Genomic DNA, 113379 nt, shown 5'->3' with positions numbered 1-113379 from the left:
CAGGGCCGAGAAGCCGGGCGTGCCTGCCGGTGCGAACTGGAACTGCGCCGACGCCGGGGGCGGCGACAGCAATCCCGACGCCGCAACGAGCGCGAAAGCCAAGGAACCGCACCGGGCGAACAGCCGATGCGGGCCGGCCGGAGAGGACCTTTCCATGGCCGCTATTAGGTCGGAAAACGCGGCGGTTTCAAGCCCGCCGCGGTTGGCCGGCGATGCCGGCGGCGCGGATGGGGTTCCGCCCAGCTGGCGGCCGGGCTACAGCTTTCTCCGCAAACGCGGAACGCGGCTTTGCGAAAGAGACTGCGGCAACTCAAAGGCTTGGAGCGGCCGCTTGATTCAGTCCGATCGGCGGATGGGCTCGGTGCGGGCTTCCGCTCGCGAGGTTTGCGATGACCGACCTTCTGCGCCACCTGGAAACCCGCCGCTCGATTCGCGCCACCGCGTTCACCGCGCCAGGGCCGAGCCCGGCCGACCTCGACAGGATGCTGACGCTGGCGGTCCGCACCCCGGACCATGGCAAGCTGGCGCCGTGGCGCTTCATCGTGTTCGAGGGCGAGGCGCGGCAGCGGGCCGGCGCGGTGGTGGCGGCCATCCGCCACGCCGAGACACCCGACATGACCGATGAGCAGCTTGAGATCGAGCGCGGGCGCTTCACCCGCGCCCCGGTGGTGGTGGCGGTGGTGTCGACCGCCGCGCCCCACCCCAAGGTTCCGCAATTCGAGCAGCTGATGTCGGCAGCGGCGGTGACGATGAACCTGATCCACGCTGCCTTCGCGCTCGGATTCAAGGCGACCTGGCTGACCGAATGGCTGGCCTACGACCGCCGTTGCCTCGACGCCTTCGGCGTCAAGGCGGACGAGACCGTGGTCGGCTTCGTGCTGATCGGGTCCGCGCCCGCCGCCGAGGAACGGCAGCGGCCGGCGATCGCCGGCCTCGTCACCCGCTTCGGCGGAGAATAAGGCGTTTGGCCGATTCGTAACGGAAACCGTAACGGCGACCGGGTCGATGCGGCTCAGATATCCAGCACGTCCTCGGTGGCGAAGCGGGCGCGCTCGGAGATGAAGGCAAAGCGCGCCTCGGCCTTGTTTCCCATCAGCTCCTCGACGGTAGCGGCGGTTTCGGCGCGCCGGGCGTCCTCCACCGTCACCCGGAGCAGGGTGCGCCGGCGCGGGTCCATGGTGGTTTCCTTGAGCTGCGCCGGCATCATCTCGCCGAGGCCCTTGAAGCGGCTGATCTCGACCTTGGCGTTGGACTTGAACTCCGACTTGAGCAGGCGGTCCTTGTGGCCGTCGTCGCGGGCATAGACGATCTTGCCGGCGTGCGAGAGCCGGTAGAGCGGCGGCACCGCCAGGAACAGGTGGCCGTTTTCGATCAGTTGCGGCATCTGGCGGTAGAAGAACGTGATCAGCAGCGTGGCGATGTGGGCGCCGTCGACGTCGGCGTCGGTCATTATGACCACCCGCTCATAGCGCAGATCCTGATCGCGATAGGCCGCGCCGGTGCCGCAGCCCAGCGCCTGGATCAGGTCGCCGATCTGCTGGTTCTGCGAGAGCTTGTCGCGGCCGGCGGAGGCGACGTTCAGAATCTTGCCCCGGAGCGGCAGGACGGCCTGGGTCTGGCGGTCGCGCGCCTGCTTGGCGGAGCCGCCGGCCGAGTCGCCCTCGACGATGAAGAGTTCGGAGCCGGCGGCCTGGGCGTTGGAGCAGTCGGCCAGCTTGCCGGGCAGGCGCAGCTTACGCACCGCGCTCTTGCGGGCGACGTCCTTTTCCTGGCGGCGGCGCAGCCGCTCCTCGGCGCGGTCGATCACCCAGTCGAGCAGCTTGGAAGCCTGGTTGGGGTTGCCGGCCAGCCAGTGGTCGAACGCGTCGCGCACCGCGCTATCGACCAGCCGCGTCGCCTCCGAACTCGCCAGCTTGTCCTTGGTCTGGCCCTGGAACTCCGGCTCGCGGATGAACACGCTGAGCATGGCGGCGCAGCCGGCGGTGACGTCCTCGGCGGTGATGGCGCTGGCGCGTTTGGACTGGTTGACGCGCTCGGCATGGTCCTTGAGCCCGCGGGTCAGCGCCGAGCGCAGGCCGGATTCGTGGGTGCCGCCGTCCGGGGTCGGGATGGTGTTGCAGTAGGAGGAGATCGAGCCGTCGTCGTCGGCGATCCACGCCACCGCCCACTCGACCATGCCGCTGGTGCCGCCGTTCTTGATCTTGCCGGCGAAGATCTCGGGATGGACCAAATTGTGGCCGTCGATGGCGGCGGCGAGGAAGTCCTTCAGCCCGCCGGGGAAGCGGAAGGAGTCCTTCTCCGGCACGCCCTCGACGCCGGCCAGCAGCGCCGGGTCGCAGGACCACCGGATCTCGACGCCGCCGAACAGGTAGGCCTTCGAGCGCGCCATCTTGAACACGCGCTGCGGCTTGAACGCCACGCCCTTGCCGAAAATCTGCGGGTCCGGCTTGAAGCGCACGCGGGTGCCGCGGCGGTTGAGCACCCGGCCGATTTCCGCCAGCGGCTCCTGCGGAACGCCGCGGCTGTAGTTCTGGCGGTACAGTATCTGGCCGCGCGCCACCTCGATTTCGAGATGCTCGGACAGCGCGTTGACCACCGAGACGCCGACGCCGTGCAGGCCGCCCGAGGTTTCATAGACCTTGGAGTCGAACTTGCCGCCGGCGTGCAGCGTGCACAAAATCACTTCCAGCGCCGACTTGCCGGGGAATTTGGGGTGGTCCTCGACCGGGATGCCGCGGCCGTTGTCGGTAACGGTCAGGTAGCCGTCGGCGGCGAGTTCGACCTCGATCCAGGAGGCGTGGCCGGCCACCGCCTCGTCCATGGCGTTGTCGATCACCTCGGCAAACAGATGATGCAGCGCCTTCTCGTCGGTGCCGCCGATATACATGCCCGGCCGGCGCCGCACCGGCTCCAGCCCCTCCAGCACCTCGATGTCCTGGGCGCCGTAGCCGGCCTCGGCAGACGCCGCAGCGCGGGCGGCCGAACGGGCGCTGGCGGCCTTGTCCGCAGCCTTGCCGGCAGTCTTATCGGCGGGCGAGGCCTGCGCGGCGGCGCCGAACAGATCCTGTGCCGGCCCGCTCTTTGATTTGGTCATCAGCCCTGGTCCGATCCATCGCGATTCGTTTCGGGCTGGATGATGCCAGATTGGGGCGGGAGCGGGGACGGCGGCTCGCCGGCGGGCGCAGATGGTATCTGGAAACGGTGGGGCTCAGCGGTCGAGCACGTAGTCGATGCGGGTCACCGGGCTGCCGTCCGGCGCGGCGGCGGTTGAGACGATGCGCCGGACCCGCCGCTTGGGCGCGAACGCACGGCCGAGCATCATCAGGAAGGCGGCGCCAACCGCGATGGCGCCGATGGCGAGCGCCGGAGTGGCGATTTCCATGCCGGCGCCGAGCCCGACCGCGCCGAGCGAGGTGACGATTGCGCCCGGTACCGCCAGGGCGGCGTGGCCGCTGGCGGCTTCGCCGATCGCGCGGGTCGGGTTGGCGCGGTACCAGGCGCCGCAGCCGGCCAGCGCCCAGGCGGCGATTGCCGGCATCGCGACCTGGGTTTCGGCGGTATTGGCGCCGAAATGGCGGCTGGCCGCGAGCAGCGCCGCCGCTGCGGCACACAAGCCGGCGGCCCTGAAGAAGCTGAGATGGATGCGCGGCTGGCTCATGGAACAACGCTCAATTGGTCGAGGCCCAGCCGCGCCTGAGGTGACGCCGCCGTAACGGTTCGGATCGAAACGTCGCGGCCGCTATAGAACACGCGCCTTTCCGCAAAGTTTCCGAGCCCCGCGGCGGACGACGACGTCGGGCCGGCGCGGCGCCGCGAACGGATAGGCCGAATCGGACCGATTCCAAACAGCCGAGGTGTCGCACGTTTCGGCGCCGCCCCAAGTTCCCATCAGTACGAAGGGGCATGGCGATGCGGGACGGACGGGCCGTAAACGGTGCCGGCGAGGGCGGGGGCACCACCGGCCGACGCGGGCCGCCGGCGGACGAGCCGCCCAAGCGCTTGAGCCGGCACCTTTTCTGACGCAACGTTGGTCCCACCCGATGCCACAATGCGCTAGAACCATCGCCATGACCGACCGCCGTCCCACCGACAACGCCGCATTCGGCCCGCTCAAGGGCGGCTCGCAGGAGCCGACCTATGGCGGCGTTTTGTCCTTCATGCGCCGGCGCTATTGCCGCGACCTTGCCGGAGTCGACCTCGTGGTGTGGGGCGTGCCGTTCGACGCCGCCACCTCCAACCGGCCGGGGGCGCGGTTCGGGCCGCAGGCGATCCGCCGCGCCTCGGCGATCCTTGACGGCGACCCGCAATATCCGTTCGGCATCGACCTGTTCGAGCGGCTGACGGTGGTGGATTGGGGCGACTGCTCGCTCGACTACGGCCGGCCGGCCGAGGCCACCGCCGAGATCGCCGCCCAGGCGGGCGCCATTGTCGCCTCCGGCGCCCAACTCCTGACGCTGGGCGGCGACCATTCGGTCACGCTCGGACTTTTGTGCGCACATGCTGCGCAGCATGGCCCGCTCGCCTTGGTCCAGTTCGACGCCCACCAGGACACCTGGCACGCCGAGGATGGCGGCCGGATCGACCACGGCAGCGTCACCGCGCGCGCCATTGCGGAAGGGTACGTCGATCCGGCGCGCTCGATCCAGATCGGCGTCCGCACCGTGGCGCCGGACGGCTGCGGCCTCGACGTCGTCGACGCCTATACCGTCGCCGATCTCGGCGTGCGCGGGGTGGTCGAGCGCATCCGCCGCCGGGTCGGCGAGGGGCCGGCCTATCTGTCGTTCGACATCGACGCGCTCGACCCGGCGTTCGCGCCCGGCACCGGCACCCCGGTGGCCGGCGGGCTGTCATCGCGCGAGGCGTTGACGATCCTGCGCGGGCTCGAGCCGATCGATTGGCGCGGCATGGACGTGGTCGAGGTGGCGCCGCCCTACGACCACGCCGACATCACCGCCATCGCCGCCTCGGCCATCGCCATGCATTATGTCGGGCTCATCGCCCGCAAGCGCGGATCATGAGCCTCACCGCGCCGCTGTCCGCTCACGCCCGCGCAAGGCCCGACGCCACCGCGCTGGTGTTCGACGGCGACCGCATCTCCTGGGCTGCGCTCGACCGCGCGGTAAGCCGGCTTGCCGCCTTGGTTGCCGAAAAGGTGCCGAAGGGGCGGGGGCTCGCGCTCAGCCTGCCCAATTCGCCGGCGCTGGTGCTGCTGGTGCTCGCCGCCTGCCGCGCCGGCCGCGAGGCCGAGGTGCTCGACCCGTCGTGGCCGCAGGCGACCTTTGCCGGTGTCGTCGAGCGGCTGAACCCCGGCTGGGTCGTCGCCGGGCTGCCCGATCTTGCCTTCGCCGCGGTGGCGGATGCGCTTGACGCTCCGGCCACGCCGCCGCCGCTGGCGGAGCCGTCGCCGCAACTGCCGTTCTATGTCGGCTTCACCTCCGGCTCGACCGGCCTGCCCAAGGGATTCCGCCGCAGCCAGGCATCGTGGATCGCCAGCATCGAGGGGGAAAGCGCGGTGTTCGGCCTCACCGACGCCGATACCGTGCTGGCGCCCGGCGCGCTGGTCCATTCGCTGTTCCTGTACGCGGTGGTGCGCGGCGTGTTCGCGGGCGCGACGGTGGTGTTCGGGCCACGCTTTTCCGCCCGCGCCGCGCTGGCCGCCATCGCGAGCGAGGGCGTGCGGCTGGTCTATGCCGTGCCCACCCAATTGCTGATGATGCTGGAGGCGGCCGAGCGCGCCGGCCAGCGGCCGCTCGGCGGCGTCCGCCAGGTGCTGTCGTCCGGTGCCAAGTGGCCGGCGACGGAGACGGCGCGGCTGAAGCGACTGTTTCCCGACGCCGCGTTCGCCGAGTTCTACGGCGCGTCCGAGCTGAGCTACGTCGCGGTTGCCGGCGAGGATGCGCCGGCGGCCTCGGTCGGCCGGCCGTTCCCCGGCGTCGAGGTGACCATTCGCGATGCGGCCGGCCGCCGCCTGCCGGCTGGGCGCAGCGGCCGGGTGTTCGTGAACAGCGCGCTGTGCTTCATCGACTATGCCACCGGCGCCCAGCCGGCGCTGACCCGGCTGGGCGCGGCTGTCTCGGTCGGCGACATGGGCTTTCTCGACGCCGCCGGCTTTCTTTACCTGGTCGGCCGCGCCGACCGCATGATCATCTCGTCCGGCCGCAACATCCATCCCGAGGAGATCGAGGCGGCGCTGCGCCGCCACCCCGCTGTGGCGGAAGCGGCGGTGCTCGGCGTCGACGATGCCCTGCGCGGCACCCGCCTTGCGGCGGTGGTCAGGCCGGACGGGCCGTTCGCGCCGTCGGCGGCCGAGTTGATCGCGTTTGCGCGCGCGCATCTGCCGGTGGCAAAAATCCCCCGCCATTACGCGGTGCTGGCCGACTGGCCGTTCACCGCCTCCGGCAAGACCGATTTCGCCGGGGTCAGGCGAGCATGGCAGGCCGGCGCCTGCGCGGCGCTGTCATGAGCGCGTGGATCCTCGCCGCCCGCCGCAGCGCGGTGGCGCCGCGCGGCGGGGCGTTGGCGGGTGTCGAGCCGCATCAGTTGGCCGGCCGGGTGATCGCGCAACTGCTGGCGGACGCCGGCGTCGCACCCGCTGCCGTCGACGACGTCGTGCTCGGCAACGCGCTCTATGGCGGCGGCAACCCGGCCCGGCGCGCCGCGCTCGCCGCCGGAATTCCCGAAGCAGTGCCGGCGATGACGATCGACAGCCAGTGCTGCGCCGGGCTCGACGCCATCCTGCTCGCGGCCGAGCGCATCGAGGCCGGCGCAGCGGAAATCATCGTCGCCGGCGGGGTTGAGAGCTTCAGCCGCGCGCCGATCCGGCTGCGCCGGCCGCGCCAGCCCGGCGAGGCGCCGCTCGCCTATGACCGGCCGCCGTTCACGCCGTGGCCGGAGCGCGATCCCGACATGATCCCGGCCGCGGCGCAATTGGCGGCCGAACTCGGCATAAGCCGCGCGGCGCAGGATGCGTTCGCGGTCGACAGCCACCGCAAGGCTCGGTCCGGCCCGGCGGCGGGCGAGATCGTGGCGGTGGCGGGTCTTGAGCGCGACGCCTTCGCCCGCGCACTGACCCCGGCGCTGGCGGCGCGGTTGAAGCCGCTAGCGGGCGCGGGCAGCCACGCCGTCACCGCCGCCACCGTCGCAGTCGAGGCCGATGCTGCCGCGGCCGTGCTGGTGGTGAGCGGCCGCCGGCTGTCGGGCCTCAGGGCGTTTGGCCGGCCGCTGCGCATCCTGGCCGGGGCGCGGCGCGGCGGCGATCCGGTCCGGCCGGGTCTGGCGCCGATCGATGCCGCCGCCGCCGCGCTGGCCGGCGCCGGCCTCGCCGCGGGCGAGCTTGCCGCGGCCGAGATCATGGAGGCGTTCGCGGTTCAGGCGATGGCGTGCATCGACGGCATCACGCTCGATCCGGCGATCGTCAACCGCGGCGGCGGCGCGCTGTCGCGCGGCCACCCCATCGGCGCGTCCGGCGCCATCCTGGCGGTGCGGCTGTGGCACGAATTGCAGCGCGAGCCGCCCGGCGCCGCCGGGCTTTGCGCCATCGCGGCGGCCGGCGGGCTCGGCAGCGCGCTGGTGGTTCAGTCCAGCCCCATGCAATTGGCGTAATAGGTCACCGTCGCCGGCCAGTCGGAGAACACGCCGATCACGCCGACGTCCTTCGCCAGCACGTCGAGCAGCACGTAGGTGTCGCCACTGCCGCGGATGGCGTCCTTGACGCTCTGGTAATAGTAGCCGCCGCCATCGGTCAGCGTGCCGGAGCGCTCCAGCGTCCAGGTGATCAGCTTGAGACCGGCCGCCTTCGCCGCCTTGGCATAGGCCGACGGCACGATGGCGTTGTCAGCGTCGAGCGTCACCAGCATGTGGGTGGGCGGCGCCAGGGTCGTCACGCCGCGCGCCGCCAGCTCCGCCATGGTGGGCTGCCAGGTTGCGGGGTCGTTGGCGTTGAAGCCCTTCACCGTCTCGTCGCGGTCGTCGAGGTAGACCGCCTGGGTGCCGAACGCCGGCTCCTTGGCGATCCAATACAGGATGTCGCGCAGCTGGAACGACTGCGCCAACACCTCCCTGGGGTCGACGCCGGCCGCTTTGTAGTCGTCGATCATCTGCTGGGCGTAGGCGTCCTGGGTGTAATCGCCGTCGAACGGCATCGCGACGGTGGGTGCCTTGAGCTCGGGGGTGAACTTGACGCCGAGCTGCTTGAACAGCGCGATGCTTTCGGCGTGGGTCATCAGCGTGCCGGTCGAGGCGTAGAGGTCGGTGCGCCAGCCCGGCGTGCCGGCCATATAGGCCGCGACCGTGGTGGCGCTGGGGTTGGCGCCGTCCATCTTGCCGCGCAGTTGCTTGAACTCGGCCAGGGTGATGTCGCTGGTGCAGCACAGCGCTTCGGCCTTGCGCCCGCTCGCCGGGTTGGCCGGCGTGAACGGTTTCGAGCACTTCGCCGCCAGCGCCGGCCGCGCCAGGATGTCGGTCGAGGTGTGCAGGTCGCATTGCGAGTGGCGGCACACCAGCTGGCGGTCCTTGGTGAAGGTGACGTCGCATTCAAGCACGCCGGCGCCCATGCGCGCCCCGGCGAGATAGGATTCGCGGGTGTGCTCGGGAAACTGCAAGGTGGCGCCGCGGTGGCCGATCGAGAACGCCGTGCGGCGGAACGGGCCGGCCTCGCACGATTTCAGCTTGGCCTTGAGCGGCCCCCCGGCCATGGCCTCGACCAGGTAGAACGGCCGCGGCCCGAGTTGCGGCGACGGTGCGGTGTCGGCGAAGGCCGAGCCGCTGATCGGGGCGAACAGGCTGGCCAGCAGCAGCAGACCGGTCGCGCGGGCATGAGCAATGGGCGTCATCTCGTCGTCTCCGAACGCGGGCGGCGCATCGCCCCCGCCAGTCGAGCACGGCCGCAAGACGCCCGGATGTCAGTTGCGCAGCAGCGCCGCCACGTCGGCGGGCAAGAATGCGTCGCCCCGCCCGTGCGGCCGCGAGTAGTCGATGGCGGGCCCCACCGGCACGATGCGGCTCGGGTTGATGGTGGGATGGCTCATGTAATAGTGGCGCTTGATGTGGGCGAGGTTGACCGTCGCCGCCACGCCCGGCCACTGGTAGAGGTCGCGGGTGTAGGCGAACAGGTTCGGATAGTCGGCCAGCCGGCGGACGTTGCACTTGAAATGCCCGACATAAACCGGGTCGAACCGCACCAGGGTGGTGAACAGCCGCCAGTCGGCTTCGGTGGGGGCGTCGCCGGTGAGAAAGCGCCGGTCGGCAAGCCGGTCCTCCAGCCAGTCGAGCGTCGCGAACAGCGGGTCGACCGCCGCCTCGTAGGCGTCCTGGGCAGTGGCGAAACCGGCCTTGTACACCCCGTTGTTGACGGTGTCGTAGATGCGGGCGTTGAGGGCGTCGATTTCGCCGCGCAGCGGGGCTGGGTAGAAGTCGCCCGGCGCGGCGCCGAGGCCGTCGAACGCGCTGTTCAGCATGCGGATGATGTCGGCGGACTCGTTGCTGACGATGGTATGGCGCGCCTTGTCCCACAGCACCGGCACGGTGACGCGGCCGCTATAGGTCGGGTTCGCCCGCGTGTAGATTTGGTGCAGGTAGCTCGCGCCGTTGACGGCGTCCGCGATGACGCCCTCGCCGGGGGCGAAGGTCCAGCCGTGCTCGCCCATCAGCCAATGGGTGACGGAGAGGCCGATCATGCCGTCGAGCCGTTTCAGCGCGCGGTAGATCAGGGTGCGGCTGGCCCACGGGCAGGCCAGCGAGACGTAGAGGTGGTAGCGGCCGGGCTCGGCGGCAAAGCCGCCCTCGCCGGTGGGGCCGGCGGTGCCGTCCGCCGTCACCCAGTTGCGGAATTGGCTCTGCTGGCGCTCGAACCGGCCACCGGTCTTGCCGGTGTCGTACCATTGGTCGTGCCAGACGCCGTCGATCAAGAGTCCCATCGGCCGCTCCGTCAGCTCGCACCGCACGGCCTGCGCCGTCCGCGTGGTTTGTCATCCCCGTGAAATGTCCTGGAGCGCAACGCCTTGACAGCGCATCGGGTTCGGCCGATATGCCGCGCATGATCGAGCTTGCTGCCCAGCTCCGACGCCGAGACCGCGTTTGTTCCGCGGCGGGCGCGCGCGCCTGACGGCGATCATCGCCGGTCGACCGCCCGCGGTCGATTGAAGCCGCGCCGCCCGCGCGGCTTTTTTGTTGCCGCATCCCGTCCGCAAGCAGTTGAACCATCGTCCCCGAGGAGAGCTCCATGGTGAAGAAGGCCCGGATCGGAATTCTCGGTGCGTCCGGCTACACCGGCGCCGAACTGGTGCGGCTCGGCCTGCGCCACCCGCAGTTCGAGCTGGCGGTGCTCACCGCCGACCGCAAGGCCGGCCAGGCGATGGCCGACGTGTTCCCGCAGTTCGCGCCGTTCAGCCTGCCCAAGCTGGTGTCGGTCGACGGGCTGGACTGGCGCGCCCAGGCGCTCGACCTGGTGTTCTGCGCGTTGCCGCACGCCACCACGCAGCTGGTGGTGAGCGATCTGCTCGACGCCGCGCCGGCGACGCGGGTGGTGGATCTGTCAGCCGATTTCCGGCTGTCGGACCCGGCGGCGTACGAGCAATGGTACGGCCACCCCCATCAGGCGCTGGCGTTGCAGAGCGAGGCGGTCTACGGCCTCACCGAGATCTATCGCAAGGAGGTCAAGGCGGCGCGGCTGGTGGCCAATCCCGGCTGCTACACCTCCGCTGCCGAGCTGCCGCTGATCCCGCTGCTCAAGCGCAAGGCGATCGAGCCGGACGCCATCATCATCGACGCCAAGTCGGGCATGACCGGCGCCGGCCGCTCGGCCAAGGAGGCGACGCTGTTCTCGGAGGTGTCGGAGGGCTTCAACGCCTATGGCGTCGCCCACCACCGCCATATGGCCGAGCTCGACCAGGAGTTCTCCAAGGCGGCCGGCCAGGACGTGATCGCCACCTTCACGCCGCACCTGCTGCCGATCAACCGCGGCATCCTCGCCACCATTTATGTCAAGCTGCGCAAGGACAAGACGGCGCGGGATCTCCGCACCATCCTGGCCGAGCAGTATGACGGCGAGCCGTTCGTCCACATGCTGCGCTATGGCGACATGCCGCACACCCGGCACGTCCGCGGCTCGAACATGGTGATGATCGGCGTTGTCGCCGATCGCCGCGACGGCCAGGCGATCATCGTCTCGGTGCTGGACAATCTGGTGAAGGGCGCCTCCGGCCAGGCGATCCAGAACGCCAACCTGATGCTTGGCTTCCCGGAGACCGCCGGCTTGGAGCAGATCGCGCTGTTTCCGTGACGCATCGGCCGGCCGCATCGTCAACGGCCGTTGGCGCGTGAGGGCCGAGCGAGCTGAGCGCTACGCCGGCAGCGGGCAGGCTGGCGCGTCGGGTTCGCCGGGCCCGGCCAGCACGTGGTCGATCATGCCGCGGGCAATCTCGCGCTCGCCCATCACCACCATGTCGGCGCCGAGGCTGATCAGGTGATCGACCTCGGCGTCGCGGTGGGCGCGGGCGATGATCTGCACCTTGGGATTGGCGCTGCGTGCTTGCTGGATCACCTGGCCGGCCTCGAACGCCTCGGGAATGGCGATGATGACGTGGCGCGCCGCGGTGAGATTGGCGGCGGCCAGCACGTCAGCCTGGGCGGCGTTGCCGGCGATCGCCTCGATCTTGGCCTTCTTGAGGTCGGCCAGCAGGTCGTCGGAGGCCTCGATCACCAGGAACGGCCGGCCGACCTCGGCCAGCGCGGCGCCGATGCGGCGGCCGACCCGGCCATAGCCGATCAGGATGGCGTGGTCGGTCAGGGTGGAGACCTTCACCGGCTCGGCATCTTCGGCACTGGCGTCGGCGCCGGCGGCGGGGCTGACGCGGGCCTCGGCCCGCTGGTTGAGGCGGTCGACCGCGGCGAAGATCAGCGGGTTGAGCACGATCGACAGGATGGCGCCGGCCAGGATCAGCCCGAGGCCCTCTTGCGGCAACAGGTCCAGCTTCACCCCCAGCTCGGCCAGGATGAACGAGAATTCGCCGATCTGGGCCAGGCTGGCGGAGATGGTCAGCGCCGTGGTGGTTGGGTGGCCGAACGCCCGCACGATGACGAACGCCGCCACCGACTTGCCGACGATGATGATGAACAGCGTCGCCAGCATCGGCCACGGCTCGTTCACGATGCTGGCCGGGTCGAACAGCATGCCGACCGAAACGAAGAACAGCACGGCAAACGCATCGCGCAGCGGCAGCGTCTCCTGGGCGGCGCGCTGGCTGAGTTCGGATTCGCTGAGCACCATGCCGGCGAAGAAGGCGCCGAGCGCCAGCGACACCCCGAACAGCTTGGTGGCGCCGAACGCCACGCACAGCGCGGTCGCCAGCACGGCGAGACGGAACAGCTCGCGCGAGCCGGAATGGGCGATGACGTGCAACAGCCACGGGATAACCCGCCGCCCGACCACCAGCATGATGCCGACGAACAGCGCCACCTTGACGATGGTGAGCGCCAGCACGCCGGCCAGGCCGAGGTCGAAATGGGCGGCAATCGGATCGGACGACATTGCCTCGGTGTTGCCGCCGAGCAGCGGCGCCAGTGCCGGCAGCAGTACCAGCGCCATCACCATCGCCAGATCCTCGACGATCAGCCAGCCGATCGCGATGCGGCCGCGCTCGGTCTCCATCAGGTGGCGTTCCTGCACCGCCCGCAGCAGCACCACGGTCGAGGCCACCGACAGCGCGAGCCCGAACACTAGCCCGGCGCCGACCGTCCAGCCCATGCCGAGCGCAAGGCCGAGCCCGAACACGGTGGCGACGGCGATCTGCACCACCGCACCCGGCACCGCGATGGCGCGCACCGACAACAGGTCCTTGAGCGAGAAGTGCAGCCCGACGCCGAACATCAGCAAGATGACGCCGATCTCGGCCAGCTCGGTCGCCAGCTTCTGGTCGGCGACGTAGCCGGGCGTGAACGGCCCCACCGCAACCCCGGCGAGCAGATAGCCGACCAGCGGCGGCACCCGCAGCCTTTGCGCCACCGCGCCGAACACAAACGCAAGGCCGAGACCGGCGACGATGGTGGCGATCAGCGGGGTGTCGTGAAGCATGCGGCAGCGTTCCTCCGGTCGGCGCCGCGGGTGGGATTGGCGCGACGCCCTTTGCATATCGCTTGCAGCGTCAAGTGAGGGCAAGACCGAAATGACGGGTGGTGGAGGGATGGGGGCAAAGAGTGCCTATTCGTCGCGCGCTGTCGCCTCACCCTCGTGAGGCCCGCTTTCTCGGGCTCATCAGGATGAGGCGAGGTGGCGTCGGTGGTAGGTCAGGCTCAAAGGCCGCGGGTATCATCGTTTTCAAGGACGAAAATCTGCGAACTTCAACGGCCCCATGCGTTAGCATCCGGGGCCGTTGGTCTCACGCGGCATGATGACGGCCCGAATTTCCGCGGCGCGCCGTCCCGAACGCCAATGACGCTCACGCCTTCATCTTGACGTAGCTGCCGGGGGCGTCCTCGATCGGCGGGTGGGTGCGGCTGCCGACTGCGCGGGCCGCCACGGTGGCGCTGCCCTTCTTCGTGATCCACGCCAGCCAGTACGGCCACCACGAGCCGGGGTGCTCCTTGGCCTTTGTGAGCCAGGTGTCGTAGCTGCCCGCCGGCTTCGGCCCGGTCCAGAACTGATATTTCTGCTTGGCCGGCGGGTTGACCACGCCGGCGATGTGGCCGGAGCCGGCCAGCACGAAATCCACTTTTCCGCCGAAGAACGTCGAGCCGAGGAAGGCCGAGCGTGCCGGGGCGATGTGGTCCTCGCGGGTTGCGAGGTTGAAGATCGGGATGGTGACGTCCTTCAGGTTCAGCTTGTGGCCGAACAGCTCCATCTTGCCCTTGGTGAGGTTGTTGTTGAGATAGCAGTTCCGCAAGTAGAACGAGTGATTCGCCGCCGGCATGCGCGTCGAATCGGAGTTCCAATACAGAAGATCGAACGGGAACGGCACCTTTCCCTTAAGATAATTGTTGACGACGTAGGGCCAGATCAGATCGTTCGAGCGCAACAGATTGAACGCCATCGCCATCTCGGAACCGGAGAGGTAGCCGTGCTCGGCCATCTTGCGCTCGATGCCGGCGACCTGCTCCTCGTCGACGAAGATCTTGAGCTCGCCGGCGTGGGTGAAATCGACCTGGGTGGTGAACAGCGTCGCGCTCTTGATGCGCTGGTGGCCGAGGCGGGCCATGTGCGCCAGCGTCACCGAGAGCAGGGTGCCACCGACGCAATAGCCGATCGAATGCACCTCGTCCTCGCCGGTCACCTCCTTGATGACGTCGAGCGCCGTCAGCGGTCCCTGGGCGACGTAGTCGTCGAACCCCTTCTGGGCGAGGTGGCCGTCCGGATTGACCCAGGAGATCACGAACACCGTGAGGCCGTTCTCGACGCACCAGCGGATGAACGATTTCTCCGGGTTGAGATCGAGGATGTAATACTTGTTGATCCACGGCGGCACGATGAGAAGCGGCGTCTTCAGCACCCGCGAGGTCGCCGGCGTGTACTGGATCAGCTGCATCAGCTCGTTCTGGTAGATCACCTTGCCGGGCGTGACGGCGAGGTTCTTGCCGACCTCGAACCGGGTGGGGTCGGACTGGCGGATTTTCAGCGAGCCGTGGCCGGCCTGGATATCCTCCGCCAGCATCTTCATGCCGCGCACCAGATTCTCGCCGTTGGAGGTCAGCGTCTCGCGCAGCACCTCCGGGTTGGTCAGCACGAAATTGGAGGGAGACAGCGCCGCGGTGAGCTGGCGCATGTAGAAATCGGCCTTCTTGAGGGTGCCCTCGTCGATGCCGCGGGCGTCCTTGACCAGACCGTCGGCCCAGCCGGCGGCGATCAGATAGCCCTGCTTGAGGAAGTCGAAGAACTGGTTCGAGGACCATTCCGGGTCTTTGAAGCGCTGGTCCTTGGGGTCCGGCTTGGCCGCGGGCTCGGCCGGCTCGCCGGCCAGCCGCTTCAGCGAGGAGGTCCACAACTCCATGTAGCCGGACACCAGCCGGCTCTGGGCCTCCACCGTGCGCTGGGGGTCGGCCAGCCAATATTCGGCGAGATGGCTCAGCGTCTTCACCATGTCGGCCATCTCGTCCGACATCTGGGTGGCGATCTGCCCGTCCTCGCGTGGCTTGAGGTAGGATGCGACCACGTGACCGCTTTCCTCGAACAGCCGACCGAGATTGCGGGCGAACTCCTCGGCGTCGAAGCCGGGGGCGGCCTCGCCGGTGGGGTCATGGGCCGGGTCGGGCGTCTTGTCGGGCCCGGCGGCGACCGCACTGAGCTTGGCCGCGGCGGCGGCGACTTCCGCGGCGGCGGGAACGGCTTCGGCCGCAGCGGGGTCGAACGGCGAAGCCTGTGGCGGGCGGGAACGCTTCGCCCGCTTTGGCCGCGCCGGGCCGGCCTTCGCCGGGTCGAGCTTGGTCACCTGGTCCATGGTCGTTCCCCTGTATCGGCCATATTTTAACTGTCGGCCGTGGTCTTGTTCCTGCCATGATAACCGGCGACGGCCGCAACGCCGAGAGGGCATCGTCGCCGACTGACTGGGGATTGCAGCGTGCGGATTCGGGTAGACCGTCTAATTTCAATGGTGGCAGCCGCGCTGGCCGGGCTGGCGCTGGCCGGCTGCGCCGCCTCCGACTTTTTTCACAATGTTCCGGCGGAGACGGCCCCGCAGCCGGAATATCCTAATATCGGCGAGATTCCGCCGAATCGGCCGACCCCGCCGCTGAGCGCGGAGGAGCAGGCCCGCGCCCAGGCCGAACTCAAGGCCCTGGCCGCCTCACGCCAAAAGGACGTTGCGCGGAAACTTGAGACAGATCGATGACAGCCATTTAGGCTTTTCGCCTGAATTCGGTCGCGATCAATGCTAAAACCCCAGTCCGTTCCCAACAGGTCGATTCACAGCCGTCGAGCAGTCCCGTGACCATGGACGAATTTTACCGCATCCGCCGCCTTCCCCCATACGTTTTCGAGCAGGTGAACCGTGTGAAGGCGGCGGCTCGGAACTCGGGTGTCGACATCATCGATCTCGGCATGGGCAATCCGGACCTGCCGGCGCCGGCTCACGTGGTCGACAAGCTGAAGGAAACGGTCGGCAAGCCGCGCACCGACCGCTATTCCGCCTCCAAGGGCATTGCCGGGTTGCGCCGAGCGCAGGCCGGCTATTATGGCCGCCGCTTCGGCGTCAAGCTCGACCCCGACCGCCAGGTGGTGGCGACGCTGGGCTCCAAGGAAGGCTTCGCCAACATGGCGCAGGCCATCACCGCGCCGGGCGACGTCGTGCTGGTGCCGAACCCGAGCTACCCGATCCACGCCTTCGGCTTTCTGATGGCCGGCGGCGTCATCCGCTCGGTACCGTGCGATCCGACCCCGGAGTTTTTCCACGCGCTGGAGCGGGCGGTGATCCATTCGATCCCGAAGCCGATCGCGGTGGTGGTGTGCTACCCCTCCAACCCGACCGCGCACGTCGCTTCGCTCGATTTCTACAAGGACCTCGTCGCCTTCGCCAAGAAGCACGACATCTTCGTGCTGTCGGACGTCGCCTATGCCGAGGTCTATTTCGACGACAACCCGCCGCCGTCGGTGCTGCAGGTGCCCGGTGCCATGGACGTCACCGTCGAGTTCACCTCGATGTCGAAGACGTTCTCGATGGCCGGCTGGCGCATCGGCTTCGCCGTCGGCAACGAGCGGCTGATCGCCGCGCTGGCGCGGGTGAAGTCCTATCTCGACTACGGCGCCTTTACCCCGGTGCAGGTGGCGGCCACCGCCGCGCTCAACGGGCCGGAGGAGTGCATCCGCGAGATGCGCGACACCTACAAGAAGCGCCGCGAGGCGCTGGTCGACAGCTTCGCGCGGGCAGGGTGGGACATTCCGCCGCCGGCGGCCTCGATGTTCGCCTGGGTGCCGATTCCGGAGCGATTCCGCGAGCTTGGCTCGATCGAGTTCTCGAAGCTCCTGATCGAGAAGGCCGAGGTTGCGGTGGCGCCGGGCCTCGGCTTCGGCGAGCACGGCGACGGTTATGTCCGCATCGCCATGGTGGAAAACGAGCAGCGTATCCGCCAGGCTGCCCGTAATATCCGACGTTTCCTTGAAACTGCCGACAAGACGTTGCACAACGTCGTGCCGATTGCCGCCCGCGCTTGATCGAACGCTATTTTTTCGGACGTTTACATGGTCGATAAACTCAAGGTTGGCCTCGCCGGGCTCGGAACGGTGGGGTCAGCCGTCGTTCGCATTCTGCAGGACAAGGCGTCCCAGCTGGCTGCGACCGTCGGCCGCCCGGTCGAACTGGTGGCGTTCTGCGCCAAGGACATTCGCGACGGCAGCCTTGACCTGTCGGCGGTGCGGCGGGTGGCCGATCCGGTGGCGCTGGCCGCCGACCCCGGCATCGACGTCCTGGTCGAGCTGATGGGCGGGGAGGGCGACCCGGCCAAGTCCACGGTCGAGACCGCGCTCAAGTCTGGAAAGGCGGTGGTCACCGCCAACAAGGCGCTGATCGCCGCGCATGGCGCCGCGCTGGCCCGGCTCGCCGAGGATAACGGCGTCGCCTTCAATTTCGAGGCGGCGGTCGCCGGCGGCATTCCGGTGATCAAGACCATGCGCGAGGGGCTGCTCGCCAACCGCATCGACCGGGTGTGGGGCATCCTCAACGGCACCTGCAACTACATCCTCACCCGGATGTTCGACGAGAAGCTGGCGTTCGCGGACTGCCTGAAGGAGGCCCAGCGGCTCGGCTATGCCGAGGCCGACCCCACCTTCGACATCGACGGCTTCGACACCGCCCACAAGCTGGCGATCCTGGCCTCGCTCGCGTTTGGCACCGAGGTCGACAAGGACGCCATCTATGTCGAGGGCATCCGCCAGATCTCGCTCGCCGACCTCGAAATGGCCGACGAACTCGGCTACCGGGTCAAGCTGCTTGGCGTCGCGGTGCGTACCGAGGCCGGCATCGAGCAGCGCGTTCATCCCACCATGGTGCCGAAGGACGCGCCGCTCGCCCAGGTCGGCAGCGTCACCAACGCCGTCAAGATCGACGGTGACAAGGTGTCGCTGACCCTGATCGGCCCCGGCGCCGGCGGCCCGGCCACGGCCTCGGCGGTGGTGGCCGACCTCTGCGACATCGCCCGCGGCAACCGGGTCGCGCCGTTTGGCCGGCCGATCGCGCTGATGGCCAAGCCGCAGCGCGCGCCGATGCAGCAGCATGCCGGCGGCTACTACATAAGGCTCGCCGCCGTCGACAAGCCCGGCACCGCCGCGACCATCGCACGGCGGATGGCCGACGAGCAGATCTCGCTCGAATCGATCGTGCAGCGCCGGCGCGGCCACCGCGCCGAGCCGCAGGAACCCTGCTCAGTGCCGGCTCCTGTGGTATTGATTACGTATGCAACCAGCGAGGACGCGGTCCGGCGCGCGCTTGCTGCCATCGAGAGCGACGGCGTCATCGTCGGCGCGCCGCAAGTCATCCGGATCGAGCAAAATTGACGCCAAGCGAGGGGTTCATCGCTATGACTGCGACGGCGACGGCGACGGCAACTGCGACACCATCGGCGAGCGCGCCTGCAGGCGCGCCAGCACTTTTGCAGCCCGTGAAGACGAGCCAAGTCCTTGAGCGCATCCTGACCCTTGAGCTGGTGCGTGTCACCGAGCGCGCCGCGGTGTCGGCCGCGCGCTGGCGCGGTCGCGGCAACGAGAAGGCCGCCGACCAGGCCGCGGTGGACGCCATGCGCCGCGAGCTCAACCGCCTCACCATCCGCGGCACCGTGCGCATCGGCGAGGGCGAGCGCGACGAGGCGCCGATGCTGTTCATCGGCGAGACCGTCGGCACCGGCCACGGCCCGCGCGTCGACATCGCGGTGGATCCGCTGGAAGGCACCACGCTGTGCGCCAAGAACATGCCGGGCGCGATCGCGGTGGTGGCGATGGCTGAAGGCGGCACGCTGCTCAACGCCCCCGACGTCTACATGGAAAAGGTCGCCATCGGCCCCGGCTTCCCGCTCGGCACCGTCGATCTCGACATGACGCCGGAAGAGAACGTCTACAGCCTCGCCAGGGCCAAGGGCGTGGCGACCAGCGAGATCACCACGCTGATCCTCGACCGCCCGCGCCACGCCGACCTGATCAACGCGGTGCGCCGCACCGGCGCCTCGGTCCATCTCATCACCGACGGCGACGTCGCCGGCGTGGTGGCGACCGCCAAGCCCGATTCCGGCGTCGATCTCTATATCGGCACCGGCGGCGCGCCGGAGGGCGTGATCGCCGCGGCAGCGCTGCGCTGCATCGGCGGCCAGATGCAGGGCCGTCTCATCCTCGACACCGAGGCCAAGCGCGAGCGTGCCGAGCGCATGGGCGTCACCGACCCGCGCAAGAAGTACGACTCCTCGGACCTCGTGCGCGGCGACTGCCTGGTGGCGGCCACCGGCGTCACCGATGGCCCGGTGCTGCGCGGCGTCAAGTTCCGCGGCAACCTGATCGAGACCGAGACGGTGGTGTATCGCTCGGCCACCGGCACCACCCGCTTCATCTATGCCGAGCACCGCCAGCTCGATAAGTTCCACCTCGACTGATCGCGGGCGCGGCGACTCTCTGCCTGTCATTGTCCCGGCCAAGCGGCACCAGCCGCGCGCCGGGACTGGCAGTTTGCCGTCGTCCCGGACAAGCGCCGAAGGCGCGCGATCCGGGATCGTTTGCAGAAGATGCGTCTTTTCCGGCTGACGGTCCCGGGTCTCGGCCGGATGCTGCGCATCCCGCCTCGCCCGGGACGACAAAACGTGCCGGAGCCACAACCTGTCGTCCCCGGCGAGCGCGGCTTAAGCCGCGCGAGGAAAAGGGGACCCATGGGGTTCCCGGTTCGGACACCCATGTCTGTGCAACGCGCCCCTGCCGGCATTCAGGCCGGATGTGGCGTTGTCGGCTCGTGGTTTCTGGGTTCCCCCTCGCCGCTGACACGGCTCGGCCGGGAACGACCCGTTTCCGGACGCCCGAACGGCTTTCCCGGAAACTGCATGGAACACCGGGCACACCCATGCTTGACCTGTCACGCCGCGCCTTTCTGAACGTCACGCGGTCGGCCGCCGGCCGGCCGTGGCAGGCGCGGCTCGACGGTGCCGGCGAGACCGCCGCCATGGCCATCGCCCAGCGCCACGGCGTGCCCGAACTGCTGGCGCGGGTGCTGGCCGGGCGCGGCGTCGGCCTCGACGAGGTGCCGGCCCACCTCGACCCGTCGATCAGCCGGCTGATGCCTGACCCCGACACCGTCACCGACATGGCGACCGCGGCGGCGCGCATCGCCGCGGCCTGCCGGCGCGGCGAACAGGTGGCGGTGTTCGGCGACTACGACGTCGACGGCGCCGCCAGCGCGGCGGTGATGACGCTGTTCCTCGCCGCTGCCGGGCTCGACCCCATCGTCTATATCCCGGACCGGCTGTTCGACGGCTACGGGCCGAATGTCGGCGCCATTCGCCAGCTCGCCGAGCGCGGCGCCAAACTGCTGGTCACCGTCGACTGCGGCACCACCAGCTTCGAGCCGCTGGAGGAGGCCAGCCGGCTCGGGCTCGACGTGGTGGTGATCGACCACCATCAGGCCACGGGCGCGCTGCCGCCGGCGGTCGCGGTCGTCAACCCCAACCGCGACGACGATCTGTCGGGGCTCGGCTACCTCGCGGCGGTCGGGCTGGTGTTCATGGCGACGATTGCGACGTCGCGGGTGCTGCGCCAGCACGGCTTCTGGACTGCGGCGCGGCCCGAGCCCGACCTGATCGACCTCGTCGACCTCGTCGCGCTCGGCACGGTGGCCGACGTGGTGCCGCTGAAAGGGCTCAACCGCGCCTATGTCGCCAAGGGCCTCCTCGCCATGCGGCGGCGCACCCGGCCGGGGCTGGTGGCGCTGATGGACGTGGCGCGGCTGGAGGGGCCGCCGAAGCCCTGGCACCTCGGCTTCCTGCTCGGGCCGCGCATCAATGCCGGCGGCCGCATCGGCGATGCCGCGCTCGGCGCCCGGCTGCTCGCCACCGCCGATGACGTCGAGGCGCGGCGCATCGCCGCCGAACTCGATCGGCTCAACGGCGAGCGCCAGGCCATCGAGCTGGCCACCGTCGCCGAGGCGGAAGCCGAAGCGCTGGCGGCGAGCGGGCTCGGCGAGGGGCCGCCGGTGGCGGTAGTGGCCGGCGAACGCTGGCACCCCGGCGTGATGGGGCTGGTGGCCTCGCGCCTCAAGGAGAAGCTCGGCCGCCCGGCCATCGCCATCGCCTGGGGGGCGGGCGGGCAGGGCACCGGCTCGGGCCGTTCGATCGCCGGCGTCGACCTCGGCCGCGCGGTTCGACAGGCGGTCGAGGCCGGCATCGCCGTCAAGGGCGGCGGCCACGCCATGGCGGCGGGCCTGACGATTGCGCGCGACAAGCTCGGCGCGCTGCGCGCCTTTTTGGAGGAGAAGCTGGCGAACGAGGTAGCGGCGGCGCGCACCCGCGACGCCCTCTACATCGACGGCGCGCTCACCGCCGGCGGTGCCGACGCCAGCCTGATCGCGGCGATCGAGCGCGGCGGCCCGTTCGGCGCCGGCAATCCCGAGCCGGTGTTCGCGCTGCCTTCGCACACCGTCGCCCATGCCGAGCCGTTCGGCGCCCAGCACATCCGGGTGCGGCTCCGCGCCCAGGACGGCCGGATGATCGATGCGGTGGCGTTCCGGGTGGCGGGCGAGCCGGTCGGCCAGACCATTCTCAAGGCGCGCGGGACCAGCCTCCACGTCGCCGGCACCTTGTCGGTCGACCGCTGGCAGGCCCGCGAGCGGGTGCAGCTCCGCATCCAGGACGTCGCCGAGCCGGCGCGGTGAGGATTTGCCGCGCCGCCGTCGTTCCGGACAAGCGGCTTTAGCCGCGCGATCCGGAACCCATGATCCGCGACATTTCAGGATTTGCACAGGTTTCGGCGTTGCGGCGATCTGTCAGTGTCGCGGATCATGGATCCTCGGGTCTCGGCAGGATGCTCGCATCCCGCCTCGCCCGAGGATGACGGCGTCACAGATATTCCCCCGGCATCGCCGTTTTCCATTCTCGCCGCGGGCCGGCTATATAGGCGCAACCTTAGTCACCGAAGAACCCGACCATGACCCAATCCCGCGCATCCGACCCCAAATCCTTCATCAAAGGCGCTACCGGCGACTGGGAGGTGGTGGTGGGCATGGAGATCCACGCCCAGGTCAATTCCGAGGCCAAGCTGTTCTCCGGCGCCTCGACCGCGTTCGGGGCCAAGCCCAACAGCCACGTCTCGCTGGTCGACGCCGCCATGCCCGGCATGCTGCCGGTGATCAATGCCGAATGCGTGCGGCAGGCGGTGCGCACCGGCCTCGGCCTCAATGCGAAGATCAACCAGTGCAGCGTGTTCGACCGCAAGAACTATTTCTACCCCGACCTGCCGCAGGGCTACCAGATCAGCCAGTACAAAAGCCCGATCGTCGGCGAGGGCGAGGTGGTGGTCGACCTCGACGGCGGCCGCCAGATCACGGTCGGCATCGAGCGGCTGCATTTGGAGCAGGACGCCGGCAAGTCGTTGCACGACCAGCACCCCACCATGAGCCACGTCGACCTCAACCGCGCCGGCGTCGCCCTGATGGAGATCGTCTCCAAGCCGGATATCCGTTCTGCCGACGAAGCAAAGGCTTACGTCTCGAAGCTGAGAACGATCCTGAGATATCTCGGCACCTGCGACGGCGACATGGAGAAGGGCAATCTCCGCGCCGACGTCAACGTCTCGGTGCGCCGGCCCGGTGAGGAACTGGGCACCCGCTGCGAGATCAAGAACGTCAATTCGATCCGCTTCATCGGGCAGGCGGTCGACACCGAGGCGCGTCGCCAGATCGCCATCCTGGAGGATGGCGGCTCGATCGACCAGCAGACCCGGCTGTTCGACCCCGGCCGCGGCGAGACGCGGGCGATGCGCTCCAAGGAAGAAGCGCACGACTACCGCTATTTTCCCGATCCCGACCTGTTGCCGCTGGAGCTGAAGGCGGCGGACATCGAAGCGCTGAAGCGCGAGCTGCCCGAGCTGCCCGACGCCAAGAAAGCGCGCTTCGTCGCCGACTACGGCCTCACCGTCTATGACGCCGACGTGCTGGTGGCCGAGAAGGAGAGCGCCGACTTCTTCGAGGCGGTGGCGAACGGCCGCGACGCCAAGGCGGCGGCCAATTGGGTGATCAACGAGCTGTACGGCCGCCTCAACAAGGAAGGCCGCGACATCGCCGCCTCGCCGGTGTCGGCGGCCCAGCTCGGCGGCATCCTCGATCTGATCGCGGCCGGCACCATTTCCGGCAAGATCGCCAAGGACGTGTTCGAAATAGCTTGGACAGAGGGCGGCGATCCCGCCGCCATCGTGGAGGCGAAGGGCCTGAAGCAGGTCACCGACACCTCCGCCATCGCCGCCGCGGTGGATGAGGTGATCAAAGCCAACCCCGACAAGGTCGAGCAGGCCAAGGCCAAGCCGACCATGATCGGCTGGTTCGTCGGCCAGGTGATGAAGAAGACCGGCGGCAAGGCCAACCCGCAAGCGGTCAACGACCTCTTGAAGGACAAGCTGGGACTCTAGAGCATCCGACCTGACTTCATCAGGTCGGATGCTCTAGGTCTTTGTTATTTCGCATTTTCTTTCGCACAACCGGATCCCACTTGTGCGGAAAATGCGCTAGTGGAGCGAATTTGACATTTGAGTCCCGGCTGCGCCACGTGCGTTCTCAAATGTCAAATTCAAAAGCTCCACTCGATTCAGCAACTTGCTAGTGGTCCTTTGATTCCGACATTTGCATCCCGCTTGGGGCAACTCGCGAGCAAATGTCGGAATCGGACCACTAGCCGGGGCCGCGACGCCCTGCGGCTGCGGCGCCCGCGACGGAGCGTTCGACCATGCGCCGGGATGTGAGCTGCGACGTGCTGGTGGCCGGCGGCGGCATCGCCGGTTTGACGGCGGCCATCGCCGCCCGCCGGGCCGGCGCCGCGGTGCTGGTGGTGGACGCAGCGCCGCCGGCGCTGCGCGGCGGCAACGCTCGCCACGGCCGCAACCTCCGCCTGATGCACGCCGGCCCGACCGAGCTGATGCCGGGGGCCTATGACGAGGCGGCGTTTCTGGCCGACCTCGACCGCGTCACCGAAGGCGCGCACGATGCCGGCGTCGCCAGCCGGCTGATCCGGGCCAGCGCCGACATCCCAGCATGGCTGGCCGGCTGCGGCGTCGCGTTCCAGCGGCCGGGCGGCTCGCTGCCGCCCTCGCGCAAGACCGCCTACTTCCTCGGCGGCGGCAAGGCGGTGGTCAACGCGCTCTACGCCGAGGCGGCGCGCTGCGGCGTTGCGGTGTGGCACGAGGCCGAGGTGACGGGCCTTGCGGCCGAGCACGGTCTCGCCATCGAGGTTCGGCGAGACGGCCAGACCCACGCGGTTCGGCCCGCCGCGGCGGTGGCGGCGGCCGGCGGCCATCAATCCGATCTCGCCTGGCTCGCGCGCGACTTCGGCCCGGCGGCGGCGCGCTTTGCCATCCGCGGTACGCCGTTCGACACCGGCCGCGTGCTGCGTGTTCTGCTGGATTTGGGCGCGCGACCGGCCGGGGCGGCGGGACGCGGCCACCTCGTCGCGGTCGACGCCCGCGGCCCGAAGTTCGACGGCGGCATCGTCACGCGGGTCGAGGCCATCCCGTTCGGGCTGGTGGTCGACCGCGCCGGCCGCCGGCTCGATGACGAATCGGCCGATCCCGCCCGCACCCATTTCGCCAAATGGGGGCGGCTGCTGGCCGAGCGCGGCGATGCGGTGCTGATTCTCGACGCCGACGGCGAGCGGCAGGCGCCGGTGGCGGCGCTGGCGCCAATCCGCGCCGCGACGCTGGCGGAGCTCGCCGGTTGCGTCGGCATCGAGCCGTCGGCGCTTGTCGCGGCGGCGGCGGCGTTCAATGCCCGCGCTGACCGGCCGGCTGGGCTGATCGTGCCGCCCTTCGCAGCCATCCCGATGTGTCCGGGGCTGACCTTTACCCATTTCGGGGTGGCGGTGGACCAAACCATGCAAGTGACGATGACCAGCGGCGCGGCGCTGCCCGGTGTCTTCGCGGCCGGCGCCATCATGGCGGCGGCGATGCTCGGCCGCGGCTATCTCGCCGGGCTCGGCCTCACCATCGCGGTCGCGTCCGGGCGGATTGCCGGCGAGGCGGCGGCGCGATTGGCGTCAAACGGGGCGCGGAGCCAGCATGTCGGACCCTGACGACGAGGCCCGCCGCATCCTGCGCATCTGCCAGGCCTGCATGTATTGCGAAGGCTTCTGCGCCACCTTCCCGGCGCTCGGCCGGCTGCGCGAGCTGCCGGACGGCGACCTCGACTATCTGGCAAACCTCTGCCACGGCTGCCGCGACTGCTACTTCGCCTGCCAGTACGCGCCGCCGCACGTCTTCGACGTCAACGTGCCGCGCACCCTGGCGCGGGTGCGCCAGCAAAGCTATGCCCGCCACGCTTGGCCGCGCCGGCTCGGCGCCGCGTTTGCCGCCAATGGCAGGCGGGTGGCGCTGGCGGTCGCCGCGGTCGTGGCGCTGGCGCTGGCGGCCACAGTGCTGTCGGTGCCGGGCGAGGCGCTGTTCGCGGCGCACCGCGGGGAGGGGGCGTTCTACCGCGTGATCCCGTGGGCGGTGATGGCCGGTGCCGCCGCCGCGGCGCTGGCGTGGGCGGTGGTGGCGCTTTGTCTCGCCACGCTGGCGTTCTGGCGGGCGATTCGCATCCCGGCGTCAGTGCCGGCGACGGTGGCGGCGCTGCCGCGGGCGCTGTCCGACATCGTCACGCTGCGCAATCTCGGCGGTGCCGGCTGCGCCGTGGCCGAGGGCGCCGCCCCGCAGCGCCGGCGGCTGTTGCACCAGATCATGGTGCTCGGGCTCGGGCTGTGCGTGGTCGCCACCTTGGCTGCTGGGTTCTACGGCCACGTGCTCGGCCGGGAGGCGCCATACCCGCTGCTCAGCCTGCCGGTGCTGGCCGGGCTTTGCGGCGGCGTGCTGCTCACCGTCGGCGCCGGCGGCCTGTTGGCGGTGAAGCGGCAGGCCGATTCGGCACCGCTGGCGCCGGAAACCTCTGGCGGCGAGGTCGTTGCGCTGGCGCTGCTCGCGGCGGTCGGCGTGAGCGGGCTTGTCGTTCTCGCGCTGCGTGACACCGCTGCAATGGCGCTGGTGCTGGCGTTCCACCTCGGACTCGTGGTCGGCCTGTTCGCGGCGCTGCCGTTTTCGAAACTTATCCACGCACCATTTCGCGCCGCGGCGCTGCTGCGGGCGGCGATCGAACAGCGCGCGGCGGATGCTGCCGCCCGGCCGCAACGCGAACGCTGATCGCGGTTCTCGCGCCGGCGCGAGCCAACGTCCACCGTCGACGATCCTCGATCCATGGCCCAAAGTCGCAAGACTTATTGCGAACTGACGGCTGCTTGCACCCTGACTAGTTTCGCTTGCAATCGGCAGCATGGCGGCGTCACGTTGGGGCGGACACCGGCAGGGTTGTCGTTGGCGGGCAAGAAACGTCGACGCCAGATCGACGCGCCTTTCCGCGGGAACCACGAGAGGAAACCACCCATGGACACGGACATCGTCGGCCGAATTTCGGCCAATCCACATTTCAAGGAGCTGGTCGCCCGCCGAACCAGCTTCGCCTGGCTCCTGACCGGGGCAATGCTGGTGATCTATTTCGGCTTCATCTTGCTGGTTGCGTTTGCGAAGGGGTTCCTCGCCATCCGCATTGGCACCAGCGTTACCACCATCGGCATTCCGATCGGCCTCGGCGTCATCGTTGCCGCTTTCGTCCTCACCGGGATTTATGTCCGGCGCGCCAATTCGCAGTTCGACGCTCTGACCCGCAAGATCGTCGAGGAGACCAAGTGATGAGCCGGCTTACGACACTTCTACTGGTCTCGGCCGCGATCCTCGCACCCGAGCTGGCGAGCGCCGCCGGCGTGCAGGGCGACGTCACCAAGCAGGCCACCAACTGGTCGGCCATCGGCATGTTTCTCGGCTTCGTCACGCTGACGCTGGCGATCACCTGGTGGGCGGCCAAGCGCACCAAGTCGGCGGCCGCGTTCTATTCCGCTGGCGGCGGCATCACCGCCGGGCAGAACGGCCTTGCCATCGCCGGCGACTACATGTCGGCTGCCTCGTTCCTCGGCATCTCCGGCCTTGTTTACACCTCCGGCTATGACGGGCTGGTCTATTCGGTCGGCTGGCTGGTCGGCTGGCCGATCGTGACCTTCCTGATCGCCGAACAGCTGCGCAACCTCGGAAAATACACCTTCGCCGACGTCGCCTCGTTCCGGCTCGGCCAGACCCAGATCCGCGTGCTGGCGGCGTGCGGCTCGCTGGTCACGGTGGCATTCTACCTGATCGCCCAGATGGTCGGTGCCGGCAAGCTGATCCAGATCCTGTTCGGAATGGACTATCTCTACGCCGTGCTGATGGTCGGTGCCCTCATGGTCACCTACGTCACCTTCGGCGGCATGGTGGCCACCACCTGGGTGCAGATCATCAAGGCCTGCCTGCTGCTCGGCGGCGCGACCTTCATGGCGCTGGCGGTGCTGTTCACCTTCGGCTTCAACCCCGAGGCGCTGTTCGCCAGGGCGGTGGAGGTTCACCCACTCGGCCAGAAGATCATGTCGCCGGGTTCGCTGATCAGCGATCCGATCTCGGCGATTTCGCTCGGCGTGGCGCTGATGTTCGGCACCGCCGGCCTGCCCCACATCCTGATGCGCTTCTTCACCGTCGCCGACGCCAAGGCCGCCCGCAAATCGGTGTTCTACGCCACCGGCTTCATCGGCTATTTCTACATCCTCACCTTCATCATCGGCTTCGGCGCCATCACCCTGGTTTCGACCAACCCGCAGTTCCTCGATCCCACGATCCTTGCCACCAAGGGCCCGATCGCGGCGATCCTGGGCGGCTCCAACATGGCGGCGGTGCATCTGGCCAACGCGGTCGGCGGCAACATCTTCCTCGGCTTCATCGCCGCGGTTGCCTTCGCCACCATCCTGGCGGTGGTGTCGGGACTCGCTCTGGCCGGCGCCTCGGCGATCTCGCACGACATCTATGCGTCGGTGATCAAGAAGGGCCGCGCCAACGAGCAGGATGAGATCCGCGTCTCGAAGATCGCCACCGTGTTCCTTGGCATCCTGGCCGTGCTGCTCGGCATCGTGTTCGAACAGCAGAACGTCGCCTACATGGTGGGGCTTGCCTTCGCCATCGCCTGCTCGTGCAACTTCCCGGTGCTGGTGATGTCGATCTTCTGGAAGAACCTCACCACCATGGGCGCGCTGGTTGGCGGGTTCGCCGGCCTGATCTCCTCGGTGACGCTGGTGGTGGTCGGCCCGACGGTGTGGGTCGGCGTGCTCGGCAATCCCAAGGGGTCGGCGCCATTCCCGTACGAAAACCCGGCGCTGTTCTCGATGTCGCTGGCCTTCTTCACCATCTGGCTGGTGTCGACCCTCGACCGCTCCAAGCGCGCGGCCGAGGACCGGGCTGGGTTCCCCGCCCAGTACGTCCGCTGCCAGACCGGCATCGGCGCGTCGAAATCCGCCGCGCACTGAGCCATCTCCGTCGGCCGGGGCGGTCCGCCGCCCCGGCCTTTTCCTTCCCGCTCGGGAGGGGCCGATGCCCAAGGTGTTCGACCGCCACGCGCCGCCGTTCGACCGGCTCACAGGTCCTGAGATCGAGGACGTGAGGGCGGCGCTCGATATCGGCTATTTTCGTCCCGGCGACGTGCTGTTGCACCGCGGCGCGCCGGCCGAGGCGCTCTACGTCGTGGTCAAGGGTGCGGTCGAGGAGCGCGACTCCAGCGAGGTCATCGACCTGCTCGGCCCCAAGCGCATGTTCGACAGCCGTGCCATCGTGCAGGGCGCCTGCGCCCACGATTTCATCGCCGCCGAGGAAACGCTGGCCTACGTGCTGCCGCGCGACAAGGCGCTCGATCTGATGCGCCGTAATCCGGCATTTGCCGCCCATTTCTATCGCGAAACCTCCGACAAGCTGGAGGCGTTTGCCAGCCGCTCCGAGCTGCGCGAGGTCGGCGCCTTGATGCGCGCGCACGTCGCCGAGCTGACGCTGTCGCCGGCGGTGGAGATCGACGGCGACCGCAGCCTCGCCGAGGCCGGCCACCTGATGAACGACTGCCACGTCGACGCGCTGATCGTCCACGAGGGCGGCCGCACCGGCATCGCCACCGGCATGACGCTGGCGAAGGCCGTGGTGCTGGAGGGCAGGCCGCTCACCGCCCGCATCGGCGACGTCGCCCGCTACGGCCTCGTCACCGTCAGCCCGCAGGATTTCGTCGCCACCGCGCTGGTGGCGATGACCCGGCACAACAAGCGGCGCCTGGTGGTGCGCGAGGGCGACACGTTTCTCGGCTTCCTGGAGGACATCCACTTGCTGGGATTCATCGCCGGATCGAGCCCTGTGGTGACGGGGCGCATCGAACGCGCGTCCACGGTGGCCGATCTGGCGCCGGCCGCGCGCGAAATTGCCGGCCAGGTCGAGCGGCTGCACCGCCAGGGCCTGAAAGTGCAGGCCATCGCCGAGATCACCTCCGACCTCAACCGCCGCCTGCTGCGCCGGCTGTTCGAGATCACCGCGCCCGAGGAGATCAGGCGCAAGGGCTGCCTGATCGTGATGGGGTCGGAAGGCCGCGGCGAGCAGACCATGCGCACCGACCAGGACAACGGCCTGCTGCTGGCCGAGCCGGTCGATGCGGCCGAACTCGACGCCTTCCGCCGCCGCTTCTCCGATGCGCTGATCGGCTTCGGCTTTCCGCCCTGCCCGGGCAATGTGATGGTGTCGAATCCGAAATGGTCGCGCACCGTCGAGGAGTTCGAATCCGAATTTCGCCGCTGGGCGGTGGTGCCGGAGGAGCACGCCTTCCTCGACACCGCGATCTTCTTCGATGCCCAGGCGGTGGCGGGCGAGGCCCGCCTGCTCGACCACGCCAAGCTTGCCCTGATCGAGACTCTGAAGGGTGAGAAGGTGTGGCTCGGCCACTTCGCCCGCGCTATCGAGCAGTTCACCGTGCCGGTCGGCTTCTTCCGCTCCTTCATCACCGCCGAGGGCCGGAAGGGCGATGCGCTCGACGTCAAGAAGGGCGGCATCTTTCCCATCGTCCACGGCATCCGGGCGATGGCGCTCGAACTCGGCCTCACCGAGACCTCGACCAGCCGCCGCATCGAGCTGGTGTCGGCGTGGGGGGTGTTCGGGGCGGATTTCGCCCACGAGCTCAACCAGGCCTTTTTGTTCCTGTCGGAGCTGAAGCTCGACGCCCAGCTCAAAGCCCTGCGCGGCATCGGCGACGGCCTGGTGCGGCCGACCGAGATGTCGGCGATCGAGCGCGACCTGCTGCGCGACGCGCTCTTCGCGGTAAAGCAGTTCCGCGATATCGTGCGCCGCCACTTCAATCTCTCGGTGTTTTGAGCCGTGCCGTTCCGCCCGCTGGTCCGCCTGATCGATCGTCTGGCGATGACCGACCGCCGCTACGCCTTCCTGTTCGAGAAGGACGTCAGCGGCGAGGCGGTGTCGATCGATTGCGAAACCACCGGGCTCGACCCCTGGCAGGACGAGATCGTCGCGGTGGCGGCGATCCCGATCCGGGATGGCCGCATCCTCACCAGCGGGCGCTACGAGGCATTGGTGCGCCCGACCGGGCCGGTGGGAGCGACCTCGATCAAGATCCACCAGCTGCGCGAGATCGACCTCGCGAAGGCGCGGCCGATGGCGGAAATTTTGCCCGAGCTGATGGCGTTCATCGGGCCGCGGCCGCTGGTCGGCTACTATCTCGAATTCGACGTGGCGATGCTGAACCGCTACCTGCTCAGCGCCGCCAACATCCATGTCCCCAACCGGCTGGTCGAGATCTCGCGGCTCTACTACGAGCGCAAATACGGCGACGCCCCGCCCGGCACCGAGATCGACCTCCGTTTTTCCGCGATCGCCCAGGACCTCGGCGTGCCGGAGCGGCCGGTGCACGACGCGTTCAACGACGCGCTGATGGCGGCGATGATGTACGTCAAGCTGATCGACTATATCGCCCGCGGCATCCGCATCCCGCGCACGCGGAACTGGGATCCCTGACGCCTGTTTCGCAGCAGCGAGCCCCCGGCTTGCAAACGAAAATGCTGCGGGTCGAACAGCTGGTCGGGCGATTTCGGCTCAATCCGCCCATTCCGGATCGGTGGTAAAAACGATCGTCAGCCAGCGGTCGGGGCTCTCGCCGCCGACCAGCTCGCCGATCTCGTCGCGGATGCGGTCCCACTCCTCCAGCCTTTTGGCCGGCCAGCCGATGGGGACGATGAAATAAAGCTCGATCTGCCGGCCGCGGCCGACCGTTGCGACATAGGCGCGATAGGACACGAAGCCGTATCGCTGCACGACGTCCTGCGCCAGGGTGTCGACGTGCTGCTTGAGGTCCGCGGGCGTCACCAGCAGGACCTCGGCCAACGCCTGCCGGATCGTGGCGATCGGCATCGGGATCACCACCAGACAGACCAGCGCCAGCACGGCCGGGTCGATATAGGGCGACACCCACTCGAGGCCGGTGCCGCGGATCAGATAGCCGAACACGAATGCGACGAGCAGCGCCGCGGTCAACGCCGCCGACATCAGCCACGCCCGCGCGTCCAGCGCCAGGAAATTCGAGCGGATCGCGCGGTTGGCCCGGATGTCGAAGATCGCCATGCCGGTGGCGATGACGACGGTCAGCGCCGCATAGACGATGGCCTGATCGAACGCGAGCTGGCGCCCGCCGGCCATCAGGCTTTCGATGGCGGTGATCAGCGCATAGATCGCGGCGCCGGTCAGCAAGGTGCCGTTCAGGCCGAGAACCATGGGCTCGAGGTGCCAGAACCCCATGGTGAAGCGTTCGACCAGCTTGCTCTTGGCCGGGGCGGTGGCGGTCGAGGCGCTGATGAGGTTCGACACCAGCAGCGCCACCACGGTCATGGTGGCGTCGGTCAGCGAATAGACGCCGTCGAACACGATCGAGGATGAGCCTGACAGGATGCCGAACAGGATGCCGAGGCCGGCCAGGATCACCGTCACCACGATCGAAATGCGAAGGACGCCCTGTTCGGTCTTCAATTCGGCCCCCTTGAATCGTTTGGGATGGCTTCATGCGAAATCCGGCCGATCGGCCGGCATTTCGTGGTCCAGATCAGCGAAATTGCGTCCGCCGATCACGACGACATCATCCGGAAACCGTATCACGGCGCAACTGAGCAGCGGCGCTGGACATTGGCGAGCGCGGGCGGTGTGCGCGGCGCCGTCGCGGGACAGCCAGATCGCGGTGGCATCTGAGCCAAGCCATCGATGTTGGGCAGCGCGGCGTTCAGCGGGCAGGGCGGGTGAGCCGCAGTGCCGGTGTCGAAGGTCGCCAGCTCCGGCCGGGCCGGCGGCCGGGCTTTCTGACCTGAAATTTTATGCTAGACATATCAGAAGATTAGCCGGATTTCATCCCATTCTATTGAAGATGAATCCTTGCCCGTGCCACCCATAGCTGACGTACGGCGTCAGCTCGGCCATGGGGGACGCGGGATCGTTGTTGATTTGGTCGATCCAGTCGGACAGCGCCCGACGTTCGCCGCGGTCGTTGCTGGCATTGAACGCATTGAAGTCGTCGAACAGCAGGATCGTGCCGCTTTCCAGCCGTGGGCCGATGAAGTTCAGGACCTGAAGCGCCGAACTGTAAAGGTCGCAGTCGATGTGGACGATGGCGGCGCGAATGGCGGGATCGATCTCGATTGTATCGAGCGCCGAGAACCATGTCTTATAGAAGTGGATCGGAGCCAGGGCGTGAACATCATGCTGGCGCAGGAACTCTTTGACCTGATCGACGCCAAACGAGAATTGGCCTTGCTGAAACTGCCTTGAGTCTGCGTCGAGGCCTTCGAGCGGTGGCAAGCCCTCGAAGCTGTCGAACAGGTGGAATTCTATGTTCAGATTGTGCTTTGCCGCGGCTCTGAGCGCCGATACCGCGGAACGGCCGGCTCCGACGCCAAACTCGAAATAATGGCCCGGAACCTTGCTTTCCCGCGCCCAAAAAGCCGCGAGAGAATGAACGTCCACCCGCCCGGTCGCAGACCGCAGCGACGGCCATTCGTCACCATAAAGCAGCGGATCGAGCTGATCGGTTCTGGGCATGCCGATGCCGGGGTTCGCGTGCGCGTCGCGACGGCGATCATAGCCGATTTCGCCGGCTTTGCCCGCATGGCGCGCCTGTTTCCGTCCTGACAGCTACCGGACGGTTCGGCCGTGCACCCTGATCACCGAGCCTCGCCGAGAGAGCCTTGATCGGAACGGGATTTTTCGGCGACCGGACGACGAAACGTCGCCCTGATCGGCCCGCCACCGCCCGATGCGGCGGAACCGGTTATCGCCGCCAGTCGCCAGCGCGAAGACCGCCGGCGACAGCGGAAATATCGCCAGCCGGTGCTGGAGAACAGCGCCGAGCGCACCGCAATCCTTGACGCTTCCGCGGAAATTTGAAATCTACGTCTGGCGATGCATCGTGAGACGGCCGCATGGCCGCTCCCGGCGCGGGTGTAGCTCAATGGTAGAGCAACAGCCTTCCAAGCTGATGACGAGGGTTCGATTCCCTTCACCCGCTCCAATGTTTTCAATGGGTTGCCTCATGTGGGGCGCCTCATTCTGACAAGTGATCTGCTGCTCATTCTGACAAATCGTCCGTTTTCGTTCTCGTCGCCCTCCTCTTTTTCGCCCCAGCCGCCACCTGCTTCATTGTTCGTTTGGCGTAGCGCGGGAGAACCCGCGCGGACTTCTGGCGGCTTACTGCCCTGATTTCGGAGTCGGTCATGTCGGCGTCGGCTGACTCCGTGAAACCGCCGTGCCGGAACGAGGTGAAGGTCAGGCTGTCACGCAGCCTAGCGGCCCGGATGATCCGCTTCACGATCCGGGACATATGCGTAAGGTCGATGGATTCCCCGGTCGGCCACGGCCTGCGGTCGCCCCAATCCCGGCGGATCATCAGCCCCCCGATCCGCTCGCGCTTGAGGGCGTCAAGCTCGGCCATCAGCTCGGGATAGAGCGGCACGCCGGCATCGTCGAACAGCGGAATCCATGCTTCCTCGCCGTTCTTGGGATGCAGCACGCGGACGGTGTTGGGTCGTTCCTTTGGGCGATAGTGCGCCACGTCGAACGCGCCGAAGACGTGCTTCTCACGCTGCAGCCACTCCCAGGCGATCAGCGCGGCCGTCGCGAGCGACGGGTGCCCCAACTCGACCGCCTTGCCGCGGAATGCCTGGAGGTCATCGAAGGCCGCGGTAGGCGTCTCGCGGGTCGAAGACTTGAGCCCCATCTGGGCGAAGGGATTCGCTTGCGGGACGGTGCCCGGATTCCGCCGGCCGGCGACGTTCCACGCCCGCCGGCAGGTTTTCATTGCGTGATTGACCGTGGTGCGCCGCTCGCGCTCGACGACGGCGCCATCCGGCCGAGTCTCGGTGACGATTAACAGCTTCTCATAAAGCGTGTCGACGACGGCGCTGGTGATGGCCAGGGCGATCGGGTGAAGAAAGGGGTGACAAAGGCCTGAAGTGCTGAATCTGTCGGTTCCTCCGATTCGGATGCGGAGGATGGGCGATGGAGCCAGCGGAACCGGACTTTGCCGCGCTTGGGGAAGCTCTTGTTTTCCTGGACTATTTCAAGGACATGCCCGACCCGCGCCAGCGCGGCAAGGTGATGTACTCGCTGGAGGAGGTGCTGCTGCTGTGCCTGCTGGCGGTGCTGGCCGGCGCCGAGACCTTCGTCGACATCGCAAGGTTCGGCGAGACGAAGCTCGACCTGCTGCGCCGGTTCCGCACGTTTCTCCATGGCACCCCCTCGCACGACCACCTCGGCGACATCCTCGCCACCCTCGATGCTGCGCAGTTCCAGCGTTGCTTCGTCGCCTGGGTGGCGGCGGTGACCGGGGCGCCCGCAGACGTGATCGCCATCGACGGCAAGACGCTGCGCCGCTCGGCTAAGAGGGACGCCAAGGCGGCGGTCCACATGGTGTCCGCCTTCGCGGCGCGCCAGCGCCTGGTGCTCGGCCAGGTCAAGGTGGCCGACAAGTCGAACGAGATCGTCGCCATCCCCCAACTGCTCTCCCTGCTGTCGATCGAGGGCGCCATCGTCACCATCGACGCCATGGGCTGCCAGCGCGCCATCGCCGCGCAAATCCTCGCCCAGAAGGCCGACTATGTGCTGGCCCTGAAAGGCAACCAGGGCAGCTTGCGAGAGGACGTCGAGCTGTTCGCCGCCGAGCAGAAAGCCAATGGTTTCAAGGACACAGCGATCAGCCGCCATCACAGCGTCGATGGCGATCACGGCCGCATCGAGACCCGCACCACCACGGTGATGCACGACGTGGCTTGGCTCCGAGACCGTCACGATTGGCCCGGCCTGACCAGTGTCGTCATGGTCGAAAGCATGCGCGAGATCGGCGCCAAGTGCGAGCAGGAGACCCGCTTCTACATCGCCTCGCTGGCGTCCCCGGCCGACCAGCTCGGACCCGTCATCCGCAGCCATTGGGCGGTGGAGAACAGCCTGCATTGGATCATGGACATGGTGTTCCGCGATGACGACTGCCGCGTCCGCACCGATCACGCCCCCGCCAATTTCACCACCCTCAAGCACATGGCCCTCAATCTCATCCGCAAGGCCCCGGGCAAGGATTCTCTCCGCCTCAAGCGAAAAGTCGCCGCCTGGGACGACGACTTCCTCGCAAGTCTCCTGGCAGCGTGATTTTTCACCCGATTGCCCTGTGGTGATGGCCGACAGCCGCACTTGGCCGAGCCGGCGCCCGTCTTTCATCACGTATCCGCCGACGAGGCGCATTCCGCTCTCGTGGTTTCGCTTCGTCCGCATGTCGAGCTTCGTGTAGCGGCGATCGGCGCGGAACTCGGCGAACACCCAATCGAGCGTCCCGTGAGCGGCAACGTCGACCGCAACGGCATCGCTCGCGCCACCGGTCCGCCAGGAGTCGAACGCTGGCAGAAGGACCGTCTCGGCCCGGCGGACCGCGGCCTCGTAGTCGGGGCCGAGGGATTCGTTCTTGACCGGGCAACCGGCTCGACGAGCCCAAGTCGGCACGTTGAAGAAGTGCCCCCAGCCACCGCCCCTAAGCGGCTTGCGCAAGGTGTAGCGCGGCAATGGCAGCGCTGTCCGCGGCGGTTTCAAATCAGCGCCCTGACGTTATCCGAGGTGTCGTCGGTCACGATCTCTGCCGCCGATGGCGTCTTCCCGATGTCGATTTCGATGTCTCCGCCCTTTCGGACTGTCACCCGGAAAGAGGCGACACCAGCGTCGACCGTGGCCTTGATGGCGCGGGTCAGGGCTTGCTTGGCGAAGGGGATGGGGCTGCGGGCCATCAGGCGTCTCCGCGTCGCAACGCCTTCGCGAAGCGCTGCAACAGCTCAAAATTGATCTTCATCGAACGCTCCACCAATCCCGTAAAGTCATTGTCTTGCTCGTTGAAATTCAACCAAAACGCAATCTTGGAGCCATCTTTCCTATATATCGGCGTGTATTCCCAGCTAAGCATCTGTTCATACGTGCACGCCAACAAAACGAACTCAGCGAAGTTTCGATCCGGATCGTAAGCGATAGTCGAGCATGCTACCTCACCATATACTTCCGGATATTCTGCCAGGACATCGATGACGATTTCGATTACGTCAACGAGATTAAATTCTCGCGCTTTTTTTGTATCGCGCGCAGCAATCACGATCTTGTGGAACGGAGCGCGCTTATTGATGGGGTCGAGCGGTCTATGCTTAGACCACTCGCTATCATTGAAATAGCGCGTGAAATCATCGCCGATATTTACGGGGTCATCAAAAAAGAGCTTCTGAAGAGCGTTTCCGCTGATCCGGCACCGCTCAACGCGCTTTAGCGCATCCGGCGCTGTACGGCTGGAGGCGCCTGTCATCAGGGCGGCTACGAGGTTGGCGAGGTGGCGCGCGGTCGCCTTTGGCCGATTACGGATCGACCTCGTCTGGCGCACATATTGGTCGTTCTCGCGAAGACGACGGATGACCTCCGCAGCGTGCGAATCGGGGATCCCGAACGCCTGTCCGGCGATCATGGCAACGTCAGCGGTCCTGTCCGTTTCAGAGCACATGACGCTTTATGGGCAATTGCCTGGAAATATGCAACGACTATCCGGGCAACTGCCCAACAAACTTGACGGTCGCCCGGCCGAAGCCGGGGCCTGGAATCAGTGCGGCCGGGGCCACTGGTAGGCGTAGACGCCCCGCGGCTCGGGCAGCGTGGCCCGGCCGAGCGCGAAGCCGGCCAGGACAGAGACGGCGCAGCAGAACAGCGCCACGGGCAGCAGGGGCTCAATCATGATACGCCTCCATCGACGCCCTGGAGGCGGTCCCTGACCGGCTTAAGGTCGCGAAGGACGGACTCGATGGTGGCGGCCACTGCATCCAGCGCCTCTTCGTCGAGCCAGCCGCGATTGTCCGACTGCAGCGCGAGCCAGCAGGTGCGCAGTTTGTCCAAGCCGCGATCCATGAGGTCGCCGGCAGGGATCGACTCGGCAGGCAGCGTAATGGCGTCAGGCGCTCTCATGCCCGGCCCTCCCGCTTGCGCTCCTGCAGTTCTTCGAGGAGCGCCTCGACCTCGTCGAGCTTGCCCTTGAGGGCGTTGACGCCGGCGATGATGGCGTTGCTGATGGCGGGATCGACGCCCCGCAAAGCCTCGCCGGCCAGATAGAGCAGTTCTGTGAGGTGCTGCGCCGTGTTCAGCTCGTCCATCGCGTCGATCAGCGACGCCGGCTTGGGCGCATCGGGCTCGGAATTTTGGCAAGCGGGTTCGTTCGCGCTATCAGCGCGGGCAGCCTGGGTCATAGGTCACCTCTGTGGTTCAGGTTAGGCCCGGTGCGGGAGCTTCCACCTTCCCGCCGGGCCGTTTTTGTGGTACCACAGCGATCATGAAAAAGCAAACCGTGGAACCAAAGAAGCGGCGCGGACCGCCGCCGACAGGCAAAGGCGAGTCGGTGCATCTTAGATTGCAGCCCGAGATCATGGCTGCGCTCGATGCGTGGCGTCATGGTCAGCCTGACGCGCCGACTCGCCCGGAGGCCGTCCGCAGGCTGGTCGAGCGTGAATTGACCGCGTCAGTCGGCCAAATGGCCACCGATGGCAAAAGCCATGAGACGTCGCCCGCGGCCGTCACGTTTCTTGCCGCCCTCTATGCGATCCGAAACAGCGCCCAGATAGGGGCCATCGCGGAAGCTTTGGAGCAAGGCGACGTTGAGGGCGCGATCCGCGCCGTTGGGTTCGAGCCCGCCATGTTCCGAGCCATGCAAAGTGCGGCAAAAGAAACCGCCGAAGCCCCGGATAGAGAATTGGCACTGGAAGCCGACGCCGAGCTGAAGCGGTAATCTCACAAACGCGATGACACCCAAAGCGAAAGATCGGCGAAGGGTCGGGCTAGAGGCTGAGAAAGGAAGGATGAAATGTCGGACGGCAAGATTACGGCCACCTGCACAAAGTGCAATGTCGAGTTGAGTGTCGCAAATATCGACGACGACAACTCGCTCGTCGTTTGCCCCCAGTGCGGTACCGAATTTGGCAAATGGGGTGAAGTCAAAACAAAGCTAAAGGCCATGCTGGCAGATAAGTTCAAGGATACACCTTGGATCAAGGGCCGCTAAGGCCATCGCCCGCCGCAAGGCGATCTACGAGGCGCTGCACCCGGAGACGGCGCACGGGGCGCCTACGGTAAGTCGCCAAATTGGCGAGACACGCGGGCGCTCGGAAACGCCCCGCTTCACCGCCGCCACCGCGGCGGCCACCGGCATGTCGGAGAGGTCGGCATATTCAAATGCTCATCGGTCCATTTTTGCCTGGACCTGGAAGTTTTGGGTATGGTCTCGGGATAAAAATACCGAGAATGCAATCAAGATTGCGAACGGAAATTTGAACATGACTGCGGCTTTTGAATCCGCACCCCGGATAAATCTGCTCTCCTTCGGTAAACATGCCTCTTACTGTATCAAAAGGCTCTATTTGCAGATCTTCAGCAGACTGATTATCAAGTATGCTGTGCAGATGCTTGATTACCGCACAATCAAGGAATCTTAAAATACGATCCGCATTGGGTTGTCCAGGAGCACTTTTGTTTTCCGGCAAAGGAAGGCCGGCCTTCTCCTGTATTTCTACAAATGATGAATGAGCTTTTCTAATAAGCTCTAAGTTTTCTCTCGCAACGAGGTCGAGGCAGTTTCTAAGGTCAATAGCAGCACCTATTACGAATGGTTCTGTGTAATCTCCCCGACCCTTCTTCCACTCTGCCCATTCCAGAGCACGAAGTGGATCAGATTCCCAAAAATATGCACCAGGTCCCAGCCAATCAAAATCGCGGTTGCTGGGAAGTAGCTCTGTACCATCGTTGAGCGCCGTCAATCCGACTCTTTTATCGCACCCGTGATAACCAAGAACAAATGATGTTGCTAGCCGCGTCAAGCTGCCGACTTCTTCTTCTTTTTCTCTATACCACCAAATTCAACGCGGAGCTGGCCGCTCGTTGTGTAAATACCCTCCGCGATCAGCGAATCCCTTGCGGTTTTGCTGTCGACGACATTTTTTGACGTGTGCTTGTCAATGAGGCGCCGGATGGCTTCTCTGCGCTGCGCGTCCGTCATGATGCCTCCAAACCTGTGCGTGAAACGCACAGGACAAATTATCGACTTCACCCGTTAACTCTACGTTCCGACGCCACGCCCAAACCGCGGGTGATGACGTCAAACGCACTTACCAATCGTACAGATGGTGCCTGATCACACCAGATGGCATCTGATCGCATCTGCGCCCCTGATCGCCCCTGATCGCCCCTGATCGCCCCAAAGACACTAATGCTCACTGTTGGGGCGTCAAGGCAGCTTTACGCCTATGTTGAATTACAAATGCAATTGGGACCGCTGAGCCTTCGAACATGCCCTTTGGTCTGCGGTTGAGGATCTTCGGCACCTTCGACGAACCAGGGTTTCCGCCACCGCGGCGGAAACCTCACTCCGCCGCGACCATCTCGCAGGCGAAGCCGCCGGACAGCGGGCGCATCAGGAAGTCGAACACGGGCGGGCTGATCTTCTTGACGCGGCCGGACTTCACCCGGAAGGCAAACCTGACGCATGCGTCGCTGCAATAGGCCGCATCTTTGCGGTTCGCGACGAACCCCTCTCCGCACCAATCGCAGGCCCGTTCGACCTCGTTGAGCTTCTTCCCCTGATCGGCGCAGGCCCGCGAGCAGAAGAGCTGCCCGGCGTTCGTCGGATGAAACACCCCGCCGCATGCCTTGCATGCTCGATCCGGCAACGTGCGCTTCGCGGCGTCGGCGCAGGCCTTGCCGCAGAACTTGGCGTCCAGATTGGCGCTTGTCGGCTGGAACATCGTTCCGCAATGCTCGCACGCCCGCTCCGGAATATCGATGCGCCGGCTTTCCCTTGCGCAGCGTAGCGAGCAGAACCGCGTGTCGGCATTCTCGCGGATCGGCCTGAAGGTCTTTCCGCAACACTCGCACACGCGCGGCTGGTTCTGCTCCCGCAGCACGAGCCTATACGCCGACCACGCCACCTTGTCGCGATGCCAAGCGTCCTCGAACTCGCGATGCTGCAAGGCCGACTTGGCGCACACCGGCGAGCAGAACAGGCGATTTCGGGCGATGTCCTCCTCGTCCAGCGGGCGGGCGCAGTACCGGCAGTTCTCCCGCGGCACCGTGTATTCGCGCTGTCCCTGGTTCCACGTTGGCCGCTCGGCGCCAATCCGGCGCAGTGCCTCGGCGACTATTCCAGCCGCCTCGATGTCAGCCAGCGGCCAACGGTGGCCATCCAGGCATAGGCCGCTGCGCAGGCTTTGCACGCACGCCGCCTCATGCTCGAACGGCGTGAGCTTGAAGGTCTTCAACAACACCGCGACGCTGGCGACGACGTGCTCGCGCTTGTCGCCACGAATGATCCGCTTCGGCTTTTGCCCCGCCAATGTGATTGGCCGCTTGCTCTCGCCGTGGCGATACTCGTTCCAGCCGCTGCATCCGCCGTGCTTCCGTGCCATCGCATCGCCTCAAAACAGAGCGTCGAAGATTGCCGGCGTCATCGGCTGGGATGACTGGCGACGTTTTTCGTCGGGAGTGCCGCCATCGTCGCGAACATGCTTGAGCCACGCATCATCGATGGCGCAGATCAGCGCGACATGGTGCGGCTGGAGCGGCAGGCGGTGCAGCCGGGCATAGGCTTCGATCTCGGCCATGCTGATCGGGTTCGGGCCGCTCATATGGTAGGAGCGCCGAGCGGCGAGGTCGAGGAACGCGCGCCAGACGATGACGCCGGCCTCGGGCACGGTCGGGCGCGCGCCGGTCACGGTGTCGATGAGCTGTTGTTCCAGGCGCTTGAGCGGGGTCATAGGTCGAACACTTCTCGGAAGATGGCGGTCATCTCACCGATGATGCCTAAGGCGACGTTGTGCGGCGAAACGGTCCACGTCCCGCACGTCCATTTGCGGGCCGCGGTGTCGCCCGGAGCCGTCCACCAAAACGGCGTGACGCCCTTTTTCGAGGTCAAGAATGCATCGATCGTTTGCGCCTGTCCGATCGTCATCGGTGGCCAGCGCACGTTGATCGAGGTTGCGACCGAGTTCAGCCCCGACGGCGCACGTTGCGAATACCCGTCGCCGAACGATGCTGTTGTCACGCGCGCTGTGCGCTCGCGAGGTGCCCCGTCGACAGCGGGCGCGACCGGTGGATTGAAGGTATCGAGTGCCATGGATCACCTCGTCAGGATGCCGCCGGGACGCATCTGCTTCGCGAGCGCCTGGTTCACCGCGGTCTCGACCGAGCGCTGGACCTGTTTCGCCATGCTCGCCTGATCGGCTTGGCTTGACGGAATCTGAGATTGGAAATTGATCGTCGGCGCCACGGTGATGACGGGCGCAGCGCTGGCCGCTTGGCCGCTGGCCACCGGCGCCGGCCCCACATAGCCGCCGGCCGCAAAGCCCTTCGCGGTGCGGTGCATCGCGTCCAGATTGCCGGCACCGATCGCCGACACCGCCCGCGCCGAGAACACATACTCGCCATTGCTGAGCCGGGCCGGGATACTGTCGCTGGTGCCCGTGCCCGGCCCGCGGATATAGCCGCCAGTAGCGTGGCCTGGCAGTCCAGTTACGTTGTATCCAGAAAAATCCGAACCGCCACCGAACAGCCCGCCAATCGCCTTGCCGACGCCCGAGAGAAGCCCCGAGCCCGAGCCGAACGGGCCGGAGCCGAACAGCGCGGCCTGCAAGGCCAGATCGGCAAACCGCTCCGCAAGGCGCGACAGGGTATCGTTCAAGCTGTCGCCGCCCTTGATCAGGGAGGAAAACAGTTCGGTGGTTGCCGACTCGAACTCGCGTTGGAACTCCGCTGCGCGCTGCGTCTTCTCCGTCATTTGGTGCGCGGCGTCTGCCGCCTGGGCGTAGGCGTCGGCGGCCCGGGCAATGGCGGCCCGCTGATCGTCGGTGATCGTCTTGCCGTCGGCGGTGGCGGCATTGAGAAGTTGCTGCGTGGCCTCATACCGCGCCGCCTCGGCCTCCGTCATACCGAACTGGCCGGCCTGAATCTGAAGTGCTTGGGTGTGCCGCTGGAGCGACGCGATTTCCTGCTCGAGCTCCGAGGCCCGGGCCTTCGATGACGAGGACTTCTCCTTGCCAGCCGCCGGGTACTGCGCGAGCGACACCTGCGACTTGCCCCCGGAGAAGCCGGTTCCGAGGACCGGCGCGGCGCCGGCGATCGTGCCGTTCACCGCCGAGGTGGTGGTGGTCCGGGTGACGCCGCCAGAGGGCGTCGGCGCGAACACGCCGGTGTCGGTGGCATACTGCGTCAGGAGGCCGGTAGGCGAATATTTGCCGATGAGGTTGAGCGCGTCGACCAACGGCTTGATTTTCTGATAGACCGCTTCGGCCCTGTCGCCGACCGATCCGATGCCGGCGGCGATCCGCTCCAGTCCCGACGAAACCGACGTCGAGGCGCCGGTGACCTTGTCGAACTCTCCGACCGCGACCGTGAAAGCGTTGGCAACGCGCGTCATGCCCTGCTCGACGCTCGGCAGCGCCTTGTCGGCCTTCTCCTGCAACGATCCAGCGCCAGCGAGGAACGCACGGAAGAACGCCTCGCTCGACACCTTGCCGTCGTTCACGAGTTGTCGCAGCGTGGCGACCGATCCGCCGGCCTCCTTGAGCCCCGCGGCCACCGCATCAAGGATCGGCCGGGCTCCCTCGTTGACGGAGTTGAACTCCTCGGCCCTCACCGTGCCGCCGCCGAGCGCTTGGGCGAGCTGTGTCAGGGCGCCGCTCGCCGCCGTCGCGTCGGTGCCGGCGACCTTGAGCGCCAGGCTCACGCCCTCGGTAAACCGCGTCAGATCGGCCGATGAAGCGTGAAGCTCGGTCTGCGACTGCGAGAGCCGGGCAAAGAGCGACACCAGCGGCTCGAGCGCACTGCCGTTCCGCTGCGCGATGGCGAATAGCTGGCCGAACGTGCCGTTGAGCTGTTCGCCCTCCAGGCCCGCGATGCGCAGCGCGTTCGCCATGCCTTGATATGCCGCCGCGGCCCTCGCGATCTTGTCGATGGTGATGGCGCCAGCCGCCGCCGCGGCCATGGCCTTCGCGACAGTGCCGATGCGATCCGACGTCGTCGCAACGGCTTGGTTGATGCGAGCGCTGGCGCGGTTCATGTCCGCTTCGATCTGCATCGTGGCGCTGCGAGAATTGCGCCGCACCGCGCCAAAGTTCGTCGCCGAGACGGCGGACGCCTTGCGCATGTTGCGCTCGAAGTCGGTCAACCGCGCTTCGAGCAGCACGACCAGCCGTTCCGTGTCGCCTTCACCCGCCATGTCTCAAGTCCTTGATTTCATTCGGTCCAAATCTGGACCATCACGCGAAAGCCCATTCCTCGAAGTCGTCGCCCGCGCCGTCGTAACTGGAGCGGTTGGTGTCGCCGGCCGCGCACCGCGCCACCGCCATCGCGCACGCCACCGCGCCGTCGATGCGATCCTTGCTCTTGCCCTTGTGAAAGGCGCGGTTGCCGGCCTTGTCGGTTTCAACGGCGATGTTGTCGAAGTGCCAGCGCAGGATCGGATTGCCGCCGTGCCGGAACCGGCCGCCGATGATGGCGCGCTCCAGCTCCTTGATGGCCGGCGCCATCGTCACCCAGCCCTGCCGCATCTCGACCGCGGGCAGACCGTCCTCGAGCAGGTTGTTCAAGGTGTTGCGGGCGAGGTGCGGGTCGAACGCGATCTCGCGGACGTTGAAGCGCGCGCACAGCTCGCGAATGTTGTCCTCGACCGCGCGGAAATCGACGACGTTGCCGGGCGTCGGGCAGATAAGCCCATCCTCCGCCCACGTCGGATAGGGCACGCCATCGCGGTCGGCGCGGCGCCGAAGGTTATCCTCCGGGCAGAAGAACCACGGCCACACCTGATAGCCGTCCTCGCCGTCACGCCAGCACGCCACCACGCACGTCAGATCGGAATTGCTCGACAGATCGACGCCGAGCCAGCACGGCGCCTGCGTCGCCTCCATGTCGCCGAGGTCTACCTCGCCGCGGCCCTGATCGTAGACGATCATATCGACGAACGGCGAGGCCGAATGATCGAGCCAGACGTCGAGATTGTACTGCAGGAAGCTGTCACGATCTGACGGTGAGTTGATCGCCTTCCGCGCCTTGTCGCGGTAGCTCTCAAGGTCGGGGTAGCCGTGGCGCATGCCGGGGTTGACGGCGTGCCACACCGCCTCGTCGCGCCAATCGTCTTCCTTCTCGGCGGCGAAGATCACCGGCAGCGTCGCCGGGTCGTCGATCTCGCCTTTCTGGACCTTGATCGCGTACTCAACGGTCTTCCACGCAAGGTTCTCCTGGCCGCGCCCTGACGTGGTGGCGACGATCAGCAGCGTTCCCGGCACCTTCACCATCGCGGAGTCGAGCGCTTCCCATTGGCGCTGACCGGCCCGGCCCTCCCAGGCGTGCAGCTCGTCGGCGATGACGACGTTCGGCGTCTTGCCGTGCTGCACCTTGCCGTCCGAGGCCACGGCGATATACCGGCTGCGATCCTTCGGAAACGCGATCGTCGAGGTGTACTCGCGGATGGTGAGATGCTTCGCCATACGCGGGTCGTGCTGGACGATCATCGCCGCTTCGTTGAACAGCTCCATCGCCTGCTCGTGCGCCGATGCCGCCGACACGGTTAGTCCACCCGGAAGGCGCTCCGGCCCCATCAGATGCAAGAGCGTGATGGCGGCGCACAGCGAGGTCTTGCGGTTGCCGCGCGGCAGCACCAGCGTCATGCGGCGCACGATGCGCGATCCGTCCGGATGCCGCGGCCCGTACAGCTTGCGGATGATGCGCTCCTGCCACGGATCGAGCTGGAACGGGTGACCGGGCGCCGGGTTCTTGGGATGCTTCAGCTTGCGCAGCCACTGCACAGCGCGCTCGCCATAGCCCAGCGGGTCCGGGATTTCCGAGCCGTCGTTAATCCAGGAGGGTATCAGCATCGTCGTCCTCCCGGATTGCTGGCCGCGAGCGGCTGACCGGCGTCAGGCCAAGCTCCGCCGCGCACAGCCGCGCCGTGGTCTGGGCGGCATTCATGATGCCGAAAGCCGGGTGTCTCTTGCCTTCGATCACGAGGCCTTCCTCGTTGAGGATGCGCTGCGCGTCCCGCATGGCGCCAATCGAGGTGCAGTAGGATTCGAGCGAGCCGAGGTCGGCGGTCGTCAGAATGCGGCGCTCGATCAGGATCGGCATCACCCGCCGCCATTCCTTCTTCGCCTCCGGCGACAACCAGGCCGGCGGCGCCGGAGCGCGCGTCACGGCGTCGTTGTTCACGACGAGGTGCGGCTTCACGCCTCTCACGTTCGGACCTCCTCGCAGCGGAGCTCCAGGCCCTTGCGCCGGCCGATCTCCTTCATCTCGCGGATGTTCAAGCTCTTGCCGGCGTAGACCACGCGGTGCTCGGTGGTCACGCCATCGAGCCACCGGACGCGGAAGATGATAGCGGTCTTGTCGGTCTCGCCGAACGCCGCCAGGAACTCGTCAGTGCTGGCCTGCACGATCTGCGCCCGCACCGTGGCGACGTCCGACCACTGCTCGATCGGGGTGCCGTAGTCGTCGACGCCAGAGGCGAAGGACTGAATCGTGATGGTCCTGTCCAGGTTGCCAGCGCGCATCACACCACCTCCGACACCAGCGCCTCGACCGTCACCACCGCGTGGCTGGTCTCGCCGTCCTGGTCCCGCAGGAACCGCATGTGCGACACCCGGCAGTCGCCACAATGGAAGCCGGCGTCGAGCGCCAGCCGACCGCTGTGCAAGGCGGTCCGCACCGCCCCGGCGATGGCCTTCACCCCGGCAAGGCTGGGCTCCTTCTTCCAGACGTGCAGGTCCAGAACCACGCGCTGCTGCAGCCGGGCGAGGTCGTCGCCCTCCAGCGTCTGCCCCTCGCCGAGGATGATGGACGGGTCCGGCGCCGGCCGGGCGTGGCGGTCGAGGATGGAGGCAGCGGGCACCAACCCGACGATTTCCGTCGAGTTGGTCAGCCGGGCCCTGATGGCCTTCTGCAAGGCGAGGTCGGCGCTCATGAGCCCTTGCCCCAATTCTTTCGGACAGCCCGACCCACGGCGCGCTTGATGGCCTGCTTCGCTTGCCCGCCGTGAAGCCTGACGGACGGCCAGAAGAACGGGTGCGCGTGCGCCTTGGCTGTGCCGTACTCGACCAGATGGCCATACCGAACATCGGTGTTGCCGACGGTGATGGCGGCGGCGTTCGCCGGCACCACCATCGAGCCGCCGGGCTGGCTGTAGGCCGGCGTCGACTCCCCGCCCGGCGTGACCGCGATCGAGTCCGCCAGCGCCCCGGTCTCCCGCGGCACCAGCGTCTTCATCGTGCGCGCCATGGCCTCGGCCTGCTTCTCGAGCGCCGGCTGCACCGCCTCCTTGACGTCCTGCGGGATCGCCGCAAGGCGCTGCTGGAGCCGGGAGAGTCCGCTGTCATCCGCCATGGCCCATCACCCGAACGTGTAGCGCCGGTGCTCGGCGAGGATGTCGGCCACACCGAACGGTAGCGGCTGCGTCGTGAGGCCCACCAGCGCCGTCTCCCGGTTCTCGAACCAGTGCGCCGCCAGCAGATACACCGCCTGCTCCAGGTCCGCCGGGGCGCCTTCCGGCAGCTCGTCGGTGTCATCGAGGGGGAAGCCGAGAACGCGCTCGACGTGCTTCGTTGCCGCCGCCAGAAGCCGCGCCAGCACCGCGTCGTCGGCATCGCCGGTGATGTTCGCGTGGGCTTTGAGGTCGTCCAGCGAAAGCGCCATGGGCTGAAAATCCTATTTCGACCAAATATCGCAGAGACTTCCCCCCGCCGGTCCCCGATATTCCCGGCAAGTTGTCCTATACCCCCCCGGCCTCAGCCTCCGCTGGCCGCCGCCGCGACGCGCACGATGTTGGAGTCGATCTCCAGCGTGACGTTGAGCTTCGCGATGTTGTTCGCCTCGTTGAGTTCTTCGCTGGCGCCCATCACGAGGGCGACGAAGTAGCGAATGCTCGGCGTGCCGCCAGCGGGCGCGTCGTTGAACTGAAGCTTGAAGGCGTAACTGTCCTCGGTCTTCTCCGCTGCGATCAATGCGAGCTGGCCGGGATCGTCGTAGCTGACGTCGCAGACGATGGTCGCGCTGCCGGCGTTGCGCGTGCCCTTCATCTTCCGCACGCGGGCGTCGCTGATCTGTGTCGAGGTGATCAGCTCTGCAGTGTCGCCGGTGGCGCCGAGGTTGGTGGTTCCGCCGATCTCCGTCCATGTGGTGCTGGTGAAGTCGGAGGCGGTGAAGTCGGTGCCGGTGAAGGCCTTGGCCGGGCCGATGAAGAGCTTGCTGCCGGCTGTCGCGAAGAGGCGCGCAGACATGGGTTACTTCCTTTCTCGGGCCTGCTTCCATCGGGAATGACAGGGCACGCAGAGGCTTTGAAAGTTGGTCGGGTCGAGGCGACGGTGTGGGGCCTGCCGAACCGGGATGATGTGGTCCACCAGGACAGCCCGTGTGCCGCAGCGCTGGCAGAAGGGATGAGCCGCGAGGTGCTTGGCCCGCGCCTCTTGCCATCCGGCGTCGTAGCCGCGAGCCCGAGCACCAGGCCGCTTGAGGTCGAACCGCGCCTTGCGCTCCCGGTCCTGCACGGCCGCGCGCGGACAGCGCTCACCAGATCGGTGAACGCCGCCGCAGAGGCCACAGACGCGGGGAGCGCGGACGGGCATCACGCCACCGGAGCAAGGGCCGGATGGCCGAGGATGGCGACGGCGCTCAACGCGATGCTGGTGCCGCTGGCCTTGGTGACCGACACGCGGATGTGCTTCTTCGAGCCGCGGTATCCGACGCGGTAGGCGGTGTTCTCCGCCAGCACCGTCGGCAACGTGCCGATCTGATCAGCGGCCGCAACGTCGGTGAAGTCGCCGGACGTCGTGGTGTCGCTTTCCTGCAGCTTGGCGGAGAACGCGCCAGCTCCGACGATGGCACCGGCGTTGATGACCACCAACGCGCTGTCGAAGCCCTTGAGCGCGACGGCCGAACCGTCACCCGATGCGGAGACGACGGCGGGGGCGAGCGCCTGCACCGCCTTGTGATCGTGGTACGTGTCCTTCATGGCGATGCCTCCTTAGCTCGCGGAGCACTTGAGGAACTTGATGGCGTTGAAGTCGCCGGCACCGCCGCCGACACGCTTGTAGACGTCGAAAATGATCCGGCCCTTCTGGGTGAGCTCGTCGCGATTGATGCGGATGCCATGGCGGTCGACGACCACATAGCCCTGCTTGTAGTCGCCGAACGCGATCGGCAGACTTCCGCTGCCGATGTCCGGCATGTTGTCGTCGATCTCGACGCTGTAGCCGAGCAACGGATGGTCGACGCCCTCGATCAGGTTGCCGGTCGGCGCCCACAGGAAACGATTGTTCTGGTCGACGATCTGTCGCAACCGGATCGCCGTGGCGCCGTTCATCAAGAAGCGGGCGTTGGCCTTGTAGGGGCGGCGAAGCGTCGACACCAACTTGATCAGCGCGGCGGCAAACTGGGCATCGGTCGGGGCGGTGGCACCGGCCGGCACGAACTGGAACTTGCCCCACGCGCGGGTGAAGTCCTTCGCGCTGTCGGTGTCATAGTCGAGCAGGCCGCGCGGCGTGTTGTTGGCGCCGGTGCCGGTCATGAACGCTTCGCCCTCGGTCTCGGCGAAGTCGTGCGTGGCGTTGTTCACCAGCCAGGACGCCACGTCGATCGCGGCATCGTCGAGCAGCGTTCGCGTGGTTGCCGGCGCGGCGTACATCTCTGCCACGCCAAAGCTGGCTTTGATCAGCTCGGGTCTGGCGGTGTCCTGCGGGCGGTCGTCACGCTCGACGACCCACTGCGCACCGCGCTTGCCGAGCGAATAAAATCGTTCGTATTTGTCGGTGGAGATGGTCACCACCTCGGCCAGCCCGCGCATCGGCGACAGGTCGGTGACGAGGGTGCGAATGCTGGTGTCGATCGTCGGCAGCACCATCCAGCCGCCATCGGTAGCGCTGTCGGTGGCCGCGGCCTTCACCTCGACGTCGGAGCCGGTGCGGAGAAAATGAGACAGCGCCTTGCGCTCGATCTCCTTGCGCTCATCGGCATTGCCGCTGCCGGCGCCGGGGCGGTTGGCCTTCTTCTCGAGGTCGGCGAGGCGCTCCTGAAGCGCCTTCAGTTCCTTGTCGTCGGCGGCCTTGGCGTCCTTCTCCTCGACCTTCTTCAACCGCTCGTCGACCGCCTTCTGAAGCTCTTCGAGCGACTTGGTGACGACGGCAAGCGGATCGTCCGCTTCGCCCTTCAGGGTGAGCGCCACGCTTCCGCGCAGCGCGTCCATGCTGGTTTGCAGCATCTCAGCTCCTTCCGATTTGCGCGGTTGCGCGGTTGATGGCGGCGGCGATGTTGAGCGCCAGCACCGCCGATTTTGCCGAGGTGACCTTCGCGCCGGGGTGCATCCCCAGGGTGACGAGGCTCACTTCGATCAGCTCAAGCGATTTGATGAGCCGGCCGCCGCCCTGGCGGGGCTCGGCCTTGCCGGTGATGAAGCCGATGGAGAGGCCCTTGATGGCGCCGGCCCGAACCAAGGCGCGCACCTCGCGGGCACGGGCGACCTCGTCGACCAGGAGGTGCCCCTTGACGTGCCAGGCGCCGCCCTTGTCCGTGGCGCTGTCCCACGTCCCGATTGGGTCGCCCATGTCGTGGAACGCGAGCATGGGCAACGGGAACGCGGCCTTGGCGAGCGCGCCAGGCGCGATCATGTCGCCGATGCGGTCGGGCTGATCGTACTTCCAGCCGATTCCGGAAATGGCGCCGGAGTCGTCGGAGAGCAGCTTGGTTTCGATGAACAGCCGTTCCATCACGCCACCCGATGTGCGCTGCGGTCAGCGGCGAAGGCGTCGATCTGCTGCTGCACCCATTGCACCTTCAGCAGCCGCAGCACGTTGGCGTGCGAGAACGGCACCGGCCGGCCGTCCTCAATGATGTCCCAGCGCAGGACGTGCCGGGCCAGACAGTTCAAGCGTGCGCGCTCGCGGTGCTCGGCCGACACCCGGCCGTCGCGGTCGGCCATTTCCGCCAGTTCATCGGCGAGCGCGAGGTGTGCCCGGTGCGACGTCTCCGAGTCCGGCCCGGCGATCGTCAACTTGATGCCGGTCGGCGTGCCCGACACCGGGTCGTGCAGCTCGAATTCACGGCCGCGATCTTGGTTGATCGCGTCGTTGGTGATGTCGTCGAGGGTCACTGCTGGTCCTCGTCCTGGTTGGCGTCGCGCGCCGGCGGCGTGGTGGTGCCGGGCTGCGATGAGCCCGTGTTCGGATTCGCGTAGGCTTCCCCGCCGTCGTACGGCTGGAGGTCGAGCCACCCGCGCGCGTCGTTCGGCGACAGCACGCGGCTGCTGATCAGGCTGTTGATGCTGGTCGCCAGCACCTGCAGGTCGACCTTGCTGAAATCGTCTCTCTCGAAGCGGACAGCGAAGCGCTTGCGGTCTTCGGGCAGGAACAGCGCCCGGCGCAGCGCACCCTCAAGGGCGAGCAGCCAGGGTTCGAGGCAGAGCATGAGGAACAGCTTCTGCATCTCGGCCGAGTTCGACCAGGTCGCGCGGCTCATCTCGCCGAGCAGCACCGCCGGGATGTTGAAGGCGCGGGCGATCTCTTGAAGCTGAAAAATTCTCAATTCTGTGAATTGCGCATCGACACTACTTAGAGCCGTCTGCGTCCACGTTGCGGAGTCCCACAGGATCGCAGTTCGCCCGGCATTGTCGGCCCCCTCATGCGCGGCGCGCCATCCCGCAAGCATCTTTGCGACGCCGGCATCGCCGATGCTCTTCGGCGTGCTGAGGATGCCGCCGGGCCGGGCCCCCTTGCCGAACAGCCGGGCGCAGTGCCGCTCCATGGCGACGGCGACGCCGATCGCCTCGCGCGCCAGCGACACCGGCGCCTTGTCGAATGTCGAGCGGAGGTGGATGACTTCCTGCGCCGGCGTCGGCACGCCGTTGATGCGGTAGCTCGGCCGGCCGGAACCGTCGGCGTCGAACTCTGCCGCGATGATCCCCGGCCTATAGCGCACGATCTCCACCGGCTCATCGCGCAGCCAGTTCACCCAGGCGAGCCCGCCGGCATCGCGCGTCAAGGCGTCAACCGTGATCTGCCTGATCAGCTCGAAGGCGCTGGTCCAGTCGTTGGCCGCGTCTCGGATCAGGGCGGCCGCGGGATGCTGCCGGACCACGGTTTCGGTGCCATCGGCGGCGATCTCGACAACGTGCCGCTCCAGGCTGGCGCAGGCTTCCGAGATTGTGCGCACCGCCGCCATGACGGCCGGCACCCGCAACGCCTGCTCTGTCGAGATGGTGATGCCGCTCGACGTCGCGGCGCCCCCGCCGATCAGGTCGAGCAACTGCTCGTCGGTGAGAGCTTTCTTCTCGGCACGGCCGCGGCGTTTTCCCATGCGCCGAAGATGCCACGCGCGCGTGCGATCCGGCGACTAGGCGGATGCTAGGAAAACGTTGGTAATCATGGGTTTCGGCGGAACGGCCGACGCGTTGAAGCCCCTCTATTCATGGCAGAAATTCCGCTACCTCCAAGGGAGGCTTGCAGAGGATCGCCGCGAGCCGCCGCGTTCCCGCAACGCTGCTGAAACGTTTCATGAGCGCGAGCACGAAACGTTTCATGCGTACACGAGCGCGGAGCTATGCCATTGGAATTGCATCACCATCGTCTCGCAGAACAGGGCGTAGAGAGCCTCTTAAGAGAGCCTCTTATCAGCCGATAAGAGGCTCGCGAGCGGTCGTTGAGTGCGCGACGTCGCGCGACGGCTTCGAGCGCAGCCACGCCTCAAGCTCGGCGCGGTGGGCAAAATAGGTGCCGGCGCCGGCCGGCCTGTAGATCGGCACCTCGGGGTGGAGCGCCAGCGCCCGCACCTTGTCCACCCCACAGCCCAGCGCCTTGGCGATCGCCGGCAAGCCCCACAGCTTGCTCGGCCGAGCCGTCATCTGATCGAAGGCGCCCGGCGTAATGGCTTCCGTATTCATCATCTCGCGTCGCTTAAGCCGACCATTAACCGGTCGAATTATAGTAGATCCGAGATAAAATTGCCATAACAATCATCGGCTTAGACGGTAACCGCGTTGAGGACATGGCGCGTTATGGCATAACGCTTTCGTAACGCCGCGTTATGCTGTGCGGTATTCTTCGTTACGGTGTTCGTTACGCTTTTCGTTACGAGCCGTTGCGCAGCGTCACCGTTCTTGCTGCGCTGCGCTCCGTGAACCTTGGTGAGAGGTGGTGAGGGCATAGCTTCGCCTGCGAGGGCGAAACCATGTCCGTGAACCTCGGAGCCGAGCGGAGCCGGACATAGGCGGATCGAGGCAACCTCAATCGAGGGAGGCCGGGGTCATGCTGTCGGCCTTTACACCCGCTTGTTGACGCGGAACCGCCGCGCTGCCGATCCACCAGCAACGCGGCTGTCTGAGGGGCGGCGCAAGCCGGAGCCCTCTCCTGGGCGACGAATCGCCCTTCAGTGCCGGTGCCCTCCGGCGGGTTCCACGCCGGTCATGTTCCCGGCGATCGGCTCTATGGGCGAGCTGGCTATGACGTCAGCCCGCGATCATCTGTTCGGGGGTCGGGCGGGGGTCGCCTGCGGCGTCCGGTGTCCGACGCGCGAGCCGACGATCGCGGGGTCGTGCGATCATTCGGCCGCGTAGAGGGGCGCATCCTCCTTGCTGTGGGTGAACAGGTTAGCCGCGAGTGGAGCGCCGCTGCGGCGGTTGTTGCGGTAGCGGCGCTGGCGCTCGGCGTTGGTGAGCGGCCGCGTCTCCGGCTCGGCCGGGGCGAGCGCCTGCACAAGGTCTTCGCGGCCCGCGGCCTTCAGCACTGCGGCGATGAAGGCGTCAATGTTGGTCTTGGTGATGAAGATGCAGGTGTCGTCTTCCTCATCCCAGGACCGTTCCTGCAAGATCACCAAGCCGCCCACGGTATTCTCGTAAACAGCGATGGCGCGCTGCTCCTGCAGCGCGACGTCAGGGCTGTGCAGCCAATCGAATTCGGGGGTGCTGGTCATTTGTCGGCCCTCCCGATCCGCTTCAGGATTTCGCGCCGCACGCTGGTGGGCTTCCGGTCCTTTTCGCGCGGCTCAAAGCCGATCCGGAATTCGCGGACGGTGAAGCCCTTGGCCTTCAGCGCGGCGATTTCGGCGTTGATGTCCTCGTGGCTCCACTCGTGCTTGAACTGCTTGCTGTTTTCTATCCGGACGATGTGCCACCAGCCATCAGGGTCGTAGTCGACTTTCTGGTGCCAGTACTCGTAATGGATTCTGACCGGGACCGGCCTGAACGGCCGATCGCCGACCCGGCGGCGCGCCAGCCGCTCAGCATTGTCGGCGCCGAGGAGCTTCGCGGCGATTCGCTGATCTTCCTCTGAGAGCCCTGGTGCCGCCGGCCGGGCACCGCCGAACAGCTTCGCGCGCATCCGGCGCTCAAGCTCGGCGTCGTCATCGCCGAGGCGGTCAACGACGGGCGTCGGGGAACTCACACCATTGTGTCGGCGGAGCAATTGCGATGCCGTTTCGCATCCGATATGGTTTAGCCCGCTTACAGCATCAACATCCCTATCGAGCTTCGCGCCGCAGAGGTCCCCAGCCTCGGCGGCGCTTTCGTTTGTGGGGTCGGGCGGCTTGACCGACCCCACCGATGCCATCGGGCTATGCGTTCTGACCGGCGAAGATTCCGCTTTAGATTCAAAGGCCGGTTTCTGGGGCGATTTGTCAGAAAGCGCTTTGTGGTAACAGTCTACGCACGCGCCTTCCAAGCTGATGACGAGGGTTCGATTCCCTTCACCCGCTCCAGTCTATTTGCGCTCCGTTGGGGTTTCGATCTTTCCTGGCCGAACGCCCGCGATAGCGGGCGGATCGGCGGCGCGGCCAATGCTGCGCCCTGCCTGGGTCTCGGCCGCTCTTCGTTTCCGCGATCACGCATGACCAGCCGGAAACCGCATCAGGCTTTGGGCACCCGCCACACCACGTTCTTGCCCCACAGCGCCTCGACCGCGACCTGGATGAAGCCGCGCACCCGGCGCGACTGGAACGCCGAGGTCGGCGTGTGCACCTTCGACCACACGTCGCGGAACGGCTCGGCGTTGTATTTCCGCCGCAGGCTGCCGTACCAGGCTTGGTCGTACTTCCGCCAGAACGCCGCTTGCTCGTAGAAAGTCTGGGCGTAGAGCATCTTGCGGTTCGGGGTGTCGAGGAAGAGGTTTTCAAGCGCGATGGTGTCGCCCACCGCATTGCCGCCCTCAGGCATGCCGTAGATGCCGACATTGAGCAGCATCTGCTCTTGCTCGCGATAATGCGACGACAGCTTCTGCGGGGTGGTCGTCGCCTTGATCGGGCACAGCCACACCGGGAATATTTTCGGACCGCGAACATCGAAGTCGATAATCTTCGATGCATCCGTCCAGTCCATATAGAAATCCTGGACGATGTATTCGTGCTGCACGTTCATGGCGTGCAGCCCGTCATAGAGCTTGCGGGTGCGCGAGATCGGGGCGAGGAAGAACCGCGTCACCGGGTTCGACTTGACGCCGAACAGCGGGAACAGGTGCTCGCCCATCCAGAACGCGCCCTTGTCGTAGCGGAACAGATAGTCGACCAGCGGCACGCTGATGGCGGTGACGCCGGTCTCGGCGGCACGGCGCATGAAGCGGTGGTACCAGGGGTCGATGTTGCGCCAGAACCGCCGCACCGGGGCGGTGGCGGTGTCCGACAGCGTGCCGGTGATCACCGCGCCGGCGGTTTCTGAGAACAGCAGCCCCTCGATGAAATCGGCCGTGCCGGCGCCGGTGTGCCGGCGAAGCGTCTCAAGGCAGGCCGCCGGCGAGGGGCAGGGCTCGATCGCCAGGGTCACGAAGCGGGCGGCGGCGGTCAGCCTCAGCCGGATGCGGGTGACCACGGCCAAGGTGCCGTGCGAGGTGGCGAGGCCGTAATAGAGGTCGGAATAGGCGTTGTCGGCGGTCGCGACGATCAGCGTGCCGTCGGTGAGCAGCAGCTCGTATTCCAGCACGGTGTCGTTGAGCTGGCCGTATCGGTAGGACGAGCTCTCCAGTGCGCCGCCCTGGACGGCGCCGCCGACGGTGATGCCGGGAAACTCGGGCACCACCAAGGGTATTAGGTTCGCCTTGAGCGTCGCCATCACTAGGGCGTCCATCGGCACGCCCGGCTCGACGTCGATGTAGTTTTCCGCAGCGTTGAGGCCGACGATGTCGTTCAGCGTGGTCAGGTCGAGTTCGACCGCGCCGTTGATCGCGCGCCGCGCCCGCGTGCTGTTGGTCGAGGTTCGCTTGAAGTGGACGGTCTTGTTGTCCTTCGCGCTCTCGGCGAGCTGCTTCTGGATGACCGCAACCTTGGTCTGATGAGACTTGTCCATATCAACGCACCCCATGCCGCGCGCGCACGTCCTGCCTGTCGACGTCGATCGGGGGAAACCGACGGCACCCATCGGCCCGAGGGCCGGCTGAGTGTTAGAGCATGGCAGGCCGAGGCGCCAGCACGGGTTGTCCCGTGGCGGCGACCGGCTATGCGGGAGAGGGCTTGCCGGTTGAAACGAAAGCGGCCGGGCGTTGGCCCGGCCGCGTCCGCATTCTTGTCGCGATGGCGTTAGTGGCCGAGCCCCTTGACGATCTGCTCGGTCACCTTCTTGGCGTCGCCGAACAGCATCATGGTGTTGTCGCGGAAGAACAGCTCGTTTTCGACGCCGGCATAGCCGGACGCCATCGAGCGCTTCACGAACAGCACGGTCTGGGCCTTCTCGACGTCGAGGATCGGCATGCCATAGATCGGCGAGGTCTTGTCGGTCTTGGCAGCCGGGTTGGTGACGTCGTTGGCGCCGATGACGTAGGCGACGTCCGCGGTCGAGAAGTCGTTGTTGATGTCCTCGAGCTCGAACACCTCGTCATAGGGCACGTTGGCCTCGGCCAGCAGCACGTTCATGTGGCCGGGCATACGACCGGCGACCGGGTGGATGGCGTACTTCACCTCCACGCCCTCCTTCTTGAGGAGGTCGGCCATTTCGCGCACGGCGTGCTGGGCCTGGGCGACGGCCATGCCGTAGCCCGGGACGATGATGACCTTCGACGCGTTCTTCATGACGAAGGCGGCGTCTTCGGCCGAGCCCTGCTTCACCGGGCGCTGCTCGCTCTTGCCGCTGGCCGTCGCCACCTCGCCGCCGAAGCCGCCGAGGATGACCGAGATGAAGCTGCGGTTCATGCCCTTGCACATGATGTAGGACAGGATCGCGCCCGACGAGCCGACCAGCGCGCCGGTGATGATCAGCGCGGTGTTGCCGAGCGTGAAGCCGATGCCGGCCGCCGCCCACCCCGAATAGGAGTTGAGCATCGACACCACCACCGGCATGTCGGCACCGCCGATCGGGATGATGATGGTCACGCCCAGGATGAACGACACCGCCACGATCAGCCAGAACACCAGAGTGCTTTCGCTGATGATGAAGATCAGGACCAGCAGCGCCAGCAGCGCGCCGAGCCCGATGTTGAGCGCATGGCGGTTCGGCAGCATGATCGGCGCGCCGCTCATGCGGCCGTCGAGCTTCAGGAACGCGATCACCGACCCGGTGAAGGTGACGGCGCCGATGGCGACGCCGAGCGCCATCTCAACCAGGCTGGCGGCGTGGATGTGCCCCGGAGCACCGATGCCGAAGGCGGTCGGCGAATAGAGCGCACCGGCGGCCACCAGCACCGCGGCCATGCCGACCAGCGAGTGGAACGCCGCCACCAGCTGCGGCATTGCCGTCATGGCGACGCGCTTGGCAATGGTGGCGCCGATGGCACCGCCGATCCCGACGCCGAGCACGGTGAGGAAGAAGCCCGAGAAGCCGGACGGCGGGCTCAGGATCAGCGTGGTCAGCACGGCGATGCCCATGCCGATCATGCCGAAGAGATTGCCCTGGCGCGAGGACGCCGGGCTCGACAGCCCGCGCAGCGACAGGATGAATAGAACGGCCGCAACCAGGTAGAGCAGGGCGGCGAAACTGGCACTCATGACCGGCCCCTCACTTCTTCTTCTGGTACATGCCCAGCATGCGCTGGGTCACCAGGAAGCCGCCGAAAATGTTGATGGAGGCGAACACCAGCGCCACGAACCCGAAGATCCGCGACCAGCCGGAGACGTCGTGGCTGGTGAGGTCGACGCCGACCGCCAGCAGCGCGCCGACCACGATCACCGACGAAATGGCGTTGGTGACCGACATCAGCGGGGTGTGCAGCGCCGGGGTGACCGACCACACCACGTAGTAGCCAACGAAGATCGCCAGCACGAAGATCGAGAGACGGAACACGAACGGATCGATGAACCCGCCGGAGGCGACGCCGATCGCGGCGCCGGCAGCGTCGGCATAGGCCTGCGCCGATTCTGCGGCTTGGCGAGCCGCTTCGGCCGCCTGTCGCAATTGCTCGGCGGCCTGGTCTGCATTTACTGTGGCCATGAGGTGGTTTTCCGCTTGCAAGAATGAAGGTCGTTATTCAGCCGCATGCTTGGGAGCGAACGAGGGATGGACGACGGCGCCGTCCTTGGTGAGGCAGGTCGCCTTCACCAGCTCGTCGTCCCACTTGACGGCGACCGACTTGGAATTCTTGTCGACCAGCGTCTCGACGAACGCGAAGAGGTTCTTGGCATAAAGGCTCGATGCCGTGGCGGCGAGACGCCCAGGCACGTTGTTGTGGCCGACGATCTTGACGCCGTTGTGGACGACGACCTCGCCCGGCTTGGCCAGTTCGCAGTTGCCGCCGCGCTCCACCGCGAGGTCGACCACCACCGAGCCCTGCTTCATGCTCTCCACCATCTCCTTGGACACCAGCTTGGGTGCCGGGCGACCGGGGATCAGCGCCGTGGTGACGACGATGTCCTGCTTGGCGATGTGGGAGGCGACGAGTTCAGCCTGCTTGGCCTGATACTCCTTCGACATCTCCTTGGCGTAGCCGCCGGCGGTCTCGGCCTGCTTGAACTCTTCGTCCTGGACGGCGACGAACTTGGCGCCAAGGCTTTCGACCTGCTCCTTCGCCGCCGGGCGGACGTCGGTGGCAGTCACCACCGCACCCAGGCGACGAGCGGTGGCGATGGCCTGGAGGCCGGCGACGCCGGCGCCCATCACGAACACCTTGGCGGCGGGCACGGTGCCGGCTGCGGTCATCATCATCGGTAGCGCGCGGCCATATTCGGCGGCACCGTCGATCACGGCGCGGTAGCCGGCGAGGTTGGCCTGGCTCGACAGCACGTCCATCACCTGCGCACGGGTGATGCGCGGCATCAGTTCCATGGCAAACGCGGTGACGCCGGCCTCGGCCATCGCCTTCAGCGCCGCGTCGTTGCCGTAGGGGTCCATGATCGCGATGACCAGCGCGCCCTTCTTATAGGTCGCGAGTTCCTCCGCGGTGGGGCGGCGCACCTTGAGCACGATGTCGGCGTCGGCGACCGCGTCCGTCGCGGCGGAGGCCAGCTTGGCGCCGGCTTCAGCGTATTCGTTGTCACGGATGCCGGAGGTGAGACCGGCACCCTGTTGGATCACAATGTCGGCGCCAAGGCCGATCAGCCGTTTGACCGTGTCAGGCGTCGCCGCGACCCGCGGCTCGGCCTCATCGGTCTCGACGGGAATGGCAATCTTCATCGTTTCGCCTCTCCAGAGAAACTGCCCTTAACCGCGGCGGGTCTGTCCGCCGGGGCTCCTTATACGGACTGTTTGGTACATTTCGCTAGCTCGTCCCGCCCCGCTTCTTTCGGCCTACGGGATTTTCCCAGGGAATGCTGCAGACGGCTTTTCTCTTGGCGACAAGCAGCCGATAAACGGCGACGGCAAGGCCGGCGACGCGGGCCCGCCGATTTGTGTTGTGGACAACCTCGCCGCCGGTGCAAACCGCGGCCCCGAGGCAGTTTGCGCATGAGCCGAGGTGAGGAGAGGGGCATCGTGACCATCGAGGGCGCCGAAGACGACCTGCCGTCGCCGCCGAGCCTAGGCGGCTGGCTGATGAACCTCGTCGATGCCGCCACGGCCAGCCATCGCCGCGCGATCGCGCTGCTGGTGGCGCTGGCTGTGCTGTGCTTCGCGCCTGGCTTCTTCAGCCTACCGCCGGTGGACCGCGACGAAGCCCGCTTCGCCCAGGCCACCAAGCAGATGCTGGAGGGGGGCGATTACGTCGATATCCGGTTCCAGACTGAGGCCCGCCATAAAAAGCCGGTCGGCATCTACTGGCTGCAGGCCGGCGTGGTGAGCGTGGCCGAGGCGGTCGGCATTCCGGAGGCGCGGACCCAAATCTGGCTCTACCGCATCCCCTCGCTGATCGGCGCCATCGGCGGCGTGCTGCTGACCTATTGGACCGCGCTCGCCTTCGTGTCGCGACGCTGGGCGGTGGTGGCTGCCGCGATGCTGGCGAGCTGCGTCCTGCTCGGCGTCGAGGCACGGCTAGCCAAGACCGACGCCATGCTGTTCCTGACGATCATGGCGGCGCAGGGGGCGCTGGCGCACGCCTTTTGCCGGCGGGTGGCCTGGAGCGGGCGCGAACGCTGGTTGATTCCGGCGACGTTCTGGACCGCGCTCGCCGCCGGCGTTCTGCTGAAGGGGCCGATCATCCTGATGGTGGTCGGGCTCACCGTGCTCGGCACCGGCCTCATCACCAAATCCTGGCGCTGGCTCGGCGCGCTGAGGCCGGCGTTCGGCCTGCCTTGGGCCCTGCTTTTGATCCTGCCGTGGTTCGTCGCCATTACGCTGAAGACCCAGGGCGCGTTCTTCGGCGAGGCGGTCGGCCACGACATGCTCGGCAAGATCGCCGCCGGCCAGGAGAAGCATTGGGGGCCGCCCGGCTTCTATCTGGTGGCGTTCTGGGTGACGTTCTGGCCGGCGGCGCCGATGGTGCTGTTCGCGGCGCCGGCGACGTGGCGCGATCGCTTCGATCCCAAGGTGATGTTCCTGCTGGCCTGGGTGGTGCCGGCATGGCTGATCTTCGAGATGGTGCCGACCAAGCTGCCGCACTACGTGCTGCCGCTGTTCCCGGCGCTGGCCATCCTGGCGGTGCGGGCGCTGGAGCGCGGCGCGGTCGAGCCGGCGGCGCGATGGTGGACCCGCGGCGCCGAGTGGTGGTGGGCCGCGATCGGCTTGCTGCTGCCGGCGCTGGCGCTAATCGGCCTGTTGCTGTTCCATCGCGGCGCCGGCTTCCTGGCGTGGCCGTTCATGTTCGCTGCCGGCTTCCTCGGCTTCAAGGCGGTGGAGACGCTGCGGGTGGAGGGACCGGAGCGCGGCTTCATGGTGTCGATCCTGGCGGCGGTCGCGGTCTATGTCGCGGTGCTGCAGGTGCTGATCCCGGCGACGCGGACCTACTTTCCCGCCGCGGCGCTGGTTGCGGCGGCCAACGGCGCCGGCTGTCCCGACCCGAAGATCGCGTCCGCTAGCTATCGCGAGCCGAGCCTGGTGTTCCTGGGCGGCACTGACGTCGAGTTGACCGACGCCAGCGGCGCGGCGCGGTTCCTGCGCGAAGGCGATTGCCGGGTAGCGTTCGTCGACCGCCGCCACGAGCGCGCGTTCGCGCTGGAGGCGGAGGCGCTCGGCCTGCGCTACCGCCTGCTGACGGTGGTGAAGGCGGCCAACTACAATGGCGGGCGGCGGCTGAACCTGGCGGTGTTCGTCAACACGCCGTAATACAATGGCCCCGGATGCTGACGCATGGGGTCGTCGAAACTCGCAGATTTTCGTCCTTGAAATCAATGATTTCACGAAAATCTGCAATCGGAGCCAACGGCCGGCTGCCGCCGCCGTTGGTATAGCGCGACGCCGATGAAATCCCCTTCGCCAACTGAAGTCGGCGCAGGCGCGCAGGAGGGATTCCTTCGGAGTCGCGGTATACAATCACTCGCGCGAGCTCACGGCCTATCTGGCCAGGCCGGGCTGCCGCCTGAAGCTGGTTTATCTGCCGTCCTACGCGCCCAACCTCAACCTGATCGAGCGGTTCTGGCACGTCATGAAGCGCAAGGTGCTGTTCAACAAGGCCTATGGCAAATTCGCCCTGTTCAAACAGGCCTTCGACGACTTCTTCCACAACCTGCAGACCTACGCCGCTGACCTCGCCAGCCTGATCACCGATCGCTTCCACCTCATCGGCAACCCAAACTCGGGGATTCCATCAGCGTAGGGGTATATCAGGCCGGAATTTCGTCGACCGGTCGCCAAACGAAAAACCCCGGCGGTGAGGCCGGGGTTTTGTCGGTTTGGTGCCCGCAGCCGCTCTCAGTCGGCGCTGACCTTCGGCGGAACGCCGACGTCCGCCGTCCGCCGCGGCAGCGCGGCGTGGATGCGCTCGACGAGGCGGCGCCACAGCGCGAAGTCGTTGAGCGGGGTCCGCTCCAGCGCTGCCATACCGGCGGCGGCGAGGAACGGCAGGCTCTGCACCACCAGCACCCACTTGAAGATGTTGATCTCGTTGACCTGGTGGTAATTGGTCATGTGCAGCACGGCGGCGCCGAGCAGCAGGAGGCCGGCGATCACCGTCTCCCAGAACGCGGCGAAATCGCTGCCCTTCTTGGCCTTGCCGCCGCCCTTGGCGGTGACGTTGAAGGGCAGGTTGTCTTTCACCACGCCGTCGGCAACCGCCTTGGCGACGGTGAACTGCATGCCCATCGCCGCAATGGCCGCGCCGATCGAGCGCACCGGGCCGATGCCGACGCGCTGGCGGTACAGCCACATGAAGTGGACGAGGTAGATCACGAAGGTGGCGACGATCGGCAATGTGAGGATGCGCTCCGGCACGGCGATGCCGCCGAACGCCACCACCGGCACCCACAGGATGTTGAGGATGGCCATCAGCACGCCGACGCTCTCGGCGCCGAGCCAGTTGAACCAGCCCATCAGGAACTCGCGACGCTGATCGCCGGTGAGGCGGGTGGCCTCAGGCTGCCACATCTGCCGCCAGTGCTTCTTGACGATCTGCACGCCGCCATAGGCCCAGCGGTGTCGCTGCTTGCGGAACGCCTCATAGGTGTCGGGCAGCATGCCCCAGCCGTAGCGGCGCGAGGTGTAGTGGACCGACCAGCCCTGCTCGAGCAGGCAGAGGCCGAGGTCGGTGTCCTCGCAGATGGTGTCGCTCGACCAGTCGCCGCCGGCCTTGAGCGCGGTGCGCCGGATCAGCACCATGGTGCCGTGGACAACGATGGCGTCGTGCTCGTTGCGCTGCACCATGCCGATGTCGAAGAAGCCGGCATATTCGGCGTTCATCATCTCGTGCATGACGGAGCGCTTGCCGTCGCGGTGGTCCTGCGGCGCCTGGACGATGCCGACACGCGGGTCCTCGAACGCCGGGACCAAATCCTTCAGCCAGTCGGGGTGGACGACGTAGTCGGCGTCGATCACGCCGATCACCTCGGCCTCCGGGTCGGTGTGGGCAAGGGCGATGCGCAGCGCGCCGGCCTTGAAGCCCTGCACCTTCGGCTCGTTGAGGAACTTGAAACGCTCGCCCAGCAACTTGCAGTGCGCCTCGATCGGCTGCCAGCAGGCCGGATCGGGGGTGTTGTTGATGATCACCACGCACTCGAAGTTCGGGTAGTCGAGGCGGGCGACCGCATCGAGCGTCGCCTTCAACATCTCCGGCTGCTCGCGATAGGCCGGGATGTGGATCGACACCTTCGGCGCGCGGACCGGATCGTGAGCCGGCTTGGCAAGCAGGCGGCGCGGCGCCCGGCCGAACACGATGGCGGCCAGTTCGTCGATGCGCGCCATCGCCACGAACACCAGCGGGATCAGCAGGATGAAGCCGAGCGCCATCGAGAACATCGCGCCGGTGACGAAATAATGGGTGACCCAGTAGTCGAACACCACCGCGAGCCAGGCGCCCACCGCATTGGCGGCGGCGACGCGCATCGCGACGTGGCCGAAGGTCGGCCGCACCATCTTCAGCGCGGTCAGCGACAGCAGGGCGCCGATCACCAGGGCAATGATGGTGTTGGTATTGGCGCGGGTGTTGGTGATGTCGCCAGCGAGGTTGAACTTAAGATTGCGGTCGCCGTCGAACAGGCCCCAATAGCAACCGACCGAACCTTCGTTGGTCTTCCAGGGCTGATCGAACGCCTCGACGATGTTGTAGTCGATGCCGTAGGCCTCGGCGCGGGCGACGAAGTCGCGAATCACCTGCGCCTGGATCATCGGGCCGGGCTGGGCGCGGTGCAGGTTATAGCCGCCGGACGGCCAGCCGAACTCGGCGATGACGATGCGCTTGCCCGGATAGGCGGCGCGCAACTTGTTATAGATGATGATCGCCTGGTCGACCGCCGAGGTTTCGGGGTGGCCTTCCCAGTAGGGCAGGATGTGGACGGCGATAAAGTCGACCGCCGAGACCAGCTCGGGGTGCTCCAGCCAGATGTTCCAGATTTCACCGGTGGTAACCGGGATGCCGCTGGTCTCGCGCTTGACGCGCTGGATCTTCTTGATCAGTTCGTCGACCGTCTGTTCGGCACGAAGAATGGTTTCGTTGCCGACGACGATGGCGTTGATGTTGCTGTTCTTGCGGGCGAGGTCGACGACGGCGCGCAACTCGCGTTCGTTGCGGTCGTCGCTCTTGTCCACCCACGCGCCCATCGACACCTTGATGCCGTGCTCGGCGGCGACCGAGGGCACGTACTCAAGGCCGCCGGTCGAGGAATAGGTGCGGATCGCGCGGGTGTAGGGCGCGACCACCTTCATATCGGAGCGGATCTGGGCTTCGTTGGTGACGCCGCCGCTTTCCGGGTCCGACTTCGGGTCGTAGGGCGCGAACGACAGGCTCGGGAACTTGTTGATGGCGGCCGGCGCCGACATCGTTTCCTGCGCCCACATCCATAGGGCGCCATGCACAGTCGCCACCATCGCCATCACGGCGAGGACAAGGGCGAAGGTCGATTTCGAAAACCGGCGGCGGTTCTCGTTGTCCGCGAGGCCTTTGTATTCCGCCTTCACGCTGCTTGGCAGCATCGAACTCCCCGATCCATCCCATCCGGACAAGACGATTCTCTCCGGGGTTCATGTAGGAATTAAGCAAGTCCTGCGCCACTTGGCGCAGGTCGATCGCGCCGATTTATTGCGCCGCCTGCGGCGCCACCGGCGCCTCTGGCTGCAGCCAGCAAGCATGGACACGCTGCGGCAGGCTCTCCGGCGACTTCTGGTCGATGTTGCCCTGACGAACCACACAGCGGAACGTCAAACGCAAATGATCGGACGGGCAAGAGAACCGGTCGTAAATGTCCATGTGACGCCGGGCAGTGTCGACGTCGTCGCGAAACAGTAGGCTTGCAATTCGGCGGCCCAGCCAGACGCATTCGGCCTTGCCGGCTGCACCCGGAAGCTTGGTCGCCTCGATAAACTCTTCAACCGCTCGCTTGTTCGCCTCCGCAACCGGATCGCCCGCTTGCTGCGGCTGGCCGTTGTTGCCCTGCGGCGGAGCCGACTGCGCGGCAGCGGGAGACGGCGCACTAAGACAGAGGACGCCGACCGAAAGGACGGCGAACAGAACGCTCTTGGCGGTGTACATCGCGGGAAAATCTTGTCGAGGGGGGACCGGCGGTCCCTGTAAGCTACTCTCTAACACCATTCGATTATGACAGGATGACGGCGATGTGAACTGGGAATGCGGGTTCTCCGAATTTTTTCGTCAGCTTGGCAGTGACGGCCGGAGCCGCTATGTCGGCCGCTCCTCGGATGGGGATCGCCATGCTTCGCGCTGCTCTCGCTTTCGGCCTCGCCGCCATCGTTGTCGCCCTGTCGTGGGTCTGGCTGGGAACGCCGGTCAACATGCCGCCGTCGCCGCTCGCGGCCGGCGAAAAGCTCTACTGCGTCTCCTACGCGCCGTTCCGCGGCACCCAGACCCCGCTCGACCGTACGCTGCTGATTCCACGCGAGCAGATCGAGCAGGACCTCGCCCGCCTCGCCAAGGTTACCGATTGCGTGCGCACCTACGCCACCGAACTCGGCCTGGCGGCGGTGCCGGAGGTCGCGGCCAAGCTCGGGCTGAAGGTGTTGCAGGGCCTGTGGCTCGGCAGCGATCCGGTGCGCAACGCCGCCGAGATCGAAACGGTGGTGAAGCTCGCCAACGAGCACCGCGATACCATTCGCGGCGTGGTGGTCGGCAACGAGGTCCTGCTGCGCGGCGAGATGTCGGACGTCGACCTCGCCGCCACCATCAGGACCGTTAAAGCCCAGGTGCCGGTGCCGGTGACCTATGCCGACGTTTGGGAGTTCTGGCTGCGCTATCGTGGCCTCGCGAGCGCGGTCGACTTCATCACCATCCACATCCTGCCGTACTGGGAGGACGTCCCGGTGTCGGTCGACGACGCCGGCCGCCATATCAACGAGATCGAATCGAAGGTCGCAGCGACCTTCCCCGGCCGGGAGATCCTGATCGGCGAGGCGGGCTGGCCCAGCGCCGGGCGCATGCGCGAGGGCGCGCTGCCCTCGCCCGCCAACCAGGCCCGCCTCATCCACGACTTGCTGGCGCTGGCCAAGCGCGACGGTTACCGGGTCAACGTCATCGAGGCGTTCGACCAGCCCTGGAAGCGCCAGCTCGAAGGCACTGTCGGCGGCCATTGGGGCCTGTTCGACGCCACCAGCCGCGAGGCCAAATTCGCGCTGGGCGAGCCGGTCTCCAACCGCCCGTTCTGGCTGTGGCAGGCGATCGCCGGCGTCGTGCTGGTGCTCTGGGTCGGCGGCATCGCCCACCTCGTCGCCCATCGCCACGGCAAAGTGGTCAAGGTCGGCTGGCCGGCCTGGGCGGGATTGAGCCTGATCGCGGTTTCGGCCGGCGTGTTCGTGCCGATGGCGATGGAAGCGGCGATGCTGGAGAGCCTCGGCTGGGACGGCTGGCTGCGCAACGGTGCGCTGGTGCTGGCCGCTGCGCTCGCCGCGCCGGTGGCGGCGGCGGTGCTGGTCGAGCACCGCCCGCTGGAAGGATTCGGCGTGGTGCTCGATCCGGCCCAGCGCATGGTGACCGACCCCTGGATCAAGGCGCCGGCGCTGCTGCTGATCGTGGTGACGGTGCTCGCCATCCAAGGCGTGCTCGGGCTGGTGTTCGACCCGCGCTACAAGGATTTCCCGTTCGCGGCGCTCACCGCGGCGGTGGTGCCGCTCGCGGTGCTGGCGTTCTACGGCCCGCGTGGGCCGCAACTGGCCGGCAGGGCCGAATTCGCCGCCGCCGCCGTTCTTGCCTTTGCCGCGGTCTACCTGCCGCTCAACGAGACCATCGCCAACTGGCAGGCGCTGTGGACCGCCGGCCTATGGCTGCTGCTCGCCGTCACGCTTTGGCGGGTGCGGGGCGTGCGAAGCTGATGATCAGAAGCGCCCAGGCAAGGCCGGACAGCGCGTTGTTGTAGAGCACGACGCCGATGCCGCCGGCCACCAGGGCGAGGCCGAACACCAGGACGTGGGGCCGCAGCACCTGCAGCACTGCTGCCGCCAGCGCGAGCACGCCGAACACGTTGTAGGTGAACAGCTGGATGACGATTTTGCGCATCAGGCACAGCGTGGTCGGCAGCCCGGCCTCGCACGCCAGCCCGACCGCCGAGGTCTCGATCACCAGGTAGCGCACGTACATTGCCCAGCCGACGGCAAGGAAGCCGGCGGCGATGAGCAGCGAAGTGGCGCGCGGCGACGGCAGAAACGGCAGGCGGGTCACGGCAGCTCTCCTTGTTCGCAAGGGCCGAAGGGGTGGACCGCGGCGTCGCCGCCGTCAAGCGGGCGGGGCGGGGGCGGCCGGCCGGGGGAGGCCGGTGCGCCTGCCTTGCCAAGCCGGTACGGCTGACGCATTTTCAGCGCCGCCGCGGGCCGGGACCATAAGCGTTCGCTTCGTCGCGGCTTCCGGACTGCCGGCGCGGTGAACCTGTGCGGCAATGCCGGCATCCCTGCAGCCCGCCGCCGTCTGGCGCCGACCGAACCGCCCGCGGCCTGGAGACCTGCCATGACCGTTCATTTCATCGGCGCCGGGCCGGGGGCGCCCGACCTCATCACCGTGCGCGGCCGCGACCTCATCGCGCGCTGCCCGGTCTGCCTCTATGCCGGCTCGCTGGTGCCGAAGGCACTGATCGCGCTGTGTCCGCCCGGCGCCCGCGTGGTCGACACCGCGTCGCTCGACCTCGACGCCATCGAGGCCGAGTTCGTCGCCGCCGACCGGGCTGGTCTCGACGTCGCCCGGCTGCATTCCGGCGACCTGTCGGTGTGGAGTGCGATGGGCGAGCAGATTCGCCGGTTGCAGACGCATGGCATTGCCTACACCGTCACCCCCGGCGTGCCGGCGTTCGCCGCCGCCGCCGCCGCGCTCGGCCGCGAGCTGACGCTGCCAGAGGTGGCGCAGAGCGTGGTGCTGACCCGCACCTCGGGCCGCGCCTCTGCGATGCCGGAGTCGGAGCGGCTGGAGGCGTTCGCCGCGACGGGGGCGACGCTCGCGATTCATCTTTCCATCCACGTGCTGGCGGAGGTTCTGGCGCGGCTGAGGCCATTCTACGGGCCGCATTGCCCGGCGGCGGTGGTCTACCGCGCCAGTTGGCCGGATGAGCGGGTGATCGTCGGCACCCTCACCACGCTGCCGGAACTGGTGGCGGCGCAACCGATCGAGCGGACCGCGCTGATTGTGGTCGGGCCGGCGCTCGCGGCGGAAGAGTTTCGCGACAGCGCGCTGTACGATCCCGGCTACGACCGCCGCTTCCGCCGCGCGGCGGAAGAGGACTGATCGGGGCGTCCGATGGACAGCATTCCCGCCGGGCCGGCCGGGCTGGTGATCGCCGCGCCGCGCTCGAACTCCGGCAAGACCACGGTGACGCTCGGGCTGATCGCGGCGTTGCGTCGCCGCGGCCGCGCGGTACAGCCTTATAAAAGCGGGCCCGATTACATCGACCCCGCCTTCCACGCCGCCGCCGCCGGCCGGCCGGCGTTCAACCTCGATTCCTGGGCGATGCGACCCGGCCGGCTCGATGCGTTGCTGGCGGCCGGGCAGGGCGCCGACCTCGCCATCGCCGAGGGCGCAATGGGGCTGTTCGACGGCACCACCGCCGGCGCCGCTGGCGACGGCTCCACCGCCGACATCGCCGCTTTGACCGGCTGGCCGGTGGTGCTGGTGCTCGACGTCTCCGGCCAGACCGCCACCGCCGCCGCGGTGGCGCTGGGCTGCGACCACTTTCGCCGCGGGGTGCGGGTGGCCGGCGCGATCCTCAACAAGGTCTCCAGCGATCGCCACCAAGCCCTTGTCGAGGCGGGATTCGATCGTATCGGCATCCCGGTGCTGGGCGCATTGCGCACCCGGCCGGCCATCGCGCTGCCGGAGCGCCATCTCGGCCTGGTCCAGGCCGAGGAGGACGCCGACCTTGCCGGCCGCATCGCCGCACTGGCCGATCTGGTCGAGCGCGAGATCGACGTCGCCGCGGTCGAGGCGACGGCGCGCCCGCGGATCGCGTCGGCGTCGACGCCGGCGGACGCCGGCCTCACCCCGCCCGGCCAGCGCATCGCGCTCGCCCGCGACGCTGCATTCTCGTTCGTCTATCCCCACCTGCTGGCGGCGTGGCGGGCGGCCGGGGCCGAGATCGTGCCGTTCTCGCCGCTGGCGGACCAGGGACCCGACCCCACCTGCGACGTCGTTTGGCTGCCGGGCGGCTATCCCGAGTTGCACGCCGGGCAGCTCGCGGCGGCGGCGCGGTTCAAGGCCGGGCTTGCCGCATTCGCAGCGTCAAAGCCGGTTCACGGCGAGTGCGGCGGCTACATGGTGCTGGGAACGGGGCTGGTCGACGCTGGCGGCATCCGCCACGCCATGACCGGTCTTCTGGGACTGGAGACATCGTTCGCCGCGCGCCGGCTCCACCTCGGTTACCGGCTGGCGCGGCTTTTCCACCCGGTCGCGGGGCTGGCGGGGGTGTTGCGCGGCCACGAGTTCCATTATGCCAGCATCCTCGTCCAGCCGGATCCGCCGCTGGCCGAGGTGGCCGACGCATCGGGCCGGGCCGTCGCCGAAACCGGTGCGCGCCGCGGCCACGTCACCGGGACGTTTTTTCACATGATCGACGCCGCTTAGGGCATGAGCCAGATGTCTTCCCATGGGCGCGGCCACATCGCGCTGGTCGGTGCCGGACCGGGCGATCCGGACCTTCTGACGCTGCGGGCGCTGGCCCGCATTCGCGCAGCGGACGTGATTCTCTACGATGACCTCGCCAGCGGGCCGGTGCTGGAGGCGGCGCGGCCGGACGCCGAGCTGATCGCGGTCGGCAAGCGCGCCGGCCGGCCCTCGCATAGCCAAGCCGAGGTGACGCGGCAGATGATCGACCATGCCAGCGCCGGCAAGCGGGTGGTGCGGCTGAAGTCGGGCGACCCCACCCTGTTCGGCCGCGCCGACGAGGAGATCGCGGCCGCGCGCGCCGCCGGAATTGAGCTGGAGATCGTGCCGGGGGTGACCACCGCCACCGCGGCGGCGGCGCACGTTCAGGTGTCGCTGTCGAAGCGCGTGGTGGCGCGGCGGGTGCAGATGATCACCGGCCACGACGTCGATGCCCGCCTGCCGGACCTCGACATTGCCGCCTTGGCCGACCCCGAGGCGACCACCTGCGTGTTCATGGGCAAGGGCACCTTCGCCGAACTGGTCGAGAAGCTCATCGCCCACGGCATGGCGGCGGACACGCCGGCTGCGGTGATCGAGAGCCTGGGTACCCCCGCCACCACAGTGATGCGCGGCACCATCGCCGAGCTGGCGGCGCGGCTGGCGGCGGAACGGCCGTCCGGGCCGTGCATGATCCTCTACGGCCGGGCGCTGGCCGAGCCGGCGAGCTGATCGATCGTGAACGCGTCGCCACCACGGCCGGTCCGAAGCCCTGCCGTGGCGGCGTTTTGATCGGAGCTCGATCGCCGGTGAGATGGCACCGAGCCCGGCCGATTCGGTGCGTTAGCTGACGGCGCGGAGGTTGATCTTGCTTTCCGCCGCGGCGGTGAGCTTGCGGTCGGTCGCCTTCTCCTCGTCGAGGGTTTGCTGCAGCACGGCAGCGCAGTCGCCGCGGCCGAGCTGCTTGGCCCACGCAACCAGCGAGCCGTAGCGGGTGATCTCGTAGTGCTCGACCGCCTGGGCGGCGGCGATCAGGGCGGCGTCCATCACATCGGTGTCGCCGATGTCGCTGGAAATCTCGTCGCCCTCCTCGAGGATGCCGTCGATCGCCGGGCAGTCGATCTGGCTCGGCGTGACGCCGTGCATCTGGAATACCTTCTCCAGCCGCTCGACGTGGCCCTCGGTTTCGCGCAGGTGGGTCTCGAAGCCCCGCTTCAGCTCGGGATCGGACGCCTTGGAGATCATTTTCGGCAGCGCTTGGGTAATCTGCTTTTCGGCATAATAGATGTCGCGCAGGCCGTGGACGAACAGGTCGTCGAGGCTCTTGATGTCCTTGGAGAACAGACCCATGGCTTGGTCCTTTCGGTCGTCGGTGTGGGAATGCGCCGCGATCCCACAGCAGCTTTGGCCACGCGCGATGTGCGGAGGAGGCCATTGTCATCGGGACTGCGGGCACGCGGCCGTTGGCCTGCTCTGAAACGTGCGGCCGAGCCAAGCGTTCCCGCGGCCGGGCAGTTTTCTCATGGCTTTCCAATGGCTCAGCTTACGGTAACCGGGGCTCGCGTAGCCTCAAGGCCGGGCTTTTGCGGCCGTCATTTCGCCGTTGGGTCCGGCGGTTATGCGGTGTCTGCGCTGGCACAGGTGCGAGTCGCCCCGCGCCGGCGCCGCGCCGCGTGGCGGCCCGCTCGGGCGGTCGGCGAGAGTTTGGGAGGCTTAATGTGACGGTCGATGTGAGGACGCAAGCCGAGGCGCTGGTGATCGAGCCGGCCCGGCGGGAGGATTTGCCGGCCATCGTCGCCATGTTCGCCGCCGATCCGCTTGGCGGCCACGGTGACACCGTCGATCCGGCCGCGCTTGACGCCTACAAGGCCGGGTTCGACGCCATCACGGCGTCGTCCGCGACCGAACTTTTCGTCGCGCGCCTGGACGGCCGGGTGGTCGCCACCTTCCAGCTCATCGTCGTCGGCGGCATCGCCGGCCGCGGCGCCTGCCGCGCCATCGTCGAGGGGGTGCAGGTGGCGCCCGATCTGCGCGGGCGTGGCATCGGCGCCGCCGTGGTCGCGCACGCCGAAGCCGAGGCGCGGGCGCGCGGTGCCGCGACTGTCGCGCTGACCTCGAACGCGGCGCGCACCGACGCCCACCGCTTCTACGCGCGACTCGGATTTGCCAGGACGCACGTCGGTTTCAAGAAACCGCTTTGAGAGCATGGCGTTGCTTTCTGCAGCCGACCTCTGCGGCGCGAGACGTTGCAGCGCAGGCCCACTGATCCTAGGGTCCCGCAACGCCGTGTTCGCCGGCTCTCGGAGTCCAATATGCCTGCTGCTCCCGCACCTATCGAACTTTACTACTGGCCGACGCCGAATGGCTGGAAGATCTCCATCATGCTGGAGGAGTGCGGGCTGCCCTACGCCGTTGTTCCAGTGAACATTTCCAAGGGAGAACAGTTCAAGCCGGACTTCCTGGCGATCTCGCCCAACAACCGCATTCCGGCGATCGTGGATCCCGACGGGCCGGGCGGTAAGCCGATCTCGGTGTTCGAGTCGGGGGCGATTCTGCAGTATCTCGGCCGCAAGACCGGCAAGTTCTATCCCACCGACGAGCGCGCCCGGGTCGAGGTCGAGCAGTGGCTGTACTGGCAGGTCGGCGGGCTGGGGCCGATGGCAGGACAAGCCCACCATTTCCGCATCTACGCGCCGGAGAAGATCGATTACGCCATCACCCGCTACACCAACGAGGTGGCGCGACTCTATGGGGTGATGAACAAGCGCCTCGCCGAGCGCGAATTCCTGGCAGGCGACTACTCGATCGCCGACATCGCCTGCCTCGGCTGGTCCAAGCTGTGGGAACGCCAGGGCCAGGACGTCACCCGCTTTCCCCACTTCAAGCGCTGGCTCGACACCGTGAAGGCGCGGCCGGCGGTGCAGCGCGGCCTCGCCGTGCTGGCCGAGGAGCGGAAATAGCCGGCTCCGGTCGGCGGCATTGCGTCGCGGCGGACTACGCCGCGCTGTTCCGCCCTACGAGGAAGTTGCGCTTGCTGGCCGGTCAGGATTGGGTCAGCCGGTCGTAATCCGCGTGCATGCCGATCCAGACCCACAACAGCCCGTGGTCGAGCTCGACTGCGAGCGCGCGGTGGCGCAGCCCCACCAGAGCCGACCAGAATCGGCCGACCTTCTTCAAATGCAGGGATTTAAGGGCGAGTACTGCTCATACTCAGGTACATGCCGGGCACGGAGTATGATTTGCCTACTCCGCCGCCCGCTTCGCCTTGCCCCGCGCCAGCACCGGCTTGAGGAACTTCCCCGTATAGCTGCGCGGTGCTTTGGCGATCAGCTCGGGCGGGCCTGAGGCGACGATCTCGCCGCCGCCGTCGCCGCCCTCGGGGCCCAAATCGATCACCCAATCGGCGGTCTTGATCACTTCGAGGTTGTGCTCGATCACCGCCACGGTGTTGCCCTGCGCCACCAGCTCATGCAGCACCTCCAGGAGCTTGGCGACGTCGTGGAAGTGCAGGCCGGTGGTCGGCTCATCCAGGATATAGAGCGTGCGGCCGGTCGAGCGTTTCGACAGCTCCTTGGCCAATTTGACGCGCTGGGCCTCGCCGCCGGACAGCGTGGTGGCCTGCTGGCCGATGTGGATGTAGCCGAGCCCGACCCGCGCCAGCGTCTCCATGATCCGGCGGATGGTCGGCACCGCCTGAAAGAACGTTGTGCCTTCGTCCACCGTCATGTCGAGCACGTCGGCGATCGACTTGCCCTTGAAGATCACCTCCAACGTCTCGCGATTGTAGCGTTTGCCCTTGCAGACGTCGCAGGTGACGTAGACGTCCGGCAAGAAGTGCATCTCGATCTTGATGACGCCGTCACCCTGGCAGGCCTCGCAGCGCCCGCCCTTGACGTTGAACGAGAAGCGGCCGGGCCCGTAGCCGCGCGCCTTGGATTCCGGCAGGCCGGCGAACCAGTCGCGGATCGGGGTGAACGCGCCGGTGTAGGTGGCAGGATTAGAGCGCGGGGTGCGGCCGATCGGCGACTGGTCGATGTCGATCACCTTGTCGAGCTGTTCGAGGCCGGTGAGGGCGTCGTGGGCGCCGGGCACGTCGTGGGCGCCGTTGAGCCGCCGCGCCACCGCCTTGAACAGCGTGTCGATCAACAGCGTCGACTTGCCGCCGCCCGACACCCCGGTGATGCAGGTGAACAGGCCGAGCGGGATCTCGGCGGTGACGTTCTTCAGATTGTTGGCGCGGGCGCCGACCAGCTTCAGCATGCGGCCCGGATCGGGCTTGCGCCGGGCCGGAACCGCGATCGACTTCTGGCCGGTGAGGTATTGCCCGGTCAGCGACGCAGGGTCGGCCATGATCTCGGCCGGGGTGCCCTGCGATACGATGCGGCCGCCATGGATGCCGGCGCCGGGGCCGACGTCGACCACGTAGTCGGCCTCGCGGATGGCGTCCTCGTCGTGCTCGACCACGATCACGGTGTTGCCGAGGTCGCGCAGCCGCACCAGCGTCTTCAAGAGGCGCTCGTTGTCGCGCTGGTGCAGGCCGATCGAGGGCTCGTCCAGCACGTAGAGCACGCCGGTGAGGCCCGAGCCGATCTGCGAGGCGAGGCGGATGCGCTGGCTCTCGCCGCCCGACAGCGTGCCGGAGTTGCGCGCCAACGTCAGATAATCGAGACCGACGTCGGTCAGAAAGCGCAGCCGCTCGCGGATCTCCTTCAAGATGCGCACTGCGATGTCATTCTGCTTGGTGTTGAGCTGCGCCGGCAGCGCCTCGAACCACTCAGCCGAGCGGCGCACGCTCATCTCGGCCACCTGGCCGATGTGGAACGTGGCGATCTTCACCGCCAGCGCCTCGGGTTTCAGGCGGTTGCCGGCACAGGCCTCGCACGGGGTGGCGGAGAAGTATTTGCCGATCTCCTCGCGCGCCCACTCGCTCTCGGTCTCGCGCCAGCGCCGCTCCAGATTGGTGATGACGCCCTCGAACGGCTTTCGCGTCTCGTAGGCGCGCATGCCGTCGTCATAGGTGATGGTGACCGGCTCATCGCCCGAGCCGTAGAGGATGACGTCGCGCGCCTTCTTCGGCAGCTCCTTCCACGGCACCGTGACCTTGAACTTGAAATGACGGGCAAGGGCGTCGAGGGTCTGGCCGTAATAGGGGCTGGAGGAGCGCGACCACGGCACGATGGCGCCCTGGCGCAGGGTTTTCGCGGTGTCCGGCACCACGAGGTCGGGGTCGATGGTCTGCTCGGTGCCGATGCCGCCGCACGCCGGGCAGGCGCCGAACGGGTTGTTGAACGAAAACAGCCGCGGCTCGATCTCGGGAATGGTGAAGCCGGACACCGGGCAGGCGAACTTTTCCGAGAACAGGATGCGCCGGGGATCGGGCGCATCCGCACTCCCTCCCCCCTTGTGGGGGAGGGCTGGGGTGGGGGGTGTGCCGGCAGTGGACCTAGATTCGTCGCCCCCCACCCGGATCGCTTCGCGATCCGACCTCCCCCGCAAGGGGGGAGGTGAAGAATGGGACGCGGGAGCGTCCGCGAACTCGACGATCGCCAGCCCGTCGGCGAGCTTGAGCGCGGTCTCCAGCGAGTCGGCCAATCGCGAGGCGATGTCCGGCCGCACCACCAGCCGGTCGACCACCACCTCGATGTCGTGCTTGAGCTTCTTGTCGAGGGCCGGCGCTTCCGAGATCTCGAAGAACGCGCCGTCGATCTTGACGCGCTGGAAGCCTTTCTTCTGGAAGTCGGCGAGCTCCTTGCGGTACTCGCCCTTGCGGCCGCGCACGACGGGCGCCAGCAGAAAAAGGCGCGTGCCGACCGGCAGTTCCAGCACCCGGTCGACCATCTGCGACACCGTCTGGCTCTCGATCGGCAGGCCGGTCGCCGGCGAATAGGGCACCCCGACCCGCGCCCATAGCAGGCGCATGTAGTCGTAGATCTCGGTGACGGTGCCGACCGTCGAGCGCGGGTTCTTCGAGGTGGTCTTCTGCTCGATCGAGATGGCCGGGGAGAGGCCGTCGATCTGGTCGACGTCCGGCTTCTGCATCATCTCCAGAAACTGGCGGGCATAGGCCGACAGGCTCTCGACGTAGCGCCGCTGGCCCTCGGCATAGATGGTATCGAACGCCAGCGACGACTTGCCCGAGCCGGACAGGCCGGTGAACACCACCAGCCTGTCGCGCGGAATGTCGAGATCGACGTTCTTGAGATTGTGCACCCGCGCACCGCGGATCGAGATGATGCGGGCGGGATCGGGCTTGGAACGGGGCGCAGTCATGCGGGGGGTCTCGGTGGCAGCAAGAACTCAGACGCGTCCGCCGGCAGAGGTCGGCGGGCGATCGCCAAGTTTGCAGGAACAAAACGTGGACACACCCTAGGCCGGCGTACGCCAATATGCCAGACTGTGGGTGTGGTATTTTCGTCGGCGGCGCGGTGCGGGCACGGAATTATCATATTGGTGCTGGAATTCCTCGGCTTTCTGCTGGACGTGGTCGGGTATGGAACGACGAGGCTTCTTCTCCGCGTGTTCGCCCGCAGGTGCGTGCTAGTCGAGGATATCGGCAGTTCGCATCGCCGCTTCAATGCGTTCGGGTTTCGCGGCGTTGCCGGCCGTGGCCATGGTGACGATATCGGGCCGGGAATCCCAGTTGTTGCGCATCGCTCACCGCGCTAAGAACGTAACCGGAACGTCGTCGCTTGTGGACAGCAGCGGGGCCGGGGCAGCATCTGCGGGATGGCCGGGCTAGGGTGGCGGCACAGAACCCACAGCGGAAGGCACAAAAGCCATGGCGGGCAGCGTCAATAAAGTCATCCTGGTCGGCAATCTCGGGCGTGACCCGGAAGTCCGCCGGCTGAACTCGGGCGAGAGCGTGGTCAACCTCAGGATCGCGACCTCGGAAAGCTGGCGCGACAAGGCGACCGGCGAGCGGCGCGAGCGCACCGAGTGGCACTCGGTGGTGATCTTCAACGAGCAGCTTGCCAAAGTCGCCGAGCAGTACCTGAAGAAGGGCGCCAAAGTTTACATTGAGGGCCAGCTGCAGACCCGTAAATGGCAAGACCAGGCGGGGGCGGAAAAGTACACCACCGAGGTGGTGCTGCAGCGTTTCCGCGGCGAATTGCAGATGCTCGACGGGCGCGGCGGCGGTGGCGGCGCGGAGATCGAGGACAGCGGCGACTTCGGCCAGCGCAGCCCGCTGCCGGCCCGCGGTGCCGCCCGCCCGGCGGCCTCCGGCGGCGGCGGCAAGTATTCAAGCGACCTGGACGACGAAATCCCGTTCTGACGGGATCGGGGATGCAAAGAGGTCCGGAGGTATCAAGGTCCTTGGCTCGGGCCGCCAGCGTCTCCTTGCGTGAAAGTCGCTGAAGGAGGAAAGTACGCGCATCGGTTGTGGATAGCATTCCCCAGACGAGGCCGGGCGGAGTGATTGCAAAGCACGATGCCGAACCCGCAAGCGCCGCTCAGGGTCCTGCCCGGCGGCGGCGCGACGTTCCGCTGGCGTGGCTGCTTGCGCTGCTGGTGCTGGCGTCGATGGCGCCGCTGGCCACGCTCTGCACCTATACCGTGCTGCGCTGGGACGATGCCGAGCGGATCGAGGAGATCAAACGCGTCGGCGACGTCGCCCGCACCCTGGCGCAGGCGGTCGACCGCGAGCTGAGGGGCTACCGCGACGCCGCCGAGATGCTGGCGGGCTCGCGCTTGCTATCGACGCCGGACCTTGCCACGTTTGAGGATCAGGCCCGCACCATCGCCGGGCGTGCGGGCGGCGACTTCGTGCTGTTCGACGCGGCGTTGCGTAAGCTGTTCGACACACGCGAGCGGCCGGACACGCCGTCGTCGCCGTTCGCGGACAGCGAGGCGATCGCGCGGGTGTTCAACACCGGCAAGGCCGAGATCGACAATCTCGGCCCGGTCGCCGACGACCGCCAGTTGTCGTTTGGCGTCCATGTGCCGGTGGCCGGCCCCGACCTTGCGGTGCGCTACGTGCTGACGTTGGTGCCGCCCGCCGCCGCGATCCTCAACGTGGTGCAGCAGACCTACCGCCCGGCCGGCTGGTTCGCGACAGTGGTCGACGGCAACGGGCGCGTTGTGGCGCGGGCGTCGCGGCACGACGAGTTTTTTGGGCGCAGCGTGTCGGACAACCTCATCGGCCTGCTCACCGTCCGCCACCATGGGCTGGAAACGGTTGACATGGAGGGACGCCCGTCCGTCACCGCCTTCTCCCGCTCGAGCCTGTGCGGCTGGCACGCCATCGTCTGGGTGCCGAAGGCACTGATCGAGGTACCGAGCCGCGCGCGCCGCGACGCGGTGCTGGCCATGCTGGGGCTGACCACGCTCGTGTCGATCACGGCGGCGGTGGCCGCCGCCCGGTTGATCAACCGCTCGACCCGGCGGACGATGAAGGCGGCGCGGGCACTCGCGGTGGGAACCCCGGTGGCACCCGAATCGAGCCTGATCCGGGAGGACAACGTGGTGCGCGCCGCGCTGGCCGACGCCGCCCGCACCATCGCAGCCCGCGAGGAATCGCTGCGCGAAAACGCCCGGCGGATGAAATTCGTGATGCGCGAGCTGTCCCACCGCTCCAAGAACTTGCTGACGGTGGTGCAGTCGATGGCGCGGCAGACTGGACGGTACACCCAGGACCCCGCCGATTTTCGCGCCCGGTTCGACGACCGCATTTCCAGCTTGGCGCGCTCGCACGATCTTCTGGTCAAGCACGACTGGAGAGGCGCCACCCTGGCCGATCTGATCGATCGCCAGCTGACCCCGTTCGTGGAGACGTCGACCGACCGCATTTCGGCCGAAGGCCCGAACCTGATACTGCGGCCGGACGCCACCCAGACCATTGGCATGGCGCTGCACGAACTCGCCACCAACGCCTCCAAGCACGGGGCGCTGTCGACGCCCGGCGGTCGCATTCGCATCAGATGGGACGTTGACGGCGAGGGCACCGGTCGCCGCCTGCGGCTGATCTGGCAGGAGAGCGGTGGCCCGCCGGTGCATCCGCCGACCCATCGCGGATTCGGCCACGTCGTGGTCGAGCGCATGGTGTCGATGGCGCTGCAGGGCAGGGCGCAGATCGATTGGCTCTCGGAGGGCGTGCGCTGGGTGCTGGAGGCACCGCTGTTCGCCATCACCGACCAGCCCGCAGCCGACCAGCCGGGCGGCGCCCGCGGGTGAGGGACGCGTTGCGTCCGGCCCGAAATCGCAGCTGTCGCCGACCTGAGACCCGAGGCCCTGAAGCTGACCTTTCGCGGCCTCATGGTGTCTCGGCCTCATGGTGAGGAGGCTGCGAAGCAGCCGTCTCGAACCAGGGGGCCGACCTCGGCTCTAAAGTCTGCCTTCCTTCGAGACGCCCGCTGTCGCGGGCTCCTTGTAACTTGAATGCGCCGCGATCGGGTAAGCTACCGGGTGCGGTGACGGGTGGGAGACCGCTTGGCTCCTGGTCGCACGAGACCGCTCCTGAGATCGGCGCCCCACCCGTCGTTCCTTCGAACCTGGACAGTTGCCTGGGCCGCAAGAGCTCGATTCGGCAAGGTCGGCCGGCGGACGCCGTTCCTGGGCGGAGATCTCGCCGCGTTTCTGGGGAAGCTTGGCGCCGCCGCGTAGCGTCTCACGACGCTTTGAGATCGAACGGCCAAACATCGACGCAACGAATTGAGGATGGTGCGTTGCCGTGGGCTCATCATCCAATCCCAGGGCCGACATCGGCAAGGGAGGAGCCGATCACCTCACTCAGAACTGCGGATCAGATTGAGCAGGTCCTCTTCGGAGAGTTGAGCCGATGCATCGGCGCCTTCCAACAGTGCATCCGCGAGGTTGCGCTTGTGCCGGTGGAGCGCGACGATGCGTTCCTCGATGCTGTCCTTGACGATCAGGCGGTAGATGGTGACCGGGCGGCTCTGGCCGATGCGATGGGCGCGGTCGGAGGCTTGGTCCTCGACCGCCGGGTTCCACCAAGGATCAAGGTGGATCACATAATCCGCGGCGGTGAGGTTGAGGCCAAAGCCGCCGGCCTTGAGGCTGATCAGGAACATCTCGCCCGCGCCGGCCTGGAACGCCGCCACCCGCTTGTGGCGCTCGGCCTCGGGGGTCGAGCCGTCGAGATACTGGTAGGCGATCCCCTTGGCGTCGAGCGCGCCGCGGACCTTGCCGAGATGGCTGACGAACTGGCTGAACACCAGAGCGCGATGGCGGCCCTCGATGAGATTGTCCACGAGGTCCACGAACGCCTCCAGCTTGGCGGAGCCGATGCCGCTGTCCGCCGCCACCAGTGCCGGATGGCAGCAGGCTTGGCGCAGCCTGGTGATCTCGGCCAGGATATGGATACGCGTTCGCTCATCCCCGACCTCATCCAGCCGCTCCAGCGCGCGCTGCCGCAGCGCCTCGTAGAACGCGCGCTCCTCTGCCTCCAGTTCGACGAGGATCGTCTGCTCGGTGCGGGGCGGCAGCTCGCTAAGCACTTGCGCCTTGGTCCGGCGCAGGAGGAAGGGGCGCACCAGCGCCTTGAGCGCCGCCTTGGCATTGGCGCTGTTGTCGCGGCTGATCGGGGTGGCGAACCGCCTGGCGAACCGCTCGCGCGCCCCGAGCAGGCCCGGATTGACGAAGGCGAAAATACTCCACAATTCGTCGAGGTCGTTCTCGACCGGCGTGCCGGTCAGCGCCAGGCGAAACTCTGCCTTGAGCCGGCGGCTCGCCTCGGCGCGCCTTGTGTCGGGGTTTTTGATCGCCTGCGCCTCGTCGAGGATGGCCATCGCCCAGGAGATGGCGGTGAGCCGATCCTGCTCGCGCGCCAAAAGGCCGTAGGAGACGATCAGCACATCGCCAGCGCCGAGCCCGCCGATCACCGCGTCGCGGTTGTCGGATTCCACCAGCCGGACCGGCCGCAACGCCGGGGCGAACCGGTTCAGCTCCGCGTCCCAATTGCCGCAGACCGAGGTCGGCGCCACCACCAACATGGGCCCGGCGGCGGCCTTGGCTGTCATCACCGCGATCGCTTGCACGGTCTTGCCGAGACCCATGTCGTCGGCGAGCAGGGCGCCGGCGCCCCAGCGCTCCAGCCGGCTCATCCAGGCAAAGCCGTCGCGCTGGTAGTCGCGCAACTCGGCTGCGAAACCGGGAGCAAGCGTCGGCTCCCAGCCCTCGGCCTCATCAAGGCGGCGGACGAAGTCCTTCCAGCGTGTGTCCGCCTTCACCGACGCTGCGCCATCAAGGAGGTCGCGCACGGCGACGCCCGCCGCATTGGGAATCTTCAACCCGTCGCCGAGCCGGCTGAGCCGCTCCAGCTGCTGGCGAAATTGGCGGTCCAGCGCAATGAAGCCGCCGCCGTCCAGCGGCACGAAACGGCCCTGCATGTTGTCCAAGCGGTCGAGGAGGTCTTTCAGGTCGAGCACCAGGTCGTCATCGACCGCCACCGTTCCGCTCACCGAAAACCAGTGTTCCATCCCCTTGACGCTGGCCTTGAAGCCTTTGGCCGAGGCCACGCCCTTGAGCGACATCTTCTGTCCTTCGGGCCATTCCATCGCCGGGGACGTTGGCAGCGATCGCAGCTCGCCGAGAAACTCCAGGCTGGCGACCAGATCATCGAGCACCCATTCGGGGCCGTCGCCGCCAAGGCTCGGGCAGGATTCACTGAGGGTCGCGGCCAGGCGCCGCTCCGCCTCCAGGTCGCGACGCACGCGCAAGGTGCCGGCATTGATGAACCGCCCGCCTTGGCCCGGCAGGAAATGCGGGCCATGAGCGCCTGCGGGGCGAACCACCAGAGCGACCTTGAGGCCCTCGCCCAGTGGGGAGAGCCGCACCACCGGGCTCGGGTCGCCATCGGTCGCTGCGGCGTCCTCGATCTCGGCAGTCTCGATCCGGATCGGCAAGGCAGGCGCCGTAAGGCGGGCCAGCGCCGAGAGCCGTTCGCGCGCGGAACTCGGGATCGCGACGCCCTTGGCCGACAAGATGGATGCGGCTTCAATGGCGCCGGCATCCACCACCACCACCCGCCACCGCCCCGGAGCGTCGATTTCGATGAAGGCGCCAGGATGCGCCGCCGCGTGGGACAGCGACAGACGGAACCCGGTTTTGTCCGAGGCCAGCACCAGCTCCGGCCGCCCCGCGATCAAGTCGACACTCTCGGCCGGCGAGCGGGCGTCGAACACGCGGGGATGGCCGATCAGGGCCGGCAGCATACTGTCGGCGTGGCATTCGAAGACGTCGCGGTTGTACCAGGACTCCACCGCACGGCGGATGGCGCGGCAGGCGCGCCGGTCGAACTCGTCGAGATAATCGAGCGCCGGATCGCCCTCGCGCAAGCGCTTCAACGCCACAGCCCGCCCTTGGCTCCAGCCGCGCGCCTTCAGCGCCTGCTCCACCGGCTGGATCTCCCGCGTGTCCGGATTGACGAGCCAGACCAGCCGCCTGGTTTGGGCGCCTGGCGCCGGCTCGGCAGGCCGTGCGGGCGCCAGCATCGCCTCCAGGCTCTCCAGCGCGCGCTCCCACGGTGCCTTGGCCTTGATGAGCGTGAGAAACCGGAACGCGATCTCGTTGTCCGGCCGGTCGAGCCATGTGCGGTACGGCACCGGATCGGGGCCGGCGTGCTCCAGCGCCTCCGCCAGCATGGTCGCCGGCAGCGCCATCGAGCTCTCGACGGCGCGAAACAGCGGCATGAATGTCGTCACAGCACGGCGATGAACCTGTTCCGGATCGATGAGGGCGGCTGCGACGGCCAGAAGACCCGTGCTCACCGGTGGCGGGTGCGGTGTCATGCCGACCAGCACCAGGCCGGCTTGCACGGCCTGCTTCGCTACGGTTTCTTTGTTGCGGGTCAGCTCAAGCAGGCCGCGCAGCGCGAACAGGCCGACATGGCCTTCCTTCACCTCGGTCAGGGCTTCGATCTCTGGTTGCAGCGCAACGTCGTCTGCCGCCAGCAGCGCGCAGACCTGCAACAGGCCGACATAGCCGGGCAGGCCGCCTTTTCGTTTGCGGTTGCTCTTGCGGTAGAGCTTCAGCGCCTCGGCAAACAGCGCGACCGCCGTTTTCGGGTCCCCTGTCAGCAGCGCGCGGGAGGCGCGGAACGGGAACGGCAGATCGGCGGGGGTGTCCTTGGGGAGGTCGGCGAGGGTTTGGTCGAGGCGGCCAAGCTGGCCGGTCAGAAGATCGAAATCCACCATCTTGGAAAAGGCGACGGCGCGCAGCCCCGGTTCCCGGTGGCAATGCTCCATCAAGGACGGGTAATCCGCCCCCAGCCCGGCGCCGATCCACCGGTTGGCCTTGGCGGTGAGGATCGCGCTTTGGAACACAGGAAGACGCGAGGCCAGCCACTCCGCCCCGACCTCGACGCCGGCGAAGTGCTGGTCGAAGATCGACGGGGCATCGGTGTGAAAGAAGGTACGCCCATGTCGCTCGATCGCGCGCTGGAACTCGTCCCCGTCATTGAGCAGCACGGCGAGCCGCTGCCACCGCAGCGTGCTGGTCTCGATCGTCCTGTAGTCCCAGCTGCGCCCGCCGTCCTGGCCCAGGGTCGCGTGGATGGCGGCCATCATCGCCGCGCCATCCGGCGAGTCGATGACTTCCACCGCCAGCCTGTGGATGATGCCCGGCACACAAGCGAGGTCCTCGGTGAGCAGCTTCTTTTCGCGCAGCGCCTCGAGCACCGGCGTCAGCGTCTTGCTGGTCCATGCGGGTTTGCTGGAGCTCAACCGGTTGAGGCAGTTCATGAAGACGTTTTTGCCCGTCGCAGGGCCGATCAGCGCCTTGAGGCGGAGAATGGCGCGCTCCTGCGGCCCAAGGGCGGCGAAAATTGAGGCGAGACGGGACACGGAAAAAAAGGCCTCGTGTTCAAACGGTCGCGAGGCTATCGCCACAAACGACTCCCAGCAATGGGACGATCGTGGCCGCGGAACTCAAGCGGCAAATCCACTCTAACCGACGTCGGCGCAGCCCCTCGGCCCGTCCTCGACAGGGGCGCTGGGGTGGCCCAAGCGCGCGGCGGCAAGCGCGCGGCGGCAAACGCAAGGTCGGCGAGGTGCGGCCTGACCATGATGGCATGCTTGGTGCGGTCGCCGGTATGGACGCCGGTGATCCAGTTGTGCTGGTCGGTGACGAACGGGCGCTCCCACACTTCCGGCCGGCCGGGTCGCTCGCGCACCACGAGGCGAAGATCTTCGGCGAGGTCCGGCTCATCGGGCGGGCCGACGGCACGCACGGCCGCCAGCGGGTCGGCTGCCTCGATGATACGCCGCCGAGGGTCGGCGCCTCGGCCGCCTCCCGCACCGCCAGGGCGAACGTGATATACCGCGACGCCGATGAAATCCCCTTCGCCAACTGATGTCGGCGCAGGCGCGCAGGACGGATTCCTTCGGAGACGCGGTATACCAACGACGGCGGCAGACGGCCGTTGGTTCCGATCGCAGATTTTCGTGAAGCTATTGATTTCAGGTAAGAAAATCTGCGATCTTCAACGGCGCCATGCGTCAGCATCCGGGGCCGTCGGTATCAGCCGTCAGAACCAGCCCTGCTAGGCCGACAGGGAATACCAACCCGCGCCAAGAAAACCGAAAAATCCATATCCTTCGGAGTCGCGGAATATAAGCTGCTGAAATCGTTGGCGACCCCGGCAGGGCTCGAACCTGCGACCCGCAGCTTAGAAGGCTGCTGCTCTATCCAGCTGAGCTACGGGGCCGGCCGGTCATGCGAATTCCCGCCTCAGGAGCAGGAGCTTCGCCGTCCGCTCGCCGAGGTCCCGCCTCGAACGGGATGAACGGCGAAGCTGCTTCCTCTCATCAAGACGACACCGTGCGGAAACCGCATCAGTGCGTCCAGCGCTCGGGGCGCTGGACGCTGAAGTTGTCCGAATACGAGTATTTGCGACGGGCCGGCTGGTTCGGCTCCGCCACATGGTAGGCGATGCCTCGCTTCTGGCAATAGGCCACCGCCTCGTCGCGGGTGGTAAACCGCAGCCGGACCTGCGGCTGGGTATCGCTGGTCGCGGTCCAGCCCATCAGCGGCTCGATGAACCGCTTCTCAGATACGAAATCGAGCACCCAGTCCTTGGTCCTGGCACGGCCGGACTGCATCGCCGTGCGGGCCGGTTTGTAGATACGCGCCACCATGCCTCTATCCTCGCCTGACGAGCGGCCGTTTGGTCGGGGCGGCCGGACTCGAACCGACAACCTGGAGCACCCAAAGCTCCCGCTCTACCACTTGAGCCACGCCCCGGTGCAAACCGACGCCGCCGCGAATATTGCAGCATGCTTCCGGATACACGCCCGGATGGCCGGCGGCAAGGTCACCGCCCGCCGATCAGGCGATGGCCGACCTGGTCGCCGACCGTGATCCCGAGCTGCTTGGCGCTGCCCGCCGGCAATTCCAGCACGAACCGCACCGGGCCGCCCGACGGAATGTGCGCCGTTGAGCGTGGCGTGGTCCGCTCGGCAATGCTGAGGATCTCGCCGTTGCGGCGGATGAACAGCATATCCAGCGAGATATAGGTGTTCTGCATCCACATCGTCACGTCGCGCTCGACGCCGAAGTCGAACAGCATGCCGCGGCCAGATGGCAGCGAGCGCCGATACATCAGGCCGCGGGCGCGCTGCTCGTCATCGACCGCAACCTCGACGTCGAAGCTGAGAACGCCGGTGCGGGTGGCGATTTCCAGCGGCTCCGGCCCTTCGAACCGAACCGCCGGCACGTCGGGCAGCAGGTCCGCGGCCGAAACAGCGGGCTGAGCCAACAGCACCGCCGGGCTGCAGATGGCGGCCAGCATGGCGACGGCGACCACGACGCCCCGTAGCAATCCCAGCATGGCTGCGAGCCCGACCCGAACGAGACCGCCATGTGACGTCATTCGCAATCCGTTGCCGCCGGGGCCGCAGTCAATGCGATGCGACGCCGCCGCTGACCGGCCCGTCAGGGCGAATTTCGGCCGCCATCAGACCCTTCGGTCCGGGCCCGAACCGCACCATGACCATTTGACCGGGTCGCAGCTCCGCCATGCCATAGCGGCGCAGGGTCTCCATGTGGACGAAGATATCGGGCGTTCCGTCGCCGCGGGTGAGAAAACCGAACCCGCGCAGCCGGTTGAACCACTTCACCCACGCCCGCTCGAACCCCGATGTCGGCGTTACCGAGACGTGCGTGCGCGCAGCCGGAAGTTGAGAGGGATGGACCGCCGTGGACTTGTCCATCGACACGATGCGCAGCGCCTGGAAACCCTTCGCGCGCGGCACCGCCTCAACAACCACCCGGGCGCCTTCGTTCGCGGCCTGGTAGCCGTCGCGGCGAAGGCAGGTGACATGAAGCAATACGTCCGCGCTGCCATCGTCAGGGACGATGAAACCGTAGCCTTTTGCTACATCGAACCACTTAATGTAACCGGATACTTCGACCAGACTCTCGAGCTGCTCATCAGAGTGCTCTTCACCAGTCTCCGCCCCGACCCCGAACTTGGGATCCATCACCGACCTCTCGCCGCCGCCGCATTCGTCGTATTTGCCGCGGCACGTCACCGCAGCGTACGATTCTCAACCTATTCGGGAGGATAACACTGCCTCACGGGCCGCAAACAACAAAGTGCGAGCGCTCGGCGATTTCCTGGACGGTGTTGCGCAGGGTCCACGGTCTTATCCCCTAACGGCAGCAAGCGAGCCTGCCGCAGCCAGTTTTCGCTGGCGCGTTCCTGGCAAGCAACGGTCGGAATTTGGTAGATTGTGACCGGATCCAATTCAAACTCGCCCAAAAAACTTGGGGGAAGAGGCAATGTTGCCGAACAAATTTTCATATTACCCCACGTCTGGCGACCATCGGATGACGTCTCCAACCCATCACCCGGATCGAATGCATGGGATTTGCGTCGGAACGGAAAGTCGAGCGCCAATAAATTCCGTCGAAAAACCGCAAATTACCAAGTTGGCATCATCGGCCGCTGGCGCCCCCCGAACCGTGTTCTCGGCACAACCGACCGAGAACTGCCGCGGCAATGCTCCGGGTGCTCGGCTGAGCGCTTTTTCAGGTGAAAAACACACCTGCGTTTGTGGACACCGCTCTATTCGACCCACGGCGCCAGCACGTCGCCGATGTCATGGCGGATCACGAGATCGGCGATGGCGTCGAATTCGGTCGGGTCACGGTTGAGGATAACCAGCCGCGCGCCGTTCTGCTGGGCCATGAGCGGAAAGCCGGCGGCCGGCCACACCACCAGCGACGAGCCGATGGCGACGAACAGGTCGGCCGACAGTGTCAACTGCTCGGCGCGCCGCATCGCCTCGACCGGCATCGCCTGGCCGAACGACACCGTCGCGGACTTGATGAAGCCGTGGCAGCGCGGGCAGGCCGGCGCCTCGCCGCCGCTGGCGTCGAATTGCTCGCGCACCCAGTCGAGTTCGAAGCGGGTGTCGCAATCGAGGCAGAGGGCATAGGTGGTGTTGCCGTGCAACTCGATCACGCACGAATCATCGATCCCGGATGCCTGATGCAGATTGTCGATGTTCTGGGTGATGACGCCCGGTGACTTGCCCTCGCGCCACAGGGCGGCCAGGGCATGGTGGCCGCGACCCGGCCTCGCCGTGCCGAACGCCGAATCGAGCGCGAAACGGCCGCGCCAGCACTCGTTTCGCGCGGCCTGGGACGCAATGAACTCGTCGAAATAAACCGGCGCGTTGCGGGTCCACAGCCCGCCCGGCGAGCGGAAATCGGGGATGCCGCATTCGGTCGAGATGCCGGCGCCGGTGAAAGGAACGATCCGCTGCGCCGCCGCGATGAGTTCGCCAAGGCGGGTGCGGGCGGTCGAGAGATCGGGAGCCAATTTTTCCACAGGGCGAAGCAAACCGCGATCGCGGATGCGGCGCAAGGCCTCGCTTGGCCGGACGCACCGCCGCGTGGCGCGGTGCTAAACAGAAGATGTCGACCAACGGCGGGCGGCAGCCGGCCGTTGGTTCCGATCGCCGATTTTCGTGAAATCACTGATGTCACGGGCGAAAATCCGCGAGTCCAACGGACCTCTGCGTCAGCATCCGGGGGCGTTGATAGTCCATGCGAGCCAGCGCTCGGCGGCGAGGCTGGGCTGCCAAAGCCAGGCGCCGGGAGGTTGCTTTGGCCTGGACACCTTGGGTCTGGAGGTGAAAGTCTCGCGGTCCGTCGCGAGCAAGCACTTTCGTCCGCCAGCACGCGGCCAGCCCGGCGCCTGCCGCCCTGGCGTCCGGGGATCGAAGCCGGCCCTGCCGGGTTGAGGTTTTCGGTTCACCCATATCAGTCATCCTGCCGGAGTCCCGACATGCGCTTTCTTCACACCATGGTTCGCGTCAGGAGCCTCGACGACAGCCTCGACTTCTGGTGCCGCCAGCTCGGCCTGGTCGAGGTGCGGCGAATCGACGTGCCGCAAGGGCGTTATACGTTGGTGTTTCTGGCGGCGCCGGCCGACGAGCTGACCGCGCGTCAAGACCTTGCCAACCACCGACGCGAGGCACCGACAATCGAGCTCACCCACAATTGGGATCCGGAAGACTACGGCTCGGCCCGCAACTTCGGTCACCTCGCCTTCGAGGTCGACGACATCTATGCGACCTGCGCGAAACTCCAGGCGGCTGGGGTCGTCATCAATCGCCCGCCGCGCGATGGTCAGATGGCGTTCGTTCGCTCACCCGACCTGATTTCGGTCGAGTTTCTGCAGAAAGGCGCGGCGCTGCCGCCGCAGGAGCCGTGGGCGTCGATGCCCAATACCGGCGTCTGGTAGATAATTCTTCGGCATGACCACTCAGGTGGCCTTGCCGACGCCGCTCGGTTTGCCTATAGGGAGCGGGCCCGCGCCCATCGTCTAGCGGTCTAGGACGTCGCCCTTTCACGGCGAAAACAGGGGTTCGAGTCCCCTTGGGCGCGCCAGTTCGACACCGGTCCGAACAAAGCCGCGAAACTCGCTCGATAATTCGACGCGCAGATGGTCGTCCATCTCGGACGCTACCAGATGATCCCTTTGGGATCCCGGAAGCCACCTCGCCGAAAAATCCTTGACGGATAATGGACTTTTCGACGGGCGGAATACCGCTCGAAGGCATGATCGGCCGGAAGCCGTATCATTGAGCCATTCTGCCTGCAGTCGAACCAATGGTCCGCACGATGGTCGGCTGCGCGGCACGATGCGGGCGAGCGTCGCCGCCTCAAGCGCGGGTTCGCGACACCGCGACGTTGAGCGCACGTAATCTCGCCGACTGGCGTGATCACGACCCCGATCCAACAGTTGCGACGTGACGCGGCGCACCGATTCGCCCTCGCCACCCATAGATAGACGAGGGCTTCAATGATGAGACTTGCGTCGCGTCTCTGTGCATTCGCCGTCGCGCTGATGCTGGCCATCAGCGGCGCCCTGGCGCAGCAAATCCAGCCGGCAGGCGAGATCATCGGTCGCGACAGCGAGGGGCATGCCATCCGCATGGTTCACGCCAACGGCATCGATATCGGCTACAAACTGGTCGGTTCGGGGCCGCCGCTGGTGATGATCATGGGGCTGGGCGGCACCATTGAGCACTGGTCCCCGCAGATCGTCGCAGCGCTGGCAAAAGAATACCAGCTCATCATGCCCGATAACCGCGGCATGGGTCATACGACCGCCAATGAGACGACGTTCACCTACAGGCTGTTCGCCGACGACGTCATCGGCCTGCTCGACGCCCTCGGGGTCAAGAAGACGCACGTGCTCGGCTATTCCATGGGCAGCACGATCACGCAGGAGTTGTTGCTCACCTATCCGCAGCGGTTCGACAAGGCGATCATCCACGCGACGTCGACCGACGGCAGCCATGTCGCCGCCGTCTTCAAGGGCAGGACCATCGACAATCCGACCGTTGCCCGCCAGATCGAGGCGACCACGCACTGGAAGACGCCGATGGATCGCATCGCCGCTGTCACCAACCAGGTGATGTTCGTCGTCGGTACTGCAGACACCGTCGTGTATCCCGAAAGCTCGAAAGTGCTGGCGGCGGCAGTCCCGGGCTCGTGGCTGGTTCAGTTCAAGAACGCGACACACGGCCTGATGTACGAGACGCCGGCGGGGTTCTCGCGCATCGTGCTGACGTTCCTCGACACCGACGAGACCGTGAAAGCGGCCGAGCCGCCGCCCATGTTGCAGATGGGTGGCGACGGGAACGTCCGGCGGTGACGCCCAAGCGATTACGGACGCGGCCGTTGTGTCCGCCGTCGCGACCGATAGGATCGGCCATGACGAAGATGACGCGCCGTGACTTCGCCGTGAGCGCCGCGGCGCTCGCGGCCTCCACCGTCGCAGCGGCCGCGGCCGGATCGGCTGAGGTCCGCAGTGCGCGCCTGCCGAAGGCTTATCCGATCGCCGGCGACATCACGACCACGCTGGAGCGGACGATCGTGCCGGAGCCGACGCCGCCGGTGGCGCTTCGTCTCGCCGACGCGGCGAAATTCAACACGTACGGCTATGGCGGCTGGCGATACGGCACCGGCCTTCCGGCCGACCGGCGATTCGATCTCATGCCGTTCGCCGTCAGCGAGCGGTCGACGAAGCCCGTCCCGTTGCTGCGCTTCTTCTCCATCAGCGACATTCACATCACCGACAAGGAATCGCCGTCGTCAGCGATTTATCTGGGCCTCCTGGACGCCAACGGCTCGGCCTATGCGCCGGTGATGCTGACGACGACGCACGTTCTCGACGCCGCCGTGCAGACCGTCAACGCCTTGCACGAACGCAAGCCGTTCGATTTCGGCATCTCGCTTGGCGACGCCTGCAACAACACCCAGTACAACGAGCTGCGGTGGTACATCGACGTCCTTGACGGCGGCGTGATCACGCCGAGTTCGGGCGCGCACGCTGGCGCCGATACCATCGACTACCAGCGTCCATACCGAGCGGTCGGCCTCGACCGGTCGATTCCCTGGTACCAGACCCTCGGCAACCACGACCATTTCTGGATGGGATCGGCCCCGGTCACCGACCATCTGCGCCAGTCCTATGTCACCTCCGAGGTGCTCGCGCTCGGCGACATCTTCGCGCCCGGCGGCGTCGATCGGCGCGACTATTACGTCGGTACGCTCGACGGCGCGACGCCTTATGGCACCATCCGCGGTGTCGGGCCGGTCGGCGAATTTGAGGCGCCGCCGAAGGTGGCCGCCGATCCCGACCGCCGGTCGCTGCGGCGCCAGGAATGGATGGGCGAATTCTTCAAGACCTCGTCGCACCCGGTTGGCCATGGCTTTGCCAAAGCCGATGCCGACGCCGGTTTCGCCTGCTACAGTTTTCGGCCAAAGCCGGGTCTGCCGCTCAAGATCATCGTTCTCGACAACACCCAGGCCGACGACGACATCGATACGCCAGCGTCACCGACGAGTTCGCCGGGCTATGCCCATGGATCGCTCGACAAGGCGCGGTTCGACTGGCTCGTCCGCGAGCTCGACGGCGGCCAGGCGGCCGGCGAGTTGATGATCATCGCCGCCCATGCGCCGATCGGCATCGAGCCGGTGACGTCCCTCGTCGGCTGGAGCACCATCGCTGCCGTGTCCGAGGCGACGCTGTTCGCCAGGCTGCACCAGTATCCCAACCTGATCCTGTGGATGGCGGGCCATCGCCACACCAATGCGATCACGGCGATGAAATCGCCGGATCCGCGTCGGCCCGAGCTCGGGTTCTGGCAGGTCGAAACCGCGTCGCTGCGCGATTTCCCCCAGCAGTTCCGCACATTCGAGATCGTGCGCAACGGCGACGGCACACTCTCGATCCTGACCACCGACGTCGATCCAGCGATCGGGCGGGGCACGCCGGCGGCGCGCTCGCGCGCCTTCGCGGTCGCGGCCGAGCAGATTGCGTCGCGAACGGCGTCGCCGGGTCCGCTGCGTCCGACCGGCGCCGGCAATGCCGAACTGGTGGTGCCGTTGAGCCCGGACATGCGCCGCAAGCTGGGGGCATAGCGCATCGGCTCCGCCGGGCGCCGGCCGGGCGCCTCGCGGCCGATGCGGACCACTGACTTGCAGCAGGCCGCCTCCTTCGAGGAGACTCGGAAATTTACCATGTAATTTCAATTACATATGTGTTCGTAGTTTTATTCGGGCTGGCGCGCCAGTGATTTCAAAGGCTTCCGGGCCACCTCCCACAAAACTTGGCGGCTGCCCCAATCGTTGCCATTACGCGGCGAGCAGGCGAACCTGGGGTGCGGAACGCTGCTGCCAGCGGTGTTTCGGCGTGCACGCCGATTGACAGCCAGCCGGCCCTTTTCAATTTCGTTTGGTCACCCTGTTCGCCCCAGGGCCAGGATTGTCCCGAAAGTTGAGACATTCGCAGGCGAATGCCTGCCGCATCGCGATGCTCGATCACCATTGATGAGCCGTTCAAGATATTGCGCCGTGACGACGAGTGATCGGTCAGCGTCGCCGGCAGTGTGATATGAAATTCGGCTCCAAAGGGTCTGATGGATACGACAATTGATTAGGTCGGGACCTATGTCTCTGCAGCCGATGGATTTATTTTTGTTTTCCGGACAGTCGAATTCGGACGGCCGAGGCGCGCCGTCTGATGCGCCGACGTTTGCCTACGGCTTCCGCGTCAAGTCGTGGACGCGTGCCGAGGCGTGGATGGATGCGTGCGAGCCTCTCGGTTCAGAAACCGGAGCGGTGTACTCGGTACTGAGCGACGGCAAGGCTGGCGTCAGCGCCGGTATTTCGTTCGGGTCGTCGATCGCCATCTATCGGCCGCAGCGGGAGGTGGGGCTTGTCCACTGCGGGAAGGGGTCGACGTTCCTCAGCGATTGGGCTCGCAACCTTTCGACCTCGACTCTCTACGGCGCGATGCTCGCACGCGCGCAGGCGGCGCTTGCCGCAGCCCCGGCCGGTGCGAGCATCAAAGCCCTGATCTGGTACCAAGGCGAGAGCGAGACCGGCAGAGCGTTTGGCGCTCAGGCCGAGAGCTGGGCGGCAACCTTCCTGGCGATGTACGATTCGCTGTGCTCGGACCTCGGCATCCCTGGCCTGACGTGCATCGTGACGGAGTTGGGCATCAACCCCGCGAGCCACCCGTACTGGTCGACAGTGCAGGCGCAGCAGCGCAGCCTTGATGGCGCTCGCTCCGGCGCCATCGCCTGCGTCTCAGCCGCCGACTTGGCGGGCATCGTCGGCAATGAAGTCCACCTGACCACGGCGAGCCAAGTCACGCTCGGCCAGCGCTATGCCGCCAAAATGGCGGCGATGCTGGCGGTTTAGGGGCGATCATTCCGCCGCGAGAACGGCAGGCAGGGTGCCCGAAGCGAGATGGGGCAGCAGGTCGAGTCCGCCCCGCGCGGCCGCCGACGCGCTCAAAGGCGGCACCGCACCCTTGGCGGCGCCGATGCGCAGGGGTGGATTGACAAGGTGGCCGTGCCGACGCCGGGGCGCCGGCAGTGCGCGCGATCGCGTCGGCTCCAGCCGCGTGCGGTGGCCGGTCGAAGGACGGTCGCGGCCGACGCTACGGAACCCTACCTTTCTGCGCCTCAATGGCTGCCTTTCCGCGCGCGCACGCCGCCGTTGCGGCCGCGCTGAATTGTTGCGCTTGACACCATCAATTTGTTATACAGAATAACAATTATAGAGGTGACGAACGGAGATCGTGATGGCGGGGGATATGTCAGCGCGGAAGACGGCATCTGCCGCACCGGCCGGGGGCGCTGACGTCAGCGGTCATGGCCCGCTGAAGTTGGAGCGGCGGGGCGAGATCCTGGTCATCGGCCTTGATCGCCAGCCCAAGCGCAATGCCATCAATGATGAGACCATCGCGGCGTTGGACGACTGTTTTTCCGCGATCCCGGACAGCGTCCGCGCGGTGGTGCTGCACGGCCACGGTCCGAACTTCTCCGCGGGGCTCGATTTGTCCGAACTCTCCGAGCGCGATGTCACGGCGGGCGTGTTCCACTCCCGCGCCTGGCACCGCTGCTTCGAGAAGATCGAGTTCGGCCGCGTGCCGGTGATCGCGGTGCTGAAGGGCGCGGTGATTGGCGGCGGGCTCGAACTGGCCTGCGCCGCGCACATCCGCATCGCCGAGCCCTCAGCGTTCTTCGCGCTACCCGAAGGCCAGCGCGGCATTTTCGTCGGCGGCGGCGGCTCGGTCCGGCTGCCGCGGCTGATCGGGGTCGCCCGCATGGCGGACATGATGCTCACCGGCCGGACCTATGCGGCCACCGACGCCGTCACGCTCGGCATCGCGCAATATCTCGTCGAGGAGGGCGAGGGCTACTCGCACGCTCTGGAACTGGCGGCGCGGGTCGCCGCCAACGCGCCCCTCACCAATTTCGCGGTGATCCAGGCGCTGCCGCGCATCGCCGACGCCGATCCGCGCGTCGGCTACCTGATGGAGGCGCTGGTGTCAGCGGTCGCCCAGGGTGACATCGAAGCCAAGAACCGCGTGCGCGACTTCCTGGAGAAGCGCGCCGCCAAGGTGGCACGTCCGGCCTGAACCGGACGGCAAAACCCGCGAGCCGGACAACCGGCCGCGAAGAACAGGCCGGATCAACCGGCCGATGACGAGGAAACGTCGGGGGCGGCCCTCGCCAAGGCGAGGACGCCTTGGGGAGACCATCATGCACGCCATCATTCCGGCGACGGCACCTTTGCGCCTGTTCGGCAAGCTCGACCCCGTGGTGGAGAGCCGGCCCGACGGGGTCATCGTCGTCCGCTCGGCCAAGCCGCTGCCGCACTATTCCGCCTCGCTGGTCGATCGTCTCGAACACTGGGCCAAGGTGACGCCGCACCGCACCTTCCTCGCCGAGCGCGACCAAAGCGGTGGCTGGCGCACGCTGAGCTACGGCGCCGCCTTCGAGCAGATCCTGCACATCGGCGCCGCGCTGCTGGCACGCGATCTGTCGGAAGAGGAGCCGGTGCTGATCCTGTCGGGCAACGGCATCGACCACGCGCTGCTGTCGCTGGCCGGCATGGCGGTCGGCGTGCCGACCTGCCCGATGTCGACCGCCTATTCGACGTTGTCGCAGGACCTTGGCAAGCTCACCTACGCGCTCGACCTCTTGACACCGCGCCTGGTGTTTGCATCGAACGGACGGGTGTTCGGTCGCGCCTTGAGAAAGGTCAAGGAGCGCGGCATCGAGATCGTGGTGTCCGATGACACGGCGACTGAACTCGGCGCGACGCCGTTCGCGAGCCTGCTCGATCGACCGATCTCCTCGGCCGTGGTGTCGGCGCGCACCCAGGTCGGGCCTGACACCATCGCCAAGTTCCTGCTCACCTCGGGCTCGACCGGCTTTCCCAAGGCCGTCACCAACACCCAGCGCATGTTGTGCGCCAATCAGGCGATGCTGGCGGAAGCGCTGGCCTTTCTGAAGGACGAGCCGCCGGTCTTGGTCGACTGGCTGCCGTGGGCGCACACCTTCGGCTCCAACCACAATTTCGGCATCGCCCTTTACAACGGTGGCACGCTCTACATCGACGAGGGCAAACCGGTTGCGGAGGGCATTGCCGCCACCATCGCCAATTTGCGCGAGATCGCTCCCACCATCTATTTCAACGTGCCAAAAGGGTTCGAGGCGTTGCTGCCGCACCTGCAGGACGACCTCGCGCTGCGCCGGCATTTCTTCTCGCGCCTCAAGCTGCTGTTCTACGCTGGCGCGGGTCTCTCCAAGCCGGTGTGGGACGCCTATCGCGATCTGGCCCTCGACACCGCGGGGCGTTCGGTGGTGTTCACCACCTCGCTCGGCTCGACCGAGACCGCGCCCGGCGCCTTGATCGGCGTGCGCGATGCCGACCGTCCCGGCATCGTCGGCGTGCCGCACCGCGGCGTCGAACTCAAGCTGGTGCCGAACGCCGGCAAGCTGGAGGCGCGGCTGCGCGGCCCCAATATCACCCCCGGCTATTGGCGGCGTCCCGACCTCACCCAGGCGGTGTTCGACGCCGAGGGTTTTTATCTGATGGGCGATGCGCTCCGGCTCGCCGAGCCGACCAATTTCGCCGCCGGCTTCGAATTCGACGGCCGGGTTGCCGAGGACTTCAAGCTTGCCACCGGCACCTGGGTCAGCGTCGGTCCGCTCCGGGTCGACATCATCGGCAAGTTCGATCCCCTGGTGCGCGATGCCGTCGTCACCGGCCACGACCGCGACGACGTCGGCATGCTGGTGTTTCCGGACGAGGCCGAGACCCGCAAGCTGGCACCGCATCTGGAGCCCGACACGCCGTTCGCCGAGGTGGTGGTCGATCAAGCGGTAAAGGATGTGTTCCAGGAACGGCTGGCGGCGATCGCTCGCGACGCGACTGGCTCATCGACCCGCGTCACCCGCATCGCGCTGCTGGCAGAGCCGCCCTCGATCGACCTCGGCGAGGCGACCGACAAGGGCTCGCTCAACCAGCGCGCCGTGCTCGCCAACCGCGCCAAGGACGTCGAGGCGCTGTACGCCGCTGAGACCAAGCCGCACGTCATCAGGCTGTGAGGACCTTCCAAGGATGAGTACGACAGAAGTTGGGGGAGCGGTGACGCTCGCGTTCGACGGCGTGTTCGTCGTCGATGGCGCACGCACGCCGTTCGTCGATTACAACGGCGCGCTGGCCGGCGTGTCGCCGATCGATCTCGGCATCAAGGCCGGCCGCGCCGCCATTGCCCGTGCTGGGGTCGATCCGGCCGAGATCGGCACGGTGGTGGCCGGCAACATGGCGCAAGCCAGCTTTGATGCCTATTTTCTGCCGCGCCATGTCGGGATCTATTGCGGGGTGCCGATCGAGGTGCCGGCCCATCTGGTGCAGCGCATCTGCGGCTCCGGCATCGAGGCGGTATCGCAGGCGGCCGATGCGGTGGCGCTCGGCCGCGCCCGCGTCGCGCTCGCGGTCGGCACCGAGTCGATGAGCCGCAATCCGGTGGCGGCGTACACCCATCGCGGCGGCTTCCGGCTCGGCCAGATCGAGTTCGGCGACTTCTTGTGGGAGAGCCTGCTCGATACCTCCTGCGCCACCACCATGGGCGGCACTGCGGAGAATCTGGCGAAGCGACACGGCATCAGCCGCGAGGAGGTCGATGCCTTCGCCGCACGCTCGTTCGCGCGGGCGCTCGCGGCCCGAGCCGATGGCTTCTTCGAAGACGAGATCGTTCCGGTGGCCGACGAGACGTTCGAGCGCACTGGCTACAACACCCGCGCCATCCGCCTGAAGGTGAGGGGCGAGCCGGTGCGCGAGGACAGCCACGTGCGGCCATCGCCGCTTGAAGCGCTGGCGAAAATCCGCCCTGCGTTCGGAGGGGTGCAGACCGGCGGCAACTCCTCAGCGGTGGTCGACGGGGCGGCAGCAGTGGTGCTGGCCTCGCACGATTGGGTGCGTGCCGCCGGGGCGCGGCCGCTGGCCCGCGTCGTCGCCGCCGCCTCGGTGGGCGTGCCGCCGGAGATCATGGGCATCGGTCCGGTGCCGGCGATCCGCGCGGTGTGCGCGAAGGCGGGCGTCGCGCTCGCCGAAGTCGGCCGCATCGAGATCAACGAGGCGTTCGGCGCCCAGGTGATGGCGTGCGCGCGCGAGCTTGGCCTCGACGAAGACAAGCTCAACGTCAATGGCGGCGCGATTGCCATCGGTCATCCCTTGGGCGCCACCGGGGTGCGGCTGGTGGTGACGGTGGCGCGCGAACTGCGACGGCGCGGCCTGAAATACGGCATCGCGTCGGCCTGCATCGGCGGCGGCCAGGGCATCGCCATGCTGGTGGAAAACCCGGCAGTCTGACCAGGAGATTGACCATGGACATCGACGGGCAGGTCGCCGTCGTCACCGGCGGCGGGTCGGGGCTGGGACGCGCGGCGGCGGAAGCGCTGGCGGCGCGCGGCGCCAAGGTCGCGGTGGTCGACCGCAACGCAGCGGCGGCCGAGGAGGTGGCGAATGCCATTGCAGGCTTGGCGCTGGCGTTCGACGTCGCGGATGCAATCGCGACCGAGACCGGCCTGGCGCGAGTTGGCGCGGCGCTCGGCACGCCGCGCATCCTCGTCAACTGCGCCGGTATCGGCGTCGCCAAGCGCGTGCTCGGCAAGGAGGGCCCGCAACCGCTGGCCGATTTCGAACAGGTGGTCCGCGTCAACCTGATCGGCTCGTTCAACACGCTGCGCCTCGCCGCGGCGGAGATGGCGAAGCTTGAGCCGCTGGCGGGCGGCGAACGCGGGGTGGTGATCAACACCGCCTCGGTCGCGGCATTCGAAGGGCAGGTCGGGCAGGCGGCCTATTCGGCCTCGAAGGGCGGCATTGTCGCGATGACGCTGCCGATCGCCCGCGAGCTGGCGCAATTCGGCATTCGCGTCAACGTCATCGCGCCCGGCCTGTTCTCGACGCCGCTGCTGCGCTCGCTGCCGGAGGAGGTGCAGGCATCGCTGGCAAAGTCGATTCCGTTTCCGTCTCGGCTCGGTGAGCCCGCGGAGTTCGCCAAACTCGCCCTCCACATGGTGGAGAATTCCTTTCTCAACGGCGAAGTGGTGCGCCTCGACGGCGCGCTTCGCCTGCCGCCGCGCTGAGGTGTTTCATGCTCGTCAACCGCCGCACCGTCCGCATCGAATGGGCGCACTGCGACATCGCCGCCATCGTGTTTTATCCGCGCTATTTCGAGATGTTCGACACTTCGACCCATTATCTGTTCGAGAAGGCGGGCTGGAAGAAGCGCGAGTTGATCCGCGCCTTCGACATCGTCGGCTACCCGATGGTCGACACGCGGGCGAAATTCCTGGTGCCATCGACGGCGGGCGACGACGTCGTCATCGAGACAAATGTCACCGAGTTTCGCAATTCGAGCTTCGACGTCGAGCACAAGGTGTTCAAGCCCGGACCGGACGGCGAGGTGCTGGCGATCGAGGGGTTCGAGACGCGGGTGTGGGTGGCCAAGCACCCGGACGATCCCAATCGCATCAAGTCGCGGCCGATCCCCGAGGAGGTGATCCGGCGGCTGTCCGCGACCTGCTAGCGCATCCGCCGATCCGAACTGAATTGAGCGGATGCTCCGAGACTTTGTTTCGTCGCGAGTGTTCGCGACGCCGGTATCCACCCTTGCGGAAAATGCTCGACGCGACCTGCGCGGCAAGACGCGGGCGCATTACGGGAAACGGCCAACCAGGAAACCGACCATGACGATTTGCAGACGCGGTATCAGCCGCCTTCTCGCCGGCTCCGCCTTCATGTTTGCGCTTTGCGGGCCGGCGCTCGCCGAGCCGCCGCCTCTCCGCATCGGCGTGACGATTTCGACCACCGGGCAGGGCGCCGCACTCGGCATTCCAGAAAGGAACACGCTGGAGGTGGTGGGACGCGACATCGGCGGGGTGAAGCTGGAGATCATCCAACTCGACGACGCCGGTGATCCCACCAACGCCACCACCAATGCCCGGCGCCTTGCCACCGAGGACAAGGTCGACGTGCTGGTCGGATCGTCGGTGACGCCGGCAACCATGGCGGTGTCCAACGTCGCGTTCGAGACGGAGATACCGCACTTCGCGCTGTCGCCGATGCCGTTCCAGCCCGGCCGCGATACCTGGACCTTCGTGATGCCGCAGCCGGTGCCGCTGATGGCCGGGGTGCTGTTCGGCCACATGAAGACCAAGGGGGTGAAAACCGTTGGCATCATCGGGTTCTCCGACAGTTGGGGCGATCTGTGGGTCAAGGAGTTCAAGGCCTCGGGCGAGCCTACGGGGCTGAAGATGGTGGCGGACGAGCGTTACGCCCGTGCCGACACCTCGGTGGCCGGGCAGGTGCTGAAGCTGGTGTCGGCAAAGCCCGACGCGGTGCTGGTCGGTGCCTCCGGCACCGCCGCTGCGCTGCCGGTGATCGCGTTGCGCCAGCGCGGCTATGGCGGCCCGATCTACCAGACCCACGCCGCGGTGACCCGCGACTTCATCCGCATCGCCGGCAAGGCCGCGGAGGGTGTCATCTTCGCGTCCGGTCCCGTGATCGCAGCGGCCAGGCAGCCCGAAGGGTCGCTGACCAAGGCCGCCGGCGTCGCCTACACTGCTGCCTACGAGGCGAAGTTCGGCGCGGGAACCGTCAACCAGTTCGGCGCCCACATGTTCGATGTGTTCGAACTGCTCAAACGCGCGGTCCCGGTGGCGCTGACGCAGGCCGAGCCGGGCAGCTCGGCGTTCCGCGCCGCGCTGCGCAACGCGTTGGAGCGCGAAAAGGACATGGCGGCGTCGCAGGCGGTCTACAACTACGGGCCGGGCAACCATTACGGCGTCGACGAACGCGGCCGCATCCTGATCACCGTCAAGGATGGCGACTGGGCCCTCATCGACTGATCTTGGCTCGGCCGCGGCGATACCACTTGAGGCTCTCGCGGCGACGACACCTTGGGGCGTCCGGGCTTCGTTCCGGGCGCCCTCTTTTTATCGGACATGCCGCGGAGCTTGGACGGTCGGCACAGCGCGAGAATCGAAACGGCCGGGACAGGCCCGGCCATTCACCATTACGGTTCAAAGGCGCTCACGCGTTTCCGGGGATCGCGGCGCGGCCGTGCTGCGACCGCGATGCGACGCTCAGCCGAGCCCGGCGAGCGCCCGGTAGTCCTCGGCGCGGCGGCTGGGCGAGGCGATCTGTGCCAGCAGCGCCGAGGCCTCCACCGCCAGTTCCTCGGCGTGGACCCGCGCCAGCCGCGGCCAGTGCGCCTCCGCCTCGCCCGCCAGTGCTGCGCCGCGTGCCAGCAGTGTGCCGGTGAGGACGATGCCGAACAGGCGCAGATAGGCCGGGGCGACGAACAGCCGGTCGGTTTCGGCGGTGGTGGGGGCGAGCAAGTGGGCCGTGGCGGCTTCCAGCGCATCGATCGCGGCTTCAACCCGAGCGGCGGAGCCGCCGAGCAGCATGCTGGCCGAAGCAGCGTCGGTGCGCGCCTCCGCGATCACCCGCGCCACCTCGCCGCCGCCGTCGCGCCCGATCTTGCGGGTGACGAGGTCGATGGCCTGGATGGCGTTGGTGCCCTCATAGATGGGCGCGATGCGGATGTCGCGGAACAGCTGCGCGGCGCCGGTTTCCTCGATGAAGCCCATGCCGCCGTGGATCTGCACGCAGCTCGATGCCACCTCGCAGCCGGCGTCAGTGGAGAACGCCTTGACGATCGGCGTCAGCAGGCTGGCGCGCAGCTCGGCGCGCGCGCGAGCCTCGTCGGTGTCGGCGGTTGCCGCGCGGTCGATCGCCGCCGCGGCCGAATAGGCCAGCGCCCGGATCGAAACCGTGAGCGCCTGAATGCGCGCCAGCGTGCGCGCCACGTCCGGGTGTGCCGCAATCGGTGCCGCGCCGTCGAACCCGGCGGCCTTGCCCTGGCGTCGCTCCAGCGCGTAGCGCTGCGCCAGCTGGGTCGCCTTCTCGGCGATGGCGACGCCCTGCAAGCCGGTGAGGAGGCGCGCCTTGTTCATCATGGTGAACATGCAGGCAAGGCCCTTGTGCGGCTCGCCGACCAGCCAGCCGACCGCGCCACCGCCATCGCCAAACACCATGGTGCAGGTCGGCGAGCCCTTGATGCCGAGCTTGTGCTCGATGCCGCTGCAGCGCACGTCGTTGCGGCCGCCGGGCGCGCCGTCCGGATTGGGCAGGAATTTCGGCACCACGAACAGCGAGATGCCCTTCACGCCCGAGGGCGCATCGGGCAGGCGCGCCAACACCAGATGCACGATGTTGGTGGCGAGATCGTGCTCGCCGAAGGTGATGAAGATCTTCGATCCGGTGATGCGGTAGGTGCCATCGCCCGCAGGCACCGCCTTGGTGCGCAGCAGCGCGAGGTCCGAGCCGGCTTGCGGCTCGGTGAGGTTCATGGTGCCGGTCCATTCGCCGGAGATCAGCTTGGGCAGATAGAGTGCCTTCAGCTCGGCGGAGGCGTGGGCCTCCAACGCGTCGGCGGCGCCCTGCGACAGCACCGGCAGGGTCGACAGCGACATGCAGGCCGACGTCAGCAGCTCCATGGTGGCGGTGCCGACCGCGGTCGGCAGGGCGGAGCCGCCGAATTCTTCCGACTGCGACACCGCATTCCAGCCCGCCGCCGCCCAGTCGGCATAGGCCATGCGGAATCCAGGCGGGGTGGTGACGGTGCCGTCCGCCCATTTTGCGCCGGTCGTGTCGGCGATGCGGTCGAGCGGCGCCACCCGCTCCTCGGCGAAGCGCGCGGCCTCATCGACAATGATGGCGAGGTCGTCGCGGTCGAGCGGCGGTGCGCCATCGGGGCCGGGCGCGACCTTGGTGAGGGTGAACAGGATGTCGTCGATCGGCGCGCGCCAACTCATGGCAATGTCCTCGATCAATGAAAGCCGAGATAACTCTGGATGATGCGGTCGTCGCGGGCGAGTTCGGCCGCTGGTCCCGACACGCTGACCTCGCCGAGTTCCATGACGTGGGCGCGGTCGGCGGCGGCGAGGGCGGCCCGGGCGTTCTGCTCGACCAGCAGGATCGAAACCCCGGTTGAGCGCAGATCGGCGATGATGCGGAAAATGTCGGCGACGATGCGCGGCGCCAGCCCCAGGCTCGGTTCGTCGAGCATCAACAGCTTCGGCCGGCTCATCAGCGCCCGGCCGATCGCCAGCATCTGCCGCTCGCCGCCGGACATGGTGCCGGCGAGCTGGTCGCGGCGCTCCTTGAGGCGGGGGAAGCGGTCATAGACCTCGGCGATGGTGTCGCGGGCGATTCCGCGTGGCACGCGAAAACCGCCGAGCACCAGATTGTCCTCCACCGTCATGGTGGAGAACAGCTCGCGCCGCTCCGGCACCAGAAGCAGGCCACGCGCCACCCGGTCCTCGACGTCGAGCCGGGTGATATCCTCGCCCATGAAGCGGATGGCGCCGTCGGCGGCGAGCGCGCCGATGGCGGCGTTTAGCAAGGTCGACTTGCCGGCGCCGTTGGCGCCGATCACCGTGACGATCTCGCCGCACGCAACGGTGAGCGACACCCCGCGCACCGCCTGGACCTTGCCGTAGGAGATCGAGGCGCCGGCGATATCGAGCAGGGGGGCCGTCATGCCGCGCCTCCGAGATAGGCTTCCAGCACCGCGGGGTGGGTCTTGATCGCGTCGGGCGGCCCTTCTGCGATCTTGGTGCCGAAATCGAGCACCACGATGTGGTCGGTGAGGCCCATCACGAAGCCCATGTCGTGCTCGACCAACAGGATGCTCATGCCCTCGGCGCGGAGGCGGGCGAGCAGATCGGCCAACGCGGCCTTCTCGAAGTGGCGAAGGCCGGCGGCGGGCTCGTCGAGAAGCAAGAGCTCGGGGTCCATCGCCAGGGCACGGGCAATCTCGACCATGCGCTGCTGGCCGAGCGCGAGGCTGCCGGCCGGCTTCATCATGTGCTCGGCCAGTCCGATCCGCTCGATCTGGCAAGCCGCCTCCGCCAGCAGGCGCGCCTCGTCGCGGCGGTCGAGCCGCAGCATGGCGGCCATCAGGCCGGCGCGACCGCGCAAATGGGCACCGAGCGCGACGTTTTCCAACACCGTCATGTCGGGGTTGAGCTTGACGTGCTGGAAGGTGCGGGCGATGCCGTGGCGAGCAATCACCTGCGGCGAGGTTCCGCTGATCGGCGCCTCATCGAACCGAACCGTACCGGCGGTCAATTTGGTGACGCCGGTGATCAGGTTGAAGGTGGTGCTCTTGCCGGCGCCGTTGGGGCCGATCAGCGCCACGATCTCGCCGCGGCCGACCTTGAACGACACGTCGTTCACCGCGACCAGGCCGGCAAACTGCTTGCGGGCGGCGTCGAGCACCAGCAGCGGCCGGTTGCGGTCGCCGCCAAAGGCGCGGCGGGCCAGCGCCTCCGCCGCTTTCGGCGCCAGCCGCACCGGTGCGGGCAGGATGCGGGCGAGGTGCGGCCACAGCCCTTCGCGGGCGAACTGCAGCAGCGCCACCAGCGCGATGCCGAACACCACGCCTTCGATCTGAACCGAGTTGCCGAACAGCGCCGGAACCAGCCGCTGCAACGCCTCCTTCAGCAGCGTCACCAGCCCGGCGCCGACGATCGCACCCCAGATTTGGCCGGCGCCACCCAGCACTGCCATGAACAGATATTCGATGCCGGCCGATATGCCGAACGGGGTCGGCGTCACGGTGCGCTGGACGTGGGCGTAGAGCCAGCCCGACAGCCCGGCGAGCAGCGCAGCATAGACGAACACGATCAGCTTGATGCGCGCGACATTGATGCCGAACGACTCCGCTGCCAACTGGCCGCGCCGTAGCGCGCGGATGGCGCGGCCGATGCGACTGTCGAGCAGGTGCAGGGTGAGGATCGCGGCCGCGATCACCGTGCCCCAGATCACATAATGGATCGCACGCGGATCGGTCAGCTCAAAGCCGGCGAGCGACAGCGGCGGAATGGCGGAGATGCCGTCATGGCGGCCGAGCATCTCGATCTTGCCGAACAGGTAGTAAAGGCTGAGCCCCCAGGCCATGGTGCTGAGCGGCAGGAAATGGCCGGACAGCCGCACTGTGACCAGCCCCAGCACCACCGCCGCGCTGCCGGACACCAGCAGCGACACCGGCAGCGCCAGCCATGGCGACCAGCCGTAGTGGGTGGACAGCACGGCCGTGGCGTAGGCGCCGAACCCGCAAAACGCGGCCTGGCCGAACGAGGTCATGCCGCCGACCCCGGTGAGCAGCACCAGGCCCATCGCCACCAGCGCGGCAAGGCCGATATTGCCGAGCAAGGTGATCCAGAACACCGGCAGGCCGGGCACCAGCGGAACGAGAACGAGGGCGGCGACAAATGCGCCGAGTGCGAGACGCGGGCTCATCGGTCAATCCTCTTCTTCGACGTGGGTCTCGGTCAGCGACCGCCACACCAGCACCGGGATGATCAGGCTGAACACCACGATCTCCTTGAGATCGGAGGCGAAGAAGGACGCCAGCGACTCGATGCTGCCGACCGCCAGGGCCGCGAGTGCGGTGACCGGATGGCTGGCGAGGCCGCCGATGATGGCGGCGACGAAGCCCTTGAGGCCGATGAGAAAGCCGGTGTCGTAGTAGATGGTGGTCATCGGCGCGATCAGCACGCCGGACAGTGCGCCGACCAGCGCCGCGAGTGCGAACGCCAGCGATCCGGCGAACGAGGTGCGAATGCCGACCAGCCGCGCGCCGAGCCGGTTGACCGCGGTGGCGCGCAGCGCCTTGCCCCACAGCGTGCGCTCGAAGAACAACCACAGCGCCAGGATCGAGATGGCGGCGAGGAGGTAGACGGCGATGGTCTGGCCGGACACGAGTAGCGGTCCGAGTTCGACCGACAGCTCGGACATCGCCGGCGCGCGCAGGCCCTCGGCGCCGAACACCGCCAGGCCCAGCCCCACTAGCGCAAGATGCACGCCGACGGCGGTGATCAGCAGCGTCAGCACCGAGGCCGAGGCAATCGGCCGGAACGCCAGCTTGTAGAGCAGGGGGCCGAGCGGGGTGATCAGCGCCAAGGTGATGGCGGCGTGCATCGTTGTGCCATAGCCGCCGCCGGCAATCGCCATGGCTGCCGCCACCGCCAGCCCCGGCACCACCAGATCGACCGCCGCCGCCTTGAGGATCGGACCGGCCCCGGCGCGCGCGCGCAGCGCCGCGACGAGGTCAAACGCAAAAGCCGCAACGCCAAAGCAGAGCAGCAGCCATACCGTGCCCGGCAGTTGCCCCGCCTCCAGCAGCGCATAGGTGAGCGCGCCGAACGCGACCATCTCGCCCTGCGGAATGAAGATCACCCGGGTGACGGCGAACACCACGACCAGCGCAATGCCGAGCAGGGCATAGATCGCGCCGTTCGTGATACCATCCTGAAGGAGAAAGAGCAGAATCGTGCTGTCCACCGTGTGGTGCCTCCCATGGTTTCTTCCCCCTCGCTCGGGTTCGACCGCGCAGGCGCGGTCGGCTGGATTCGTTGCGATCCAGGGGACGCCCGTGTTGTTGGCTGTCCCTTCCGGCGAACTTGTTATTGGTATATCGCATAACAATTATCGATTATAAGATCAAGGCGTGAAGCGGCCGGCGGTGGTGCCGGGCTGTTCGATCCGAGGCGACAATGAGCGTGAGAAAAGGCAGTCGGCAGCCGGTGGCGCCGCTGGAGGGGACGCGGCGCGGCGGTGCGCCGGCGCGTAGCGCGGCGATCGATGAGGCTGACGACGCGGCGACCGATACCGACGCGCTCGACCTCTCCGGTCTCAACGCGGTGGTTGGCTATGCGCTGCGACGGGCGCAGCTCGCGGTGTTCGAGGACTTCATCGCGCGGTTTGCCGTGCTCGACCTCAAGCCGGCGCAGTATTCGGTGCTGCTGGTGATCGGCGAAAATCCCGGGCGCAAGCAGGCCGAGATCGCCGCGACGCTCGGCATCCAGCGTCCCAACTTCGTCGCCATGCTCGATGAGCTGGAGCGGCGCGGCCTAGCCGAGCGCATGCCGTCGGCCACTGACCGCCGCTCGCACGCGCTGGTGCTGACCCGCGCCGGCAACGACCTGCTGGCGCGCGCCCGTGCGCTGCAGGACGAGCAGGAGCGCGAACTGGCCCGCCGCCTCGGCCCCGGCGGCCGCGAGACATTGGTCGCGCTGCTGCAGCGGCTGGTGTGACACGAAACCCGGCCGACCCGCGCGCCGATGTCGTGCGAATCCCAGGGCGAGGCCGGCGCGCGCTACGCAGACGCGTAGCGACGCCGTGCACGCGACCGGCCTCGGTATTCTGCTGTTTTCAGATCAGGTCGCGGTCGAGGGAAAGCCTCGCCGAAATGCGCTGATCGGATGGGAACGTTTCGGCGGCGGGACTTCGGCGCGCCAGCATGCTCCGCTGGATTTCCGATCGTCCATCGCGCCGAACCAGCGGACGGCTCAGAACGCCGCGCCGGGCGAAACGCCGAACTTTCGGAGAACGACGACCAGCGGGCAGAACCCGGTGAACGAGGCCTGCAACAGGTTGACGCCGACAAAGGCGGTCAGCAGCAGCCACCACGGGCTGACGAAGTGCGCCAGAGCCAGGCTGATAAGGACCATCGTGCCCGCAAAGGCCATCACGATGCGATCGAGCGTCATGTCGTCTTCCCCTGTTTGATCTCGGCCGGACGCGACGACGTCCGGCCGCAACTGTCGGCGCAATAAAGGTCGTAGAGTACGGCAATCACCCGCGACACGCCGGGCGAGGCGATGGAATAGAAGATGGTGTGGCCGTCGCGCCGTGTCGCCACCAGCGCGTCCGCGCGCAGGCGGGCGAGGTGCTGCGACAGTGCCGACTGGCTGAGGCCGACCATATCCTGCAGCTCGCCCACAGAGCGCTCGCCGCGGTGCAGCTCACACAACACCATCAGCCGGTAGCGATTGGCGAGCGCCTTGAGAAAGGCCTCGGCCTCCGCCGCCCGCGCGCTGAGATTTTCAAGTTCCATCTTGTTATATTAGTATCCGCTAATGTATATGTCAAACCAACTGGAGGGTCCCAATGCGCTCGCATTCGCTCGTCGTCAGTCTGGTTTTCCTGCTCCTTCCATTGGTCGCATCGGCGGCGGACGTCACCGTCAAATCGGTGCCGGTCGAGGATTGGAAGGCGGTGTTCGCCACCGTCGAGCCGGCACGCCAGCTCGTCGCCCGCGCCCGCATCGGCGGCACCATCGAACAGCTCAATGTCAAGGAGGGCGACCAGATCGCCGCCGGCGCCGAGGTCGCCGTGGTGGCTGACCAGAAGCTGGTGCTGCAGATGCAGGCCTCCGATCAGCGTATTCGCTCGCAGCAGGCGCAGCGCGACCAGGCCAAGGCGGATTTCGACCGCATCGCCGAGCTGAAACGCCGCGGCGTCAGCTCGCAAACCCAGCTTGACCAGGCCAGCACTTCGCTGGACGTCGCGACGCTGACGCTTGCCGCCATGCAGGCCGAGCGCAGCGTGATCGAGCAGCAGATGAAGGAGGGCACGGTGTTCGCCCCAGGCGCGGGCCGGGTGCTGACGGTTCCGGTGTCGGAAGGGCGGGTGGTGCTGGCCGGCGAGACCATCGCGACATTGGCCGAGGACCGCTACATTCTCCGTCTGCGGCTGCCCGAGCGACACGCCCAGTCGATTCATGCCGGCGACCTTGTCCGGATTGGCGCCCGCGGCCTTGGCGCCAATGGCGAGGAAGCGCTGCGGACCGGACGCGTTCGTCTCGTCTATCCCGAAATCCAGGGCGGCCTTGTCGTCGCCGACGTCGATGTCGAAGGTCTCGGCAATTATTTCGCCGGCGAGCGCACTCGCGTCTACGTGACCACCGGCCAGCGCAGCGCCATCGTTGTGCCGGTGTCCGCGGTCTATGCCCGTGCCGGCGCGAACTTCGTTCGCCTGAGCGACGGCACCGAAGCCGTCGTCCAGCCTGGGGAAATGCGCGACGGCGGAGTCGAGATCCTGTCCGGTCTTCGCGACGGCGACGTGGTGGTGACGCGATGAGCTCCGACAACGCCAATCCCGGTGTCAAGCTCGGCCTGTCGGGCTACCTCACCAAGACCTTTATCCAGTCGCCGCTGACGCCGTTGTTGCTGATCGGCAGCCTGCTGGTCGGCCTTCTCGCGCTGCACGCGGTGCCGCGTGAGGAGGAGCCGCAGATCTCGGTGCCGATGGTCGACATCTTCGTGTCCGCCAACGGCTACAAGGCCGAGGATGCGGTGGAGCTGATCACCCGCCCGCTCGAGGACATCGTCAAGGGTATCAACGAGGTCGAGCACGTCTATTCGCAGACCTACGACGATCGCGTCGTGGTCACGGCCCGCTTCCTTGTCGGCACCAACCAGGACAACGCGGTGCTGCGGGTGCACGACAAGATCCGCGCCAACATCACCGGGTTGCCGAAGGGCATTCCCGAGCCATTGATCGTCGGGCGCGGCATCGATGATGTCGCCATCGTGGTGCTGACCCTGTCGCCGAAGCTCGAGCGTGCGGGAGCCTGGACCGACAACGGTCTGCGCCAGGTCGCCGAGGAACTGCAGCACGAATTGAGCAAGGTCGAGTCGATCGGCACCACCTATCTGGTCGGCGGCAGCCCCAACCAGATCCGGGTCGAGCCCGATCCCGAGCGGCTGTCTCTCTACGGCATCACGCTGAATCAGCTCGTCGAAAAGCTCACCAACGCCAACCGCGCGTTTCTGCTCGGCACCTTTCGCGAGCAGGGCCGCGCCGTTCCGGTGATGGCCGGCCAGACGCTGCAGGGCGTGCCGGATATCGGCCTGCTGCTGCTCACCTCGCGCGACGGCCGCCCGGTCTACGTCAAGGACGTCGCCGAGGTGAAGGTCGCCGCGGCGCAGCCGGAGCGGTTCAGCTGGACCTTCACGCGCAATGACGCGGGCGGCCTCGACAAGCGGCCTGCAGTGAGCATCGCGCTCGCCAAGCGCAAGGGCGCCAACGCCGTGGTGGTGGCTGAAGACACCCTGAAGCGACTCGAGATCGTCAGGGGCCGTATCGTGCCCGAGGATGTCGAGATCGCCGTCACCCGTAACTACGGCGAGACGGCGACCGAGAAGGCCGACGAGCTGCTGTTTCACCTCGCGCTCGCCACCGTGTCGATCGTGCTCCTGATCACGCTCGCGATCGGCTGGCGCGAGGGCGTGGTGGTGTTGGTGATCATCCCCACCACCATTCTGCTCACGCTGTTTGCAGCCTGGCTGATGGGTTACACCATCAACCGTGTCAGCCTGTTCGCGCTGATCTTCTCGATCGGCATCCTGGTCGACGACGCCATTGTGGTGGTCGAGAACGTGGTGCGGCACTGGAAACGGCGCGGCGACCGTGGCCTGGTCGAGACCGCGATCGAGGCGGTCGCCGAGGTCGGCAACCCGACCATCGTGGCCACGCTGACCATCGTCGCAGCGCTGCTGCCGATGATGTTCGTATCCGGCCTGATGGGCCCCTACATGGCGCCGATCCCGGCCAATGCCTCGATGGCGATGCTGTTCTCGTTCTTCGTCGCCGTGACGATAACGCCGTGGCTGCTGCTCAAGATCGCGCGGCGGCGTTTTGCCGGCGCCGGCGGTGGGGAGGGCGACGATCACGATGTCGGCGCCATGGGCCGGTTTTATACGTGGGTTGCGACGCCGCTGCTGCGCGGCCGTACCCGCTCGAAGGTGTTCCTCGCCGTGGTCGGCATCGCCACGCTGGCGGCCTGCGCGCTGTTCGCCACCAAGACGGTGCGGGTCAAGCTGCTGCCGTTCGACAACAAGTCGGAAATCCAGGTGGTGGTCGATCTGCCGCGCGGCTCGTCGCTGGAGGAAACCGACCGGGTGCTGACCGCCGCGGCCGAGCGCCTCAAGGACCTGCCGGAGCTGGCCTCGATCCAGGCCTATGCCGGCACCGCGGCGCCGTTCAACTTCAACGGCCTGGTGCGGCACTATTATTCCCGCGAGACACCCGAGCTCGGCGATCTTTCGGTCAATCTTGCCGCGAAGGCCGAGCGCGAGCGGCCGAGCCATGCCATCGCGCTCGACATCAGGACGCGGCTCGCCGGCCTGCCGGTGCCGGCCGGCACCGCAATCAAGGTGGTCGAGGTGCCGCCGGGACCGCCGGTGATGGCGACGCTGCTCGCCGAGGTCTATGGGCCGGACGCCGAGGCGCGACGCGAACTGGCGCGCAAGGTGCGCCAGGCGTTCGAGGCGGTCGATTTCGTGGTCGACGTCGATGACAGTTTCGGCACCAGAGCCGAACGGCTGCGCTATTCGATCGACCAGGACGCGCTGGAGTTCCACGGCGTCGAGGAGGAGGCGGTCTACGACACCCTTGCCGCGCTGATTGGCGGTGTGAAGATCGGCTATTCCCAGCGCGGCGGCGGCTTGAAGCCGATCGACATCACGATCGCTCTGCCGCGGTCGGCGATGAAGCCGGGCGAGCGCATTCTGTCGACGCCCTTGGCGGCCGGCGGCACCGCGCGTCGCGGTGCCAATGTCGAACTCGGCGACGTGGTGCGGGCCAACCACGAGTTGGCGTCCAACCCGATCTTTCGCCACAATGGACGTTTCGCCGAAATGGTGAGTGCGGAGGTCGCCGGCCGGTTCGAAGCGCCGGTCTATGGCATGTTCGCGGTCGAAGACGCATTGAAGGCGATCGACTGGGGTCCGGCCGGACCGCCGACCGTCAAGTATCACGGCCAGCCCGACGACGACTCCAAACCGACGCTGTTGTGGGACGGCGAGTGGGAGGTCACCTATGTCACCTTCCGAGACATGGGCGCGGCGTTCGGCGTCGCTCTGCTCGGCATCTACCTGCTGGTGGTCGCACAGTTCGGCTCGTTCCGGCTGCCGCTGGTGATCCTGGTGCCGGTACCGCTGACGCTGATCGGCATCGTGCTCGGTCACTGGCTGTTCGACGCCGCCTTCACCGCCACCTCGATGATCGGATTCATCGCGCTCGCCGGCATCATCGTGCGCAACTCGATCCTGCTGGTGGACTTCATCCGCCACGTTCTGGCGCAGGGAAAGCCGCTGCGCGAGGCGCTGATCGAGGCCGGCGCCATCCGCTTCAAGCCGATCGTGCTGACGGCGGCGGCGGCGATGATCGGCGCGGCGTTCATCCTATCGGACCCGATCTTCCAAGGGCTGGCGATCTCGCTGGTGTTCGGGCTGGCGTCGTCGACCGCACTGACGCTGCTGGTGATCCCGGCGATCTATGTGCTGCTGCGGGACGATGGCCAACCGCTTCCCGCTGGGCAGTGACAGCGGCGGCCGGTGACGTGTCGAATAACCGTCGCCGGCCGCACCACTGGCTCGTGCCGGCTCCGCACGCAAAACGGGCTGCCGCAGTTGATGCGCCAATTTCTTCCAACGGCCCCGTTGCTGATGCACGGGGCCGTTGGATTTCCGCGATACCGAACAACCCATGATCAGGAAAGGAATTTCCGGCGACGCGGCGACGACGCTCCGGCCTGATTGGCCGAATTTCGCACGACCTGCGGCGTCGCCGTCAGAACGCCGCCTTCACAGCGGCCCGAACCTGCTGGCTTTCGATCACCTCGGACGATCCCGTCACCCGGTACTCGAGGTCGAAGCCGAGGTCCCTGAATGTCATGGCCCGCAGCATCACGCCGCCGGTGAGCGCGTCGCGCCCGGATGATGTGCCGGAGATGGAATACACCGCGTCATCGAAGTTGGCGTAACCCAAAGCCTGGGTGTAGCCGTCGTCGAAGGCATGGCGATACTCCAGGCGCAGGGTCGGCGTCAGCGTACCCCAGTCCATCGGGATGGTGTAGCTGGCGCGCAGGCCGACCACGCTGGACACCGTCGTGGTGTCCATTTTTGTATAGGCCAGCGCCCAGAGGTCGGAGCCGTTCTCCGTCCAGGCGTCGAGGTTCGCCTGGGCCACGTCGACCCGGCCATAGGATGTCAGTCGGACCGCATTCCAATTGGTGGCGTGCGACAGCCCGGCCGACCCGAAAATCTGTTGGCCCTCGCGCGTGCCGTCGAGCATCGCCCCGCCGTCGCCGGACCACCGTCGGGTGTCGAAGCGCAGTGTGCCGTAGCCGACGGTCAGGTCGAGGAAGGTTCGGGGCGCCATGCGCCAGCTCGCATAGAGCGTGGCGTTGAAGGCGCTGGCGTCGGAGCGGCTGCCATCGCTGCCGAAGGTGGTGTGATCGAAGGCGTAGCCAAACGCAACGCCGGCTCGCAGCCCGTCGGCGACGCGCCTGTCGAGGCCAACGGTCAGGCCGGAGGTCGAGAACCGATTGTCGGAGCTACCGTCGATTTTGAGCCGGCCGAAATCGAGCGAGCCCGATGTCCAAAGGTGGAAGGGCTGGTCGGCACGCCTCTGCAGGGATGCGAACGACGACGAAAGCCACTGGAGGGCGCGGCTGACATCGTTCTGCGACGACTTTTCGGTGAAGATATCGTCCTGGGCGAACGCGAGATCGCGGGCAAAGGCCTGATCTTGCAGGGAGCTGCCGGCTTGCGCGGCGTAGGCATCCTGCCCGGATGCGAAGCCTTGCGCGGCGCCGAAGCTCTGAGCGGAGAGGCGTGCGGGCGTGGCCCGTCTTGCGCCTTGTGACGCCTCGCCATTTCCGGGGGTCGTCGATGCCTGGTCCTGGGTGCGCTCGGCTTGGTCGGCCATGGCGCCGTCGTCGTGGATCTGCTCCAGTCGATTGAAGGTATTGTTGATCTGGGTTTGAGCAAACCGGATCGACGTGGCGACCTGGGAAGCGACGACACTGCGTACGGTCGGATTCGCGGATGGGTCGGGGCGGGCGCCGACGGTGATCGACAGGGCGCTCGACGTCGCCCCGGTGTTGTTGCCATCTCCCGAATAGACCGCGGTGATCGAATGGCTCCCGGACGTCAGCGACGAGGTGGTGAACGTCGCTGTCAAGCCGGTGAGCGTCGCCGTGCCGAGCACGGTTGATCCGTCTCTAAAGGACACCGTTCCGGTCGGCGATGTGCCGCCATTGAGCGTTGCCGTGAACGTGGTCGGACTGCCGAACGACGGTGTAACCGTCGAGGATGAAATCGCGAGCGTTGGTGTGGTCCGGGTGCGGGTGACGGTGACGGTGTAGGTCTGGGTGGTGGTGCCGTCCTGGGCGGTGGTGACGATGGTGACGGTGGTGGTGCCGACCGCAAGCGCGATGGCGCCGGACGATGCGCCCGAGGCGACGGGAGTGCCGTTGACGGTGACGGTGGCTCCGGCGTCGGTTGCCGTCGGGGTGACGGTGATCGAGGTCACCGCACTGGTGACCGCGGCGGTGTAGCCGGTGGTGCCGGAGGCGAACGCCGGGGTCAGCGTGCCCGAACTGAGCGACAGCGCCGACAGCGTGGCGACCGCCGACGAGGCGGCGCGGGTGACGGTGACGGTGTAGGTCTGGGTGGTGGTGCCGTTCTGAGCGGTGACCACGGTGGTGACGGTGTTGGGGCCGACCGCAAGCGCGATCGGCCCGGACGGCGAGCCCGAGGTGACGGCGGTGCCGTTGAC

The 113379-nt window shown here is 67.2% G+C and carries 104 protein-coding genes and 4 tRNA genes (2 of these 108 only partly in view); 47 read left to right on the top strand and 61 right to left on the bottom strand.

All coding sequences use genetic code 11. From position 1 onward, the window contains the following. A protein-coding gene (locus BVIR_RS08615) for a hypothetical protein (protein ID WP_055037314.1) crosses the window boundary here: on the bottom strand, window positions 1–102 show its start. Its footprint begins 909 nt before the window's first position; 102 of the gene's 1011 nt are visible here — the first part of the coding sequence; its start codon is at window positions 100–102; its stop codon lies off the left edge, out of view. 287 nt (window positions 103–389) lie between these two features. On the opposite strand from BVIR_RS08615, the gene BVIR_RS08610 reads away from it, so the two are divergent. Further along, on the top strand, window positions 390–959 hold the full coding sequence (locus BVIR_RS08610) for a nitroreductase family protein (protein WP_055037313.1): 570 nt from the start codon (window positions 390–392) through the stop codon (window positions 957–959). 53 nt (window positions 960–1012) lie between these two features. Here BVIR_RS08610 and parE read toward each other — a convergent pair whose 3' ends face one another. Together parE and BVIR_RS08600 are read right to left on the bottom strand one after the other, a co-directional pair. Continuing rightward, complete coding sequence (parE, locus tag BVIR_RS08605; protein ID WP_417852058.1) at window positions 1013–3109, bottom strand: DNA topoisomerase IV subunit B; 2097 nt, start codon at window positions 3107–3109, stop codon at window positions 1013–1015. Between the two features lie 99 nt (window positions 3110–3208). Continuing rightward, entirely contained in the window at window positions 3209–3658 is a 450-nt protein-coding gene (locus BVIR_RS08600; RefSeq protein WP_055037311.1) for a hypothetical protein, read from the bottom strand. A 409-nt stretch (window positions 3659–4067) separates the two neighbouring features. Between BVIR_RS08600 and speB the strand changes: the two genes are divergently transcribed. The 3 genes from speB to BVIR_RS08585 are packed head-to-tail and all read left to right on the top strand — an operon-like array spanning window position 4068 to window position 7602. Then, complete coding sequence (gene speB / locus BVIR_RS08595; protein WP_055037310.1) at window positions 4068–5018, top strand: agmatinase; 951 nt, start codon at window positions 4068–4070, stop codon at window positions 5016–5018. Beyond that, window positions 5015–6463, top strand: coding sequence for an AMP-binding protein (locus BVIR_RS08590; RefSeq protein ID WP_055037309.1), 1449 nt, complete (start codon window positions 5015–5017; stop codon window positions 6461–6463). The genes speB and BVIR_RS08590 overlap by 4 nt, the downstream gene beginning before the upstream one ends. After that, window positions 6460–7602, top strand: a complete 1143-nt coding sequence (locus tag BVIR_RS08585) for a thiolase family protein (RefSeq protein ID WP_055038776.1) — start codon at window positions 6460–6462, stop codon at window positions 7600–7602. The genes BVIR_RS08590 and BVIR_RS08585 overlap by 4 nt, the downstream gene beginning before the upstream one ends. Here the strand turns inward: BVIR_RS08585 and BVIR_RS08580 are convergent. Both BVIR_RS08580 and BVIR_RS08575 read right to left on the bottom strand, forming a co-directional pair. Then, complete coding sequence (locus BVIR_RS08580) at window positions 7575–8831, bottom strand: glycerophosphodiester phosphodiesterase family protein (protein WP_055037308.1); 1257 nt, start codon at window positions 8829–8831, stop codon at window positions 7575–7577. The two genes, BVIR_RS08585 and BVIR_RS08580, sit on opposite strands and share 28 nt — an antisense overlap. 69 nt (window positions 8832–8900) lie before the next feature. Next, window positions 8901–9914, bottom strand: coding sequence for a glutathione S-transferase family protein (locus tag BVIR_RS08575; protein WP_055038775.1), 1014 nt, complete (start codon window positions 9912–9914; stop codon window positions 8901–8903). 305 nt (window positions 9915–10219) lie between these two features. Here BVIR_RS08575 and argC point away from each other — a divergent pair, with 305 nt between their 5' ends. Then, window positions 10220–11278: an N-acetyl-gamma-glutamyl-phosphate reductase gene (gene argC, locus BVIR_RS08570; protein WP_055037307.1), complete on the top strand. Its 1059-nt coding sequence runs from the start codon at window positions 10220–10222 to the stop codon at window positions 11276–11278. 60 nt (window positions 11279–11338) lie between these two features. Here argC and ybaL read toward each other — a convergent pair whose 3' ends face one another. Both ybaL and BVIR_RS08560 read right to left on the bottom strand, forming a co-directional pair. Further along, the gene (gene ybaL / locus BVIR_RS08565) at window positions 11339–13069 is read right to left on the bottom strand and encodes a YbaL family putative K(+) efflux transporter (RefSeq protein ID WP_055037306.1); all 1731 of its coding nucleotides are present in this window, start codon (window positions 13067–13069) and stop codon (window positions 11339–11341) included. Window positions 13070–13433: 364 nt separating this feature from the next. Next, window positions 13434–15425, bottom strand: a complete 1992-nt coding sequence (locus BVIR_RS08560; protein WP_082416863.1) for a PHA/PHB synthase family protein — start codon at window positions 15423–15425, stop codon at window positions 13434–13436. A 120-nt stretch (window positions 15426–15545) separates the two neighbouring features. Between BVIR_RS08560 and BVIR_RS08555 the strand changes: the two genes are divergently transcribed. The 12 genes from BVIR_RS08555 to BVIR_RS08500 all read left to right on the top strand — a co-directional run bounded on the left by BVIR_RS08555 (window position 15546) and on the right by BVIR_RS08500 (window position 31081). Next, window positions 15546–15815: a hypothetical protein gene (locus BVIR_RS08555; RefSeq protein ID WP_145912022.1), complete on the top strand. Its 270-nt coding sequence runs from the start codon at window positions 15546–15548 to the stop codon at window positions 15813–15815. A gap of 101 nt (window positions 15816–15916) precedes the next feature. Beyond that, window positions 15917–17134 carry an LL-diaminopimelate aminotransferase gene (locus BVIR_RS08550; RefSeq protein WP_055037304.1) on the top strand — a complete coding sequence of 406 codons (1218 nt, stop codon included), beginning with the start codon at window positions 15917–15919 and terminating at the stop codon, window positions 17132–17134. A 27-nt stretch (window positions 17135–17161) separates the two neighbouring features. Then, window positions 17162–18472, top strand: coding sequence for a homoserine dehydrogenase (locus BVIR_RS08545; protein ID WP_055037303.1), 1311 nt, complete (start codon window positions 17162–17164; stop codon window positions 18470–18472). A 104-nt stretch (window positions 18473–18576) separates the two neighbouring features. Further along, window positions 18577–19554 (top strand): class II fructose-bisphosphatase, encoded by a 978-nt coding sequence (gene glpX / locus BVIR_RS08540; protein WP_236823576.1) that lies wholly within the window; start codon window positions 18577–18579, stop codon window positions 19552–19554. Between the two features lie 458 nt (window positions 19555–20012). Next, window positions 20013–21815: a single-stranded-DNA-specific exonuclease RecJ gene (gene recJ / locus BVIR_RS08535; RefSeq protein WP_055037301.1), complete on the top strand. Its 1803-nt coding sequence runs from the start codon at window positions 20013–20015 to the stop codon at window positions 21813–21815. Between the two features lie 272 nt (window positions 21816–22087). Next, complete coding sequence (gene gatB, locus BVIR_RS08530; protein ID WP_055037300.1) at window positions 22088–23563, top strand: Asp-tRNA(Asn)/Glu-tRNA(Gln) amidotransferase subunit GatB; 1476 nt, start codon at window positions 22088–22090, stop codon at window positions 23561–23563. A gap of 314 nt (window positions 23564–23877) precedes the next feature. After that, window positions 23878–25215, top strand: a complete 1338-nt coding sequence (tcuA, locus tag BVIR_RS08525) for an FAD-dependent tricarballylate dehydrogenase TcuA (RefSeq protein WP_055037299.1) — start codon at window positions 23878–23880, stop codon at window positions 25213–25215. Next, window positions 25202–26317, top strand: a complete 1116-nt coding sequence (gene tcuB / locus BVIR_RS08520; protein ID WP_055037298.1) for a tricarballylate utilization 4Fe-4S protein TcuB — start codon at window positions 25202–25204, stop codon at window positions 26315–26317. The genes tcuA and tcuB overlap by 14 nt, the downstream gene beginning before the upstream one ends. Window positions 26318–26557: 240 nt before the next feature. Next, window positions 26558–26863 (top strand): DUF485 domain-containing protein, encoded by a 306-nt coding sequence (locus BVIR_RS08515; protein WP_055037297.1) that lies wholly within the window; start codon window positions 26558–26560, stop codon window positions 26861–26863. After that, window positions 26863–28554, top strand: coding sequence for a cation acetate symporter (locus BVIR_RS08510; RefSeq protein ID WP_055037296.1), 1692 nt, complete (start codon window positions 26863–26865; stop codon window positions 28552–28554). Before BVIR_RS08515 ends, BVIR_RS08510 begins: the two co-directional genes overlap by 1 nt. A 64-nt stretch (window positions 28555–28618) precedes the next feature. Beyond that, window positions 28619–30424: a DUF294 nucleotidyltransferase-like domain-containing protein gene (locus BVIR_RS08505; RefSeq protein ID WP_145912023.1), complete on the top strand. Its 1806-nt coding sequence runs from the start codon at window positions 28619–28621 to the stop codon at window positions 30422–30424. A 3-nt stretch (window positions 30425–30427) separates the two neighbouring features. Beyond that, entirely contained in the window at window positions 30428–31081 is a 654-nt protein-coding gene (locus tag BVIR_RS08500; RefSeq protein WP_236823575.1) for a 3'-5' exonuclease, read from the top strand. 78 nt (window positions 31082–31159) lie between these two features. Here BVIR_RS08500 and BVIR_RS08495 read toward each other — a convergent pair whose 3' ends face one another. After that, the gene (locus tag BVIR_RS08495; protein ID WP_055037295.1) at window positions 31160–32086 is read right to left on the bottom strand and encodes a cation diffusion facilitator family transporter; all 927 of its coding nucleotides are present in this window, start codon (window positions 32084–32086) and stop codon (window positions 31160–31162) included. Window positions 32087–32110: 24 nt separating this feature from the next. On the opposite strand from BVIR_RS08495, the gene BVIR_RS08490 reads away from it, so the two are divergent. Continuing rightward, window positions 32111–32302, top strand: a complete 192-nt coding sequence (locus BVIR_RS08490) for a hypothetical protein (RefSeq protein ID WP_055037294.1) — start codon at window positions 32111–32113, stop codon at window positions 32300–32302. Window positions 32303–32455: 153 nt separating this feature from the next. On the opposite strand, the gene BVIR_RS08485 is transcribed toward BVIR_RS08490, so the two are convergent. Then, on the bottom strand, window positions 32456–33145 hold the full coding sequence (locus BVIR_RS08485) for a TylF/MycF/NovP-related O-methyltransferase (RefSeq protein WP_055037293.1): 690 nt from the start codon (window positions 33143–33145) through the stop codon (window positions 32456–32458). 395 nt (window positions 33146–33540) lie between these two features. Between BVIR_RS08485 and BVIR_RS08480 the strand changes: the two genes are divergently transcribed. After that, window positions 33541–33614: transfer RNA gene (locus tag BVIR_RS08480), tRNA-Gly, on the top strand. A gap of 57 nt (window positions 33615–33671) precedes the next feature. On the opposite strand, the gene BVIR_RS08475 is transcribed toward BVIR_RS08480, so the two are convergent. After that, the gene (locus BVIR_RS08475; protein ID WP_145912024.1) at window positions 33672–34400 is read right to left on the bottom strand and encodes a site-specific integrase; all 729 of its coding nucleotides are present in this window, start codon (window positions 34398–34400) and stop codon (window positions 33672–33674) included. A gap of 200 nt (window positions 34401–34600) precedes the next feature. Between BVIR_RS08475 and BVIR_RS08470 the strand changes: the two genes are divergently transcribed. Further along, window positions 34601–35743, top strand: a complete 1143-nt coding sequence (locus BVIR_RS08470) for an ISAs1 family transposase (RefSeq protein ID WP_082416579.1) — start codon at window positions 34601–34603, stop codon at window positions 35741–35743. Window positions 35744–36174: 431 nt separating this feature from the next. Here the strand turns inward: BVIR_RS08470 and BVIR_RS08465 are convergent, their stop codons facing one another. From BVIR_RS08465 to BVIR_RS08450, 5 genes are all read right to left on the bottom strand, one after another. Beyond that, complete coding sequence (locus BVIR_RS08465; RefSeq protein WP_055037291.1) at window positions 36175–36369, bottom strand: hypothetical protein; 195 nt, start codon at window positions 36367–36369, stop codon at window positions 36175–36177. After that, window positions 36369–37085: a hypothetical protein gene (locus tag BVIR_RS08460; protein WP_145912025.1), complete on the bottom strand. Its 717-nt coding sequence runs from the start codon at window positions 37083–37085 to the stop codon at window positions 36369–36371. The genes BVIR_RS08465 and BVIR_RS08460 overlap by 1 nt, the downstream gene beginning before the upstream one ends. Window positions 37086–37217: 132 nt before the next feature. Then, a complete protein-coding gene (locus tag BVIR_RS17320; protein WP_257720200.1) occupies window positions 37218–37349 on the bottom strand; it encodes a hypothetical protein in 132 nt (43 codons plus the stop codon). Beyond that, window positions 37346–37576, bottom strand: coding sequence for a hypothetical protein (locus BVIR_RS08455; RefSeq protein WP_055037289.1), 231 nt, complete (start codon window positions 37574–37576; stop codon window positions 37346–37348). The genes BVIR_RS17320 and BVIR_RS08455 overlap by 4 nt, the downstream gene beginning before the upstream one ends. Next, window positions 37573–37854: a hypothetical protein gene (locus tag BVIR_RS08450; RefSeq protein WP_055037288.1), complete on the bottom strand. Its 282-nt coding sequence runs from the start codon at window positions 37852–37854 to the stop codon at window positions 37573–37575. Before BVIR_RS08450 ends, BVIR_RS08455 begins: the two co-directional genes overlap by 4 nt. Window positions 37855–37937: 83 nt before the next feature. Here BVIR_RS08450 and BVIR_RS17080 point away from each other — a divergent pair, with 83 nt between their 5' ends. Continuing rightward, window positions 37938–38390, top strand: coding sequence for a hypothetical protein (locus BVIR_RS17080; protein ID WP_179944852.1), 453 nt, complete (start codon window positions 37938–37940; stop codon window positions 38388–38390). 75 nt (window positions 38391–38465) lie between these two features. Further along, a complete protein-coding gene (locus tag BVIR_RS16785) occupies window positions 38466–38663 on the top strand; it encodes a hypothetical protein (protein ID WP_060833001.1) in 198 nt (65 codons plus the stop codon). 166 nt (window positions 38664–38829) lie between these two features. On the opposite strand, the gene BVIR_RS16355 is transcribed toward BVIR_RS16785, so the two are convergent. The 26 genes from BVIR_RS16355 to BVIR_RS08325 all read right to left on the bottom strand — a co-directional run bounded on the left by BVIR_RS16355 (window position 38830) and on the right by BVIR_RS08325 (window position 59201). Further along, window positions 38830–39414: a hypothetical protein gene (locus BVIR_RS16355; RefSeq protein WP_236823574.1), complete on the bottom strand. Its 585-nt coding sequence runs from the start codon at window positions 39412–39414 to the stop codon at window positions 38830–38832. A gap of 56 nt (window positions 39415–39470) precedes the next feature. Next, on the bottom strand, window positions 39471–39653 hold the full coding sequence (locus BVIR_RS08440; protein WP_055037286.1) for a hypothetical protein: 183 nt from the start codon (window positions 39651–39653) through the stop codon (window positions 39471–39473). A gap of 364 nt (window positions 39654–40017) precedes the next feature. After that, on the bottom strand, window positions 40018–41058 hold the full coding sequence (locus tag BVIR_RS08435) for a hypothetical protein (RefSeq protein ID WP_055037285.1): 1041 nt from the start codon (window positions 41056–41058) through the stop codon (window positions 40018–40020). Window positions 41059–41067: 9 nt separating this feature from the next. Next, window positions 41068–41406 (bottom strand): phage tail assembly chaperone, encoded by a 339-nt coding sequence (locus tag BVIR_RS08430; RefSeq protein WP_055037284.1) that lies wholly within the window; start codon window positions 41404–41406, stop codon window positions 41068–41070. Further along, window positions 41403–41765, bottom strand: a complete 363-nt coding sequence (locus BVIR_RS16350) for a phage tail protein (protein ID WP_082416857.1) — start codon at window positions 41763–41765, stop codon at window positions 41403–41405. Before BVIR_RS16350 ends, BVIR_RS08430 begins: the two co-directional genes overlap by 4 nt. A gap of 3 nt (window positions 41766–41768) precedes the next feature. Then, window positions 41769–43865, bottom strand: a complete 2097-nt coding sequence (locus tag BVIR_RS08420) for a tape measure protein (protein WP_055037282.1) — start codon at window positions 43863–43865, stop codon at window positions 41769–41771. 40 nt (window positions 43866–43905) lie between these two features. After that, window positions 43906–45519: a terminase large subunit gene (locus BVIR_RS08415; protein WP_055037281.1), complete on the bottom strand. Its 1614-nt coding sequence runs from the start codon at window positions 45517–45519 to the stop codon at window positions 43906–43908. Next, window positions 45497–45877, bottom strand: a complete 381-nt coding sequence (locus BVIR_RS08410; protein WP_055038772.1) for a phage terminase small subunit P27 family — start codon at window positions 45875–45877, stop codon at window positions 45497–45499. Before BVIR_RS08410 ends, BVIR_RS08415 begins: the two co-directional genes overlap by 23 nt. Next, entirely contained in the window at window positions 45874–46191 is a 318-nt protein-coding gene (locus BVIR_RS08405; protein ID WP_055037280.1) for a phage head closure protein, read from the bottom strand. Before BVIR_RS08405 ends, BVIR_RS08410 begins: the two co-directional genes overlap by 4 nt. After that, complete coding sequence (locus BVIR_RS08400) at window positions 46191–46601, bottom strand: DUF3168 domain-containing protein (protein WP_055037279.1); 411 nt, start codon at window positions 46599–46601, stop codon at window positions 46191–46193. Before BVIR_RS08400 ends, BVIR_RS08405 begins: the two co-directional genes overlap by 1 nt. After that, window positions 46598–47020: an HK97-gp10 family putative phage morphogenesis protein gene (locus BVIR_RS08395; protein WP_055037278.1), complete on the bottom strand. Its 423-nt coding sequence runs from the start codon at window positions 47018–47020 to the stop codon at window positions 46598–46600. Before BVIR_RS08395 ends, BVIR_RS08400 begins: the two co-directional genes overlap by 4 nt. Window positions 47021–47026: 6 nt before the next feature. Beyond that, entirely contained in the window at window positions 47027–47329 is a 303-nt protein-coding gene (locus BVIR_RS08390; RefSeq protein ID WP_055037277.1) for a head-tail connector protein, read from the bottom strand. A 92-nt stretch (window positions 47330–47421) separates the two neighbouring features. Continuing rightward, complete coding sequence (locus BVIR_RS08385; protein ID WP_055037276.1) at window positions 47422–47913, bottom strand: phage tail tube protein; 492 nt, start codon at window positions 47911–47913, stop codon at window positions 47422–47424. Window positions 47914–47916: 3 nt separating this feature from the next. Next, on the bottom strand, window positions 47917–48258 hold the full coding sequence (locus BVIR_RS16345) for an HNH endonuclease (protein WP_082416855.1): 342 nt from the start codon (window positions 48256–48258) through the stop codon (window positions 47917–47919). Beyond that, window positions 48258–48644: a hypothetical protein gene (locus BVIR_RS08380; RefSeq protein WP_055037275.1), complete on the bottom strand. Its 387-nt coding sequence runs from the start codon at window positions 48642–48644 to the stop codon at window positions 48258–48260. The genes BVIR_RS16345 and BVIR_RS08380 overlap by 1 nt, the downstream gene beginning before the upstream one ends. Before the next feature lie 12 nt (window positions 48645–48656). Continuing rightward, window positions 48657–49889 carry a phage major capsid protein gene (locus BVIR_RS08375; RefSeq protein ID WP_055037274.1) on the bottom strand — a complete coding sequence of 411 codons (1233 nt, stop codon included), beginning with the start codon at window positions 49887–49889 and terminating at the stop codon, window positions 48657–48659. Window position 49890: 1 nt separating this feature from the next. Beyond that, on the bottom strand, window positions 49891–50394 hold the full coding sequence (locus tag BVIR_RS08370; protein WP_055037273.1) for an HK97 family phage prohead protease: 504 nt from the start codon (window positions 50392–50394) through the stop codon (window positions 49891–49893). Continuing rightward, window positions 50394–50777 (bottom strand): hypothetical protein, encoded by a 384-nt coding sequence (locus BVIR_RS08365; protein WP_055037272.1) that lies wholly within the window; start codon window positions 50775–50777, stop codon window positions 50394–50396. Before BVIR_RS08365 ends, BVIR_RS08370 begins: the two co-directional genes overlap by 1 nt. After that, window positions 50774–51979, bottom strand: coding sequence for a phage portal protein (locus tag BVIR_RS08360; protein ID WP_055037271.1), 1206 nt, complete (start codon window positions 51977–51979; stop codon window positions 50774–50776). The genes BVIR_RS08365 and BVIR_RS08360 overlap by 4 nt, the downstream gene beginning before the upstream one ends. Window positions 51980–52292: 313 nt before the next feature. Next, window positions 52293–52565, bottom strand: coding sequence for a helix-turn-helix transcriptional regulator (locus BVIR_RS08355; protein ID WP_055037270.1), 273 nt, complete (start codon window positions 52563–52565; stop codon window positions 52293–52295). Between the two features lie 653 nt (window positions 52566–53218). Continuing rightward, window positions 53219–53590 carry a hypothetical protein gene (locus tag BVIR_RS08350; RefSeq protein ID WP_055037269.1) on the bottom strand — a complete coding sequence of 124 codons (372 nt, stop codon included), beginning with the start codon at window positions 53588–53590 and terminating at the stop codon, window positions 53219–53221. Further along, window positions 53587–54225, bottom strand: coding sequence for a hypothetical protein (locus BVIR_RS08345; RefSeq protein ID WP_145912026.1), 639 nt, complete (start codon window positions 54223–54225; stop codon window positions 53587–53589). The genes BVIR_RS08350 and BVIR_RS08345 overlap by 4 nt, the downstream gene beginning before the upstream one ends. Window positions 54226–54521: 296 nt before the next feature. Next, window positions 54522–55949 carry an FAD-binding oxidoreductase gene (locus BVIR_RS08340; protein ID WP_055037267.1) on the bottom strand — a complete coding sequence of 476 codons (1428 nt, stop codon included), beginning with the start codon at window positions 55947–55949 and terminating at the stop codon, window positions 54522–54524. A 230-nt stretch (window positions 55950–56179) separates the two neighbouring features. Continuing rightward, complete coding sequence (locus BVIR_RS08335) at window positions 56180–57580, bottom strand: NAD(P)(+) transhydrogenase (Re/Si-specific) subunit beta (protein ID WP_055037266.1); 1401 nt, start codon at window positions 57578–57580, stop codon at window positions 56180–56182. Between the two features lie 10 nt (window positions 57581–57590). Further along, a complete protein-coding gene (locus BVIR_RS08330) occupies window positions 57591–58022 on the bottom strand; it encodes a proton-translocating transhydrogenase family protein (RefSeq protein WP_055037265.1) in 432 nt (143 codons plus the stop codon). Window positions 58023–58055: 33 nt separating this feature from the next. After that, complete coding sequence (locus tag BVIR_RS08325) at window positions 58056–59201, bottom strand: Re/Si-specific NAD(P)(+) transhydrogenase subunit alpha (RefSeq protein WP_055037264.1); 1146 nt, start codon at window positions 59199–59201, stop codon at window positions 58056–58058. Between the two features lie 297 nt (window positions 59202–59498). Here BVIR_RS08325 and BVIR_RS08320 point away from each other — a divergent pair, with 297 nt between their 5' ends. Further along, window positions 59499–61223, top strand: coding sequence for an ArnT family glycosyltransferase (locus BVIR_RS08320; RefSeq protein WP_236823573.1), 1725 nt, complete (start codon window positions 59499–59501; stop codon window positions 61221–61223). 154 nt (window positions 61224–61377) lie between these two features. Continuing rightward, the gene (locus BVIR_RS17315) at window positions 61378–61713 is read left to right on the top strand and encodes a transposase (protein ID WP_082416851.1); all 336 of its coding nucleotides are present in this window, start codon (window positions 61378–61380) and stop codon (window positions 61711–61713) included. Between the two features lie 95 nt (window positions 61714–61808). On the opposite strand, the gene BVIR_RS08315 is transcribed toward BVIR_RS17315, so the two are convergent. Further along, window positions 61809–64385, bottom strand: coding sequence for a glycosyltransferase (locus BVIR_RS08315; RefSeq protein ID WP_145912104.1), 2577 nt, complete (start codon window positions 64383–64385; stop codon window positions 61809–61811). Window positions 64386–64623: 238 nt separating this feature from the next. Further along, window positions 64624–65076 (bottom strand): hypothetical protein, encoded by a 453-nt coding sequence (locus BVIR_RS08310; protein ID WP_055037262.1) that lies wholly within the window; start codon window positions 65074–65076, stop codon window positions 64624–64626. Window positions 65077–65255: 179 nt separating this feature from the next. Between BVIR_RS08310 and BVIR_RS08305 the strand changes: the two genes are divergently transcribed. Beyond that, a complete protein-coding gene (locus BVIR_RS08305; RefSeq protein ID WP_055037261.1) occupies window positions 65256–66866 on the top strand; it encodes a glycoside hydrolase family 17 protein in 1611 nt (536 codons plus the stop codon). Here BVIR_RS08305 and BVIR_RS08300 read toward each other — a convergent pair. Beyond that, complete coding sequence (locus BVIR_RS08300; RefSeq protein ID WP_055037260.1) at window positions 66832–67212, bottom strand: hypothetical protein; 381 nt, start codon at window positions 67210–67212, stop codon at window positions 66832–66834. The two genes, BVIR_RS08305 and BVIR_RS08300, sit on opposite strands and share 35 nt — an antisense overlap. 282 nt (window positions 67213–67494) lie before the next feature. Here BVIR_RS08300 and cobM point away from each other — a divergent pair, with 282 nt between their 5' ends. Genes cobM through cobA form a run of 3 tightly spaced genes read left to right on the top strand, consistent with a single transcriptional unit; the run spans window position 67495 to window position 70344 of the window. Beyond that, window positions 67495–68262 carry a precorrin-4 C(11)-methyltransferase gene (gene cobM, locus BVIR_RS08295; protein ID WP_055037259.1) on the top strand — a complete coding sequence of 256 codons (768 nt, stop codon included), beginning with the start codon at window positions 67495–67497 and terminating at the stop codon, window positions 68260–68262. 12 nt (window positions 68263–68274) lie between these two features. Further along, a complete protein-coding gene (locus tag BVIR_RS08290; protein WP_055037258.1) occupies window positions 68275–69594 on the top strand; it encodes a cobyrinate a,c-diamide synthase in 1320 nt (439 codons plus the stop codon). Window positions 69595–69597: 3 nt separating this feature from the next. Next, window positions 69598–70344, top strand: a complete 747-nt coding sequence (gene cobA, locus BVIR_RS08285) for a uroporphyrinogen-III C-methyltransferase (protein WP_055037257.1) — start codon at window positions 69598–69600, stop codon at window positions 70342–70344. A 111-nt stretch (window positions 70345–70455) separates the two neighbouring features. Here the strand turns inward: cobA and BVIR_RS08280 are convergent, their stop codons facing one another. Continuing rightward, complete coding sequence (locus tag BVIR_RS08280; RefSeq protein ID WP_055037256.1) at window positions 70456–70962, bottom strand: YciE/YciF ferroxidase family protein; 507 nt, start codon at window positions 70960–70962, stop codon at window positions 70456–70458. A 449-nt stretch (window positions 70963–71411) separates the two neighbouring features. On the opposite strand from BVIR_RS08280, the gene BVIR_RS08275 reads away from it, so the two are divergent. Together BVIR_RS08275 and BVIR_RS08270 are read left to right on the top strand one after the other, a co-directional pair. After that, entirely contained in the window at window positions 71412–71813 is a 402-nt protein-coding gene (locus BVIR_RS08275; RefSeq protein ID WP_082417364.1) for a GNAT family N-acetyltransferase, read from the top strand. A 111-nt stretch (window positions 71814–71924) separates the two neighbouring features. After that, a complete protein-coding gene (locus BVIR_RS08270; RefSeq protein WP_055037255.1) occupies window positions 71925–72572 on the top strand; it encodes a glutathione S-transferase N-terminal domain-containing protein in 648 nt (215 codons plus the stop codon). Window positions 72573–72654: 82 nt separating this feature from the next. On the opposite strand, the gene BVIR_RS17310 is transcribed toward BVIR_RS08270, so the two are convergent. Both BVIR_RS17310 and uvrA read right to left on the bottom strand, forming a co-directional pair. Then, window positions 72655–72789: a hypothetical protein gene (locus BVIR_RS17310; RefSeq protein ID WP_257720199.1), complete on the bottom strand. Its 135-nt coding sequence runs from the start codon at window positions 72787–72789 to the stop codon at window positions 72655–72657. Between the two features lie 66 nt (window positions 72790–72855). Next, complete coding sequence (gene uvrA / locus BVIR_RS08265; RefSeq protein ID WP_055037254.1) at window positions 72856–75882, bottom strand: excinuclease ABC subunit UvrA; 3027 nt, start codon at window positions 75880–75882, stop codon at window positions 72856–72858. A gap of 508 nt (window positions 75883–76390) precedes the next feature. On the opposite strand from uvrA, the gene BVIR_RS08260 reads away from it, so the two are divergent. Then, a complete protein-coding gene (locus tag BVIR_RS08260; RefSeq protein ID WP_055037253.1) occupies window positions 76391–76885 on the top strand; it encodes a single-stranded DNA-binding protein in 495 nt (164 codons plus the stop codon). Between the two features lie 140 nt (window positions 76886–77025). After that, on the top strand, window positions 77026–78783 hold the full coding sequence (locus BVIR_RS08255; protein ID WP_055037252.1) for a sensor histidine kinase: 1758 nt from the start codon (window positions 77026–77028) through the stop codon (window positions 78781–78783). 551 nt (window positions 78784–79334) lie between these two features. On the opposite strand, the gene BVIR_RS08250 is transcribed toward BVIR_RS08255, so the two are convergent. Next, window positions 79335–83411 (bottom strand): DEAD/DEAH box helicase, encoded by a 4077-nt coding sequence (locus BVIR_RS08250; protein ID WP_058124831.1) that lies wholly within the window; start codon window positions 83409–83411, stop codon window positions 79335–79337. Window positions 83412–83638: 227 nt separating this feature from the next. Here BVIR_RS08250 and BVIR_RS08245 point away from each other — a divergent pair, with 227 nt between their 5' ends. Beyond that, window positions 83639–83920 (top strand): hypothetical protein, encoded by a 282-nt coding sequence (locus BVIR_RS08245; RefSeq protein WP_145912028.1) that lies wholly within the window; start codon window positions 83639–83641, stop codon window positions 83918–83920. A 277-nt stretch (window positions 83921–84197) separates the two neighbouring features. On the opposite strand, the gene BVIR_RS08240 is transcribed toward BVIR_RS08245, so the two are convergent. The 6 genes from BVIR_RS08240 to BVIR_RS08215 form a co-directional block, all read right to left on the bottom strand. Continuing rightward, window positions 84198–84274, bottom strand: a tRNA-Arg gene (locus BVIR_RS08240). Window positions 84275–84401: 127 nt separating this feature from the next. Continuing rightward, entirely contained in the window at window positions 84402–84704 is a 303-nt protein-coding gene (locus BVIR_RS08235) for an ETC complex I subunit (protein ID WP_055037249.1), read from the bottom strand. A 30-nt stretch (window positions 84705–84734) separates the two neighbouring features. Then, a tRNA-Pro gene (locus BVIR_RS08230) sits at window positions 84735–84810 on the bottom strand. A gap of 70 nt (window positions 84811–84880) precedes the next feature. Then, window positions 84881–85438 (bottom strand): DUF192 domain-containing protein, encoded by a 558-nt coding sequence (locus tag BVIR_RS08225; RefSeq protein WP_236823741.1) that lies wholly within the window; start codon window positions 85436–85438, stop codon window positions 84881–84883. Window positions 85439–85466: 28 nt separating this feature from the next. After that, on the bottom strand, window positions 85467–86048 hold the full coding sequence (locus BVIR_RS08220) for a cold-shock protein (protein ID WP_055038769.1): 582 nt from the start codon (window positions 86046–86048) through the stop codon (window positions 85467–85469). 587 nt (window positions 86049–86635) lie between these two features. Further along, window positions 86636–87403 (bottom strand): SIR2 family NAD-dependent protein deacylase, encoded by a 768-nt coding sequence (locus BVIR_RS08215; RefSeq protein WP_417852047.1) that lies wholly within the window; start codon window positions 87401–87403, stop codon window positions 86636–86638. A 459-nt stretch (window positions 87404–87862) separates the two neighbouring features. Between BVIR_RS08215 and BVIR_RS08210 the strand changes: the two genes are divergently transcribed. The 11 genes from BVIR_RS08210 (at window position 87863) to BVIR_RS08160 (ending at window position 99806) form a co-directional block, all read left to right on the top strand. Further along, a complete protein-coding gene (locus BVIR_RS08210) occupies window positions 87863–88321 on the top strand; it encodes a VOC family protein (protein WP_055037247.1) in 459 nt (152 codons plus the stop codon). Between the two features lie 70 nt (window positions 88322–88391). After that, window positions 88392–88467, top strand: a tRNA-Glu gene (locus BVIR_RS08205). A 415-nt stretch (window positions 88468–88882) separates the two neighbouring features. Further along, window positions 88883–89740: an alpha/beta fold hydrolase gene (locus BVIR_RS08200; protein WP_055037246.1), complete on the top strand. Its 858-nt coding sequence runs from the start codon at window positions 88883–88885 to the stop codon at window positions 89738–89740. Next, complete coding sequence (locus BVIR_RS08195) at window positions 89737–91512, top strand: TIGR03768 family metallophosphoesterase (protein ID WP_236823740.1); 1776 nt, start codon at window positions 89737–89739, stop codon at window positions 91510–91512. The genes BVIR_RS08200 and BVIR_RS08195 overlap by 4 nt, the downstream gene beginning before the upstream one ends. 528 nt (window positions 91513–92040) lie before the next feature. Then, window positions 92041–92796: a sialate O-acetylesterase gene (locus BVIR_RS08190; RefSeq protein WP_055037244.1), complete on the top strand. Its 756-nt coding sequence runs from the start codon at window positions 92041–92043 to the stop codon at window positions 92794–92796. A 385-nt stretch (window positions 92797–93181) separates the two neighbouring features. Beyond that, window positions 93182–94021, top strand: a complete 840-nt coding sequence (locus BVIR_RS08185; protein WP_417852046.1) for a crotonase/enoyl-CoA hydratase family protein — start codon at window positions 93182–93184, stop codon at window positions 94019–94021. 124 nt (window positions 94022–94145) lie between these two features. Further along, window positions 94146–95999 (top strand): feruloyl-CoA synthase, encoded by a 1854-nt coding sequence (locus BVIR_RS08180; protein ID WP_055037242.1) that lies wholly within the window; start codon window positions 94146–94148, stop codon window positions 95997–95999. Window positions 96000–96012: 13 nt separating this feature from the next. Beyond that, complete coding sequence (locus BVIR_RS08175) at window positions 96013–97266, top strand: thiolase family protein (RefSeq protein ID WP_055037241.1); 1254 nt, start codon at window positions 96013–96015, stop codon at window positions 97264–97266. 14 nt (window positions 97267–97280) lie between these two features. Then, entirely contained in the window at window positions 97281–98042 is a 762-nt protein-coding gene (locus tag BVIR_RS08170; RefSeq protein ID WP_055037240.1) for an SDR family NAD(P)-dependent oxidoreductase, read from the top strand. Between the two features lie 8 nt (window positions 98043–98050). After that, entirely contained in the window at window positions 98051–98485 is a 435-nt protein-coding gene (locus tag BVIR_RS08165) for an acyl-CoA thioesterase (RefSeq protein ID WP_055037239.1), read from the top strand. 211 nt (window positions 98486–98696) lie between these two features. Beyond that, a complete protein-coding gene (locus tag BVIR_RS08160) occupies window positions 98697–99806 on the top strand; it encodes an ABC transporter substrate-binding protein (protein ID WP_055038767.1) in 1110 nt (369 codons plus the stop codon). 237 nt (window positions 99807–100043) lie between these two features. On the opposite strand, the gene BVIR_RS08155 is transcribed toward BVIR_RS08160, so the two are convergent. Genes BVIR_RS08155 through BVIR_RS08140 form a run of 4 tightly spaced genes read right to left on the bottom strand, consistent with a single transcriptional unit; the run spans window position 100044 to window position 105312 of the window. Continuing rightward, window positions 100044–101777, bottom strand: coding sequence for an acyl-CoA dehydrogenase family protein (locus tag BVIR_RS08155; RefSeq protein ID WP_055038766.1), 1734 nt, complete (start codon window positions 101775–101777; stop codon window positions 100044–100046). Between the two features lie 14 nt (window positions 101778–101791). Beyond that, on the bottom strand, window positions 101792–102505 hold the full coding sequence (locus BVIR_RS08150; RefSeq protein ID WP_055037238.1) for an ABC transporter ATP-binding protein: 714 nt from the start codon (window positions 102503–102505) through the stop codon (window positions 101792–101794). Next, window positions 102502–104268: a branched-chain amino acid ABC transporter ATP-binding protein/permease gene (locus BVIR_RS08145; RefSeq protein WP_055037237.1), complete on the bottom strand. Its 1767-nt coding sequence runs from the start codon at window positions 104266–104268 to the stop codon at window positions 102502–102504. The genes BVIR_RS08150 and BVIR_RS08145 overlap by 4 nt, the downstream gene beginning before the upstream one ends. A 3-nt stretch (window positions 104269–104271) precedes the next feature. Continuing rightward, complete coding sequence (locus BVIR_RS08140) at window positions 104272–105312, bottom strand: branched-chain amino acid ABC transporter permease (RefSeq protein WP_055037236.1); 1041 nt, start codon at window positions 105310–105312, stop codon at window positions 104272–104274. A 212-nt stretch (window positions 105313–105524) separates the two neighbouring features. On the opposite strand from BVIR_RS08140, the gene BVIR_RS08135 reads away from it, so the two are divergent. Continuing rightward, a complete protein-coding gene (locus BVIR_RS08135) occupies window positions 105525–106064 on the top strand; it encodes a MarR family winged helix-turn-helix transcriptional regulator (RefSeq protein ID WP_082416847.1) in 540 nt (179 codons plus the stop codon). 255 nt (window positions 106065–106319) lie between these two features. Here BVIR_RS08135 and BVIR_RS08130 read toward each other — a convergent pair whose 3' ends face one another. After that, entirely contained in the window at window positions 106320–106520 is a 201-nt protein-coding gene (locus BVIR_RS08130) for a YgaP family membrane protein (protein ID WP_055037235.1), read from the bottom strand. Then, entirely contained in the window at window positions 106517–106867 is a 351-nt protein-coding gene (locus tag BVIR_RS08125; RefSeq protein WP_055037234.1) for an ArsR/SmtB family transcription factor, read from the bottom strand. The genes BVIR_RS08130 and BVIR_RS08125 overlap by 4 nt, the downstream gene beginning before the upstream one ends. A gap of 53 nt (window positions 106868–106920) precedes the next feature. Between BVIR_RS08125 and BVIR_RS08120 the strand changes: the two genes are divergently transcribed. Together BVIR_RS08120 and BVIR_RS08115 are read left to right on the top strand one after the other, a co-directional pair. Then, window positions 106921–107892 carry an efflux RND transporter periplasmic adaptor subunit gene (locus BVIR_RS08120; protein ID WP_055037233.1) on the top strand — a complete coding sequence of 324 codons (972 nt, stop codon included), beginning with the start codon at window positions 106921–106923 and terminating at the stop codon, window positions 107890–107892. Further along, window positions 107889–111140 (top strand): efflux RND transporter permease subunit, encoded by a 3252-nt coding sequence (locus tag BVIR_RS08115; protein WP_055037232.1) that lies wholly within the window; start codon window positions 107889–107891, stop codon window positions 111138–111140. Before BVIR_RS08120 ends, BVIR_RS08115 begins: the two co-directional genes overlap by 4 nt. 247 nt (window positions 111141–111387) lie before the next feature. Here BVIR_RS08115 and BVIR_RS08110 read toward each other — a convergent pair whose 3' ends face one another. After that, a protein-coding gene (locus BVIR_RS08110; protein WP_055037231.1) for a cadherin-like beta sandwich domain-containing protein crosses the window boundary here: on the bottom strand, window positions 111388–113379 show its end. It continues 2529 nt past the right edge of the window; the window shows 1992 of its 4521 coding nt (coding positions 2530–4521); its start codon lies off the right edge, out of view; it ends in the stop codon at window positions 111388–111390.

It is taken from the genome of Blastochloris viridis (assembly GCF_001402875.1).
Taxonomy (GTDB): Bacteria; Pseudomonadota; Alphaproteobacteria; order Rhizobiales; family Xanthobacteraceae; genus Blastochloris; species Blastochloris viridis.
The sequence above is the reverse complement of the archived record's forward strand: the minus strand, read 5'-3'. Positions and strand labels throughout refer to the sequence as shown.

Excerpts from the sequence above, each read along its gene's own strand:
- tcuA (WP_055037299.1), top strand. The coding sequence starts at position 23,878 with ATGCGCCGGGATGTGAGCTGCGACGTGCTGGTGGCCGGCGGCGGCATC.
- BVIR_RS08465 (WP_055037291.1), bottom strand. The coding sequence starts at position 36,369 with ATGGCCCGCAGCCCCATCCCCTTCGCCAAGCAAGCCCTGACCCGCGCC.
- gatB (WP_055037300.1), top strand. The coding sequence starts at position 22,088 with ATGACCCAATCCCGCGCATCCGACCCCAAATCCTTCATCAAAGGCGCT.
- BVIR_RS08235 (WP_055037249.1), bottom strand. The coding sequence starts at position 84,704 with ATGGTGGCGCGTATCTACAAACCGGCCCGCACGGCGATGCAGTCCGGC.
- BVIR_RS08395 (WP_055037278.1), bottom strand. The coding sequence starts at position 47,020 with ATGGCGGATGACAGCGGACTCTCCCGGCTCCAGCAGCGCCTTGCGGCG.
- BVIR_RS08280 (WP_055037256.1), bottom strand. The coding sequence starts at position 70,962 with ATGGGTCTGTTCTCCAAGGACATCAAGAGCCTCGACGACCTGTTCGTC.
- BVIR_RS08585 (WP_055038776.1), top strand. The coding sequence starts at position 6,460 with ATGAGCGCGTGGATCCTCGCCGCCCGCCGCAGCGCGGTGGCGCCGCGC.
- BVIR_RS08375 (WP_055037274.1), bottom strand. The coding sequence starts at position 49,889 with ATGCTGCAAACCAGCATGGACGCGCTGCGCGGAAGCGTGGCGCTCACC.
- BVIR_RS08440 (WP_055037286.1), bottom strand. The coding sequence starts at position 39,653 with ATGACGGACGCGCAGCGCAGAGAAGCCATCCGGCGCCTCATTGACAAG.
- BVIR_RS08245 (WP_145912028.1), top strand. The coding sequence starts at position 83,639 with ATGCTTGGTGCGGTCGCCGGTATGGACGCCGGTGATCCAGTTGTGCTG.
- BVIR_RS08415 (WP_055037281.1), bottom strand. The coding sequence starts at position 45,519 with ATGCTGATACCCTCCTGGATTAACGACGGCTCGGAAATCCCGGACCCG.
- BVIR_RS17320 (WP_257720200.1), bottom strand. The coding sequence starts at position 37,349 with ATGATTGAGCCCCTGCTGCCCGTGGCGCTGTTCTGCTGCGCCGTCTCT.
- BVIR_RS08325 (WP_055037264.1), bottom strand. The coding sequence starts at position 59,201 with ATGAAGATTGCCATTCCCGTCGAGACCGATGAGGCCGAGCCGCGGGTC.
- BVIR_RS08150 (WP_055037238.1), bottom strand. The coding sequence starts at position 102,505 with ATGACGGCCCCCCTGCTCGATATCGCCGGCGCCTCGATCTCCTACGGC.
- BVIR_RS08515 (WP_055037297.1), top strand. The coding sequence starts at position 26,558 with ATGGACACGGACATCGTCGGCCGAATTTCGGCCAATCCACATTTCAAG.
- BVIR_RS16785 (WP_060833001.1), top strand. The coding sequence starts at position 38,466 with ATGTCGGACGGCAAGATTACGGCCACCTGCACAAAGTGCAATGTCGAG.
- BVIR_RS08580 (WP_055037308.1), bottom strand. The coding sequence starts at position 8,831 with ATGACGCCCATTGCTCATGCCCGCGCGACCGGTCTGCTGCTGCTGGCC.
- BVIR_RS08610 (WP_055037313.1), top strand. The coding sequence starts at position 390 with ATGACCGACCTTCTGCGCCACCTGGAAACCCGCCGCTCGATTCGCGCC.
- BVIR_RS08310 (WP_055037262.1), bottom strand. The coding sequence starts at position 65,076 with ATGTACACCGCCAAGAGCGTTCTGTTCGCCGTCCTTTCGGTCGGCGTC.
- BVIR_RS08260 (WP_055037253.1), top strand. The coding sequence starts at position 76,391 with ATGGCGGGCAGCGTCAATAAAGTCATCCTGGTCGGCAATCTCGGGCGT.
- BVIR_RS08220 (WP_055038769.1), bottom strand. The coding sequence starts at position 86,048 with ATGGATCCCAAGTTCGGGGTCGGGGCGGAGACTGGTGAAGAGCACTCT.
- BVIR_RS08345 (WP_145912026.1), bottom strand. The coding sequence starts at position 54,225 with ATGGCATCGGTGGGGTCGGTCAAGCCGCCCGACCCCACAAACGAAAGC.
- BVIR_RS08125 (WP_055037234.1), bottom strand. The coding sequence starts at position 106,867 with ATGGAACTTGAAAATCTCAGCGCGCGGGCGGCGGAGGCCGAGGCCTTT.
- BVIR_RS08575 (WP_055038775.1), bottom strand. The coding sequence starts at position 9,914 with ATGGGACTCTTGATCGACGGCGTCTGGCACGACCAATGGTACGACACC.
- BVIR_RS08270 (WP_055037255.1), top strand. The coding sequence starts at position 71,925 with ATGCCTGCTGCTCCCGCACCTATCGAACTTTACTACTGGCCGACGCCG.
- BVIR_RS08130 (WP_055037235.1), bottom strand. The coding sequence starts at position 106,520 with ATGACGCTCGATCGCATCGTGATGGCCTTTGCGGGCACGATGGTCCTT.
- BVIR_RS08450 (WP_055037288.1), bottom strand. The coding sequence starts at position 37,854 with ATGACCCAGGCTGCCCGCGCTGATAGCGCGAACGAACCCGCTTGCCAA.
- BVIR_RS08180 (WP_055037242.1), top strand. The coding sequence starts at position 94,146 with ATGCACGCCATCATTCCGGCGACGGCACCTTTGCGCCTGTTCGGCAAG.
- BVIR_RS08160 (WP_055038767.1), top strand. The coding sequence starts at position 98,697 with ATGTTTGCGCTTTGCGGGCCGGCGCTCGCCGAGCCGCCGCCTCTCCGC.
- BVIR_RS08355 (WP_055037270.1), bottom strand. The coding sequence starts at position 52,565 with ATGATGAATACGGAAGCCATTACGCCGGGCGCCTTCGATCAGATGACG.
- BVIR_RS08455 (WP_055037289.1), bottom strand. The coding sequence starts at position 37,576 with ATGAGAGCGCCTGACGCCATTACGCTGCCTGCCGAGTCGATCCCTGCC.
- BVIR_RS08490 (WP_055037294.1), top strand. The coding sequence starts at position 32,111 with ATGGCTTCATGCGAAATCCGGCCGATCGGCCGGCATTTCGTGGTCCAG.
- BVIR_RS08460 (WP_145912025.1), bottom strand. The coding sequence starts at position 37,085 with ATGATCGCCGGACAGGCGTTCGGGATCCCCGATTCGCACGCTGCGGAG.
- BVIR_RS08135 (WP_082416847.1), top strand. The coding sequence starts at position 105,525 with ATGAGCGTGAGAAAAGGCAGTCGGCAGCCGGTGGCGCCGCTGGAGGGG.
- BVIR_RS08405 (WP_055037280.1), bottom strand. The coding sequence starts at position 46,191 with ATGCGCGCTGGCAACCTGGACAGGACCATCACGATTCAGTCCTTCGCC.
- cobA (WP_055037257.1), top strand. The coding sequence starts at position 69,598 with ATGAGCCAGATGTCTTCCCATGGGCGCGGCCACATCGCGCTGGTCGGT.
- BVIR_RS08185 (WP_417852046.1), top strand. The coding sequence starts at position 93,182 with ATGGCGGGGGATATGTCAGCGCGGAAGACGGCATCTGCCGCACCGGCC.
- BVIR_RS08340 (WP_055037267.1), bottom strand. The coding sequence starts at position 55,949 with ATGGACAAGTCTCATCAGACCAAGGTTGCGGTCATCCAGAAGCAGCTC.
- BVIR_RS08550 (WP_055037304.1), top strand. The coding sequence starts at position 15,917 with ATGGACGAATTTTACCGCATCCGCCGCCTTCCCCCATACGTTTTCGAG.
- BVIR_RS08315 (WP_145912104.1), bottom strand. The coding sequence starts at position 64,385 with ATGTGGGCGCAGGAAACGATGTCGGCGCCGGCCGCCATCAACAAGTTC.
- BVIR_RS08165 (WP_055037239.1), top strand. The coding sequence starts at position 98,051 with ATGCTCGTCAACCGCCGCACCGTCCGCATCGAATGGGCGCACTGCGAC.
- BVIR_RS08430 (WP_055037284.1), bottom strand. The coding sequence starts at position 41,406 with ATGACCCCGCTCAAGCGCCTGGAACAACAGCTCATCGACACCGTGACC.
- BVIR_RS08115 (WP_055037232.1), top strand. The coding sequence starts at position 107,889 with ATGAGCTCCGACAACGCCAATCCCGGTGTCAAGCTCGGCCTGTCGGGC.
- BVIR_RS08330 (WP_055037265.1), bottom strand. The coding sequence starts at position 58,022 with ATGGCCACAGTAAATGCAGACCAGGCCGCCGAGCAATTGCGACAGGCG.
- BVIR_RS08485 (WP_055037293.1), bottom strand. The coding sequence starts at position 33,145 with ATGCCCAGAACCGATCAGCTCGATCCGCTGCTTTATGGTGACGAATGG.
- BVIR_RS08175 (WP_055037241.1), top strand. The coding sequence starts at position 96,013 with ATGAGTACGACAGAAGTTGGGGGAGCGGTGACGCTCGCGTTCGACGGC.
- BVIR_RS08275 (WP_082417364.1), top strand. The coding sequence starts at position 71,412 with ATGTTCGCCGCCGATCCGCTTGGCGGCCACGGTGACACCGTCGATCCG.
- BVIR_RS08400 (WP_055037279.1), bottom strand. The coding sequence starts at position 46,601 with ATGAGCGCCGACCTCGCCTTGCAGAAGGCCATCAGGGCCCGGCTGACC.
- BVIR_RS08545 (WP_055037303.1), top strand. The coding sequence starts at position 17,162 with ATGGTCGATAAACTCAAGGTTGGCCTCGCCGGGCTCGGAACGGTGGGG.
- BVIR_RS08305 (WP_055037261.1), top strand. The coding sequence starts at position 65,256 with ATGCTTCGCGCTGCTCTCGCTTTCGGCCTCGCCGCCATCGTTGTCGCC.
- BVIR_RS08385 (WP_055037276.1), bottom strand. The coding sequence starts at position 47,913 with ATGTCTGCGCGCCTCTTCGCGACAGCCGGCAGCAAGCTCTTCATCGGC.
- argC (WP_055037307.1), top strand. The coding sequence starts at position 10,220 with ATGGTGAAGAAGGCCCGGATCGGAATTCTCGGTGCGTCCGGCTACACC.
- BVIR_RS08120 (WP_055037233.1), top strand. The coding sequence starts at position 106,921 with ATGCGCTCGCATTCGCTCGTCGTCAGTCTGGTTTTCCTGCTCCTTCCA.
- BVIR_RS08470 (WP_082416579.1), top strand. The coding sequence starts at position 34,601 with ATGGAGCCAGCGGAACCGGACTTTGCCGCGCTTGGGGAAGCTCTTGTT.
- BVIR_RS08435 (WP_055037285.1), bottom strand. The coding sequence starts at position 41,058 with ATGGCACGGAAGCACGGCGGATGCAGCGGCTGGAACGAGTATCGCCAC.
- BVIR_RS08510 (WP_055037296.1), top strand. The coding sequence starts at position 26,863 with ATGAGCCGGCTTACGACACTTCTACTGGTCTCGGCCGCGATCCTCGCA.
- BVIR_RS08560 (WP_082416863.1), bottom strand. The coding sequence starts at position 15,425 with ATGGACCAGGTGACCAAGCTCGACCCGGCGAAGGCCGGCCCGGCGCGG.
- BVIR_RS17080 (WP_179944852.1), top strand. The coding sequence starts at position 37,938 with ATGAAAAAGCAAACCGTGGAACCAAAGAAGCGGCGCGGACCGCCGCCG.
- BVIR_RS08600 (WP_055037311.1), bottom strand. The coding sequence starts at position 3,658 with ATGAGCCAGCCGCGCATCCATCTCAGCTTCTTCAGGGCCGCCGGCTTG.
- BVIR_RS08590 (WP_055037309.1), top strand. The coding sequence starts at position 5,015 with ATGAGCCTCACCGCGCCGCTGTCCGCTCACGCCCGCGCAAGGCCCGAC.
- BVIR_RS08370 (WP_055037273.1), bottom strand. The coding sequence starts at position 50,394 with ATGGAACGGCTGTTCATCGAAACCAAGCTGCTCTCCGACGACTCCGGC.
- BVIR_RS08475 (WP_145912024.1), bottom strand. The coding sequence starts at position 34,400 with ATGAAAACCTGCCGGCGGGCGTGGAACGTCGCCGGCCGGCGGAATCCG.
- BVIR_RS08290 (WP_055037258.1), top strand. The coding sequence starts at position 68,275 with ATGGACAGCATTCCCGCCGGGCCGGCCGGGCTGGTGATCGCCGCGCCG.
- BVIR_RS08200 (WP_055037246.1), top strand. The coding sequence starts at position 88,883 with ATGATGAGACTTGCGTCGCGTCTCTGTGCATTCGCCGTCGCGCTGATG.
- uvrA (WP_055037254.1), bottom strand. The coding sequence starts at position 75,882 with ATGACTGCGCCCCGTTCCAAGCCCGATCCCGCCCGCATCATCTCGATC.
- BVIR_RS16350 (WP_082416857.1), bottom strand. The coding sequence starts at position 41,765 with ATGGCACTCGATACCTTCAATCCACCGGTCGCGCCCGCTGTCGACGGG.
- BVIR_RS08390 (WP_055037277.1), bottom strand. The coding sequence starts at position 47,329 with ATGGCGCTTTCGCTGGACGACCTCAAAGCCCACGCGAACATCACCGGC.
- cobM (WP_055037259.1), top strand. The coding sequence starts at position 67,495 with ATGACCGTTCATTTCATCGGCGCCGGGCCGGGGGCGCCCGACCTCATC.
- BVIR_RS08170 (WP_055037240.1), top strand. The coding sequence starts at position 97,281 with ATGGACATCGACGGGCAGGTCGCCGTCGTCACCGGCGGCGGGTCGGGG.
- BVIR_RS08420 (WP_055037282.1), bottom strand. The coding sequence starts at position 43,865 with ATGGCGGGTGAAGGCGACACGGAACGGCTGGTCGTGCTGCTCGAAGCG.
- BVIR_RS08190 (WP_055037244.1), top strand. The coding sequence starts at position 92,041 with ATGTCTCTGCAGCCGATGGATTTATTTTTGTTTTCCGGACAGTCGAAT.
- BVIR_RS08145 (WP_055037237.1), bottom strand. The coding sequence starts at position 104,268 with ATGAGCCCGCGTCTCGCACTCGGCGCATTTGTCGCCGCCCTCGTTCTC.
- BVIR_RS08505 (WP_145912023.1), top strand. The coding sequence starts at position 28,619 with ATGCCCAAGGTGTTCGACCGCCACGCGCCGCCGTTCGACCGGCTCACA.
- BVIR_RS08225 (WP_236823741.1), bottom strand. The coding sequence starts at position 85,438 with ATGACGTCACATGGCGGTCTCGTTCGGGTCGGGCTCGCAGCCATGCTG.
- speB (WP_055037310.1), top strand. The coding sequence starts at position 4,068 with ATGACCGACCGCCGTCCCACCGACAACGCCGCATTCGGCCCGCTCAAG.
- recJ (WP_055037301.1), top strand. The coding sequence starts at position 20,013 with ATGCTTGACCTGTCACGCCGCGCCTTTCTGAACGTCACGCGGTCGGCC.
- tcuB (WP_055037298.1), top strand. The coding sequence starts at position 25,202 with ATGTCGGACCCTGACGACGAGGCCCGCCGCATCCTGCGCATCTGCCAG.
- BVIR_RS08380 (WP_055037275.1), bottom strand. The coding sequence starts at position 48,644 with ATGAAGGACACGTACCACGATCACAAGGCGGTGCAGGCGCTCGCCCCC.
- BVIR_RS08360 (WP_055037271.1), bottom strand. The coding sequence starts at position 51,979 with ATGGGAAAACGCCGCGGCCGTGCCGAGAAGAAAGCTCTCACCGACGAG.
- BVIR_RS08335 (WP_055037266.1), bottom strand. The coding sequence starts at position 57,580 with ATGAGTGCCAGTTTCGCCGCCCTGCTCTACCTGGTTGCGGCCGTTCTA.
- BVIR_RS08210 (WP_055037247.1), top strand. The coding sequence starts at position 87,863 with ATGCGCTTTCTTCACACCATGGTTCGCGTCAGGAGCCTCGACGACAGC.
- BVIR_RS08350 (WP_055037269.1), bottom strand. The coding sequence starts at position 53,590 with ATGACCAGCACCCCCGAATTCGATTGGCTGCACAGCCCTGACGTCGCG.
- BVIR_RS08155 (WP_055038766.1), bottom strand. The coding sequence starts at position 101,777 with ATGAGTTGGCGCGCGCCGATCGACGACATCCTGTTCACCCTCACCAAG.
- ybaL (WP_055037306.1), bottom strand. The coding sequence starts at position 13,069 with ATGCTTCACGACACCCCGCTGATCGCCACCATCGTCGCCGGTCTCGGC.
- BVIR_RS16345 (WP_082416855.1), bottom strand. The coding sequence starts at position 48,258 with ATGCCCGTCCGCGCTCCCCGCGTCTGTGGCCTCTGCGGCGGCGTTCAC.